General features: G+C 69.9%; 87 protein-coding genes and 5 pseudogenes. 50 read left to right on the forward strand and 42 right to left on the reverse strand.

The window, feature by feature from the left end; all coding sequences use genetic code 11:
- Positions 1–217 (forward strand): TetR/AcrR family transcriptional regulator C-terminal domain-containing protein (locus ADL12_RS37380; RefSeq protein ID WP_208614562.1); only part of this gene is annotated, 217 nt, incomplete at its 5' end.
- 8 nt (positions 218–225) lie between these two features.
- Here the strand turns inward: ADL12_RS37380 and ADL12_RS37385 are convergent.
- The 5 genes from ADL12_RS37385 to ADL12_RS37400 all read right to left on the reverse strand — a co-directional run bounded on the left by ADL12_RS37385 (position 226) and on the right by ADL12_RS37400 (position 8,344).
- Positions 226–1,194, reverse strand: coding sequence for a glycoside hydrolase family 3 C-terminal domain-containing protein (locus tag ADL12_RS37385; RefSeq protein ID WP_244188183.1), 969 nt, complete (start codon positions 1,192–1,194; stop codon positions 226–228).
- A gap of 212 nt (positions 1,195–1,406) precedes the next feature.
- Positions 1,407–5,369 (reverse strand): hypothetical protein, encoded by a 3,963-nt coding sequence (locus tag ADL12_RS37390; RefSeq protein WP_062711172.1) that lies wholly within the window; start codon positions 5,367–5,369, stop codon positions 1,407–1,409.
- A gap of 902 nt (positions 5,370–6,271) precedes the next feature.
- Positions 6,272–6,622, reverse strand: a complete 351-nt coding sequence (locus ADL12_RS51525) for a peptidase inhibitor family I36 protein (protein WP_079052484.1) — start codon at positions 6,620–6,622, stop codon at positions 6,272–6,274.
- Positions 6,623–6,877: 255 nt separating this feature from the next.
- Positions 6,878–7,198 carry a hypothetical protein gene (locus ADL12_RS37395; protein ID WP_062711175.1) on the reverse strand — a complete coding sequence of 107 codons (321 nt, stop codon included), beginning with the start codon at positions 7,196–7,198 and terminating at the stop codon, positions 6,878–6,880.
- 165 nt (positions 7,199–7,363) lie between these two features.
- Positions 7,364–8,344 (reverse strand): threonine ammonia-lyase, encoded by a 981-nt coding sequence (locus ADL12_RS37400; RefSeq protein WP_062711177.1) that lies wholly within the window; start codon positions 8,342–8,344, stop codon positions 7,364–7,366.
- A gap of 147 nt (positions 8,345–8,491) precedes the next feature.
- On the opposite strand from ADL12_RS37400, the gene ADL12_RS37405 reads away from it, so the two are divergent.
- From ADL12_RS37405 to ADL12_RS37445, 9 genes and pseudogenes are all read left to right on the forward strand, one after another.
- Positions 8,492–8,920 (forward strand): VOC family protein, encoded by a 429-nt coding sequence (locus tag ADL12_RS37405; protein ID WP_062711181.1) that lies wholly within the window; start codon positions 8,492–8,494, stop codon positions 8,918–8,920.
- A 41-nt stretch (positions 8,921–8,961) separates the two neighbouring features.
- Entirely contained in the window at positions 8,962–9,375 is a 414-nt protein-coding gene (locus tag ADL12_RS37410) for a DUF2000 family protein (protein WP_062711184.1), read from the forward strand.
- Positions 9,376–9,398: 23 nt separating this feature from the next.
- Positions 9,399–9,725: a hypothetical protein gene (locus ADL12_RS37415; RefSeq protein ID WP_244188184.1), complete on the forward strand. Its 327-nt coding sequence runs from the start codon at positions 9,399–9,401 to the stop codon at positions 9,723–9,725.
- Between the two features lie 115 nt (positions 9,726–9,840).
- The gene (locus ADL12_RS37420) at positions 9,841–11,565 is read left to right on the forward strand and encodes an enoyl-CoA hydratase-related protein (protein ID WP_062711189.1); all 1,725 of its coding nucleotides are present in this window, start codon (positions 9,841–9,843) and stop codon (positions 11,563–11,565) included.
- Positions 11,562–12,101 (forward strand): hydrogenase maturation protease, encoded by a 540-nt coding sequence (locus ADL12_RS37425; RefSeq protein ID WP_062711193.1) that lies wholly within the window; start codon positions 11,562–11,564, stop codon positions 12,099–12,101. The genes ADL12_RS37420 and ADL12_RS37425 overlap by 4 nt, the downstream gene beginning before the upstream one ends.
- 65 nt (positions 12,102–12,166) lie before the next feature.
- A pseudogene (hypB, locus tag ADL12_RS37430) lies at positions 12,167–12,919 on the forward strand (hydrogenase nickel incorporation protein HypB).
- Positions 12,920–13,185: 266 nt separating this feature from the next.
- Entirely contained in the window at positions 13,186–13,848 is a 663-nt protein-coding gene (locus ADL12_RS37435) for an NUDIX domain-containing protein (protein WP_062711196.1), read from the forward strand.
- A gap of 102 nt (positions 13,849–13,950) precedes the next feature.
- Positions 13,951–14,937 (forward strand): aldo/keto reductase, encoded by a 987-nt coding sequence (locus ADL12_RS37440; protein ID WP_062711198.1) that lies wholly within the window; start codon positions 13,951–13,953, stop codon positions 14,935–14,937.
- Between the two features lie 46 nt (positions 14,938–14,983).
- A complete protein-coding gene (locus ADL12_RS37445; protein WP_062711201.1) occupies positions 14,984–15,799 on the forward strand; it encodes a DUF427 domain-containing protein in 816 nt (271 codons plus the stop codon).
- On the opposite strand, the gene ADL12_RS37450 is transcribed toward ADL12_RS37445, so the two are convergent.
- Genes ADL12_RS37450 through iolC form a run of 6 tightly spaced genes read right to left on the reverse strand, consistent with a single transcriptional unit; the run spans position 15,789 to position 22,835 of the window.
- Positions 15,789–16,574 (reverse strand): GntR family transcriptional regulator, encoded by a 786-nt coding sequence (locus ADL12_RS37450; RefSeq protein WP_062711204.1) that lies wholly within the window; start codon positions 16,572–16,574, stop codon positions 15,789–15,791. The two genes, ADL12_RS37445 and ADL12_RS37450, sit on opposite strands and share 11 nt — an antisense overlap.
- Positions 16,575–16,627: 53 nt before the next feature.
- Positions 16,628–18,121 (reverse strand): CoA-acylating methylmalonate-semialdehyde dehydrogenase, encoded by a 1,494-nt coding sequence (locus ADL12_RS37455; RefSeq protein WP_062711206.1) that lies wholly within the window; start codon positions 18,119–18,121, stop codon positions 16,628–16,630.
- A 42-nt stretch (positions 18,122–18,163) separates the two neighbouring features.
- Positions 18,164–20,041, reverse strand: coding sequence for a 3D-(3,5/4)-trihydroxycyclohexane-1,2-dione acylhydrolase (decyclizing) (iolD, locus tag ADL12_RS37460; protein ID WP_062711209.1), 1,878 nt, complete (start codon positions 20,039–20,041; stop codon positions 18,164–18,166).
- 8 nt (positions 20,042–20,049) lie between these two features.
- Positions 20,050–20,937, reverse strand: coding sequence for a 5-deoxy-glucuronate isomerase (gene iolB / locus ADL12_RS37465; protein WP_062711212.1), 888 nt, complete (start codon positions 20,935–20,937; stop codon positions 20,050–20,052).
- Positions 20,938–20,962: 25 nt separating this feature from the next.
- Positions 20,963–21,841 (reverse strand): Cgl0159 family (beta/alpha)8-fold protein, encoded by an 879-nt coding sequence (locus tag ADL12_RS37470; protein ID WP_062711215.1) that lies wholly within the window; start codon positions 21,839–21,841, stop codon positions 20,963–20,965.
- 34 nt (positions 21,842–21,875) lie between these two features.
- Positions 21,876–22,835: a 5-dehydro-2-deoxygluconokinase gene (gene iolC / locus ADL12_RS37475; protein ID WP_062711218.1), complete on the reverse strand. Its 960-nt coding sequence runs from the start codon at positions 22,833–22,835 to the stop codon at positions 21,876–21,878.
- A 299-nt stretch (positions 22,836–23,134) separates the two neighbouring features.
- On the opposite strand from iolC, the gene ADL12_RS37480 reads away from it, so the two are divergent.
- Genes ADL12_RS37480 through ADL12_RS37500 form a run of 5 tightly spaced genes read left to right on the forward strand, consistent with a single transcriptional unit; the run spans position 23,135 to position 28,099 of the window.
- The gene (locus ADL12_RS37480; protein ID WP_062711222.1) at positions 23,135–24,151 is read left to right on the forward strand and encodes a sugar ABC transporter substrate-binding protein; all 1,017 of its coding nucleotides are present in this window, start codon (positions 23,135–23,137) and stop codon (positions 24,149–24,151) included.
- A 5-nt stretch (positions 24,152–24,156) separates the two neighbouring features.
- The gene (locus ADL12_RS37485) at positions 24,157–25,230 is read left to right on the forward strand and encodes an ABC transporter permease (RefSeq protein WP_062711225.1); all 1,074 of its coding nucleotides are present in this window, start codon (positions 24,157–24,159) and stop codon (positions 25,228–25,230) included.
- A gap of 5 nt (positions 25,231–25,235) precedes the next feature.
- Entirely contained in the window at positions 25,236–26,144 is a 909-nt protein-coding gene (locus ADL12_RS37490) for an ATP-binding cassette domain-containing protein (protein WP_062711229.1), read from the forward strand.
- Position 26,145: 1 nt separating this feature from the next.
- Positions 26,146–27,048: a sugar phosphate isomerase/epimerase family protein gene (locus tag ADL12_RS37495; protein ID WP_062711232.1), complete on the forward strand. Its 903-nt coding sequence runs from the start codon at positions 26,146–26,148 to the stop codon at positions 27,046–27,048.
- Positions 27,049–27,073: 25 nt separating this feature from the next.
- Entirely contained in the window at positions 27,074–28,099 is a 1,026-nt protein-coding gene (locus tag ADL12_RS37500) for a Gfo/Idh/MocA family protein (RefSeq protein ID WP_062711235.1), read from the forward strand.
- A gap of 59 nt (positions 28,100–28,158) precedes the next feature.
- Here ADL12_RS37500 and ADL12_RS37505 read toward each other — a convergent pair whose 3' ends face one another.
- Genes ADL12_RS37505 through ADL12_RS37520 form a run of 4 tightly spaced genes read right to left on the reverse strand, consistent with a single transcriptional unit; the run spans position 28,159 to position 32,234 of the window.
- Positions 28,159–29,214, reverse strand: a complete 1,056-nt coding sequence (locus tag ADL12_RS37505; protein WP_062711238.1) for a Gfo/Idh/MocA family protein — start codon at positions 29,212–29,214, stop codon at positions 28,159–28,161.
- On the reverse strand, positions 29,211–30,215 hold the full coding sequence (locus ADL12_RS37510) for a Gfo/Idh/MocA family protein (RefSeq protein ID WP_062711241.1): 1,005 nt from the start codon (positions 30,213–30,215) through the stop codon (positions 29,211–29,213). The genes ADL12_RS37505 and ADL12_RS37510 overlap by 4 nt, the downstream gene beginning before the upstream one ends.
- Positions 30,216–30,274: 59 nt before the next feature.
- On the reverse strand, positions 30,275–31,051 hold the full coding sequence (locus ADL12_RS37515; RefSeq protein WP_062711244.1) for an SDR family oxidoreductase: 777 nt from the start codon (positions 31,049–31,051) through the stop codon (positions 30,275–30,277).
- Positions 31,052–31,067: 16 nt separating this feature from the next.
- Positions 31,068–32,234, reverse strand: coding sequence for a phytanoyl-CoA dioxygenase family protein (locus tag ADL12_RS37520; RefSeq protein ID WP_062711247.1), 1,167 nt, complete (start codon positions 32,232–32,234; stop codon positions 31,068–31,070).
- 107 nt (positions 32,235–32,341) lie between these two features.
- On the opposite strand from ADL12_RS37520, the gene ADL12_RS37525 reads away from it, so the two are divergent.
- Positions 32,342–33,370, forward strand: coding sequence for a LacI family DNA-binding transcriptional regulator (locus ADL12_RS37525; protein WP_062711249.1), 1,029 nt, complete (start codon positions 32,342–32,344; stop codon positions 33,368–33,370).
- A 66-nt stretch (positions 33,371–33,436) separates the two neighbouring features.
- Positions 33,437–34,054 (forward strand): TMEM175 family protein, encoded by a 618-nt coding sequence (locus tag ADL12_RS37530; protein WP_208614695.1) that lies wholly within the window; start codon positions 33,437–33,439, stop codon positions 34,052–34,054.
- 23 nt (positions 34,055–34,077) lie between these two features.
- Here ADL12_RS37530 and ADL12_RS37535 read toward each other — a convergent pair whose 3' ends face one another.
- Complete coding sequence (locus tag ADL12_RS37535; RefSeq protein WP_062711252.1) at positions 34,078–35,235, reverse strand: Gfo/Idh/MocA family protein; 1,158 nt, start codon at positions 35,233–35,235, stop codon at positions 34,078–34,080.
- A 111-nt stretch (positions 35,236–35,346) separates the two neighbouring features.
- Between ADL12_RS37535 and ADL12_RS37540 the strand changes: the two genes are divergently transcribed.
- Positions 35,347–36,351, forward strand: coding sequence for a LacI family DNA-binding transcriptional regulator (locus ADL12_RS37540; RefSeq protein ID WP_062711256.1), 1,005 nt, complete (start codon positions 35,347–35,349; stop codon positions 36,349–36,351).
- A 4-nt stretch (positions 36,352–36,355) separates the two neighbouring features.
- On the opposite strand, the pseudogene ADL12_RS37545 reads toward ADL12_RS37540, so the two are convergent.
- Positions 36,356–36,526, reverse strand: a pseudogene (locus tag ADL12_RS37545) (cupin domain-containing protein); the annotation flags it as partial.
- A gap of 105 nt (positions 36,527–36,631) precedes the next feature.
- Between ADL12_RS37545 and ADL12_RS37550 the strand changes: the two are divergent.
- The 6 genes and pseudogenes from ADL12_RS37550 to ADL12_RS37575 all read left to right on the forward strand — a co-directional run bounded on the left by ADL12_RS37550 (position 36,632) and on the right by ADL12_RS37575 (position 41,777).
- The gene (locus ADL12_RS37550) at positions 36,632–37,282 is read left to right on the forward strand and encodes a GntR family transcriptional regulator (protein ID WP_062711262.1); all 651 of its coding nucleotides are present in this window, start codon (positions 36,632–36,634) and stop codon (positions 37,280–37,282) included.
- A 64-nt stretch (positions 37,283–37,346) separates the two neighbouring features.
- Positions 37,347–38,099 (forward strand): PIG-L deacetylase family protein, encoded by a 753-nt coding sequence (locus ADL12_RS37555; protein WP_062711265.1) that lies wholly within the window; start codon positions 37,347–37,349, stop codon positions 38,097–38,099.
- A complete protein-coding gene (locus ADL12_RS37560) occupies positions 38,096–38,806 on the forward strand; it encodes a 4-carboxy-4-hydroxy-2-oxoadipate aldolase/oxaloacetate decarboxylase (RefSeq protein WP_062711267.1) in 711 nt (236 codons plus the stop codon). The genes ADL12_RS37555 and ADL12_RS37560 overlap by 4 nt, the downstream gene beginning before the upstream one ends.
- Entirely contained in the window at positions 38,803–39,912 is a 1,110-nt protein-coding gene (locus tag ADL12_RS37565) for a 4-oxalomesaconate tautomerase (RefSeq protein WP_062711270.1), read from the forward strand. The genes ADL12_RS37560 and ADL12_RS37565 overlap by 4 nt, the downstream gene beginning before the upstream one ends.
- A complete protein-coding gene (locus ADL12_RS37570) occupies positions 39,909–40,859 on the forward strand; it encodes a catechol 2,3-dioxygenase (RefSeq protein ID WP_062711273.1) in 951 nt (316 codons plus the stop codon). Before ADL12_RS37565 ends, ADL12_RS37570 begins: the two co-directional genes overlap by 4 nt.
- Positions 40,860–40,878: 19 nt before the next feature.
- Positions 40,879–41,777, forward strand: a pseudogene (locus ADL12_RS37575) (MFS transporter).
- Positions 41,778–42,244: 467 nt separating this feature from the next.
- On the opposite strand, the gene ADL12_RS37580 reads toward ADL12_RS37575, so the two are convergent.
- The 6 genes from ADL12_RS37580 to ADL12_RS37595 all read right to left on the reverse strand — a co-directional run bounded on the left by ADL12_RS37580 (position 42,245) and on the right by ADL12_RS37595 (position 46,177).
- A complete protein-coding gene (locus tag ADL12_RS37580) occupies positions 42,245–43,186 on the reverse strand; it encodes an alpha/beta hydrolase (protein WP_062711276.1) in 942 nt (313 codons plus the stop codon).
- A 514-nt stretch (positions 43,187–43,700) separates the two neighbouring features.
- Positions 43,701–44,084 carry a hypothetical protein gene (locus ADL12_RS57170; protein ID WP_244188185.1) on the reverse strand — a complete coding sequence of 128 codons (384 nt, stop codon included), beginning with the start codon at positions 44,082–44,084 and terminating at the stop codon, positions 43,701–43,703.
- Between the two features lie 30 nt (positions 44,085–44,114).
- On the reverse strand, positions 44,115–44,456 hold the full coding sequence (locus tag ADL12_RS57175) for an alpha/beta fold hydrolase (protein ID WP_244188186.1): 342 nt from the start codon (positions 44,454–44,456) through the stop codon (positions 44,115–44,117).
- 64 nt (positions 44,457–44,520) lie between these two features.
- Entirely contained in the window at positions 44,521–44,913 is a 393-nt protein-coding gene (locus tag ADL12_RS54465; protein WP_159053399.1) for a hypothetical protein, read from the reverse strand.
- A 389-nt stretch (positions 44,914–45,302) separates the two neighbouring features.
- On the reverse strand, positions 45,303–45,524 hold the full coding sequence (locus ADL12_RS57180) for a hypothetical protein (protein WP_244188192.1): 222 nt from the start codon (positions 45,522–45,524) through the stop codon (positions 45,303–45,305).
- Positions 45,452–46,177, reverse strand: a complete 726-nt coding sequence (locus ADL12_RS37595) for an SDR family NAD(P)-dependent oxidoreductase (RefSeq protein ID WP_341846393.1) — start codon at positions 46,175–46,177, stop codon at positions 45,452–45,454. The genes ADL12_RS57180 and ADL12_RS37595 overlap by 73 nt, the downstream gene beginning before the upstream one ends.
- Positions 46,178–46,459: 282 nt before the next feature.
- Between ADL12_RS37595 and ADL12_RS37600 the strand changes: the two genes are divergently transcribed.
- Both ADL12_RS37600 and ADL12_RS37605 read left to right on the forward strand, forming a co-directional pair.
- Entirely contained in the window at positions 46,460–46,666 is a 207-nt protein-coding gene (locus ADL12_RS37600; RefSeq protein ID WP_159053400.1) for a hypothetical protein, read from the forward strand.
- A 467-nt stretch (positions 46,667–47,133) separates the two neighbouring features.
- A complete protein-coding gene (locus ADL12_RS37605; protein ID WP_062711285.1) occupies positions 47,134–49,794 on the forward strand; it encodes a hypothetical protein in 2,661 nt (886 codons plus the stop codon).
- 20 nt (positions 49,795–49,814) lie between these two features.
- On the opposite strand, the gene ADL12_RS55200 is transcribed toward ADL12_RS37605, so the two are convergent.
- A complete protein-coding gene (locus ADL12_RS55200; RefSeq protein WP_167364455.1) occupies positions 49,815–50,609 on the reverse strand; it encodes a hypothetical protein in 795 nt (264 codons plus the stop codon).
- 225 nt (positions 50,610–50,834) lie between these two features.
- Here ADL12_RS55200 and ADL12_RS37615 point away from each other — a divergent pair, with 225 nt between their 5' ends.
- The 3 genes from ADL12_RS37615 to ADL12_RS57880 all read left to right on the forward strand — a co-directional run bounded on the left by ADL12_RS37615 (position 50,835) and on the right by ADL12_RS57880 (position 52,983).
- On the forward strand, positions 50,835–51,224 hold the full coding sequence (locus ADL12_RS37615) for a hypothetical protein (RefSeq protein WP_062711287.1): 390 nt from the start codon (positions 50,835–50,837) through the stop codon (positions 51,222–51,224).
- A gap of 128 nt (positions 51,225–51,352) precedes the next feature.
- Positions 51,353–52,549, forward strand: coding sequence for a pentapeptide repeat-containing protein (locus tag ADL12_RS37620; RefSeq protein ID WP_063806780.1), 1,197 nt, complete (start codon positions 51,353–51,355; stop codon positions 52,547–52,549).
- A 311-nt stretch (positions 52,550–52,860) separates the two neighbouring features.
- Positions 52,861–52,983, forward strand: a complete 123-nt coding sequence (locus tag ADL12_RS57880; protein WP_279617188.1) for a hypothetical protein — start codon at positions 52,861–52,863, stop codon at positions 52,981–52,983.
- Positions 52,984–53,239: 256 nt separating this feature from the next.
- Here ADL12_RS57880 and ADL12_RS37625 read toward each other — a convergent pair whose 3' ends face one another.
- Both ADL12_RS37625 and ADL12_RS37630 read right to left on the reverse strand, forming a co-directional pair.
- Complete coding sequence (locus ADL12_RS37625; RefSeq protein WP_062711290.1) at positions 53,240–55,150, reverse strand: hypothetical protein; 1,911 nt, start codon at positions 55,148–55,150, stop codon at positions 53,240–53,242.
- A gap of 562 nt (positions 55,151–55,712) precedes the next feature.
- Positions 55,713–56,615: a LysR family transcriptional regulator gene (locus ADL12_RS37630; RefSeq protein ID WP_062711293.1), complete on the reverse strand. Its 903-nt coding sequence runs from the start codon at positions 56,613–56,615 to the stop codon at positions 55,713–55,715.
- A gap of 188 nt (positions 56,616–56,803) precedes the next feature.
- On the opposite strand from ADL12_RS37630, the gene ADL12_RS37635 reads away from it, so the two are divergent.
- Positions 56,804–57,109: a DUF1330 domain-containing protein gene (locus ADL12_RS37635; protein ID WP_062711297.1), complete on the forward strand. Its 306-nt coding sequence runs from the start codon at positions 56,804–56,806 to the stop codon at positions 57,107–57,109.
- Here ADL12_RS37635 and ADL12_RS37640 read toward each other — a convergent pair.
- The gene (locus tag ADL12_RS37640) at positions 57,090–57,836 is read right to left on the reverse strand and encodes a Vgb family protein (protein WP_062711300.1); all 747 of its coding nucleotides are present in this window, start codon (positions 57,834–57,836) and stop codon (positions 57,090–57,092) included. The genes ADL12_RS37635 and ADL12_RS37640 overlap by 20 nt on opposite strands.
- Before the next feature lie 87 nt (positions 57,837–57,923).
- Here ADL12_RS37640 and ADL12_RS37645 point away from each other — a divergent pair, with 87 nt between their 5' ends.
- Positions 57,924–58,265, forward strand: coding sequence for a hypothetical protein (locus ADL12_RS37645; protein WP_159053402.1), 342 nt, complete (start codon positions 57,924–57,926; stop codon positions 58,263–58,265).
- Here the strand turns inward: ADL12_RS37645 and ADL12_RS37650 are convergent.
- The 3 genes and pseudogenes from ADL12_RS37650 to ADL12_RS55780 form a co-directional block, all read right to left on the reverse strand.
- Complete coding sequence (locus ADL12_RS37650; protein ID WP_159053403.1) at positions 58,246–58,845, reverse strand: hypothetical protein; 600 nt, start codon at positions 58,843–58,845, stop codon at positions 58,246–58,248. The two genes, ADL12_RS37645 and ADL12_RS37650, sit on opposite strands and share 20 nt — an antisense overlap.
- A gap of 561 nt (positions 58,846–59,406) precedes the next feature.
- A pseudogene (locus ADL12_RS55775) lies at positions 59,407–59,889 on the reverse strand (SDR family oxidoreductase); the annotation flags it as partial.
- A complete protein-coding gene (locus ADL12_RS55780) occupies positions 59,811–60,272 on the reverse strand; it encodes an NmrA family NAD(P)-binding protein (RefSeq protein WP_482262725.1) in 462 nt (153 codons plus the stop codon). The gene ADL12_RS55780 and the pseudogene ADL12_RS55775, both read right to left, overlap by 79 nt.
- Positions 60,273–60,296: 24 nt before the next feature.
- Between ADL12_RS55780 and ADL12_RS54475 the strand changes: the two genes are divergently transcribed.
- A complete protein-coding gene (locus ADL12_RS54475; RefSeq protein WP_159053404.1) occupies positions 60,297–60,578 on the forward strand; it encodes a hypothetical protein in 282 nt (93 codons plus the stop codon).
- Positions 60,579–60,754: 176 nt separating this feature from the next.
- Here ADL12_RS54475 and ADL12_RS37665 read toward each other — a convergent pair whose 3' ends face one another.
- The 3 genes from ADL12_RS37665 to ADL12_RS37675 form a co-directional block, all read right to left on the reverse strand.
- Positions 60,755–61,234: a MarR family winged helix-turn-helix transcriptional regulator gene (locus tag ADL12_RS37665; protein ID WP_062711312.1), complete on the reverse strand. Its 480-nt coding sequence runs from the start codon at positions 61,232–61,234 to the stop codon at positions 60,755–60,757.
- 11 nt (positions 61,235–61,245) lie between these two features.
- Positions 61,246–62,307 carry an alkene reductase gene (locus ADL12_RS37670; protein ID WP_062711315.1) on the reverse strand — a complete coding sequence of 354 codons (1,062 nt, stop codon included), beginning with the start codon at positions 62,305–62,307 and terminating at the stop codon, positions 61,246–61,248.
- Between the two features lie 77 nt (positions 62,308–62,384).
- On the reverse strand, positions 62,385–63,290 hold the full coding sequence (locus ADL12_RS37675) for an NADP-dependent oxidoreductase (RefSeq protein WP_062711318.1): 906 nt from the start codon (positions 63,288–63,290) through the stop codon (positions 62,385–62,387).
- A gap of 228 nt (positions 63,291–63,518) precedes the next feature.
- Between ADL12_RS37675 and ADL12_RS37680 the strand changes: the two genes are divergently transcribed.
- Complete coding sequence (locus ADL12_RS37680) at positions 63,519–63,947, forward strand: DUF6233 domain-containing protein (protein WP_425265188.1); 429 nt, start codon at positions 63,519–63,521, stop codon at positions 63,945–63,947.
- 143 nt (positions 63,948–64,090) lie between these two features.
- On the opposite strand, the gene ADL12_RS37685 is transcribed toward ADL12_RS37680, so the two are convergent.
- Positions 64,091–64,717, reverse strand: a complete 627-nt coding sequence (locus ADL12_RS37685) for a hypothetical protein (RefSeq protein ID WP_062711321.1) — start codon at positions 64,715–64,717, stop codon at positions 64,091–64,093.
- Between the two features lie 229 nt (positions 64,718–64,946).
- On the opposite strand from ADL12_RS37685, the gene ADL12_RS37690 reads away from it, so the two are divergent.
- Together ADL12_RS37690 and ADL12_RS37695 are read left to right on the forward strand one after the other, a co-directional pair.
- A complete protein-coding gene (locus tag ADL12_RS37690; RefSeq protein ID WP_062711324.1) occupies positions 64,947–65,609 on the forward strand; it encodes a hypothetical protein in 663 nt (220 codons plus the stop codon).
- A gap of 337 nt (positions 65,610–65,946) precedes the next feature.
- Positions 65,947–66,426, forward strand: a complete 480-nt coding sequence (locus ADL12_RS37695) for a DUF7383 domain-containing protein (protein WP_425265189.1) — start codon at positions 65,947–65,949, stop codon at positions 66,424–66,426.
- 81 nt (positions 66,427–66,507) lie between these two features.
- Here the strand turns inward: ADL12_RS37695 and ADL12_RS37700 are convergent, their stop codons facing one another.
- The 3 genes from ADL12_RS37700 to ADL12_RS37710 form a co-directional block, all read right to left on the reverse strand.
- On the reverse strand, positions 66,508–66,924 hold the full coding sequence (locus tag ADL12_RS37700; protein WP_062711330.1) for a type III PLP-dependent enzyme domain-containing protein: 417 nt from the start codon (positions 66,922–66,924) through the stop codon (positions 66,508–66,510).
- Between the two features lie 87 nt (positions 66,925–67,011).
- Positions 67,012–67,320, reverse strand: a complete 309-nt coding sequence (locus ADL12_RS37705; protein WP_159053405.1) for a hypothetical protein — start codon at positions 67,318–67,320, stop codon at positions 67,012–67,014.
- A gap of 123 nt (positions 67,321–67,443) precedes the next feature.
- Complete coding sequence (locus ADL12_RS37710; protein WP_159053406.1) at positions 67,444–67,656, reverse strand: hypothetical protein; 213 nt, start codon at positions 67,654–67,656, stop codon at positions 67,444–67,446.
- Between the two features lie 462 nt (positions 67,657–68,118).
- Here ADL12_RS37710 and ADL12_RS37715 point away from each other — a divergent pair, with 462 nt between their 5' ends.
- The 7 genes from ADL12_RS37715 to ADL12_RS51545 all read left to right on the forward strand — a co-directional run bounded on the left by ADL12_RS37715 (position 68,119) and on the right by ADL12_RS51545 (position 75,437).
- Positions 68,119–69,549 carry a family 2B encapsulin nanocompartment shell protein gene (locus ADL12_RS37715; RefSeq protein ID WP_062711339.1) on the forward strand — a complete coding sequence of 477 codons (1,431 nt, stop codon included), beginning with the start codon at positions 68,119–68,121 and terminating at the stop codon, positions 69,547–69,549.
- Between the two features lie 5 nt (positions 69,550–69,554).
- On the forward strand, positions 69,555–70,895 hold the full coding sequence (locus ADL12_RS37720; RefSeq protein ID WP_062711342.1) for a family 2 encapsulin nanocompartment cargo protein terpene cyclase: 1,341 nt from the start codon (positions 69,555–69,557) through the stop codon (positions 70,893–70,895).
- Positions 70,896–70,956: 61 nt separating this feature from the next.
- Positions 70,957–71,832 carry a geranyl diphosphate 2-C-methyltransferase gene (locus ADL12_RS37725; protein ID WP_244188188.1) on the forward strand — a complete coding sequence of 292 codons (876 nt, stop codon included), beginning with the start codon at positions 70,957–70,959 and terminating at the stop codon, positions 71,830–71,832.
- A gap of 459 nt (positions 71,833–72,291) precedes the next feature.
- Entirely contained in the window at positions 72,292–73,644 is a 1,353-nt protein-coding gene (locus ADL12_RS37730) for an FAD-dependent oxidoreductase (protein ID WP_062711347.1), read from the forward strand.
- A 249-nt stretch (positions 73,645–73,893) separates the two neighbouring features.
- On the forward strand, positions 73,894–74,292 hold the full coding sequence (locus tag ADL12_RS37735) for an SDR family oxidoreductase (RefSeq protein ID WP_062711349.1): 399 nt from the start codon (positions 73,894–73,896) through the stop codon (positions 74,290–74,292).
- A complete protein-coding gene (locus ADL12_RS37740) occupies positions 74,289–74,759 on the forward strand; it encodes a Rossmann-fold NAD(P)-binding domain-containing protein (RefSeq protein ID WP_062711352.1) in 471 nt (156 codons plus the stop codon). Before ADL12_RS37735 ends, ADL12_RS37740 begins: the two co-directional genes overlap by 4 nt.
- 384 nt (positions 74,760–75,143) lie before the next feature.
- Positions 75,144–75,437: a transposase family protein gene (locus tag ADL12_RS51545; protein WP_244188191.1), complete on the forward strand. Its 294-nt coding sequence runs from the start codon at positions 75,144–75,146 to the stop codon at positions 75,435–75,437.
- Positions 75,438–75,466: 29 nt separating this feature from the next.
- Here ADL12_RS51545 and ADL12_RS37745 read toward each other — a convergent pair.
- The 3 genes and pseudogenes from ADL12_RS37745 to ADL12_RS37755 all read right to left on the reverse strand — a co-directional run.
- Positions 75,467–76,261 (reverse strand): annotated as a pseudogene (locus tag ADL12_RS37745) (ABC transporter ATP-binding protein); the annotation flags it as partial.
- Complete coding sequence (locus ADL12_RS37750) at positions 76,258–77,970, reverse strand: ATP-binding cassette domain-containing protein (RefSeq protein ID WP_208614698.1); 1,713 nt, start codon at positions 77,968–77,970, stop codon at positions 76,258–76,260. The gene ADL12_RS37750 and the pseudogene ADL12_RS37745, both read right to left, overlap by 4 nt.
- Before the next feature lie 26 nt (positions 77,971–77,996).
- Positions 77,997–79,187: a P-loop NTPase family protein gene (locus ADL12_RS37755; RefSeq protein WP_244188189.1), complete on the reverse strand. Its 1,191-nt coding sequence runs from the start codon at positions 79,185–79,187 to the stop codon at positions 77,997–77,999.
- Positions 79,188–79,551: 364 nt separating this feature from the next.
- Here ADL12_RS37755 and ADL12_RS37760 point away from each other — a divergent pair, with 364 nt between their 5' ends.
- Both ADL12_RS37760 and ADL12_RS37765 read left to right on the forward strand, forming a co-directional pair.
- The gene (locus ADL12_RS37760; protein WP_062711386.1) at positions 79,552–81,333 is read left to right on the forward strand and encodes a serine/threonine-protein kinase; all 1,782 of its coding nucleotides are present in this window, start codon (positions 79,552–79,554) and stop codon (positions 81,331–81,333) included.
- 124 nt (positions 81,334–81,457) lie between these two features.
- Complete coding sequence (locus tag ADL12_RS37765; RefSeq protein WP_062711362.1) at positions 81,458–82,246, forward strand: FHA domain-containing protein; 789 nt, start codon at positions 81,458–81,460, stop codon at positions 82,244–82,246.
- 22 nt (positions 82,247–82,268) lie between these two features.
- Here ADL12_RS37765 and ADL12_RS37770 read toward each other — a convergent pair whose 3' ends face one another.
- Positions 82,269–84,245 carry a serine/threonine-protein kinase gene (locus tag ADL12_RS37770; RefSeq protein ID WP_062711364.1) on the reverse strand — a complete coding sequence of 659 codons (1,977 nt, stop codon included), beginning with the start codon at positions 84,243–84,245 and terminating at the stop codon, positions 82,269–82,271.
- Between the two features lie 230 nt (positions 84,246–84,475).
- Between ADL12_RS37770 and ADL12_RS37775 the strand changes: the two genes are divergently transcribed.
- The 6 genes from ADL12_RS37775 to ADL12_RS37800 all read left to right on the forward strand — a co-directional run bounded on the left by ADL12_RS37775 (position 84,476) and on the right by ADL12_RS37800 (position 91,866).
- A complete protein-coding gene (locus ADL12_RS37775) occupies positions 84,476–85,258 on the forward strand; it encodes a polysaccharide lyase family 7 protein (RefSeq protein WP_062711368.1) in 783 nt (260 codons plus the stop codon).
- A gap of 100 nt (positions 85,259–85,358) precedes the next feature.
- Positions 85,359–86,441 carry a serine/threonine-protein kinase gene (locus tag ADL12_RS37780; protein WP_062711370.1) on the forward strand — a complete coding sequence of 361 codons (1,083 nt, stop codon included), beginning with the start codon at positions 85,359–85,361 and terminating at the stop codon, positions 86,439–86,441.
- Positions 86,438–87,748: a hypothetical protein gene (locus ADL12_RS37785; protein ID WP_062711373.1), complete on the forward strand. Its 1,311-nt coding sequence runs from the start codon at positions 86,438–86,440 to the stop codon at positions 87,746–87,748. Before ADL12_RS37780 ends, ADL12_RS37785 begins: the two co-directional genes overlap by 4 nt.
- Before the next feature lie 41 nt (positions 87,749–87,789).
- Positions 87,790–88,317, forward strand: coding sequence for a hypothetical protein (locus ADL12_RS37790; protein WP_062711376.1), 528 nt, complete (start codon positions 87,790–87,792; stop codon positions 88,315–88,317).
- 21 nt (positions 88,318–88,338) lie between these two features.
- Positions 88,339–90,837 (forward strand): Hsp70 family protein, encoded by a 2,499-nt coding sequence (locus tag ADL12_RS37795; RefSeq protein WP_062711377.1) that lies wholly within the window; start codon positions 88,339–88,341, stop codon positions 90,835–90,837.
- 39 nt (positions 90,838–90,876) lie between these two features.
- Positions 90,877–91,866 carry a tetratricopeptide repeat protein gene (locus ADL12_RS37800; RefSeq protein ID WP_244188190.1) on the forward strand — a complete coding sequence of 330 codons (990 nt, stop codon included), beginning with the start codon at positions 90,877–90,879 and terminating at the stop codon, positions 91,864–91,866.
- A gap of 40 nt (positions 91,867–91,906) precedes the next feature.
- Here the strand turns inward: ADL12_RS37800 and ADL12_RS37805 are convergent.
- A partial coding sequence (locus ADL12_RS37805; protein ID WP_159053407.1) for an ABC transporter permease occupies positions 91,907–92,255 on the reverse strand: 349 nt, incomplete at its 5' end.

Below are 92,255 nucleotides of genomic sequence, written 5' to 3' on the forward strand. Positions count from 1 at the left end.
AGCCGAAGCCCAGGCCGGCACACTCGACTTCCGTTCGGCCGACGGACAGCCACAGTCGGCATCCGAAGTGGCCGAACAGTTCCTCGGCATGATCTGCAGTCAGTTCCTGTGGCCTCAACTCGTACGGACCGACTTCGTCCCGCCCAACCCCACCGACGCCGCGATCGTGGACGAAGCCGTCGCCCTCATGCTCAGCCGCTACAGCACCGGCTCCTGAACCCCGGACTACCAGTTCACGCTGCCAGGACCCCCCGGTGCGAGCGCCACCTTGGAGAAGCCGCGCAGTTCCCGTGCCGGGCTGCTGACCGGGCGCCGGGGTTCGGCCACGTAGATCTGCACCACGTTGCCGAACCGGTCACCGGTGTTGCTGACCGTGGCGGTATCCGGTCCGTCGGCGATGACGCGGAAGTCGGTCCGGTCGAAGGTGGTGTAGCTCAGTCCGTGGCCGAACGGGTAGCGGACGGCGACATCGGCGGTCTCGTGGTACCGATGGCCGACCATGACGCCCTCGCCGTACCGGACATGGCCCTGCTCGCCAGGGAAGTTCAGGAAGGAAGGGGTCTCCACCAGCCTGCGCGGGACGGTCTCGGCCAGGTGGCCGGAAGGGTTGGCGCGGCCGGTGAGTACGTCGGCGATGGCGCCGCCGCCCTGGCCGGGCAGCCACGCCTCGACCACCGCGTCCACCTCGTCATGCCGGCCCTCCATGGTGACCACTCCGCCGTTGAGCAGGACGACGGCGGTGCGGCGGGCGGCCCGTGCCACGGCGCGGACCAGCTCCACCTGGTCCCGCGGCAGCAGGAGGTGCTCCCTGTCGTAGCCCTCGGACTCGTCGGCCTCGCGCAACCCGACCACGCGTACGGCCGTGTCGGCCTGCGCGGCCGGCGCGACGGCTTCCTCGTGCAGCTGCGCGGCATCGGAGCGGCCGGTGGTGTCGTAGCCCTGGGCGAAGTCGACCTGGGCGTCGGGCAGCAGAGCGCGCAGTTCGTCCACCGGGCTGTCGACACGAGTGGCGTTGACGTGGGAGCTCCCGCCACCCTGGAAGCGCAGGGCGGCGGCGAACTCGCCGATGACGGCGACCCGGCCGGCCGGAGCCAGCGGCAGGGAATCGAAAGGACCATCCCCGCACTCGCGGGGATGGTCCCCACACCGCCGTCGAGGCGCATGCCGCCGAGCCTGGCTTCTGTCGTCACCCACAAGTTGGCCTGTCAGATGCCGTCCAGGCACCGACCGGGTTGTCGGCGACAGATGCCGACCGCGATCGGTGTGGGTCGCTTCAGCGCTGTGAACTACCAGCGCCTCCCCTCTGCGATGGGCGATATCCGTCCGCCGAACTTGAAGCCGACTACTACGTCCAGCAGTCCAACTATTGGGGGTCAGTTGGGGGCCCGCGTCCTGCGCGCCGGCAGCTACCCGAGGCTTTCGGCGTCAGCGATCGCCGCCTCGTCGCTGACCGTGCTGCCGCCGCTCGCGAGGGAGGCGGCGACCTTGAACCAGCGCCTGCCGGACCGCAGGTCGTTCTCCGTCCAGCTGCGGAGCCGGGTGTCGGTGAGGACCTTCTCCCAACCCGCCCCGTCCTCCAGCGGATTGGTGGCGGCCGTGTCGGCGTCCGCCGTCCGGTAGAGGGTGAAACCGGTGGCGTCCTCGGGCTTGTTCCAGGCGATGACGGCCGTGTCCGCGGCCCGCTCGGCCACGTGGAGCAGCAGCGCGCCGTCCGCCGTGTCGCGCACCCTCACCGTGGCCAGGACCGCGTCACCGGAGGCGGCGACACCCGCGTGCACGGCGTAGGGCAGCGGGGTGAGCATCGAGCCGGCGTACGTCCAGGACGTGCCGTCGGGCGAGGCGAAGGCCAGGACCTGATGGGTCTCGTAGTCGCGGACCAGCCGCAGGTAGGGATGGTCGGCGGCGGTGAAGCCGGAGATCTCGGCTCTGCGCGGGGAACGCACGTCGTCCTGCCAGTCGTGGCGGCTGTCGCGGTCGCGGTTGGCGAGGACGAGGGTGCCGTCGGAGTCGGCCCCGAAGTAGAGGTACCGGGTGTTGGCGTCGATCTTGTCGCGCAGCATCAGGCCGGTCAGCGCGCCGTTGTGGTCGTCGATGCGTGCGGTGACCGTGCCGGTGCCGGCCAGGACGCGGCTGCAGAAGAGGAGAGAGTCCTCGATGTCCCGGGTGGCGATCATGTAGTCGTCGCCCTTGCCCAGTCCCGTGCCGTCGCCGCCCGCGATGCTGAGGCGTGCGCCGCTGACGGAGGTCCTGCCGGTCCGCTGCGAGCCGAGCCGGTCGTCGCGCCAGCCGAAGCCGGTCAGGTCCCGCGACACGGGCGCGGCGAGCGTGGCCTCGGCGCGCCAGGACGACCAGCCGTGGCCGGCACTGTTCACGGCGGTGACCGTGTAGAAGTAGCGGCCGCCCTGCTTGACCTGCTCGTCGCGCCAGTACAGGCCCTTGATGCCTTCGGCGACGGTCTCGTAGTCGCCGTCCTCGCGGGTGGCTCGCTCGATGGTGTACGAGGTGGCGCCCGCGGTCGGGGTCCAGGTGACGCCGATGTACGTGTCGCCGGGCAGGGCGGCGGCGTACCGCACGACGGAGGGCAGCAGGGTCTCGGTCGCGTCCTCGGACAGCTTGAGCACCACGGCGGTGAACGGCGGGACCGTCACATGACCGCCGTTGACCGGCAGTTCCTTCCCGGAGACGAGGTCGAGCACGGTGGCGCGGCGGTGACCGGCGGGCACGGCGAGGAGGTGCGTCCGCTTGTTGCCGTAGACCTCGCGCGTGGTGTTGATCCCGAAGAGGTAGCGGCCGTAGCGGGCGGTGAGGAAGTCCACGTACCCGGAGTAGGGGTGGTCGGGCTCGAAGTTCTCGCGGCTGATCGTGCCGACGCCCGGCTGGTAGGCGATTGGGCAGATCTCGCCGGCCAGCGCCTGCGGGGCCCAGTTGTCGCCGGTGTTGATGTCCTCCATGAAGTCGGCGTCGATGTTGTCGGTGCGGGCCCAGTAGTCGCGGAACTGGAAGCGGCCATTGGTGCGAAGCTGCACAGTGTGCTCGTAGGCCGGGGCCATGACGTGCAGCCGCCCGCTGCCCGCGACGCCTCGGTTCTGGACGTAGAGCGAGCCGAAGATGCGGGTGCCGCCGTCGCGCATCGACACGAACATGTTGTCGATGTCGACCCAGGCGAACTGCTCGTAGTCGGCCGGGTCCACGCCCAGTTCGGCTATCTCCGCGGCGCTGTAGGAGCGGAAGTCGGTCTGCGGCAGGACCCTCTTGGCCTTGACGGTGCCGAAGCGGTCGTACGTCGCGCGTCCGCCGGTGAGATACGCCCAGGTCTCGGCGAGCCGTAGATCGACCTTGAGCCACTGGGTGACGGCGTTGAACTGGTTGAAGTACTGGCGGTCGGCGAGCTGCTGCTGGGCGACGCCGACGGCCTCGCGGGCGTACTCCCAGTACCTGTCCCAGCCGCTGTCGGTGTAGCGGTGGGCGTGCGCCGCCATGTGTGCTTCGACGGCGGCGAGGAAGAGCGACTGGCCCCGGTTGATGCGGATGCAGTAGCCCGGGATGCCGGGGTCGTAGACGTTGCGCTCGTCGACGACGCCCTCGGTGCGCATCAGGCGGTTCGTGCCGCTGTCGTCCGCCGCGGGGTAGCGGGTGTGGGCGCGGGCGTGCAGATTGCGCAACGTGATCTTGAGGATCTCGTCGTTCAGCTCCTCGTCGCCCTCGTGGCCCCAGGTCTTGAAGAAGTACTCGCCCAGGTACTGGGAGGCCTCCTCGCCGTAGTTGCCGACGTAGGTGTTCTCGCGGGTGAGGCCCGCCTCGGTGATGCCGGTGTAGTGCCTGCCGTAGGGCAGCCGCCGCACGATCTCGCCGTCCGCGTCGAGCTTGCTCTTCGCCAGACCCTTGCCCACGATCTGCACGTAGTCGTCGGTGAAGCGCGCCGTCTGGTCGTGGTAGAAGAGCGAGTGGTACAGGTCGAGTTCCTCGCCGTCGGGGCCGACCAGGATCTCCTCGCCGAGGAACGGCACGATCCCGAGGGCCTCGCCCAGGATCGCGTGGCTGCGCTTCTTGCCCTCGTAGAACTTCGAGCCGATCACCCGCAGGCCCTCGTGGGCCTCCCAGGCGCCCTCGTAGGTGAAGAACATCTGGTTGTAGATGTACGAAAGCCGCGACCGCGCGAAATCGAAGTTGGCCTTGAGGCAGCGGCCCCAGGCGGCGCGGCGGGTGAGCGGGGAGCCGTCGAAGTCGACGTCCTTGAGGGAGGTCGCGCCCTCCTGGGTGCCGGTGGTGAATGTCTCGTCGAGGAAGGCCCTGAAGGCGTCGGCTCCGTAGGTGTCGTCGTCCTTGATGATGTCCTCGGCGATGTACAGGGCCTCGCCGAGGGCGCCGTAGTAGCCGCCCCAGTCGCCCTGGTGGCCGCCGCGGAGCAGGAGCCTGGTGTTGCCGTAGTAGTCCTTGACGTGGTTGTCGATGCACTTGAACAGGCGCAGCAGGGCGGTCTTCTTCGCGGCGGGTGTCGCGGCCGGGCACCAGTCGGTGGTCAGGACTCCCGCGTAGAAGCGCAGGTCGTCCACGTACCGGACGATCGAGAGCTTGCCGGAGGCCGAGGCGTCGATCTGGGCGGAGAGCTTGTTGAAGAGGGCGACCTGCGCGGCGCGCAGGCTGTTGAACAGTTCCTGCTTCCTCGCGTCGGTGAGATCGTCCGGGGTGCCGGTGGGCGGCTGGTAGCCGGGGAGGTCCTCGCCGAACGCGTCGAGGTGCGCGGCGGTGTGGGTGTACACGCTGTAGTAAGTGCGGGAATCAGCGGTGACGGTGCCCTTGTAACTGCTCTGGTAGGTACGGAGGGTGATCTCCACCTGCTCCCGGCCCGTGGTCATCTCCAGCGGCAGCATTGTGGTCTGGTAGGTGAAACGGCCGGGCGCGGGCTTGGAGAAGCCGAAGCTGAGCGGCTCGTAGTCGGAGTTGCGGCGGAAGCCGATCTGCTCGCCGTTGAGGTAGGCGAGCGTGCTGTACGGCGAGGAGTCGCCGCCCCAGAGCTTGAGCGTGAGGTAGTTCTGGGCCGCAGGGTCGGTCCTCATCGTGAACCGGAGTTCGCCTCCTCTGACGTCGACCGGGGTGAGGGGAGCGGCGACCCTGCCTCTGACATCGTTGTCGTCGGTGACGGTTCTGCTGCCGTCGGAGGTGAAGCCGTGAGCGGACTCGGACTCCTCGTCACCGAGGGCGAGCTGGTCGACCAGACCGGCCTGCCTGTCCGCCCGCGCGTCCTGCGCGGACTCCGCCGCGTACGCGGCCGGCGCGGACTGCCAGAGCCGGCTGCTCGTAGCGGCCGCGGTCGTACCGGCGCCGGCCAACTGGACGAAGTGACGGCGGCTCAAGGGTGCTGCGGGCATAACGGATCTCCTTCTTGGCGGCCAAGCGGCGGCAGGCAAGGGCGGCACGCGGCACGCGTTGGACGACCGTGGCAGGCGCATCTGCGGCTCAGTTTCAGAAATCGGTTACTAAAGCTAGGGTCGCCGAGGATCAGCGTCAATGGTGTGACATGACCAAGAGCCGCTCGAAAGCGAACAGGCCCTGCCGCATGATGAACGCGTCCTGGCGGCCGTCGACAGTTCGGGCTCCTGTCCTGCACGTTTAGTCGATGTGCTCGAGATCGTCCGTCCGAAGGTGGAGTCTCCTCTCTTGCGAAGGCGCACGGCGTCGACCTAGCGTAGTGGTAATCGTTTTCTGCCCCTCTCGCGCTTCGGAGGCTGCCGCGGTGCACCGCCCCGCTTCTGGGCGAGGCGTCGCCGGACCAGAGGAATCCGGAACCTCGCCAACCTGCGAGCGGCCGCGGACGCGGGTACGAAACCCGCGTTCTCTGGGGACCTCCAGTTACAGGACTCCGACGTCTACAAGTGGCTGGAGGCGGCCTACCGGCAGCTGGCCGATATACCGGAGTCCGACCTCGCCGACGCAGTCGCGCGGATCGTCCGGCTCAGCGATGGGCTGGTCGGCTTCCAGCCCGCCCGCGCCAGTTGTTGGATGGCCTTGTGGCTCTCCTGCAACCGTCCGGCCAGGCGCCAGCAGGCGGATCGGCCCGTCCCCGGGCAGTTGGGAAGCCGGAGACGGGCTTCTGTCCGATCGAGGGGGCAGCCAAGCCGGCTGGAGTCGATGCCGTACAGCAGTCCGACGGTGCGGTGGATGAGGGCGGGACAACCACGGTCGTAGCGGGCGTCAAGTCGCTCGGGTATCCCCGTAGTGCGTCCGCAGGCGTGGTCGGCTGTATGTCGTGGCGCCCTCCTGCTGCTGGAAGCTATTCAGCCGTTACGACGCTCGCTATGAGGGAGGCCCGCGTCCCGCCCGCGTCTACCTGGTCGAGGTACTGGGTGCACTCGTTGTCAACGTAGAGTCCGACGGGGTAGTTGCTGTTGTTGATTATCGATCGCGCCGGAATCGTGGCCTGGCATCCAGGTGTCGCAGTGAAGTCGATTACCTGCACGGTTCCCTGATAGTTGGCCTGCGGGTAGAAGCAGACCACACCTTGGGGACACGCCTCTGCCGGTGCTGCGGCGTTGGCCGACCCAGCCGTGAGGATGCCTAAAGAGGCGAGGGACAGCGCCGTGGCGCCGGCAAGAGCGAAGGCTCGGACAGTCCTGCTCGACATGTGTCACTCCATCAGTCATCGGTGTCGGCGGGTGCCGACCTGGTGTGGGCTGTCGTTCGTACACGTCGACTTCGGTGTTCGAGATCATCCTTGGTCATGGTCAGGTGATTCGAAACTCTGTACGCCGGAGAAGTTGGCCACTCGCTACAGCCCTATGGGCAGGCATGCACCAAGGGGGGGCGGCGCCGGTGTGATCGCGGAGCTGCTCCGCACTGCGGGCGTTGAACAGGTCTTCCTCGGCGCTGGGTTGGTCGATCAGCTGCAGCAGAGGCCTACCCGCTGTACGCCGGCACCGCCCAACGCGATCTGAGTCAGAAGAGCCCGGCCGTCGACACCGAACGCGGGTCCGAGGCGGGGATGAGGATCTCCGGGCCTTGCCAGGACCGCGTGCACCTGGGCCTTCAGCCCGCTGCGCAGCAGATATGCCAGGTCTGACAGGTCTGCGGCATCACGGAAGTCGTGGACCTCCACGTCGGCGGACTGCGATATGTCGACTGCCCAGTACCAGCCGCAGGTGGCCTCCAGGGCCATGTCCGAGTGACGTCCGGCCTCCTCGATCTGCAGGCCGAGGGCCACCGGATCGTTGAGGATGCGTACCGTGCAGCTAGGTGCCGTCCGCGCTCTGCCGCACCATCACGGACCGCCTGCGGTGCAGGTCGATGCCGACGTACTGGTGCCCGTCATACTCGCTCACCAGCGGGCTCCCCCCACGGGGGCGGAGGGCCCCGCCCCTCCATCGCATCAAGACCTGTGGAGGGGAGCCGCACCGACCCAGCGGTGATAGGCGGCTACGTCGACGTTGCTGCCGCACACAATGGTGACTACGTGTCGGCCGGCGAAGCGGTCACGGTCTTCGAGGATCGCCGCGACGCCGAGCGCGGCCGACGGTTCGACGACGAGGCCGGCGTGTTCGAGGAGCATCCGCATACCGGTGATGATCGACGCCTCCTGGACCAGGACGGCGTCGTCAGCGACCAGGAGGAGGTCGTCCAGGACGGCCGGGATGGGACGCCGTCCGGCGACGCCGTCGGCGATGGTGTTGGTCGAGTCGGTGGTGACGACGCGGCGCCTGCGCCACGAGTGTGTCATCGCCGGTGCGCCCAGCGGCTGGATGCAGATCACCTCGACTTCGGGCGCCATGGCCTTCACCACATGACCCACGCCGGTGGCCAGCGCCCCGCCGCCGAGAGCGATCAGGACGGTGTCGAACGACGGCACGGTGCCCACCAGTTCCAGGCCGATGGTCGCCGCGCCCTCGCAGGTCTCGATGTCCAGGCTGTCTTCGACCAGCCGGATGCCGTCGTGCTGCGCGATGGCCGCCGCCCGCTCGCGAGCCAACTCATGGTCGCCGTCCACCAGTTCCAACCTGGCGTCCAGCGCGCGGATGCGATCAAGCTTGGCCGCAGTCGCGAAGCGGGATGCCACGACGGTGACGTCGAGCCCCCGGCCGCGACCGGACCAGGCGAGGGCCTGGCCAAGGTTGCCCGCGCTGGCGCACACTGCGGCTCGCGAGCCATTGTCGGCGAGCAGGCTCGCGACCAGCTCGGTGCCGCGGGCCTTGAAGCTGCGGACCGGGTTCGCCGTTTCGAGTTTGATGCTCACCATGCACCCGAGGTCGGGCTCCAGCGCCTCGCAGCGGTACAGCGGAGTGTCGAGAAAGATCGGGTCGATTACCCGGCGAGCCGCCCGGATCCGAGCAGTGTCGAGGCGTGTCTTCTGCACGACGTAGCAGGATAACTGTCAAATCCTGTTGGATCAGTTGAGGTGGCTCCTATCGGTCGGCTACGCCGCCAGGGCTGCGCTTCCCCCGTCAAGATGTGGATCCCTACCAAGAGATGAGCAACAGAGCCCCCTTGCTATGGTGCGCCGATGTCATCGATCAAGCAGTTCCAAGTCACCTTCGACTGCGCAGAACCTGAGCGCGTCGCTCGCTTTTGGTGCGAGGTGTTGGGGTACGTCGTATCGCCGCCGCCGCGGGGGTTTGCCACTTGGGACGATTTTGATCGCTCGCGGCCGCCTGAGGATCGGGGTTCATGGTTCGCATGCACTGATCCCTCAGGTGTGGGTCCGCGACTGTTCTTTCAGCGCGTTCCCGAAGGCAAGGTCGTCAAGAATCGAGTGCATCTTGACGTGCGGGTCGGCACCGGGCTCGTGGGTGAAGAGCGCTTGGCCGCACTTGAGGCCGAATGTGCACGACTGGTCCCGCTCGGCGCGGTACGCGTGCGACTGCTGTATGACGGCAACGATTCGTGCATCGTGATGCAGGACATCGAAGGCAACGAGTTCTGTCTCGACTGAGCATCCTCGGCGAAGGAACCAGTAGTAAGGAACCAGCAGTAATGCCCGAACTTCTCCGCACGGCCATCGCCGTCGACAAGTCGCTCGACGCGGGAGCGGTCGCCAACGCCTCCGCGATCGTCATGGGTCAGCTGGCCCGCCTCGACGACCGGATCTATGCGGACGACGTGCGCGACGGAGAGGGCGCGCTGCACGCCGGAATCCGTTTCAACACCCTGGTGCTCTCCGGCCGGAGCAGCCACCTGGCAGCTCTCGCGCAGGCCGCCCGGGCCGAGGGACTGGCCACCGTGCTGTTCACCACCGAGGGGCAGTCGCTCAGCAACTCCTTCGAGGCCTACCGGGACATGGTCGCCGAAGCCCCGTCGGGGGAACTGGGTGTCTGCGCCGTCGGTGTCGTCGGGGAACATGAGCTGGTCCGCTCCCTGACCAAGCGCTTCAGCGTCTACCGCGGCTGAGGCTGCGCCGAACGAATCGATCCGTGCTTTCCCCGACGGCGGTGCGCGACGCCGTGGTGTGCCTCCAGCCCGTGTCAGGGGCCCGTCGGCGTGTCTTCCTGTTCCACCACGCGGGCGGCTCCCATCTGTTCGTCCGCAGCTGGGCGCCGCCCGCCGTCGGCGGCGGTGGCCCGGGGCGTGGCCGGTTCGACCAGCTCGCCCAGTACGCCTCCAACTTCACCAGCTCGCCGCTGTTCTTCCTGGTCTGCCTGATCCTCGTTGGCTTCTTCATCGCCTCCAGCGCGGCGCACATGACAGCTCGACGCGATCGCCGAAGCCCTGGTGGACGTGTACAAGGGCGAACACAGTGAGGCCGTCGACAGGCTGAGGGGCGCGATCCGGATGGAGGAAGAGACCTGACCGAGGCGGGCGAAACGCCGCCGTGATCCTTTCCGGACCCCCGGAAACCGGCGAGCATGCCATGTCATGAACATTTTGCTCGTCGCCAGCGCGTTCAATAGCCTGTCCCAGCGTGTGTACGCCGAACTGGCGGACCTCGGGCACCGGGTGGACGTCGTTCTCGCCTCACACGGTCCCGACGCGGTCCGCGCCGCCGTACACGAGACGCGGCCGGAGCTGATCCTCGCTCCGATGCTGAAGACGGCGCTCCCCGAGGACGTATGGCGGGAGCACACCTGTCTGGTCGTGCATCCGGGACCGCCCGGTGATCGCGGTCCCTCCTCCCTGGACTGGGCGATCGCCGAGGCGGTGCCGCGCTGGGGAGTGACGGTGCTCCAGGCGGAGGCGTCGATGGACGCGGGCGACATCTGGGCGTCCGAGTCGTTCCCGGTACCGCCGGTGGGCAAGAGCGACCTGTACCGCAACGAGGTCTCCGACGCCGCCACGGCCGCCGTCCTGCTGGCCGTACAGCGGTATGCCGACGGTTCGTTCAAGCCGCGCCCGCAGAACGATCCCGAGGTCGCGGTGGTGTGGCGCGACTTCTTCCGGCAGGAGCAGCGGAGGATCGACTGGGGGAGGGACAGTACCGAGGTGGTGCTGCGCAAGCTGGGCGGGGGTGACTCGCAGCCCGGCGTCCTGGACGAGATTCTCGGCCGGGAGGTGTTCCTGCACGGCGGGCATCCCGAGGACCGGCTGCGCGGACGGCCCGGTGAGCTGCTCGCCACGAGGGCGGGGGCGGTCTGCCGGGCCACCCGGGACGGCGCGGTGTGGATCCCGGAACTGCGCCCTCGTAAGAGCTCCGGCGACCCCGCGCCGTTCCGCCGCCCGGCGGTCTCCGTGCTCGCGTCCCTCGCGGCCGACGGCGCCCGCGGCAGTGGCGGCCCGCACCGGCTGCCGGAGGACACCGCTCCGCTCGAACTGCCCGCCGACCGGCGCACCTGGACCGACATCCGCTACCGGCAGCAGGGCGACATCGGCTTCCTGACGTTCTCCTTCCCCGGCGGGGCGATGAGCACCGGCCAGTGCCGCAGGCTGCTCGCCGCCTACCGGTACGCCCTCGCCCGCCCCACCTCGGTGCTGGTCCTCGGCGGAGTGCGGGACTTCTTCTCCAACGGCATCCATCTGAACGTCATCGAGGCGGCCGCCGACCCGGCCGGTGAGTCCTGGGCGAATCTCAACGCCATGGACGACCTGGTCGACGCGGTCCTGCGCACCACCGACCGGCTGGTGGTGGCGGCGCTGGGCGGCAACGCGGCGGCCGGCGGCCTGATGCTCGCCCTGGCCGCCGACGAGGTGTGGTGCCGCGCCGGAGTCGTCCTCAACCCGCACTACCGGCGGATGGGCCTGTACGGCTCGGAGTACTGGACGTACACGCTGCCGCGCCGCGTCGGAGTGGAGACGGCCCGGCGGCTGACGAGCGAGGCGCTGCCCGTGAGCGCCGCCACGGCCGCGCGGATCGGACTGGTGGACGGGCTGGTGCCGGTCGCGGCACAGGAGTTCGCCGCCGAGACCGAGCACCGGGCGGCCGCCCTCGCCGCCGACCCGGACCTCGCGCGGCGGATCGCCGCGAAGGCGTCGGCACGGCAGGCGGACGAGGAGCGGCGACCGCTCGCGGACCACCGGCGGGCCGAACTCGCCCGGATGCGCGCCATCTTCTTCGACTCGCAGACCCCCTACCATGCCCTGCGGTCGGCCTTCGTCCGCAAGCAGCCGGGCGGCTCCGACCGGCCGCTGAGCGGGGGCGCGCGATGACCCGCCGCGGTGCACGTCTGCTGGTGGCGGGCGTCGGCAACATCTTCCTCGCGGACGACGCCTTCGGCCCCGAGGTCGTCCGCGGCCTGGACCTCGCGTACGAACTGCTGGACGGCTACGTCACCGCCGTCCTGGTCGACGCGGCCGAACGGGGCCACCCACCCGGCACGCTGTCCCTGATCGAGCCGGAACTCCCCGACCGTGCCCGGGCCGCGGCCGCGCCCGAGGCGCACGGCATGGACCCGGCGAAGGTCCTCGCCCTGGCCGCCCACCTGGGCGACGGGCCGCTGCCACGTGTCCTCGTGCTCGCCTGCGAACCCCAGGTACGGCCGCGCGCCGACGAGGACATCGCCCCGGGCCTGAGCGCACCGGTCGGGGACGCGGTCGACCGTGCCGTCGAGGCCCTGCACGCCATGGTCCCCGTACTGCTCGCGGATCCCGCAGCCACACCCCCGTTGAGCCGCCCGGAGGAATCCGCGGACCCGTCCGCGGCCGGGCTTGCCTCCCCGGTGACACGCGGCGTCGAGGGTCGATAGCCGCGGGCCGGTTTGCGCGGTTTGCTGTCGATTCAGAGTCGAGTGAGCCGCGAGGAGCAGCGCCCATGTGCGAGTCCGTGGACGTCACCGAGGCTGTCCTGGCGAAGAACGACGGCCTGGCCGCGAGTCTGCGTACGAACTGGCCCGGCGCAACATCAGCGTGGTCAATGTGCTGTCCAGCCCGGGCAGCGGCAAGACAGAGCTGCTGGGGCGGGTGCTGGCCCGTGCCGTAGAGCGCGGCGTCCCGGTGGCCCCGCTCACCGCCGACCTGGCGACGGAGAACGACGCCCGCCGGCTCGCCCGTTCCGGAGCACCGGTGAAACAGCTGCTGACCGACGGGCTGTGCCATCTGGAGGCCCGGCAGCTGCGCGGCCACGTGGAGAACCGGCTGCCCGAGGACACCGCGCTGCTCTTCGTGGAGAACGTCGGCAACCTCGTCTGCCCGGCCTCCTACGACCTCGGCGAGAGCCTGCGGATCGTGCTCATGGCGGTGACCGAGGGCGAGGACAAGCCGCTGAAGTACCCCACCGCCTTCGGCTCCGCCCATCTGGTGGTGCTCACCAAGACCGATCTGGCCGCCCCCCGCCGGATTCGACGAGGCGGCCTTCGACGCGCAGGTGCAGCGGGTCAACCCCGGGGTGGAGATCGTACGGTCGTGTGCCCGCACCGGCGACGGCGTGGACACCGTCCTGGGGCGGGTGCTCGCCGCGCGGGACGGAGCCCCCGTCCACCGGCCGCCCCTCGCACCGCGCCCCCACGGCCACGTCCATGAACACGCGCAAGCGGACTCCGACCTCGCGGCCGGCCGCGTCTCGTGACAGCGCCCACCACCACGCAGGCGGTGCGCCGACGCGTCACGGTGCGCGGCACGGTGCGCGGCACGGTGCAGGGCGTGGGCTTCCGCCCGTATGTGCACCGACTGACGGACTGGCCGCGTGCACCTGGACGTTCGAGTCGTTCGGCACGGTGAAGAAGGGCGTGGCGACCCGCGCCGGCGCAGGTGGTGGACAAGGCCGACATCGAGGACTGAAGGATGGTAGAAGCGGGCCATGACCAACTCGCTCATCCATCCGGCCGGTGCCCGATGACCGCCGGCATCGACACCCCCGACCGCCGCGGCCGCACCGGACTCGACCAGGCCGGCCGGGACCTGACCGGCAATCCCCGCGTCAAGGTGCGGGACGTGAAGCTCCTCTCCAGCCACTGGTACGTCGAGCGCGACACCACCTTCGACTTCCAGCACGCCGACGGCACCTGGAGCACCCAGCAGCGCGAAACGCACGACCGCGGCAACGGGGCCACCATGCTGCTGTACGACGCCGAACGCGAAACCGTCCTGCTCACCCGCCAGTTCCGCTTCCCGGTGTACGTCAACGGTCACCCCGACGGCATGCTGATCGAGACGCCGGGCGGGCTGCTCGACGACGATGACGAGCACCCGGAGATCGCCGTGCGGCGCGAGGTGGTGGAGGAGACCGGGCACACCATCGGCGAGGTCCGGCACGTCTTCGACGTCTATATGAGCCCGGGGTCCGTGACCGAGCGCGTGAGCTTCTACGCCGCCGCCTACGGCCCGTCGACCCATACCCACGAGGGCGGCGGCCTGGACGAGGAGGGCGAGGACATCGAGATCGTCGAACTGCCCTTCCGCCGGGCCCTCGAGATGATCCGTACGGGGGAGATCGCCGACGCGAAGACGATCATGTTGCTGCAATGGGCCGCGCTGGAGGGCCCGTTCGCGAACTGAGCGGGTGAATCGGCTGCGAAGTCCCTTGACTTGAAGTGCGCTTCAGGATGAAGACTCCCGTTCGTGCCCCCAAAGCGGGTGCACGAACGGGAGGGGACACCCATGAAGTACCGCACCATCGGCACTGACCCGAAGAACCGCCGCGAGGTCAGCGTCCTCGCGCTCGGCGCGATGCTGTTCGGCTCACGGACCGACGAGGAGACCTCCTTCGCCGTGCTCGACCGCTATGTCGAGGCCGGCGGGACCTTCATCGACACGTCCGACAACTACGCCTTCTGGATCGACGGCGGCCAGGGCGGACAGAGCGAGGAACTGCTCGGCCGGTGGCGCCGCAGCCGCGGCATCGGCGACGAGATCGTCATCGCCACCAAGCTCGGTGCCCGCCCGCTCGCCCCCGGCACCAGCTACGTCGACAACGCGGAGGGCCTGTCGGCGAAGGTGATCCGCGAGTCCGCCGAGCGCAGTCGCGACCGGCTCGGCGTGGCGAAGCTGGACCTGCTCTACGCGCACATCGAGGACCAGAGGGTCCCGCTGCAGGAGACCGTGGAGGGGTTCGCCGAGCTGGTCGGCGAGGGGACCGTCGGTCTCCTCGGTGTCAGCAACCACGCCGCCTGGCGGGTGGAACGGGCCCGCGCCCTCGCCGCCGCGGCCGGACTGCCCGGCTACGAGGTGCTCCAGTACGCCCACAGCCACCTGCGGCCCCGCCTCGACGTACCCGAGGCACCCCTGTTCCCCGACGGCAGCCTCGGCCACGCCGGCCCCGACCTGCTGAGCTATCTGCGGGCCGAGCCCGGCCTGACCCTGGTCGCCTACTCACCGCTGCTCAAGGGCGCCTACACCCATCCGGACCGGCTGCCCGCGGACTTCGACCACCCGGGCACCCCGGCCCGTCTGAAGGTGCTGCGCGAGGTCGCCCAGGAAACCGGCGCCACCGTCAACCAGGTCGTCCTGGCCTGGCAGATCGGCGGTGAGCTGCCGATCGTCCCGCTGGTCGGGGCGTCGTCCGTGACCCAGCTGGAGGAGAGCCTGGCCGCCGTGGACCTGGAGCTGACCCCGGAGCAGCGGGCCCGGCTCGACGCGGCTCACTGAACACACCAGGGGTACGCTCCGAAGAGGCGCCGAAGGAGAGTGGGCCATGCCTCTGTTCCCCACCGAGCGGTCCGTCCGTACGACCCCCGAAGGCCTCCTGTGGGAACCCAGTGAGCGCTGGGTGCGCGGCCGCAAGGGCGACGTCACCGTCGTCGACAGCCGGCACCCCATCCTGGTCTGGGAACCCGATCTGCCCGTGCCGTGCTACGCGTTCCCGCGTGCGGAGGTCCGCACGGACCTCCTGCGCCCGGCCAAGAACCCCTCGCCGGGCAGGCACACCGGGTCGCAGATCTTCTACGACCTCGAAGTCGACGGAGAGCTGCTGGAGAACGCGGCGTGGACCTTCCCCGCCGCCGACCTGGCCGGGCACATCGCCGTCGAGTGGTTCCGGCGCCGGGGCACCGGCCTCGACCACTGGTACGAGGAGGAGGAAGAGATCTTCATCCACCCGCGCGACCCGCACAAACGGGTGGACGCCATGCCCAGCAGCCGCCATGTGCAGGTCGAGATCGGCAGCACCGTCGTCGCGGACACCCACCGCCCGGTGCTGCTGTTCGAGACCGGGCTCCCCACGCGGTACTACGTGCCCCGCGAGGACGTCCGGCTCGACCTGTTCGAGCCCACCGACCACCGCACCGGCTGCCCGTACAAGGGCACGGCCCAGTACTGGACCTGGAGCGGCGAGGGCGAGGTCCCGCGGCACATCGTCTGGAGCTACGCCGAGCCGCTGCCCGCGGTGGGCGCCGTCAAAGGGCTCCTCGCCTTCTACAACGAGGCGGTGGACCTCACCGTGGACGGCGAGCGACTTCAGCGCCCCGTCACTCCGTTCACCGCGAGCCTCACCGCGAACCTCAAGGCCTGACCAGCAGCTGGAAGTCGAACGCGTACCGGGACGCGCGGTAGATGTGCGTCCCGTACTCGACCGGCCGGCCCGTGTCGTCGTAGGCCGTGCGCTGCATGGTCAGCAGTGCGGCGCCCTCCTTCTCGTCGAGGCGCTCGGCCTCCTCGGCGGTGGCGCAGCGGGCGCCGATGGTCTGGCGGGCGCTGTGCAGGGTGATGCCGGCGGCGCGCATCATCCGGTACAGGCCGGTCGACTCCAGCCGGGCCGTGTCGAGGTCGAGCAGGCTCGCGGGCAGGTAGTTGCACAGGATGGCCACGGGCTGGCCGTGGGTGCAGCGCAGCCGCTCCAGGACCGTGACCTCCGCGCCCTCCGCGATGCCGAGCGCGGCCGCGACGTCGGCGGTCGCCGGGACGTGCTCATTGCGGACGACCTGAGTGGTCGGGCCCTGTCCGGCCGCCTCCAGGTCGTCGTAGAGACTGCTGAGCTCCAGCCCGCGCTTCACCTGGCTGTGCACCACCTGGGTGCCCACCCCGCGCCGTCGGACCAGCAGCCCCTTGTCGACGAGTGACTGGATGGCCTGCCGGACGGTGGGCCGGGACAGGCCCAGCCGCACCGACAGGTCGACCTCGTTGCCCAGGAGGTTGCCCGGGGCGAGGACCCCGTGCTCGATCGCCGCCTCCAGCTGCTGGGCGAGCTGGTAGTACAGCGGCACCGGACTGCCCCGGTCCAGGGCGAAGTCCAGCGAGTCGAGCGCGGATGCGGACGCGGCACGTGCGGAGCCGCGGGTCTTCGCCATGGGTCCCTCCCTCGGGTGGTTCCTCTACGGGTGGCAGGCCCGGTGAGGGCGTGTCAGGAGTTGCTGGGGAAACCGAGGTTGATGCCACCGTCGGACGGGTCCGGCCAGCGCGTGGTGATCACCTTCCCCTGGGTGTAGAAGGCGATGCCGTCGTTGCCGTAGATGTGCAGGTCGCCGAAGAGCGAGTCCTTCCAGCCACCGAAGGAGTGGTAGCCGACCGGCACCGGGATCGGCACGTTCACGCCGACCATGCCCGCCTTGACCTCCAGCTGGAAGCGGCGGGCGGCGCCGCCGTCCCGGGTGAAGATCGCGGTGCCGTTGCCCCAACGGGAGTCGTTGATGAGCTTGATGGCCTCTTCGTACGTCTCCGCGCGGACCACGGCCAGCACCGGGCCGAAGATCTCGTCCCGGTATGCGTCCGCCGTCAGCGGCACGCGGTCCAGCAGCGAGACACCGAGGAAGAAGCCGTCCTCGTGGCCCTCGACGCGGTAGCCGGTGCCGTCGACGACGACCTCGGCGCCCTGCTCGGCGGCGCTCGCCACATACGAGGCGACCTTGTCGCGGTGCTCGCGGGTGATCAGCGGGCCCATCTCGGAGGCGGGGTCGTTGCCGGGGCCGATGCGCAGGTTCTTCGCGCGCTCGGCGATCTTGCCGACCAGCTCGTCGCCCGTGTCGCCGACCGCGACCACGACCGACACGGCCATGCAGCGCTCGCCCGCCGAGCCGTACGCGGCGTTGATCGCCTGGTCGGCGGCGAAGTCCAGGTCGGCGTCGGGCAGGACCAGCATGTGGTTCTTGGCGCCGCCCAGGGCCTGCACCCGCTTGCCGTGCTCAACTGCCTTGAGCTGGATGTACTTCGCGATCGGCGTCGAGCCGACGAAGGAGACCGCCTCGATGTCCGGGTGCTCCAGGAGCCGGTCCACGGCCACCTTGTCGCCCTGCACGACGTTCAGCACACCGTCCGGCAGCCCGGCCTCGGAGGCCAGCTCGGCGAGCCGGAAGGACGCCGAGGGGTCCTTCTCGCTCGGCTTCAGCACGAAGGTGTTGCCGCACGCGATGGCCAGCGGGAACATCCACATCGGCACCATCGCCGGGAAGTTGAACGGCGTGATGCCGGCGACCACACCCAGCGGCTGCCGGATCGAGGCGACGTCCACGCGGGTGGACACCTGCGTCGACAGCTCGCCCTTCAGCTGCACGGAGATCCCGCAGGCCAGCTCGACGATCTCCATGCCGCGCGCGACCTCGCCGAGCGCGTCGGAGTGCACCTTGCCGTGCTCGGCGGTGATCAGCTCGGCGATCTCGTCGCGGTGCGCGTCGAGCAGCTCCCGGTACTTGAACAGAATCGCCGTGCGCTTGGCCAGGGAGGACTCGCCCCAGCTCTCGAATGCGGCCTTGGCGGAGGCGACGGCGGCGTCGACCTCGTCGACGGTCGCGAAGGCGACCTGCTTCTCCTGGGCGCCGGTGGCCGGGTTGTAGACGGGGGCGAAGCGGCCGGAGCCGCCCTCCACGGGCTTGCCGTCGATCCAGTGGGTGATGGTCTTCATGGTGCGAAAGGGCCTTTCAAGTGCGGGTCGTTTGCGGGGAGTTCAGAGGTGGTGGCGACGGTCGGCGACGTGCTGGTCGTAGCGTTCGCGGGCCTCGACGGCGGCCTCGCGCGAGGCGACCTCGGCCACGGGCACGTCCCACCAGGCCTCGGCGCCCGGCGCGGTCGGGTTCGTGATGTCGGTCTCGACGTACACGCAGGTCGGCCGGTCGGAGGCGCGTGCCGTGGCCAGCGCCTCGCGCAGCTCGCCCACCGTCTTGGCACGCAGCACGTCCATGCCGAGGCTGGCCGCGTTGGCGGCGAGGTCGACGGGGAGCGGGGCGCCGGTGAAGGTGCCGTCGGCGGCCCGGTAGCGGTAGTCGGTGCCGAAGCGCTCGCCGCCGGTCTCGGCCGAAAGGCCGCCGATGGAGGCGTAGCCGTGGTTCTGGATCAGGACGATGTTGACCGGCAGGCCCTCCTGGACCGCGGTCACGATCTCCGTCGGCATCATCAGGTACGTGCCGTCGCCGACCAGCGACCACACGGCCGTGTCCGGAGCGGCCTGCTGGATGCCGATCCCGGCCGGGATCTCGTAGCCCATGCAGGAGTAGCCGTACTCCAGGTGGTACTGGCGCGGCGAGCGCGACCGCCACAGCTTGTGCAGGTCGCCCGGGAGCGAACCGGCGGCGTTGATCACCACGTCGTCGTCGCCGACGACCGCGTCCAGGGCGCCCAGGACCTGGGTCTGCGTCGGTACGGCGCTCTCGTCGTCGGCGCGGTAGGCGGCCTCGACGACCGCGTCCCAACGCTCCTTGCCGGCGCGGTACTCGGCCTCGTACGCCGCGTCCACACGGTGGCCGGAAAGCGCCTCCGTCAGTGCGGTGAGCCCGGCCCTCGCGTCGCAGACCAGCGTGCGCGCCGCCAGCTTGTGCGCGTCGAAGCCGGTGATGTTGAGGTTCAGGAAGCGCACGTCCGGGTTCTGGAAGAGCGTGCCGGAGGCGGTGGTGAAGTCGGTGTATCTGGTGCCCACGCCGATCACCAGGTCGGCCGCGCGGGCGATGTCGTCGCTGACCGAGGTGCCGGTGTGGCCGATGCCGCCGAGGTCGGCGGGGTGGTCGTACCGGAGCGAGCCCTTGCCCGCCTGGGTGGAGGAGACCGGGATGCCGGTGGCCTCGACGAAGGCCCGCAGCGCTGTCTCGGCCTCGCTGTGGTGGACGCCGCCGCCCGCGACGATCAGCGGACGCTCGGCGGCCCGGATCGCCTCGACGGCCGCCGTCAGCTCGACCGGGTCGGGCGCGGGGCGCCGTACGTACCAGACGCGCTCGGCGAAGAACTCCTGAGGCCAGTCGTACGCCTCTGCCTGGACGTCCTGGGGGAGCGCCAGCGTCACGGCGCCGGTCTCGGCCGGGTCGGCGAGCACGCGCATGGCGTTGAGCGCGGACGGGATCAGGGCCTCGGGGCGGGTGATCCGGTCGAAGTACCTCGACACCGGACGGAGCGTGTCGTTGACGGACACGTCCGCCTCGGTCGGGTGCTCCAGCTGCTGGAGCAGCGGGTCGGGGGCGTGCGAGGCGAAGTAGTCGCCGGGGAGCAGGAGAACGGGCAGGCGGTTGACCGTCGCCAGGGCCGCTCCGGTGACCAGGTTCGTCGCACCCGGGCCGATCGACGTCGTCACGGCCTGCGCGGAGAGGCGGTTGAGCTGGCGGGCGTAGCCGACGGCCGCGTGCACCATCGACTGCTCGTTGCGGCCCTGGTGGTACGGCATGACGTCCTCGCCCGTTTCGAGCAGGGCCTGACCGATGCCGGCCACATTGCCGTGGCCGAAAATGCCCCAGGTGCCGGCGATCAGCCGGTGCCGTACGCCGTCGCGCTCGGTGTACTGGGCGGACAGGAACCGCACCAGCGCCTGGGCGACGGTCAGGCGGACGGTGGACTGGCTCATCGGGGACCTCACTGGGACGGAGCGGTGTAGAGGGGCAGACGGGGGTCGACGGGCTGGTCCGGCCAGGTGCCGCGGATCCAGGCGTGATCGGGGTGGTCGCAGATCAGCCAGGCGCGCTCGGCCTCGGGGCCCGCCATGACGTTGAGGTAGTACATGTGGTGGCCGGGCACGGCCATGGAGGGCCCGTGCCAGCCGTCGGGGATGAGGACGACGTCGCCGCCGCGCACCTCGGCCAGGACGTCGGTGTTCCGGCCGTGTCCGGACGGGGAGACGCGCTGGTAGCCGAGGCCGGGGGTGCCCTCGTGGTCGGCGAACTCGAAGTAGTAGATCTCCTCGAGGACCGACTCCTCGCCGGGCCGGTGCTCGTCGTGCTTGTGCGGCGGGAAGGACGACCAGTTGCCGCCCGGGGTGATGACCTCGACCGCGATGAGCTTGTCGCACTCGAAGACGCCTGCCGCGCCGAAGTTGTTCACCTGGCGGGAGGAGTTGCCCGTGCCGCGCAGCTCCACCGGCACCGACGACGCCGGTCCGTACCGGGCGGGCAGGCGCCGGGAGCAGCGCGCGCCGGTCAGCGCGAACCGTCCGCCGCCCCTGGACGAGACGGTCGTACGGGCATCGCGCGGCACGTACGCGAAGTCGCTCACGCCGCTGAACACGCCGTCACGGCCGGCCAGGTGGAAGGTGTCGTGGCCGAAATCGTCGGTGCTCTCGACCGTGCAGCCGCCGCTCAGCGGCAGGACGATCCACTCGCTGTCGCCGGTGTCGAAGCTGTGCGAGCCGCCGGGCGGCAGCTCCAGGATGCGCAAGCTGGAGTAGCCCCAGCCGGCCTTGTCGGGCGTGACGTCCACGACGTACGGGCCGCCGAGCGCCTTTCCCGCGGGAAGGTGATAGGTCATCGTGTTCTCCGCCTCACAATCCGGGTCACAACAGGCCGACGGCCGTGTCCACCGCCGTCTCCACACTGCCCTCGGCCGGGTAGAGCAGTGAGCGGCCGACGACCATGCCCTGGACGGTGGGGAGCCTGAGCGCCTTGCGCCAGCGCTCGTACGCACCCTCCTGGTCGCCCCCGACCTCACCGCCGAGCAGGACGACGGGCAGCGTGGACGTCTCAAGAACCTCGGCCATGTCGTCGGGGTCATGGGTGACGGGCAGTTTCAGCCAGGTGTACGCCGAGGTGCCGCCCAGCCCCGACGCGATGGCGATCGACTTGGTGACGGCCTCGGCGGACAGGTCGTTGCGCACCTGGCCGTCGACCCGCCGGGAGATGAACGGCTCGACGAACAGCGGGAGCTTGAGCGCTGCCATGTCGTCGACGGCGCGGGCGGTGGTCTCCAGCGTGGTTAGCGAGCCCGGGTCGGAGTAGTCGATACGGACCAGCAGCTTGCCCGCGTCGAAGCGCAGCCGGGCGATGTCCTCGGCGCGGTGGCCGGTGAAGCGGTCGTCCATCTCGAAGGAGGCCCCGGCCAGGCCGCCGCGGTTCATGGAGCCCATGACAACCTTGTCGTCGAGGACGCCGAGGAGCAGCAGGTCCTCGAGGATGTCGGCGGTGGCCAGCACCCCGTCTACGCCGGGCCGCGACAGCGCGATGCAGAGCCGTTCCAGCAGATCGGCCCGGTTGGCCATGGCCAGGCGCCGGTCGCCGACGGCCAGCGCGCCGCGCGCCGGATGGTCGGCGGCGACGATCATCATCCGGCCGCTGTCGCCTATCAGCGGGCGGCGCACCCGGCGGGCGGCGGCTTCCGCGATCGCCTCGGGGTGCCGGGCTCTGACCGCGGTGAGGTCGGGGATGCTCATGCTCAAAGGAAGCTCCGTTCAGGGGTGGCTCGGCCGGCCGTCATGACGCCTGCGCGAGGAGGCTCTCGACCTCGGACTCGGTGGGCATCGCGGAGGAGCAGGCGAGGCGGGAGGCGACGAGGGCGCCGGCGGCGTTGGCGTACCGCATGGTTGTGGCCAGATCCCAGCCGGACAGCAGCCCGTGGACCAGCGAGCCGCCGAAGGCATCGCCCGCGCCGAGGCCGTTGACCACCTCGACCGGCACCGGCGGCACCTCGGCCTCCGTACCGTCGCGGTGCACCGCCAGCACGCCCTTGGGGCCCTGCTTGACCACCGCCAGCTCGACGCCGGCCGCCAGCAGAGCCTCGGCGCAGGCGCGCGGCTCGCGGACGCCGGTGGCGATCTCGCACTCGTCGAGGTTGCCGACCGCGACGGTGACGTGCCGCAGTGCCTCGGCGTAGTACGGGCGGGCTTCTTCCGGGTCCCGCCAGAACATCGGGCGCCAGTCGAGGTCGAAGACCGTGATGCCTGCCTTGGCGCGCGCCTTGAGGGCGGCCAGGGTGGCCGAGCGGCTCGGCTCCTCGCTCAGACCGGTGCCGGTGATCCAGAAGACACGGGCCGAGCGGATGGCCCAGTAGTCCAGCTCGTCGGAATGTATCTCCAGGTCAGGCGCCTTAGGCTGCCGGTAGAAGTACAGCGGGAAGTCGTCCGGCGGGAAGATCTCGCAGAACGTCACCGGCGTCGGGTACGCCGCGACGGGCGTCACCCAGCGGTCGTCGACGCCGAAGTCCTTCAGGGCCTCGTGCAGGTAGGCGCCGAACGGGTCGTCGCCGGTGCGGGTGATCACGGCGGTGGTACGGCCGAGCCGAGCGGCGGCCACCGCGACGTTCGCGGCGGAGCCTCCGAGGAATTTGCCGAACGTCTCCACCTGCGTCAGAGGTAGCCCAGACTGCAGGGGGTAGAGATCGACTCCTATCCTTCCCATCGTGATCAAGTCGAAGGACTTGGCTGACTCGGCCATGCGCGACGCTCCTACAGCTGGACAGGGGGTGCGGGTCCCATCGGGCCTGCCGCCTCCCAGGTGTAGGGCGTGGAGGCCGACGCTGTCAATACTTTGTACTTACATTCGGACCTGAGCGTGAAATGATGTCTTAACAAAGTATTGACAGCGGGCGCATCCAGGGATTGGATCCCTTCCCAGCGAACCCGCCGTGTTCTACGGCACACGACCCGGACTTCCCAAGGGGCCCGGGCCACGGATCCAGTGATCATCCCTTTCCCCCCGTCGCACACCCCGTCGCACAGTGAGGTGCTGGAAAGATGGACCGCTACTACCCCCGCTCCCGCAAGCTGGCCCCTATGGTGGCCTTGGCTGCCGCGGCTGCGCTGACCCTCGCAGGCTGCTCCAGCAGCTCCGGTGGCAAGCAGTCCGAGGAGGGTGGGGAGAACGCTTCCGCGGGCAAGGCCACCACTCCCCGTATGAAGGTCGCCCTGGTGACCCACCAGTCGGCCGGTGACACCTTCTGGGACATCGTCCGCAAGGGTGCCGAGGCCGCCGCCGCCAAGGACAACGTCGAGCTGATCTACTCCAACGACCCGAACGCCGGCAACCAGGCCAACCTGGTGCAGAACGCGATCGACCAGAAGGTCGACGGCATCGCGATCACCCTCGCCAAGCCCGACGCCATGAAGGACGTCGTCAGCAAGGCGAAGGCCGCCGGCATACCGGTGGTCGGCCTCAACTCCGGTGTGAGCGAGTGGCAGAACCTCGGCTTGATGGAGTTCTTCGGACAGGACGAGACCGTCGCGGGCGAGGCGCTCGGCAAGCGGCTGAACGAGGCCGGCGCCAAGAAGGCCGTCTGTGTCATCCAGGAGCAGGGCAACATCGGCCTGGAGCAGCGCTGCGCGGGTGTGAAGAAGACCTTCGAGGGTGACGTCGAGAACCTGAACGTCAACGGCACCGACATGCCGTCCGTGAAGTCGACGATCACCGCGAAGCTCAAGACGGACAGCGACATCGACTACGTCGTCGCCCTCGGCGCCCCGTTCGCGCTGACGGCCGCGCAGTCCGTGGACGAGTCCGGCAGCAAGACGAAGGTCGCCACCTTCGACCTCAACAACCAGCTGACCGGAGCGATCAAGAAGGGCGACATCGAGTTCGCCGTCGACCAGCAGCCCTACCTCCAGGGCTACCTGGCGGTCGACTCCCTGTGGCTCTACAAGAACAACGGCAACTACATGGGCGGCGGCGAGGCACCGGTGCTGACCGGACCTGCCTTCGTCGACAAGACGAATGTCGAGACGATCGATAAGTTCGCCGCGAAGGGCACTCGGTGACAAACATGACCCAACAGGCTGAGCCGGCGGTGACCTCACCGCCGGCCCCCGGCCCCGGCAAGGAATCCGACGGGCGGACCCAGCAGCGGCCCCTGGCGCTGCGCCTCCTCGCCCGTCCCGAGGTGGGCGTCTTCCTCGGCGCCGTCGCGGTACTGATCTTCTTCCTCATCACGGCTCCGGCCATGCGTGACGGCAGCTCGATGGCGAACATCCTGTACCAGTCGTCGACGATCGGGATCATGGCCCTGCCGGTGGCGCTGCTGATGATCGGCGGCGAGTTCGACCTGTCGGCCGGTGTCGCGGTGATCACCTCGGCCCTGACCGCCAGCATGACCGCCTACCAGCTGAGCATGAACGTCTGGGTCGGCGTGATCGTCGCCCTGATCGTGTCCCTCGCGGTCGGGCTGTTCAACGGCTGGATGCTGGTCAAGACCGGGCTGCCCAGCTTCCTGGTCACCCTCGGCACCTTCCTGATCCTCCAGGGCGTGAACCTCGCGGTGACCAAGCTGATCACTGACAACGTCGCCACGGACGACATCAGCAACATGGACGGCTTCGACCAGGCCAAGGCGCTCTTCGCCTCGTCCTTTGAGGTCGGCGGCGTCAACGTGAAGATCACGGTGGTGTGGTGGCTGGTCTTCGCCGCCATCGCCACCTGGGTCCTGTTGCGCACCAAGTACGGCAACTGGATCTTCGCAGTCGGCGGCAACCAGGGCAGCGCCCGCGCGGTCGGTGTCCCGGTGACCTTCACCAAGATCTCGCTGTTCATGCTGGTCGGGTTCGGTGCCTGGTTCGTCGGTATGCACCAGCTGTTCTCGTTCAACACGGTGCAGTCCGGCGAGGGCGTGGGGCAGGAGCTCATCTACATCGCCGCGGCCGTCATCGGTGGCTGTCTGCTGACCGGCGGTGCCGGCAGTGCGATCGGTCCGGTCTTCGGTGCCTTCATGTTCGGCATGGTGCAGCAGGGCATCGTCTACGCCGGCTGGAATCCCGACTGGTTCAAGGCCTTCCTCGGCGTGATGCTCCTCGGCGCCGTCCTCATCAATCTGTGGGTCCAGCGCACGGCGACCAGGAGGTGACCCGAATGACTACCGAAAAGACCGGCACTCACGGCGCCGTCCTCCAGGACAAGGCCCCGGAGAAGGACGCCCCCATCGTCGAACTGCGAGCGGCGGGCAAGTCCTACGGCAACATCCGTGCCCTGCACGGCGTCGACCTGAAGGTGTTCCCCAGCCAGGTCACCTGCGTCCTCGGCGACAACGGCGCGGGCAAGTCCACCCTCATCAAGATCATCTCGGGGCTGCACCAGCACACCGAGGGCGAGTTCCTCGTCGACGGCGAGGCGGTGCGGTTCTCCACCCCGCGCGAAGCCCTCGACAAGGGCATCGCCACCGTCTACCAGGACCTCGCCGTCGTCCCGCTGATGCCGGTGTGGCGCAACTTCTTCCTCGGCTCGGAGATGACCAAGGGCCCCTGGCCGTTGCGCCGTCTCGACATCGAGAAGATGAAGAAGACCGCCGACCAAGAGCTGCGCAACATGGGCATCGTCCTGGACGACCTCGAACAGCCCATCGGCACCCTGTCGGGCGGCCAGCGCCAGTGCGTGGCCATCGCCCGCGCCGTCTACTTCGGCGCCCGCGTCCTCATCCTGGACGAGCCCACCGCCGCCCTCGGCGTCAAGCAGTCCGGTGTGGTGCTGAAGTACATCGCCGCCGCCCGTGACCGCGGACTCGGCGTCATCTTCATCACCCACAACCCGCACCACGCCTACATGGTCGGCGACCACTTCAGCGTGCTGCGCCTGGGCACCATGGAGCTCAACGCCTCCCGGGACGAGGTCAGCCTCGAAGAGCTGACCAACCACATGGCCGGCGGCACCGAACTCGCCGCCCTCAAGCACGAGTTGAGCCAGGTCCGCGGCGTCGACGTCGAGGAACTCCCCGAAGAGGAAGACCTCACGGCACCCGTGGCGTCCTCGGAAGGGAAGTCCTGACATGCCTCCTGTGCTGGACCGCATCCGGGTCGGCTCGGCCCCGGACTCCTGGGGCGTCTGGTTCCCCGACGACCCCGTGCAGGTGCCCTGGGAACGCTTCCTCGACGAGGTCGCCGAGGCCGGCTACCCCTGGATCGAGCTGGGCCCGTACGGCTATCTGCCGACCGACCCGGCCCGCCTCACCGACGAGGTGAACAAGCGCAACCTCAAGGTCTCGGCAGGCACGGTCTTCACCGGCCTGCACCGCGGCCCCTCCGTCTGGGAGTCCACCTGGGCGCACGTCAGCCAGGTCGCCGCGCTCACCCAGGCCATGGGGGCGAAGCACCTGGTCGTCATCCCGTCCTTCTGGCGGGACGACAAGACCGCCGAGATCCTGGAGCCGCCGGAGCTCACCGGCGAGCAGTGGGCGCACCTGACCAAGGGCATGGAGCGGCTCGGGCACGAGGTGAAGGAGGCGTACGGCCTCGACATCGTCGTGCACCCGCACGCCGACACCCACATCGACACCGAGGCCCACGTCGAGCGCTTCCTCGACTCGACCGACTCCGACCTGGTCAACCTCTGTCTGGACACCGGTCACTACGCCTACTGCGGTGGTGACAGCGTCAAGCTGATCGAGACCTACGGCGAGCGCATCGGCTATCTGCACCTCAAGCAGGTGGACCCGGAGATCCTCGCGGACGTCGTGAAGAACGAGATCCCGTTCGGCCCCGCCGTCCAGCGCGGCGTGATGTGCGAACCCCCGTCCGGCGTACCGGAGTTGGGGCCCGTCCTGGAGGCCGCGCAGAAGCTGAACGTGGACCTGTTCGCGATCGTCGAGCAGGACATGTACCCGTGCGAGCCGGACAAGCCGCTGCCCATCGCGGTCCGTACCCGTAAGTTCCTGAGGTCCTGCGGCGCCTGACGACCCGAAAGGACGGCCGATCACCATGACTCAGCGTCCGCCCACGCTCGGAGTCGCAGTCATCGGTACCGGAAAGATGGGTGCGGACCATGTGCGCCGCATCCAGGAGGTCACCAGCGGGGCACGGGTGACCGCCGTCGTGGACGTCGACGCGGAGCGCGCCAAATCGGTCGCGGCCCGCGTCGGCGGCTGCACCGCCCACACCGACCCGGCCGCCGCAATGGCGTCGGCCGACGTCGACGCGGTGATCGTCGCCTCGCCGGGCCCCGCCCACGAGGCGGCGCTCCTCGCGGCCTTCGAGCACGACCTGCCGGTGCTGTGCGAGAAGCCGCTCACCCCCGACGCGGCGTCCGCACTGCGGGTGCTACAGGCCGAGCAGAAGCTGGGCCGGCGCCGGGTCCAGGTGGGCTTCATGCGGCGCTACGACGCCGAGTACATGAAGCTCAAGTCCCTTCTGGAGACGGGACAGTTGGGCCGCCCCCTGATGCTGCACAACCGGCACCGCAATGTCGCCAGCCCGCCCGGCTGGACGTCCGAGATGCTCATCAATGACTCCGTGACGCACGAGATGGACGTGACCCGCTGGCTGCTCGGCCACGAGATCACGGCCGTCACCGTGCTGACCCCGACCCCGTCCGACAACGCCCCGGACGGCATCCGCGACCCGCAGTTCGTCGTCTTCGAGACGGACGGCGGGGCGATCGTCGACGTCGAGATCTACGTCAACTGCGGCTTCGGCTACCAGGTCCAGGCCGAGGTCGTCTGCGAACGCGGCACCGCCCGCGTCGGCGACGGCCACGCCCTGGTCACCAACGCGGCCGGCCGCTGGGGCGGCATCATCGCCCAGGACTACATCGAGCGGTTCGCCGACGCCTACGACCGTGAGGTCCAGGCCTGGGTGGACGCCACCCGGCGCGGTGAGGTCACCGGGCCCAGCGCGTGGGACGGGTACGCCGTGGCCGCGGTGTGCGAGGCGGGCGTACGGGCGTTGGAGGAGGGCGGCCGGGTCCCGGTGGATCTGGTCGACCGGCCCGCGTTGTACCAGGCCTGACAAGAACGGTTGGGCGCCGGGGAACTCCCCGGCGCCCAACCGTTCTCCTTCGTCTTCCTTCAGAGCGCCGTACGCGGCCGCGGCTCGAAGCCCGCCGCGCGGTAGGACTCGTCGATCAGCGACATCGTCGCCAGGGCGTCGTCCGCGTCCAGCGGGAGCGGGGCGTCTCGGCGTATGTGGGCGGCGAGTGCCTCCAGTTGGTAGGTATAGGACGAGCGCGTGCCCAGCCGTTCCGTCCGCTCACCCTCCGGCGTACGTACCACGACCCGGTCGTCGCGGTGCGGCAGCACGAAGTTCGGCGCGAACGCCTCACCCCGAGAACCGACGATCCGGCAGCTCATCTCCAGCTCGCCGTACGCCATGTGGCAGCGCGCCGACGCCGTCGCCCCGCCGGGGAACTCCAGCTCGGCGTCCAGCCATTCGTCGACGCCCGGCGCGCCCGCCCTCCCCCAGACTCCGTCCGGGGGGACCCCCATCTCGCTGCGCTCGCCGCCTCGCGCGGAGACGAGACGCGGCGCACCGCCCGCCCAGGGTGCGAGCATCCGCACCGCGTGCAGGCTGTAGCAGCCGAGGTCCATCACGGCACCGCCCGCGAGCGTCAGCGACCAGCGCGGGTCCGAGTCGTCCGGCGCCGGAATCGCGACCAGCGTCTCCACTCGCTGCAGCTCGCCGAGTTCACCGCTTTCCAGGATCTCGTGCAGGCGCCGGGTGACGGGGTGGAAGAGGTAGTGGAACGCCTCCATGAAGACGGTCCCGGCCTTCTCCGCCGCCTGAAGCACCTCGGCGGCCTCCTCGGCGTTGCTCGCCGACGGCTTCTCCGTCAGGACGTGCTTGCCGGCCGCGAGCGCCGCGAGGTTCCACGGCCCGTGCAGGCCGTTGGCGAGCGGGTTGTAGACGACCTCGACCTCGGGATCGGCGAGCAGATCGGCGTAGGAGTCCACCACCCGCTCCACGTCGTGCTCGTCGGCGAACGCCTCGGCGCGGGACCGGTCGCGCGCGGCCACCGCGACGAGGCGGTGGCCGGTCGTGCGGGCCGGGCCGACGAGGGAGAGCTCGGTGATGCGTGCCGCGCCCAGTACTCCGATGCGCAGTGGTTCCCGGCCCGGGTCGCTCATGCCTGCCGTACCTCCTCGATCGTCACCGGACGGTGCTCGTGCAGCGACAGTGTGCACGCATCGGCGATCCAACCGGCCTCCAGCGCGTCCTCGATCGTGCACGGGGAGGGCCGGGTGCCCGCCACGACCTCGGTGAACGCGGTCAGTTCGGCGCGGTAGGCCGCGGTGAAGCGGTCCATGAAGAAGTCGTGCGGGGTGCCGGAGGGGAAGGTCACGCCGGGCTCGACCGAGCGCAGCGGCAGCTTGTCCTCCAGGCCGACGGCGATGGAGTCGGTGAAGCCGTGGATCTCCATGCGGACGTCGTAACCCCGGGCGTTGTGGCGGGAGTTGGAGACCACCGCGATCGTGCCGTCGTCCAGGGTGAGGATCGCGCCGGTGGTGTCGGCGTCGCCCGCGTCCTTGATGTAGTCGGCGCCCTTGTTGCCGCCGACGGCGTACACCTCGGTCACCTCGCGGCCGGTCACCCAGCGGATGATGTCGAAGTCGTGCACCGAGCAGTCCCGGAAGATGCCCCCGGAGGCGGCGATGTAGGCGGCGGGCGGCGGCGCCGGGTCCAGCGTGGTCGAGCGGACCGTGTGCAGCTTGCCGAGCTCGCCGCTCTGCACGGCGGCGCGGGCGGCGACGAAACCGGCGTCGAAGCGGCGGTTGTAGCCGATCTGGATCGGCACGTCCTTGCCCTGGACGGCCTTCAGCACCTCCACGCCCTCGCTCATGGTTTTGGCGACGGGCTTCTCGCAGAAGACGGGGATGCCGGCCTCGACCCCGGCCAGGATCAGCGCGGGGTGGGCGTCGGTCGCCGCCGCGACGACGATGCCGTCCACGCCGGCCGCCAGCAGGGCCTCGGGCGAGTCCACGACCTCGGCCCCGAACCGCTCCGCGGCGGCCTTGGCGGCGTCCGCGAACGGGTCGGTGACGACGAGGGAGTCGACCGCGTCGAGTCCGGAGAGGGTCTCGGCGTGAAAGGCGCCGATGCGGCCGAGGCCGAGGATTCCGATACGCATGGTTCAGCTTCCTTGAGTTACAGGGATTGCGAGAGGAGAGGTTTGAGGCTGAGGAGGATCTAGTCCAGGCCGCCGAGCACGTTCTGGTCCCAGTCGATCACCGAACCGGTGACCACCCCGGAGCGGTCCGAGAGCAGGAGGACCACGAAGTCGGCGATTTCGTCCGGCTGGCCGAGCTTGCCCATCGGCAGCCTGGCGGCGGCCTGCTCACGCCAGTCGTCGTCGGCCCCGTGGAAGGCCTTCTGCGTCGCGTCCTCGCCCTCGGTCGCCGTCCAGCCGATGTTCAGGCCGTTGATCCGGACCCGGTCCCAGCGATGCGCATGCGCGGCGTTGCGGGTCAGCCCGATCAGACCGGCCTTGGCGGCGACATACGGCGCCAGGAACGGCTGCCCGCCGTGCGCCGAGGACGTGATGATGTTGACGATCGTGCCGGGCGCCCCCCGCGCGACCATGTCCGAGACAGCGGCCTGCATGGCGAAGAACGGCGCCTTGAGGTTGATCGCGATGTGCTGGTCGAACAGCTCGGGCGAGGTGTCGAGCAGCGTGCCCCGGGAGGTCAGCCCCGCCGAGTTCACCAGGCAGTCGATCCGCCCGTACGCGTCGACGACCTCGGCCACGGACGCCTTCGCCTGGTCGGCGTCCGCGAGGTCGGCCCGTACGAACATGGCCTTGCCCCCGTCGGCGGCCAGTTCGGCCACCAGCGCCTCACCGGGCTCGGCGCGCCGCCCCGTGACGGCCACGACCGCCCCCTCGCGGACGGCCGCTCGCGCGATCGCCGCGCCGACGCCCTGACTGCCGCCGTTGACGAGGACGACCTTGTCGTCGAGAAGTCCCATGTCTTTCCGGGTCCTTTCAGCTCTGGCGCCGCTCGGCGCCGGCCCGCAGCTCGTCTCGCAGAGCTTCGGGAGTCCATGCCTCGCGCAGCGCGCGCCGTACGACGTCCGCCTGCGCGGGCGGGGCCAGCCCGGCCACCGGCGGATCGCTGTCGAGGTTCGTGGGGAAGGGGTAGCCCTCGGCGCTCGCGGCGATCACGTTCGCCTGCCATGCCTCGTCGGCACCCTCGCTGCGGCGCTTGAGCAGCACGGGGTAGACGGCGTTCGCGACCGCCTCGCGGTCCACCGTCTCCATCGCCCGACCGAACGCGGAGGACACCTGGAGGAGGTTCGCCATGCGCCGGATGTCCGCCGACCGGTTGGTGCCGGCGGCGTGGAACAGGGCCGGGTTGAAGAAGGCCGCGTCGCCCTTGGCCAGGGGGAGCTGGACGTGGTGCGCCTCGAAGTGGGCCTGGAACTGTGGGAGTCGCCACGCCAGGTAGCCCGGCTCGTACGTCTGCGAGTACGGCAGGTACATCGTCGGTCCGGACTGGACGGGCATGTCGCAGTGGGCGACGGCGCCCTGGAGGGTGAGCACGGGGGAGAGGCGGTGGACGTGGGCCGGGTACGCGGCCGCCACGCCGTTCGACAGGAACCCCAGGTGGTAGTCGCGGTGCACGGTCTGGGCCGCGCCGCCCGGGTTGACCACGTTGACCTGCGAGGTGACCTGGTAGCCAGGGCCGAGCCAGGCGGTGGCGACCAGGGCCAGGATGTCGTTGGCGTAGTAGTCGGCGAACGCCTCGGCGTCGTACAGCGCCGCCTTCCCCAGCGCGTTCCAGACCCGGTCGTTCGCGCCGGGCTTGGCGAAGTGGTCGCCCGCGTCGGCGCCGGACGCGCGCTGCTCGGCGATCAGGGCGTCGAAGACCTCGGTGAGCCCGTCGACGACGCCCGGGTCCGGGAAGGCGCCCTGGAAGACCACGATGCCGGGGCCGTCAGTGAGGGCGCGCACCAGCTCTGCCTGGACCTCCCGGCGGTCCTCGGCACTACGCAGCCGCTCACTGTCGTAGAGCAGGACGTTCCGCTCCACGGCGGCGGCGTACGGGTAGTCGGCGAGCTCGGTCGTCCGCTCCACGAGAGCGCGGAAGGAGTCGAGGTCGCAGTCCTGCTCGGACAGCCAGGCGCGGCGGTGTACGGAGGTGAAGGACATCGGTGTCCTCTCGATGACAGAAGCGACTCAGCGCTGTCATTCTTGTCATGACAATCCCCTCGAACAACCAGCAGGCGACCATCAAAAACCCCTCAAGGAGCCGTCGCATGGGCCACCCCTTCCCGATCAGGGAGATCGCACGTCAGGCGGGTCTGAGCGAGGCCACGGTCGACCGGGTCCTGAACGGCAGGGGAGGGGTGCGCGAGAGCACCGCGCGGGAGGTCCAGCAGGCGATAGCCGACCTGGACCGGCAGCGCACCCAGGTCCGGCTGCTGGGACGCACCTTCATGATCGACATGGTGGTGCAGGCGCCCGAACGGTTCACCACCGCCGTACGCGCCGCCCTGGAGGCGGAGCTGCCGTCCCTGCACCCGGCCGTCGTGCGCTCACGCTTCCACTTCCGCGAGACGGGCCCGGTGCCGGAGCTGAGCCGGACGCTGGACCGCATCGCCCGGCGCGGCTCGCAGGGCGTGATCGTCAAGGCCCCGGACGTCCCCGAGGTCACCGCCGCCGTCACCCGGCTCGTGGAGGCGGGCATCCCGGTGGTGACCCTGGTGACCGACCTGCCCTCCACCGCCCGCCTCGCCTATGTCGGCATCGACAACCGGGCCGCCGGCGCCACCGCCGCGTACCTGATGGGACAGTGGCTGGGGGAGCGGCCCGGCAATGTGCTGACCAGCCTCAGCAGCGGCTTCTTCCGCAACGAGGAGGAGCGCGAGATGGGCTTCCGCAGCGCCATGCGCGCCCGCCATCCCGACCGCACGCTGGTCGAGATCGCCGAGGGGCAGGGCCTGGACGCCACCCAGTACGACCTGGTGCGGGCCGCGCTGGAACGCGACCCGGACATCCGTGCCGTCTACTCGATCGGCGGCGGCAACATCGCCACCCTGCGCGCCTTCGAGGAACTGGGCCGGGAGTGCGCGGTGTTCGTCGCGCACGACCTCGACCACGACAACACCCGTCTGCTGCGCGACCACCGCCTGTCCGCCGTCCTCCACCACGATCTGCGCCACGACATGCGCGAGGCCTGCCACATCGTGATGCGGGCCCACGGTGCGCTGCCGCCCGCGGGGCCCACGCTGCCGTCGGCGATCCAGGTGGTGACGCCGTACAACATGCCCACGCCCATCCGGTGACGGTCGGGGCCGTCGCCGTGGCGTGTATCCCCGCTCGGCAGGACCCGGCTCCCTACCGTCGTGCGCATGTGGAAATCGAACCCGGACGGCGGGCCCGAGCGGCTGGTGGCGCTCGCCGACGGCGTGTTCGCCATCGCGATCACCCTGCTCGTCCTGGATCTCTCCGTGCCGCGGGGACTGGACACGCAGGAGTACCACGAGGCGCTGCGCGAACTGCTCCCGGACCTCGGTGCCTACGCGCTCAGCGTGGCGGTGCTGGGCAGCTTCTGGCGCGACCACCGCAGGATCTTCCGCACGGTGCGGGAGATCGACGGACAGGTCATGGCGCTGTCCCTGCTCGGCCTGGGCGCCGCGGCGCTGCTGCCCTTCCCCACCAGGCTGGTCTCCGAGTACGGCGCCGAACCCGCCTCGGTCGCGATCTGCGCCGCGGCGGTCGCGGCCCTCGGCGCCGCCCACCTCGCGCTGGTCGCCGTTCTCGCCGGGCGCCCTTGGCTGCGCGGCGACTTCACTCCCGCGGGCGGCTTCCGGCTCTACGCCCTCGATCTCGCCGTGACGGTGGTCGTGTTCCTCCTCACCATCCCGCTGACCCTGGCTGCCGGGGCCGCCGCCGCGTGGTGGTGGCTGGTCCTGATCCCGGTCAAGGTCGCCCTCGGCCGACGTGCCCGCCCGCGCGCCGGCCGCTGACCTCCCGGCCGAGCGTCCACCGGCTAGGCGTCCACATCCACCCACGCGCCGCTCTGCGCCGACCGCACCATCGCGTCCAGTACGGCGGCGCTGGGCACGGCGTCGGCCGGCGTGGCCCCGTGCGGGGTGCCCTCGGCGACCGAGCGCAGGAAGCGGTACGCCTCGATGACCTTCAGGTCGTCGTAGCCCATGGCGTTCGCCGCGCCCGGCTGGAAGGCGCCGAACTCGCCGTCGCCCGGGCCGACGTACACCGTGCTGACCGGCTGGTCCTGGTAGGTCGTGCCGCGGCTGACGCCCAGTTCGTTCATCCGGCGGAAGTCCCAGAAGACCGCGCCCTTGGTGCCGTGCACTTCGAAGCCGTAGTTGTTCTGCTCGCCCACCGAGACCCGGCAGGCCTCCAGGACGCCGCGCGCACCGGAGGCGAAGCGCAGCAGGCAGTTGACGTAGTCCTCGTTCTCGACGGGGCCGAGTTCGCCGCCGGTGGCGCGGGCGTGGCCGGCGGTGGCGCCGGAGGGGCGGGCCCGCTCCGGGATGAACACGGCCGTGTCGGCGGTCAGCGACGCGATGTCGCCCAGCAGGTACCGGGCCAGGTCCGCGCCGTGCGAGGCGAGGTCGCCCAGCACGCCGCTGCCGCCGCGCTCCTTCTCGTACCGCCAGGTCAGGGCGCCCTCGGGGTGAGCTGCGTAGTCGCTGAAGAGGCGGACTCGGACATGGGTGACCGTGCCGATCTCGCCGACGGCGATCAGCTCGCGGGCCGCCTCGACGGCGGGCGCGTTGCGGTAGTTGAAGCCGACCGCGCCCTGGACGCCTGCCTTGGCGACGGCGTCGGCGACCGCCTGGGCGTCCGTGACCGTCAGGCCCACCGGCTTCTCGATCCAGATGTGCTTGCCGGCCTCGGCCATCGCCACGCCGATCTCGCGGTGCAGGAAGTTCGGGGCGGTGATGCTCACGGCCCGCACGCGCGGGTCGGCGGCCACCTCGCGCCAGTCGCGGGTCGTCGAGGCGAACCCGAACTGCGCGGCGGCCTCCTCGGCCCGGCCCGGCACGTCCTCGGCCACCGTCACCAGCTGCGGACGCAGGGGCAGCTGCGGATAGTGGTGCGGGACGCGGGTGTACGCCTGGGTGTGCACCCGGCCCATCCAGCCGAACCCGATGACGGCGACACCGAGCGAATCCACCATGACAGCCCCTCTTTGGACCGGTCCATTTACTGTCCAGGCCACCTTGGGCGTCCATTCCCCATGGTGTCAACCCTTTGACAAGCCGCACCGGGCCATGGAACGGTCCATGCCATGAGACCGCCGACGATCCGCGACGTGGCCGACCGGGCCGGCGTCTCCAAGTCGCTGGTCTCGCTGGTGCTGCGCGGCTCCGACCAGGTACGGCCGGAGAAGCGGGACGCCGTCCTGCGCGCCGTACGCGAACTCGGCTACCGCCCCAACGCCGCCGCGCGCAGCCTCAGCGAACAGCGCACCCGCACGGTCGGCGTCCTCCTGAACGACCTGCGCAACCCGTGGTTCGTCGACATGCTCGACGGCCTCAACTCGCTCCTGCACGCCAACGGCCTGCACATGCTGCTCGCCGACGCCCGCCTCAACCGCCGCACCGGCCAGGACCCGGCCGGCCCCTTCCTCGACCTGCGGGTCGACGGGCTGGTCGTGGTCGGCACGCTTCCCGACCCGGCCGCGCTCGAAGCGGTGGCCGAGCGGATCCCGGTCGTGGTGGCCGGCGCCCGCGAGCCGGTGCCGTCCGGCGTCGACGTGGTGGCTGGCGACGATGAAAAGGGCGCCCGCCTGGTCGCCGAGCACCTCATCGGCCTCGGCCACCGGCGCATCGCGCACATCGCGGGATACGGCGCGGTGGGCGAGCTGCGCCGACGGAGCTTCGAGGCGACGATGCGGGAGCACGGCCTCGCGGACGAGGCGGTCGTCGAGCCGAGCGACATGACCGAGGAGGGCGGTTACCGCACGACGGTCCGGCTGCTGAGCCGCGCGGACCGGCCGACGGCCGTCTTCGCCGTGAACGACATCGCCGCTGTCGGTGCGCTCTCTGCGGCCGAGGAACTGGGGCTGCGCGTCCCGCGTGACCTGTCGATCGTCGGCTACGACAACACGAGCATCGCCCGCCTGCGCCACGTATGGCTCACCACCGTCGACAACACCAGCCACGAGGTCGGCCGTCGCGCGGCCCACTGCCTCCTGGAGCGCTTCGAGGGCGCCGGGGGGCGGGGACGGGTCCAACTCGCCGCACCGTCCCTGGAGATCCGGGGCTCGACGGCGCCCCCGCTCACAGATTGATCACTGTGACCACACTGGGCGTGATCTGCCAGACGCCCCGCACCTGACGCCCGTCCCGCGACTCCCAGACGACCTTTCCGGTCACCTCCGGTGTTCCGGAGAGGATCTGCTCCGGGGCGAGGGGCTCGGGTTCGAGCTCGGCGTCGGGGGTGTGCAGTACGAAGCTGTGCGTCATGCGGTGACCCTAGCCGTGATCATGCGGGCAATATGCCGGACAAAATTGTTGACAATTATGTTTGGCTAGATTTACGTTCGACAGGCACTCACTCAGGGAGGGCACATGCCGAACGAAGCCCGTCCGGGCACCGGGGAGCAGGCCAAGCAGCGCGCACTAGCGCAGCTGCGGCAGGCGATCCTGCACGGCGAGATGGCACCGGCGCAGCGGTTGGTGGAGAACGAACTCGCCGAGCAGTTCGGTGTGACACGGGCCAGCATCCGCGCGGCACTGATCGATCTGGAGGCTCAGGGCCTGGTCGAGCGGATCCGCAACCGCGGTTCGCGGGTGCGGGTGGTGAGCGTGGAGGAAGCCGTCGCCATCACCGAGTGCCGCATGGTCCTGGAAGGACTGTGCGCGGCGAAGGCGGCCGTCGCGGCAAGCGACGAGCAGCTGACGCGGCTGGCGGATCTGGGCGCGGCGATGACCAAGGCCGTGGCCGACGGCGAGCCGATGACGTACTCCGAGCTCAACCAGGAACTGCACGCCAGGATCCAGGAGTTCTCCGGCCAGCAGACGGCCGTGGAACTGCTGGAGCGGCTCAACGCACAACTGGTGCGCCACCGCTTCCAGTTGGCGCTGCGGCCGGGACGTCCGCAGCACTCCCTGAACGAGCATCTGGCCATGATCGAGGCGATCAGGGCCAGGGACCCGCAGGCGGCCGAGGCGGCCGTCCGCGCCCACCTCACCAGTGTGATCGAGGCGCTGCGCGACTGACGGCCGTAGGGCCGGGAGCCGTGGCGAGGCGGGCGCCGCACCTGTCACCAAGGAGATTGCAGCAATGCCCCAGGCCAACGCGCCCTCCAGCCCATCACGCTCCACCCTCGTCATCACCGCGCACGCCGGCGACTTCGTGTGGCGGGCGGGCGGAGCCATCGCCCTGGCCGCCTCCCGGGGGGAGAAGGTCACCATCGCCTGCCTGACCTTCGGCGAGCGCGGCGAGTCCGCCAAGGCCTGGCGGGAAGGCAGGAAGCTGGACGAGATCAAGGCGATACGCCGGGACGAGGCCGAGCGTGCGGCCGCCACCCTCGGCGCCGAGGTCCGCTTCTTCGACGCCGGCGACTACCCGCTGGTGGCCACCGCCGAGCTGACCGACCAGCTGGTCGAGGTCTACCGCGAGACCCAGCCCGACGTCGTCCTCACCCACCCCACCGAGGACCCGTACAACGGCGATCACCCGGCCGCCAACCGTATGGCCCTTCAGGCCCGTGTCCTCGCCCAGGCCATCGGCTACCCGGGCCCCGGCGAGATCATCGGCGCCCCGCCCGTCTTCTACTTCGAGCCGCACCAGCCCGAGATGAGCGGCTTCAAGCCCGAGGTGCTCCTCGACATCACCGAGGTCTGGGAGACCAAGCGCAAGGCCATGGAGTGCCTCGGCGCCCAGCAGCACCTGTGGGACTACTACACCGACCTCGCCGTCCGCCGCGGAGTCCAGCTCAAGCGCAACGCCGGCCCCAACCTGGGCCTGGCCCACAAGACCATGGCCGAGGCGTACATGCGCCCCTACCCGCAGATCGCCAAGGAGCTGGCATGAGCGGCGTGATCGTCACCAACCCGCCCAAGGCGGAGCTGCAGGACGTCGACGCGCTGGCCGGCTTCGGCGTGGCGACGGTGAGCGAGGCCATGGGGCGGACGGGCCTGCTGGGCCCGGAGATCCGGCCCGTCCAGCAGGGCGTACGCGTCGCCGGCACCGCCGTCACCGTGCTCGGCTGGCCAGGCGACAACCTGATGATCCACGCCGCCGTGGAGCAGTGCGGCGAGGGCGACATCCTCGTCGTCACCACCACGTCCCCGTGCACGGACGGCCTGTTCGGCGAGCTGTTCGCGACCGCCCTGCAGCAACGCGGCGTGCGCGGTGTCGTCATCAACACCGGCATCCGCGACACCCAGGAGCTGCGCGAGATGGGCTTCGCCGCCTGGTCCCGGGCGGTCAGCTCACAAGGCACCGTCAAGGCCACCGGCGGCTCGGTGAACGTGTCCGTCGCCATCGACGGCCAGGTCATCCGCCCCGGCGACGTCATCCTCGCCGACGACGACGGCGTGGTGGTCGTACCCCGCGAGCGTGCCCGAGCGACGGTGGAGAAGGCCGAGGCCCGCGAGGCCACGGAGGCCGCGACGCGCGCCGCGTTCCTCGAAGGCCAACTCGGCCTCGACCGCTACGGGTTGCGCGAGACGCTCGTACGGCTCGGCGTGACGTACAAGTCCTACGACGAGTACGTCCGCGAGGGGGCGCAGCCGTGACCGGGCCCGTGGAGGTCCGCTGCATGCTCATGCGTGGCGGCACCTCCAAGGGCGCCTACTTTCTCGCCGAGGACCTCCCTGCCGAACCCGCCCTGCGCGACGAGCTGTTGCTGCGGGTCATGGGCAGCCCGGACGAGCGGCAGATCGACGGCCTGGGCGGGGCGCACCCGCTCAGCAGCAAGGTCGCGGTGGTCTCGCCCTCGTCGGATCCGGACGCCGATGTCGACTACCTCTTCCTCCAAGTGGCCTTTGACCGCCCGAAGGTGAGTGATCGTCAGAACTGCGGGAACATCCTCGCGGGCGTAGGGCCGTTCGCCGTGGAGCGCGGCCTCGTCCCGGCGGGGGAGGAGCGGACCTCCGTACGCATCCGCATGGTCAACACCGGCGACTTCGCCGCCGCGACCTTCCCGACGCCGGGCGGCCGAGTCGACTACACGGGCGACGCCGAGATCTCGGGTGTGCCGGGCTCGGCCGCCCCCGTGGTGATCGAATTCCCGCCCGGCACCGGGAAGTTGCTGCCCACCGGCAACGTCCGCGAGGTGATCGACGGCATCCCGGTGACCTGTGTGGACAACGGCATGCCGACCGTCCTCATCCCGGCCGCCGCGCTCGACGTCACCGGCTACGAGGCGCCCAGGGACCTGGAGGAGAACCTCGTGCTCGCCGGGCGTCTGCGTGAACTCCGGCTGACGGCAGGCAAGTTGATGGGCCTCGGTGACGTCTCGGACAGCACCGTCCCCAAGCTCACCCTGCTCGCCCCGCCCCGGGACGGCGGCGCGGTCACCACCCGCACCTTCATCCCGGTCCGCTGCCATACATCGATCGGCGTACTCGGCGCCGCCAGTGTCGCCGCCGGTCTGCGCGTCGAAGGCGGCGTAGGAGCCGACCTCGCGGAACTGCCCGCCGACGGCGATCGCGTCCGCATCGAACACCCCACGGGATTCCTGGACATCGAGAGCAGCCTCGGCACCGACTCCGCAGGCCTCCCCACCGCCCGCCGCACCGCCGTCGTCCGTACGGCCCGCAAGATCTTCGACGGCACCGTCTTCCCCCGGTCCACCGAGACGGCCCCACTCCCCGCACCCACCCCCGGAGGCGCCCGATGACCCCGCCGCTCGGCGACATCGCCCACATCGGCCACGCCCAGCTGTTCACCCCCGACCTGGACGCCAGCGTCGCCTTCTTCACCGACTACTTGGGCCTCACGGTCAACGGCCAGGACGGCGACACGGTCTACCTGCGGACCTTCGACGACTACGAGCACCACAGCCTGGTCCTCACGGCCCGCGAACAGCCCGGCCTCGGCCGCCTCGCCCTGCGCACCTCCGGCGAGGAGGCACTTCACCGCCGTATCAAGGCGATCGAGGCGGCAGGCGGCTCCGGCAAGTGGGTCGAGGACGAGCCCGGCATCGGCAAGCTGTACCTCACCACCGACCCCGACGGCCACGAGCACGCCCTGTACTGGGAGAGCGAGTACTACCGGGCGCCGGAGGAGCTCAGGCCCGCGCTGAAGAACCAGCCGCAGGCCAAGCCCAACAGGGGTGTCGGCGTACGACGGCTCGACCACATCAACTTCCTGGCCGCCGACGTGCTCGCGAACGCCGAGTTCCAGGAGCAGGTGCTGGGCGCCCGGCCCACCGAGCAGATCCAGCTCAACTCCGGGAAGATCGCGGCCCGTTGGCTGACCTTCACCGACAAGTCGTACGACGTCGTCTACACCTCGGACTGGACCGGTTCCGCCGGCCGGCTGCACCACATCGCCTTCGCCACCGACACCCGCGAGGACATCCTGCGCGCCGCCGACCTCGCCATCGACAGCGGCGTGTTCATCGAGACGGGTCCGCACAAGCACGCCATCCAGCAGACGTTCTTCCTGTACGTCTACGAGCCCGGCGGCAACCGCATCGAACTGTGCAACCCGCTCACGCGCCTCGTCCTGGCCCCCGACTGGCCGCTGATCACCTGGACCGAGGCCGAGCGGGCCAAGGGACAGGCGTGGGGCCTGAAGACGATCGACTCCTTCCACACGCACGGAACACCGCCGGTCGCCTGAGACGGCGCTTCTTCAGACGCTGCCGGATTGTCGAGCTGTGGCCGTACTCGCCGTCGGCCTGTGCTGGCCGGCCGTCCTCTTCGACGGCCTGGACATGTTCATCCACGGCTCGGTGCTGCCCCACTCGCCGACCGGATGGGGCGCAAGAAGCTGATGGTCGCCTGCGTCGCGCTCTTCTCCCTGGCCTCCGGGCTGTGCGCGATGGCGGGCAGCGTCGAGGTGTTCGGCCTCGGCCGGACGCTCGCCGGTATCGGTGACCGCCCACCACGCGGGCGGCATCCTCTCCGCCTACGTCGCCCTGTGGGTCGTCGAACCCCTGGGCTGGCGGGCGGCGTTCTGGTGCTGCGTGCTCCCGCTGCTCTTCGTGCCGGTCCTGGCCAAGTTCCTGCCCGAGTCGCTGAGCTTCCTGGTCGCCAAGGGCCGCAGCGAGGAGGCCGGCGAGCGGGCTCCCGCCGACCGCTGGCATTCCCTGGCCAACCTCTTCAGGGGCGGCGAGTGGACCCAGACCCTGCTGTACTGGCCGGCCTCCTTCGGCGGACTGCTCCTCGTCTACGGCGTCGCCACCTGGCTGCCCACCCTGATGCGCAGCGAGGGCTACAGCCTCGGCTCGGCGCTGACCTTCGTGGTCCTGTTCAACCTCGGCGGCATCGTCGGCTTGCTGGTCGCCGGACGCGCCTCCGACCGGTTCGGCGCCCCGCGATCGCCGTCAGGTGGACCTCGGGCATGGGTCGCTTCGGCGCGGTCTTCGGGCCGTGGCTCGGCGGCCAGTTGCTCGCCGCGAACAAGGGCGACTGGGGCTTCACCGCGTTCGCCCTCGCGGGCCTGTCGTCCATGGTCTTCATCGGCGTCGCCGCACTGCGCGGCGCCAAGCGAGCGGCCCCTGCCGGCAGTGAGCAGGAGCTGATCGGCGCACACTGATTGGCGTCCGTCATATGTACTGATCAGCCGAACTGGGATATACGACTGTCTCGCGTATTGTTGCGTCATATGCCCGCTGTGACGCAGGGCGGCCCTTGGTACGTCCGGGGCAAATGGGGTTGAACGGTGAAGGGGGACCGGAGACGTGACCGCACTTCTCGCGGTGGTAGCCGTCGTCGGGTACATGGCCACGGCCGGCCTGCCTTGGTGGGTGGTGGTGGCCGTGGCCCTGCTGATGGCGGGGTTCGCCGCGGGGAGATCCGGGAGCCCGGGCAGGGGGGCCAGAAGTACTGCGGCTCCCAGGAGTTCGGGCGAGGTGGCCAGAAGCGCCGCGACGCCCGGCCCGGGGGGTGAGCCCGTCTGGTCCTCGACCGACGTGTGCTCAACCCCTCCGCCGGTCCCGGTGAACGTGGGCGCCGCATGCCCGGAAGAGTGACCAGCCGTCAACAGCAGGGCTGCCCGTACCCTCAGACGGTGCGGCTTCCGGTGGCCTCCCGCACGTGCCGGGCGATCACGGCGTACACCTCCCGCGCCTTCTGGTCGTCGTTCCCGTCGTACCCGTGATCGGCCTCGGCCACGTCATGGTGCTCGATCAGTGAGCCCGCTCCCCGCAGCCGCTCGGCATAGCGCTCGCCCTCGGCTCGGAGCAGGTCGTACTCGGCGGTGATCACCAGGGCCGGGGCGATGCCCTTCAGGTCCGCGGTGTCCGACGGATGCGCCGGGGACACGAGCCGGTCGCGGCGCCGTCGCACGTCCGGGACGTACGACGTGTCGAAGACGTCGCCCATCCAGGGGCGCAGCATCGGCTTGGCGATGGCGGCGCGCTTGTTCCTGGGGCCGGTCGCCAGGTCGAGCGGGGGATAGTGCAGCACCTGGAGCGCGATCGAGGGTCCGCTCTCTTCCAGGGCCTGCCGCGCCACGGCCGCCGCGAGCCCGCCGCCGGCGCTCTGCCCGCCCACGGTGAGCCGGTCGCCGTCCCAGCCCTCCTCGGCGCCGTGTTCCGCGACCCACCGGACGACCTCGTACGCCTGCCGGGGTGGTGCCGGGAATGGATGCTGCGGTGCGACGACGTAGTCCACGTTGATCACGACCGCCTCCGCCTCGGCAGCGAGGAACCGGCACAGTGGGTCGTCCAGCTCGGTCAGCGTCATCACGTAGCCGCCGCCGTGGAAGTTGACGTGCACCGGGGGAGCGGGCTCGGCGTTGGCGGGCAGGTACACGGTGGCCCGGGCGGGCGCGATCGACGTGGGAATCGTCAACTCACGTACCTTGCGCGGGTATTCGGGAAATCGCGCGTGCGAGGCGGCGGCGGAGCCCCGACCACCGGAACGGCGGTCCGCCATCACGGTCACACGTTGCATCGCCTTGGCGACGAGGGTGGCCACCGCGGGCCGGGCCAGGAGGGACATGGGGCTCCGATCGGTCGCGGCCCGTGGGGTGGTCCGGTGATGGGGGAGAGCTGGTCATTGTGCTGGTCAATTATAGATGAGAGCAATTATTGGTCAAGGGGTCCAACTGATGGGGGCAGGCCGCGTATGGGGTAGGGTTGACCTGCGTGATCACGCGGTTCACCGCGCGACAGGCACCGGGACGTGGCGCAGCTTGGTAGCGCACTTGACTGGGGGTCAAGGGGTCGCAGGTTCAAATCCTGGGTCAGGGCCGGTTTCGGAGGCATCCGAAACCGGCCCTTGATCATTCTCGGGGACCAGTTGGGGACCGGTTGGGGACCGGCGCCCTTGACCCAGGTCAGCGGGTCACGACGATCGGGCTCGGCAGCGAGCGCGGTGCGCGCAACACGCTGAAGTGCGCGGAGAGCGCCGCCCCGGCGGCCGTGGATTCAAGCGGTCGTTGCAACGAATGTGGATGGTTAAGCGAGCAGCTCGGTGCTCGCTTAACCGGCATCCTCAGAACCAACAGCTGTTTCTACGGCACCGACGACCAGAACGAGCTGAGCAGCGACGCCGCGCGGCGGGGATCCTCGGTGATCCACCAGTGGCCCAGTCCAGCCAAGACCTCGACCGGCGCCCCGGCACGGGCGGCCGTGCGCCGGTTCTGTCCGTCGGTGCCGACACCGTGATCTTCGGCCGGCAGGATCGCCAGGCCGGGACGGGCGGCAGCAGCCTCCAGCCCCTTACCCAGTTCGGCCATGACCGGCTGGGCCGCCGAACGGTAGGGGCGCAGAATGCACGCGCCCATCGCCTCGTCGATTCGCGGGGCGATGCGCTCGGCGATCACCGGGTGCATTCCGCCGGCGGCAAGGAATGCGGCCCGCTCCTCGGCAGGCTGCGCGGTCATCGCCGCGATCACCTCCTCACCCAGGCCCGGCGTCTGCCACTGCTAAGCGAGGTCGTCCCAGACGTAGTCCTCGTCGAGCACCCCGACCACGTCCGCCACCCAACTGCGGACGAGGTCCGGGCGTGCCATCGCGACATTCAAGACGTGGCCGCCGCCCCAATTGTGGCCGACGAGATCGACTGGGCGGCCGATGTCTTCGAGTTCGCCGACGAGCCAAGCCTCGTAGTCGTGGACCGTGGTGGCCCAGCCGTCGGGAACCGGCGCACCGAACCCCGGCGGCGACAAGCGCAGCGGCTCGTCGTGGCCGAGTGCGACGAGTTCCTCGACCAATAAGTCCCATACCGCCGAGGTCTCGGGGACGCCATGCACCAGCGCGATCGTCATGCGCCACCCTTCGGCGGGCCGGCCGAGGCATCGCGGCCCGGGACGGCGGAGGTGAGGCACCGGCTCACACCGGCACGACCTCGACAAACTCGAACTCCATGAAGCCGTGGGCGACGAACGGTAGCCGCGCCAGTTTTGCCTTCACCGAAGCGAGATCGGTACCGTGCGCGAATCCGAGCACGCCGACGCCGTCAGTCCTTCGGTAGGCCGCCGACACGACGCCTTCGGCGCGCAGCTCGTCGAGTACTCGGTCCTCCTCCTCACGGTAGGCATCGGCTCCCGCTTTTTTGAATGCGCCAGCGGTGATCAGGAAATCCATGTCGATAGTCCTTGGTAGTCGTGGGTTGGGTTGTAGGAAATGGGCGGGGGTTCCGCCATGGATCGCGACGAGCGCCGCGGCGCCGAGGACCGTGCAGATCTGGCGGGCGGCGTTGGCCATCGAGGAGCCGGCGCCCATATCGCCGACGGGAGTGCCAGGCCGACCACGCCGAACAGTCTGTGCGTGATCAGTCCGACTCCCGTCGGCGAAGAGCTGCCCCGGGCAGGAGACCGACGGTAGAGGTCAGGGATCGAACCTTCCGGACCGGATCGCTGACCGGTGGCGTCGTCACGAAGACCGGCAGTCTGGACACTCCGCGGTGCCGACCCTCGGGTGGTCCTCGCCGGCGCGGGGATTGCTCGCGGCCGCCGGAGATCCTCGTCGAACCCAGTGTGCTCAGTAAGGGGAACCCGGCGTTTCCTTGGCCCAGACCCCTTCATCGGCGGAGCCGCCCGAGGACGGCACGAGCCCGTTGATCATCCAGAGTTCCTCGCTGGTCTCCTCGCCCCGGGAACCGTGCGCGGTGTTCAGTCGAGGACGAAGGGCCGGTCCCAGGGTGCCGAGTTGCGGGCATTGATCACGTGCTCGGCGACCGGGCCTACCGGCACACGCAGGGGGACCTCCGGGCGCTCGACGAGATCGGCAAGGACTGCAGCAACCTGCTCGGGGCTGCTCATTATCTCGGCCGGGATCCCGGGGCCGTCGAGGAGCGCCGCGTAGGGGTCGTCCGGGAGACGGTAGGACAACACGTCGTCCAGCGCGCCCGAGCTGATCGGGCCCGGCTCGGCCAGGGTGACGTCGATGCCGAAGCCCGCGAGCTCGAGCGCCAGCGTCTCACCGAACGCCTCGAGCGCCCACTTGGTGGCCGCGAGGCAGCTTGGCTGGGGTGGACGGTGCGTCCACCGACGCTGGAGACGAAGATGAGGCGGCCCTTGTTGCGCTGACGCATCTGCGGCAGTACGGCCTGCGTCACGCGGATCGCGCCGACGGTGTTGTGGGAGTAGAGGCGCTCGATCTCGTCCAGCGGGCTCGCCTCGACCGCGGCGGCGAAGATGGCACCGGCGTTGGAGATCAGGGTGTCGATTTCCCCGGCGTCCTTGATGGCTGCATCGACGCTGGCCTGGTCGGTCACATCGAGACGCAGGCGCTCGGCGACCTCGAGACCGTCGAGCGAGCGGGGGTCGCGCGCCGTCGCGATGACGCGGTGGCCGCGCTTGGCGAGCTCGGCGGCGGTTGCACGGCCGACGCCCTTGGAGGCGCCAGTGATGAGGATTGACGACATGGCAGGTAATACTCCTTGTTCGCGGGAATGGGGCCACGGGTGTGGCCTCCCGAGGAATGATTCGGGCCTGGGTGGTTGGAGGGGCGTCAGCTGTTCAGAAAGCCCAATCGCCCACCACATGAGCCTCGACGTAGTAGGTACGGGCCTTCTTGGAACGCGTGACCGCCGCTGCCAGGCGCCTCGCGAGGGAGGACCGTCAGTGCCGTAACCGCGCCCGCCCAGGGTCGGCCCGTGCGGCGGGGAGCTGCCGATAGCGCGCTTCTCCTCGCCGCCACGTTCGAGGACCTGTGTGAACAGCGGTGTACGGCGCTGGCTCCAAGCCCAGCTCGGCCCGACACCGATCCCAACGACCTCATCAGCCGCTACGAACGCCTTCGCTCAGCCAAGGCCGTCGCCTTGGAGGTGCTTCACGAACGCCTCGCCGTACTCGTCGCTGAGCCGCTGAAGGTGACGGTCAACGGTGTCGCCACCATCGACAACTCCGCCAACGTCACCGCCCTGGAGCGCCGCGCCGCGCAGATCAACGACGAGACCGCCCCCGACGAGCAGTCGACCGCGGTCCACGACGTCCTGACCACGGTGCAGCTGTGCGCGCGGCGAAGGCGGTGAGGCCAAGGTGTGACGCCCCGCGAGCTGACGGCACTGCTCGCGTGCCCCGTACCTCCACCGCAAGCGGAAACATCCGCTCGACCTGTCACCCGCCCAACGATCAGCACCCGATCCGGTCACGCATTCGATGTAGAAACGCCCGTTTCAGCCTCATGTCCCTCGCCGCGGTGGTGCCATGCCTAGGTCATGAGAGGACCGGGCACTGTGTGAAAGGGGGGTGGTAGTCGCTGCGTTGGCTCGGCATGCACGGCCCTGCACACCGCGTCTCGCGTGGCGGACCGGTGAACTCTCCACAAGCAGTGCGCAGTCGTCACGCGTGGCGCAGTGGGCCGATCGGGTGTCGGGACGCCACTGGGGAATCTTTACGTATTGATTGCCGTTTTCGGCTCTTCCGCAACTCCCCTTTGCTCAAAGCTGGTCCACATCAAGTGTCATGTGCACCACGCGCTTCTTAGGGGAGGCACTTCATGGCAGTCAGCGGTCGGCGAGCGAGACGCATTTGGGCGGTGCTCGCCACCTCCGCCGCACTGGGTCTGACAGTCACTCAGGCCCAGGCGGCACCCGGCGGCGACGACGCCCCATTCGGCGTCCGCATCCTGCACGAACAGGCCCTCCTGCATGAACGGCAGGGGGGCCTTTCGCTTTCGGAGGAAGAGGGACCAGGGGAAGAGGAGCCGGGGGACGGCGGCGAGGAGAACGAGCACATCGCCGCGCGGGCCGAGGAGTACGCACAGGCCCGCACCGCGCCGGGCGGCATCGTGGCGCCGGGCGCGTTCGGGGCGGCGTTCGGCGAGATGCTGAACCTGCCTGACACCAAGGGAAGTTGGCGTAACGACACCCGGTTGCCGTACGACGCCGACGACCCCCGCTACCGGGACATCAACTCCAACTCCAGTGGCGGCGCCGGCAAGGTGACCGGCCGGGTGACCGGCATGGCGGCCGACGACCGCGGCTACGTGTACGCGGGCTCGGCCAACGGCGGCGTCTTCCGGTCGCGCACCGGCGGCGGCCACTGGACGAACATCTCCGACGAGCTGCCCGCCCTGTCCACCGGCGACCTCCAGCTCGACCCGCGCGGGCGCCTCTGGTACGCCACCGGCGAGGCCAACACCAGCGCGACCGCCTTCCTCGGCACCGGCGTCTACGTCCTGAAGGACCCGCGGTACGGCAAGTTCAGCCGACGCGACCGGGTCGGCGGCGACGAGCTGGAGTCGACGTCCATCAACGCGCTGAGGTTCGCCGGCGACAAGGTGTGGGCGGCGACCACGCGGGGCGTTTGGAGCCACAGCACCAAGACGTTCAAGGGCCCCTGGAAGCTGGAGTTCGCGCCCAACCCGGACTATCTGCCGGGCGGTCCGAAGGACGACGACGAGAGCGCCGCGTACAAGAACATCGCGAGCGACATCGCCATCGACGCCAAGGACCCGAACAAGGTCGTCCTCGCGGTCGGCTGGCGCAGCGGCGACACCTACAACGGCTTCTACGCCAAGGGGCGCAGCGGAAGCTGGGAGCGGCTGACCGATCTCGGGGAGCTGCCGGCCAACGCCGAGTACGTCGGCAACGTCAGCTTCGCGCGCAGTGCGGACGGGTCGCGGTACTACGCCATCGACCAGTCGCCGCAGCAGATGGCCGGCAACCCGGACAGCGGCCTCGCGGGCATCTACGCCTCCAAGTCCGGCTCGCCGACCGGACCGTGGACGAAGATCGCCGACTACAAGCAGCTGCGCGACTCCGGATCGGCGCTCACCGGCGAGGGCTACCAGCCCGGCATCCAGGCCTGGTACAACCAGTTCCTCACCGTCGACCCGAAGAACCCCGACCATGTGTACGCCGGCCTGGAGGAGGTCTTCGAGACCAAGGACGGCGGCAAGACCTGGACCGTCCCGGGCCCGTACTGGAACTTCGGCTTCGAGTGCTGGTCCATCGACCCGGCCAAGCAGTCCGGCGACTGCCCGCAGACCACGCACCCCGACCAGCACGCGGTGGCGATCGGCAGCTACTACGGCAAGCCGTACGTCCTCGTCGGCAACGACGGCGGCGTCTACCGGCGTCCGGTGAACGGAAGCGCCGGCTCTGACGGCCACGCCACCGACTGGACCTCCTTGAACGACGGCACGATGGACGCCCTGCAGTACTACTCGGTGGGCGTCGGCACCGACCCGGCCTCGCGTGGCATCGCGGTCACCGGCGGCCTCCAGGACAACGGCCAGTCGATGCTGCGACCCGGCGACCGGGTGATGGGCTCCAACTTCGGCGGAGACGGCGGCGACACCATCACCGACCCGGACAATGGGTGCAACATCGCCGAGGAGTACGTGTACCTCTCGGTGTCCGTCACGCAGAACTGCGCGGTGAACGACGGAAGTTGGATCGACGACCCGGCGGGGGCCACGTCGTACTCGGTGGCTCCGCCCGACAACAAGACGGCCGAGGCGCGCTTCATCGCGCCGCTGAGCGCCGATATCAAGAACAAGAACACCTGGGTCGCGGGCGGCCGGCACGTGTGGGTCAACACCAAGGGCTACGGCATCCGTAGCGGCAGCGAGTGGTTCGAGGCCTTCGACCTGGGCCAGGGCCGCACGGCCACGGCGGTCGCCTCCTCCGGCGGCAAGGTGTACGCGGCCTGGTGCGGCCCCTGCAACAACCAGGGCTTCGCCCGGGGCGTCGCGGTCGGCAACGCCGACGGCACCGGCTGGCACGAGCTGAACCTGCCGGTCGACAGCAAGGTCCCCAACCGTTACCTGTCCGGGCTGGCCGTCGACCCGGCGGACTCCGACCACGTCCTGCTCGCCGTCAACGGCTTCTCCCGGAAGTGGACGGAGGGCCCCGGCGCGGGCGTCGGCCACCTCTTCGAGACCAAGGACGGCGGCGCAACCTGGACGGACGTCTCCGGCAACCTGCCGGACGTGCCCGCCAACTCGGTGGTCCTGCTGAAGAACGGCACGATCGCCCTGGGCACGGACCTCGGGGTGCTGGTCCGCACGCCGAAGTCCTCCGGATGGAAGGTGGCCGGCGCCAACCTGCCGACCACGGCCGTGCTCCAGCTCAAGACGGGCCCGGACGGGCGGCTGTACGCGGCCACGCACGGGCGCGGGATCTGGTCCATCGACGTACGACGGCTGCGGTGACCTGAGCCGGAACCGCGTAGTTACCCCCCCAAAAAAAAGCAGCAGGGGCCGCCGCACCTCTGAACGGTGCGGCGGCCTCCGGCCCGGTCAGTAACGGACGTTGCGCAGATCCAGCTTCCATGCCTCGTCGGGGTGTTGATCCCAGTAGGCACGGAGTGCCAATTCACGGTCCGCGAAGTGGCCCTGGTGGCACAGACCGCCATGAGAGAGAGGGTGACGCTCATCGCGAGCGGGGACTCGGTGGTCACCCGGTGCGGGGTCAGGGCATGGCTCCACAGCAGGTCCCCCGGCCCCATCCGTACGGATTGACGGTTGGCCGGGTCGTGTTCGGGCAGCTCCTCTGCGGTGGTCTCGCCTACGACAGCGGCTTCGGCCGTGAGGTATCGGTCGGGGTCCTTGTAGCTGTGGAAGGTCTTGGTGCCTTCGATCTGACACACGAGTCCGTGTGAGTTGTCGTTGGTGAACCCCCAGCTCGATAGCTGGGTTCGCCAGGGGATCATGACCTGCTCTTGGAATCCGGCGAGGATCCCGTCGTAGAAGCGGGTGAGGTTGAAGTGGACCAGGCGGAAGGTCCAGGTGGTCACTTCTTCGATCGGCGCTGTGCGGAAGGCCGACGTGCGGTCCATACGCACGGACCAGTCCTCGTCTCCGAGGATGGTGAAACGCACTTCTTCGTCCTGTCGGATCGCGTCGAGGACGTCGAGGGCAGGCGGGAAGGTGAAGCCGGTGGCGGTGAGGACGTTGTTGACGCGCAGGTTGGGAGGAGTTCGCCACCGTTCGATGAACTCTTCTGGTGCAGTGACTGAGTTCGTCATCGTCTACTCACGGGGTGTCGTCGGCGCGGCAGATGGCCGCACGCTCTGGGGTAGTCCGGTCGTGGGGTTCAGCGTGGAGAAAGCGGCTGATCTCCGCGCGAGGTGCGCGGACGTTCGCCCCTGACTTGCTGTAGGGGCAGCGGCGGATCTCGCCGCTTGCGGACACGTACAGGGCCGCGGATGCGCAGGAGGGCCGCTGCTCGGGGTACAACTGCGAGGCTGCGTATGCAACGCCGGGATCCGATTGACCTCGTCGCCAGCGCGGTCTATGCCGCCGACCGGCTGGCGCGGCTGGTCAAGATTCGCCTCTGGGACGGTACGACAGTGGCGCTCCTGCCCGTGGGGCGGAACACGGTGGCAGCGTTTGGGCCCGAGCTGAAGGCGCGTGTGCCGGACCGGACCGTGGCGGAACATCGCATCGAGCTCGGAGGCGGACAAGGCGTCCGAGTGGTACAGCGCCGCGGGAGACCCGGCAGCGTCGGCTACGACTGGGACTTCGTTCCCGATGACGGTGTGGATGTCGACAGGCAACCGCTCCGCACGGTCTTCGACCAGAAGATGCGGGAGCTGATGCGCGAGGCCGGAGATCCCAACGCGGACGCATCCCGGCCGTAGCGGCTCGTTGCGGTCCAAGCTCAAGGTGAGAGGACGTCGTACTTACACGGCGTGGTGGTACCTCAACTTCTGCTCTGAGCTTCGCCGTTCGGCGGTTGAGCGGCCGCAGGTGAGACCATGCTGCCTCCATGAAGCCGAAGACGAAGCGGATCGTGGTCGCCGTGGTACTGGCTGCGGTGGTCATCGGATACGCGCTGCTGCTCTGGAAAGGGCCGTGGTGGGTCGATGGCGCGCATCTGCGGACGAAGAACCTCCAACCTGCTGACGGCGTCGTGATCACCGGCTTCCGCACCATGCTCGTCGCCCTGGGTGCCGGAGCTGTCGCAGCCCTCGGCCTGTACTACACGCATAAGAGTCACCAGCACACCGAGAAACTCTTCGAGCACACACGTGAGAAGGACCGCGAACAGGCCGAGCTGACTCGGGAGGCTCAGGTCACCGAGCGCTATGTCGAGGCGATCAAACTTCTGTCCTCTGACAACCTCCCCCAACGACTCGGCGGGATTTACTCGCTGGAGCGCATCATGCGGGACTCCGAGAAGGACCACGCAACCGTCGTCGCCGTGCTGGCGGCTTTCGTCCGGGAAAAGGCGCCTGCGCAAGAGCAAGATAGCGAAGACGCCGAAAGGAGCGTCGAGTTCAGCCCACCTCAGGAAATCCAGGCGGCACTCACCGTGTTGGGTCGAAGGCCGGTGCGTGAGGAGCGGTTCCGTATCGACTTGGCGCGCACAGACCTCTGCGGCACCGACCTGTCGGGCGCTCGTCTAGCAAACGCGGATCTGCGCAGGGCGAATCTGGAGCTAGCGAACTTGGCCGACGCGAACTTGGCTGAAGCGAGCCTCTACGAGGCACGTCTCCAACGAGCTGACCTCCGTGCAGCTAATCTGGAAGGGGCCAACCTTCACGAGGCTCATTTGGAGCGCGCGATCCTGGTTGGAGCTCATCTTCGACGCGCGATTCTGATGGGAGCTCACTTGGAACGAGCGCGCCTTCCCGAGGCCCATTTGGAAGGCGCGTCCCTCCGTGGAGCACATCTTGAGCGCGCGGAGCTGTCTGGAGCTCACCTGGAAGGGGCAGACCTGATGGGAGCCCACCTGGAAGGGGCAGACATGTCCGAGGCCCACCTGCAGGGAGCCCGCCTGTTCGGAGCGCACCTGGATGAAGCCAGTCTGGGAGGCACTGACCTGGCCCTCGCTGAGGGATGCAAGGTCGACATGCTCGTCACCGCCCAGTTGTGGTCATCCACCCGACTTCCATCAGATATTGCAGGTCACGAGGAGATCCAGGCCCGCATCAAGGAATTTGAATCCTTGCCGGAAGCCTGATGCTTGTCACCAGTGACAATCGGAAGCATGACCACCGAACGCGGCCGTGACGGACGGCCCCTCGTCACCACCGCCCTGGCCGCCTACAGCCTCGGCGTGAAGCCCAGCTCATTCCGCACCTGGGCCGCACGTCACAGCATCACGGCGGCTGACTACCAGCCCAACCCCCGATGCGGCCAGCCGATCGCCCTATGGGACCTCGCGGACATCGCCCAGGCCCTTGCCCCCGGAGCCCGGCCAGTGCGCCGGGCTTTCGCATGCCCGCCCTCTGACCGCCCTGGCGAACGGCCGACACGGTCAACGGCAACCAGGTGGCCAACACGGGCAAGACCGTGATCAGGGTGCGCAACGCGCACGCCACCAACCCTCAGAACGTCACCTTCGTCACCCCGATCACCGTGTGGCTACGACGTCGTAATTCGGCCCCGGCATGACGACTCGAAGCGGCCCCGTTTCGTGAAGATCCATGACCGCTCGAAGCGGTCCCCGTGCCGGCATGGGCAGGTCTCTGCCGGAGTCTGAGAAAGCCGCTGATGCTCAAGGGCGGGGGCCGACTCCAGCCGCCCGGGTGAGGCCGCCCGAACGACGTCGCGGCCAACCCCGCAGGTGCGCTGGCGGCGCACGTACGACCGTGTACGGCGGGTGCTCGCGGAGTTGGGGCAGGGGTGGCCGGCTTAGGCGTGCCGGAGTTCAGCGCGGGGCTGTCGCAGCCGTGGTAAGGATGCGGTGCAGGACGGAGACCGGGATCGCCGGGTTGGTGACCGCGGCGCATGCCGTGTCGCGGTCGTGCAACAGCCCGGCCAGGACGCGGGCCGGCAGCCGCGGGTTGCGAAGCGCGGTGCCGCGGACGTGGGCCTCCGAGTCGTTCAGCAGCCGCACCGCGTCGGCCGGTGACAGCCGGGGGTCCTCAGCCGCGCGGCGGCGCACCTCGGCTTCGGGATCCCGGGCCAGGCGTGCGACGTCGGCCGTTGTCGACTCCGGATCGTCCAGGGCCAGGCGGCGCATTCGCCCGCTGGGGTCGGCGGTGTAGCGCAGCAGGCCCGCACGGGGGAAGTTGGGGTGGCTGCGGGGCCGGTCGGGGTGGCTGAAGCTGCCGTCCCACCAGCGCCAGACCTCCAGCAGCATCTCGGCCGGCGCGTCCTCGCACGATTCGGCGAGGAACAGGCGGACCACCCGGTCCCCGTCCCGCGCCAGGCGCGCCACGACATCCGGCGGGAGGTGCCGGGCTCGAGCCACACTGCGGCGGACCACAGGGTGGGACGACGCGGCGAGGCGGCGCATCGCGTCGGCGTCGCCGTGCAGGTCCTCGACCCAGGGCAGGGTGCGCGACATGGACGTCGGGTCGAAGTCGTGGCGGACCGCGGCACGTTGCTCCTCCGTGAGGTCGGGGCGCAGCGCCACCGCGGAGCGGATGTCATCCTGCAGGTCCTCCGCCAGCACGGCGACGCCGTGCGCGCCCAGGCCCGGGTTGGCGGCCAGCGCCCGACGTACCTCCGCGTCCCCGTCCCGGACCAACTCCGCCTCCAGCTCGGGCGCGAGGCGGCACCGTTCGAGCGCCCGCCGCGGGTCGGGCAGGGCGGCGAAAACCTCGCGAGGCATGGGTACGCCGGTGTGGTGGGCGAGCAGCGCAGCCGTTCGCACGGCGTGGTCGGTGTCGGCCAGCAGCTGCTCCCGCAGCGGCGCAGCGAGCTCCTCCCACCGGGCACAGGCAGCCGCCCGAACTCGGGGATCGGCGTCGGCCGCGAGGCCAGGGAGGTGCTGTGCGGGGAGCCCCGGGAGTTCGGCGGCCCGCGCGCGGCACGGGCCGGCGAGGAGGTCGTCGTACAGGTCCTCGGGGAGTTCGGCGCCCCAGACGCAGGCGTGCTCCGCCCAGAGCACGCGTCGATCGGGCGACGGCTCGGCGCGGACCAGGCGTACCCACTGATCGGACGTGAGCTTGGGCCGAAAGGTGTCGGCGAGCCTTGACCGCACCCGCGGATCGGGGTGCGCCACGGCGGCGTCGAGGACGGCGGGCCGGTCGCATCCGTGCAGGAAGCCCTCCTCCACATCCAGCAGCCGGATCAGCAGTTCGTCCGTCGCAGCCGGATTGAACCCGATCCCCTCCGCCCAGTGCAGAGGCCACGCACGTCGGCCGGGCACCGCCGCCCACACCTCGGCGCGTTCGACCTCCGTCTCGCGCCCGGCGGCCGCGGCGGCCTCCTCCAGCCGCTCCGGCAGTCGGTCGAGGGCCGTCACCCGAGGCCCGTCCGCGCCGGGCACCTCCGCCAGCAGCACCTGCCCGTCGAGGGAGAGCGCCACGAACCCGGGGTCGCCGGTCAACTCCGGCACGCCGCCCCCGGTGTGCCGGACCCGGGTCCACCAGGAGTCGTTGCCGCCGATCCGGTGCCTGAGGACGGCCAACAGGAACTCGCCGTCGTCATCGCGAAGACGGCGCCACCACGCGGCATCGAGCGCTTCCCGGGCCGCGCCGTCCGGCGCCGCGATCCCCCGCGCGATCCGCCAGCCGGCCTCCGGCGGGAACAGGCGGCCCGGGCGCACGTCCTCGACGACCGTCAGTCCGGCGCGTGCGAGTAGTTCATGGAGTTGCTCTGAGTGCTGCACGCGGTCATGATCCCCGCCGACTCACGGTGGGACAAGGCCCTCAGCCCAGGCCAACCAGCCCTCACCCGCGTACACGTCATTGACTGCGACGTCGTTCGGGCCGCCCCACCCGGGCGGCTGGAGTCGGCCCCCGCCCTTGAGCATCAGCGGCTTTCTCAGACTCCGGCAGAGACCTGCCCATGCCGGCCCGATGGCCATGCTTCTGTCTCAGGAGCGTGGCCATTTCCGGCCTCGGGGAGCAATGGAACAGTGGTTGGCGTTAAGCATTGACCGACGTCATGGACGCCGTTGACGGCGGGCGTTCCCGCCGGTTACCCGTGCTTGTCCGGTTCGGCGTCGGCGAAGGCGCGGTATCCGCCGAGATCTCGGGCTGGGCGAGGATGTCGCCGCGGTGTACGACTCGGACCGGACCCGGGGCCATCATCGGATGCTGATCCGCCGGCGTAGCGAGGTCGTGTCGGACATTCAGCAAGACCGCCGTCGTCATCACCGCGCAGTCCGCCGGGCGCAGGGTCTTCGGCCTCGCCACCGCAGGCGCCCGTCTCGCTTGACCGCTTGCGCGTCAGTCCGGCAGCCAGTGCAGCTCGTGCGCCAGGGTTTTGGCGACGGCACGGATGCGGCGGTGTAGTGGTGACTGCTCGCGTGGTAGGACCAGGTGGATCGTCAGGCTGGGCGCGCCTCGCAGTGGTCGCCAGGTGAGACCGGCCGGTTGTGCCGTGGCCGCGGCTTCTCCGGCCGGGGCGAGGGTGACCCCGTCGCGCAGGTCACGCTGAGACATGTCGAAAGAGACTGCGGGCGTGTGGAATCGGGGGTGTGGTCGGGTGTCTCGGAACAGTGCGGACAGCTGATCGTGGATCACGGGGTTGGCCGCACGGTCCGGGAGTCGCAGCGGATACGCGGCCGCGTCGGCGATCTCGATCTCCGGGTGTTCGGCCAGCGGATGGTGCTGCGCCAGCTGGACCCCGATGCGCGCACGCCGCAGCAGGAACCGGCGCACGCCACGGCCCGGCTGTTCACCGCGGGTGATCCCGGCATCGATGCGGCCGTCGGCGACCGCGGGGGAGATCTCCGGTGTCGCCATCGGGACCGCGCCGACCTCGAGTCCGCTGTTGTCGCGAATCAGCCTGTCTACCAGGGCCGGTGCCGTCTCGGCCCCGGTGCTGAGGCTGTATCCGATGCGCAGCGTGCCCAGTTCACCGGCCGCCGCGCTCCGGGCGGTGTCCCATGCCCGGTCCAGCGCCGCCAGCGCGGGCGGCGCGGACTCCGCCAAAGCCGCACCGGCCGTGGTCAATACGACGCTACGCGTGTTGCGGACCAGCAGGGCCGTACCGAGTTCCGCCTCCAATCGGCGCATCCGGGCGCTGAGTGCGGGCTGTGCGATACCGATCCGTGCGGCCGCGCGGGTGAAGTTCAACTCCTGTGCCAGCACCAGGAAGTACCGCAGGCTCACCGTATCCGGCGCCACGTGCCCTCCCTGCCGATTGATAACGATCCGTTCTGAGTCTATCCCGTACCGGTCTTTCCCTCGACCGCACATCAAGCCCTAACCTGCGCATATGACGATTCAACTGACCGCAGTACCCGTCGCCGGGATCGATCGATCTGAGTGTCAATTCGAAGTCGAACGTGTCCGGCCCAACACAGGAGGTTTCCATGGCTAAGGGCTACTGGGTCAGTGTCTACCCCGCCATTTCCGACCCTGAGAGGCTGGCTGCCTACGACATGCTGGCCGGTCCGGCTGTCCAGGCTGGGGGCGGGCGCGTCCTGTCCCGGATCCCGTCCCGTGGCGGTCGAATCGTCGCCCACGAGGCCGGAATCACGCAACGCGTCGTTCTGATCGAGTTCGACAGCTTTGAACAGGCCGTCGCGGCATACGAGAGCGAGGCATACCAGAAGGCGCTGGTGGCCCTCCCCGGCGGCTTCGAGCGCGACTTCCGCATCATCGAAGGCATCGACTGACCGGCGGGCCCAGCCATCGCTGAGCATCCGTCACCTGATACGCACACGGTGCTGAACGACGACTCACGAGACGAGTTCGAAGCCATGCCCCGCGTCCCAGTTCGTCGTCGACGTCCTCGACGGCCTGATCCCTGTCGGGCGGATCGAAGAAGCGACGCGACGTCCGGGGCAGCTGGACTGTCTCGCTGACCTCGTCGACGAAACTGCTGGTGGTGGCCTTGCCGATCTTGTTGGTGCTGAAGTGGGTGAACCACATCCTGCCGTCGGGGCCGGTGGTGATCTGGTCCGGGCGCGAGCCCGCGGTGGGCACCGGGTACTCGGTGATGGCCCCGGCCGCGGTGATCTTCCCGATCTTGTGGCTGTTGTATTCGGTGAACCACATGTTGCCGTCCGGACCGGGGGTGATGTCGAAGGGCTTGGCGCCGCCGGTGGGCACCTTGAAGTACTTCACCGCACCCGTGGTGCTCATGTTCACGATCATGTTGAGGTTCTCAGCGGTGAACCACAGATTGCCGTCCGCACCGGCGGCAATCCCGACTGGAGTGGAGTTCCCGGCCGGCACCTCGTCCTCCGTGACCACCCCGGCAGGGGTGATCCTCCCGATCTGGACGTCCTGGGGCTGGGTGAACCGGACGTTGCCGTCCGGGCCCGTGGCGATGCCCTGAGCCCGGCCGGGCACGCTGTGCTCGGTGATGGTCACCACCGCGGATGCCGGGATCGCGCCCACCCCGCGCCTGTAGCGGAGCGCTCACTTCCTCCTCGGGCGGACGCGCTGTGCAGGGCCAGGGCGCTGGACCGGCCGGGGATCGTGAACGTGGTCACGGTGAAGGGCAAGGGGTACGGGCTGGCCGAGGCGGATGAGGCCGATCGGCTGCACGCGGTCAGCTGCCCCACACCGCCGGAAAGGTTGCCGAGGCAGAGGCCGGCGAAGCCCAGTTGGACGTCGGTGTTCTCGCGGGCGCTGCTCGAACTCGGCGAGGCTGACGAGGCGTTGGTGGTCATCACTGCGGCGATGGGCGGACCAACCGGATGGAAACCGTTCGCCGAGAAGTTCCCGGACCGGCTCTGCGAGCATGGCGTGGTCTACGCCGTCTCCCTCGAGACGGCAAGGGTTTCCCTCCTGTCCGTACGCGGGGTCACTCCTCGAACAGGGTGAGTTGCTCATCCTGGGGGCCACCAACCAGACCGTCCCGAATGCTGAATTGGCTGAGCAACTTGGCCTCGTCGGCCCGCATGCGTTCGAAGGACAGCCAGTTGCTGCAGGCTGTGGTTCCGTCCGACAGATGAGCCACGACACGCATTCGGCCCTTCCCTGGCGGGGCTGACGAGATCTCCCGTCCGAAGTAGCGGCCGAAGGACCAGCGTCCGGTTTCGTACGGCTCCAGTTTCATCGGCATCGCAGAGCTGCTCTCAGCGAAGAGCTTCAGGTCGTCGACCTCTCTGAAGCCCGGAGACTTGAGCTTCCGCAGCCGCTTCTTCCAGTTCCGCCAGGACACCATCTCGACCTTGAGGCTCTCCACCTGTACAGCCACCGAACTGCGGTTCACCGCCTGCACGTGCGTCTGGTTGCGGACTGCCATCGCGGGCATGCCCGGATAGACCTTGAGTCCCTCCTTGGGAAGCCCGGACATGGCTTGAAGTTCCACCCTCGGACGACCACGCCGGTAGGTGGCCACGGCCGTGGCGAAGCTGCCGCCCGCCATGACTGCGGCACCGCTACTGATGAACAGCGACACCACTGCCGGTTCCATTACCCGCCGGTCCCCCTGCAACGCTCGCACCTTCACGCAGTTCGTCCTGCGCCTTGATGATGATCCCAGGGATCTCTACTTCAGGGTCAGGTTTACGTGTACGCACCGAACTTCGCAGGCTGGCGGAGGCGAGGGCCTCGCCCTCAAGTGTCGCCGTGAGATACCCGACGGAGCACTTACGGACAGTGCGGAACGGCGCGGTGCACGCCGCCCCACTCCACGGCGCTTGGCTGGGATAGCCGTCTGTTCCTTAAGTTCAAACTCAGCGGGCCTGGTTCAGCGCCCGGGTCAGTTCCCGACTTCTCCAGGGGAGCGACTGTGGCGCGAGGCTGGCCGATAGGGCTCCATGCAGCTCAGCGCCGGTTCCGTTGACGCTGACAGGTGCAACAGGTGTCGTGGTATAGCCAGTTCAGGTGAAGCCCGGCTGCAGCCGGGCCGGGCAGGTCCCAATCCGGGGGGCGGTGGGAACGTGTGGTGATCTGGCACAGCGGTCTTTCACCCATCGGTTGGCCCCCGCCCGGGTGGCGGGACCGGGATGCGGGCCCGTCACCGGTGCTGCGCCGTGCCCAGCTCGTCGGTGTACCGGGCGAGGGCGTCCTCGACTGTGGGGACGGGGCCGAACAGCTGCTCCTGGCGGTGAGGGTCGGCGACGTAGCGGCCGCTGTCGAACCAGCCGAACATCGCGGCCATGTCCTTGACCAGGGGCATGAAGCGGCCGGCGACGGCTCCTGCGGCGCGGGCGACGGCGGAAGGGACGGCCCACACCTTGATCTTCTTTCCGGCTCGGTTGCCCATCAGGTCGGCCATCTCGCGCATGCTGACCGGACGGTCCCAGCCGATGTCGATGCGCTCACCGTTGTCGGCCTCGGCGTCGACGGCGGCCGCCAGGTAGGCCGCGAGATCGGAGGTGTGGACGAAGGTCAGCGGGACGGTGGTCTTGCCGATCCACATCAGGCGGCCCTTGTCGATCGGGTCGCCCGCCACGCTCGCGATCTGGTCGAGGAAGGCTCCCGGGCGCAGTGCGACGAACGGGACGCCGAGCTGCTCGAGCTTGTCCTCGGCGACCTTCTTGTGCCAGAAGTGCGGAACAGGGCGGCCTCGGCGAGGTTGGCGTTGCCGACGGTGTCGATTTCGTGCGCGTTCTTGCCACCGCGGGTGTAGCCGGCAGCGGTGGTGATGACGGCATCGGCGCCGTTCATGGCGGCGACGAGCGAGCCGAGGTCGAGCATGTCGCCGCGGGCGATCTCGACACCCCGCTTTTCGAGCCTGCTCGCGTCGGTGGTCGCCCGGACCAGGGCGCGGACGTTCTTACCGCGCTTGAGCAGTTCGTCGACGACCTTGCCGCCGAGGGAGCCGGTCGCGCCGACGACGAGGACGGGGAGGGTGGTGGTCACGGGGGTCTCACTTTCCATCAGGTCAGGAGTGGGGGGGATCAGGTGGCCGCCGACGTGGGCGCCGTCGGCCCGGGTTGCTCAAGAGGCGGGCCTGTGATGGGCGGATTCGCGGCGCGGGTCGTCGCCGGCCTGCAGGAGCTTGTGGAGGTCGACGGTGACCCGGACGCGGGTGATGCGGCCGTCCTCGATGTGCGGCCGACCGACGACGGGGAAGGGCTCGACATCCCCGTGGGAGAGGTGTTGCTGCCTGCACCGGGACGGCTCGCGCTTGCCCCTGACGCTGAGGCCCCGCTCATCCCCGTTCTCTCTGACGTACGGGGGTGAGCGGGGGTCCCGCCACATCGGCTGGCTCGGGTCACCGGGCTTCCGACAGTTGGGGAGCCTGGATCCGTTCAGCACGGGCCTTCGTGAGCCGAGTGCTCTGCAGCTCTGTCCACTTCGCAGGAACGCCGGAAACGATTCGCACTCCAGGCGGGAACCGGGGTGCACGCCGAGGTGAGTTACTCGGACTCTTCCTGCGGAAGAGCGCGGCTGTTGATCGCGTCGGCGATGGCGTAGGCGGTGCGGACGAAGGACTCTGCCTGCTGCGCCGACAGGTTTCGCGCGGAGGTCTCCTCCAGGGCCCGCCACATGGCTGCCAGGGGCTCGCGCATCGCCCGGCCCTTGTCGGTGAGGTGGACGACCATGACGCGCCGGTCATGTGCCGCCGGCTCACGGCTGAGCAGGCCGGCGTCCTGCATGCGGCGTAGGGACTTGGAGACGGTGGAGTGGTCCAGGCCGACGCTGTCGAGCAGCTCGGACTGGGTCTGGCCGTCCCGGTCCAAGAGTTGCATGAGCAGCAGTTCCTGTCCGGGATGCAGGTCCATCTCGCGGAGCATGGCGGCGGCGTAGGCGCGGTGAGCGCGGGCGAGCTGGAAGATCGCGTAGCTCATCGGCCCCTCGCTGGCCGTGCTGAGGGTGCGGGGTGTGGGGGCGGGCATGGTTCGGTTCCTCAGACGGTGTAGGTGGGGTAGTCGGTGTAGCCGGCCACTCCGCCGCCGTAGAAGGTCGCCGGGTCGGGGGTGTTCAGCGGCGCGTCCGAGCGTAGCCGCTCGACCAGGTCCGGGTTGGCGAGCGCGAGGGCGCCGACGGAAACGAGGTCGGCCGTGCCGTGGTCGATGTCCTTGGCGCGGGTGGGCATATCGGTGTCGGCCCGGTTGAGGATCAGCGTGGTCGGCCACAGCGTGCGCAGGGTGCCCAGCAGCTCCTCGTCGCCCGCGTGCATCACGTGGAGGTAGACGAGGCCGAGTGGGCTGAGGGCGCGCATGAGAGCCGGATACAGCTCGGCGGTGTCGGACTCGGTGATGTCGTTGTAGGGGTTGCCGGGGGAGATGCGCAGGCCGGTGCGGTCGGCGCCGATCTCGTCGGCCACGGCAGCGGCGACCTCGACGGCGAAGCGGATGCGGCCCTCGATCGAGCCGCCGTAGCTATCGGTGCGCTGGTTGGTGTTGTCGGACAGGAACTGGTGCACCAGGTAGCCGTTGGCGGCGTGGATCTCCACGCCGTCGGCGCCTGCCGCGACGGCGGCCGCTGCGGCGCGGCGGAAGTCGTCGACGGTCGCCGCGACCTCCTGCGTCGACAGCGCACGGGGGGTCGGCATCTCCTGGGGCCCGGACGCGGTGAACATCGCGCCCTGTGGGCGGATTGCCGAGGGGGCGACCGGCTGGCGGCCGTGGGGGGTGTTGTCGGGGTGGGCGATGCGTCCGGTGTGCATCAGCTGGATGACGATCCGTCCGTCGGCCGCGTGCACGGCGTCGGTGACCTTGCGCCACCCGGCGATCTGCTCGTCGTTGTGGATGCCGGGGGTGAGGAGGTAGCCCTGGCCGTCGGCGGAGGGCTGGGTTCCCTCGGTGATGATGAGCGCGTGCGAGGCCCGCTGGGCGTAGTACTCGGCGTTCAGCTCGGTCGGTACGCCTTCAGGGGTGGAGCGGTCACGGGTCATGGGGGCCATGACCAGGCGGTGCGGGAGGGAGAGGGCACCGACGGTGGTCGGGGTCCACAGGGAGTTCAGCATGAAGGGTCCTTCGTGCGGTGATGAACAGGTGGTGATCGGTAAAGCGGGAGGGCGTGGCGGAAGAAGTGGCGGCGTGATCAGTCGAGGGTGAGGACGAGCTTGCCCCGGACATGCCCGGCGTCGCTGACCTGCTGGGCCGTGGCGGCCTGGTCGAGCGGGTAGGCGGTGACGGTGGTGACGACCTTGCCGGTCGCGGCGTCCTGGGCCAGCGCGGCCAGACCGGCGGCGGAGCGTTCCCGGGGACTGCTGGAGAAGGTGATGCCGAGCTGGTGTGCGCGGAAGTCGGCGATGGTGACGATGCGCTCGGTGCCGCCCCGCAGGGTGATGGAGTCCTCCAGGGCTCCCTTCCCGGCCAGGTCGAACACCGCGTCCACGCCGTCGGGGGCGAGCGCCCGGACCCGCTCGACCAGGCCCTCGCCGTAGAGGGTCGCGGTGGCACCGAGCGAGGTGAGGTAGTCCTGGTTGGCGGGGCCGGCGGTGCCGATGACACGCGCTCCGCGGGCCGTGGCCAGCTGGACCGCCAGGGTGCCGACCGCTCCGGCCGCGCCGTGCATCAGTACGGTCTCCCCGGCGACGACGCCGAGCAGGTCCAGGACCCGCTCGGCCGTCGCGCCCGCCACCGGCAGCGCGGCCGCGTGCTGCCAGTCGAGGCCGGCGGGCTTGGGGGCCACGGTGGTGGCCAGCGCGTACTGGGCGTACGAGCCGGTGTCCGACCAGCCCAGCACCTCGTCGCCCACCTGCATGTCCCGCACGCCCTCACCCAGGGCGTCCACCACACCGGCGAGCTCGTGACCGGGGACGGAGGGGAGCGGCGTGGGGAACACGGCCTCCAGTGCCCCGGAGCGGATCTTGCCGTCCAGCGCGTTCAGCCCGGCCGCCTTGACGCGGACGCGGATCTGCCCGGGGCCGGGCTGCGGGATCTCGATGTCCGCCTCGTGCAGCACTTCCGTGCCTCCGAAACGGTCGAACAGGATGGCTCTCATGACGACTCCTCTCGTGTCACCACCCATTTAGGTGGCTGGACACATAACGAACGTAACAGCAAACATGTGGCTAGCCAAGTATTGGCCGCTGGGGCTGCGCGAGATCGGTCACGGTCGCGTCGGTCTCCTCGGGGCGGCCGTCGAAGCGGGAGGCGCCCCGCCAGAGCGCGCCTTGCGCGGCCAAGGGCTACCTCGACCGGAAGCCGGACGGCCGGCCAGGCCCTGGCGGTGCGCGGTTCCCTTCTGGTTCAGGGCCCGGGTCAGCTCGCGGTTGGCTGCCCGAGCATGGAGCCCGCCTGGTACACGGTGTGGGTCCAGGCCCCCGACCACGTGCGGCCCGTCGGCGGCGTCTCGTACGACGACGTACCCACCACGTACCTGGAGCCGCCCTCCTCCGTCCAGCAGGCGCTGGGGCCGCGCCGTCCGTCCGGCTGGGTACTGGCGAAGACCGGCGGCCGCGGCCCCGACCGGGGCGTCGTCCACGCCGTCGACTGCGAAGAGGCCCCGGCCGGAGCACCGGTGCTGACCTGGGAACGGGCCCTGGACGCAGCCGAGCAGCAGGGTGCGCGGCTGTGCTCGCTGTGCGGCGCGGCCGCCGAACTCGATCCCCTTCTGAAGGGCTTCGACCGCGGTTTCAGCGGCGATGAGGAGCGCTGACACTGCCCCAAGCCCGAGACTGGCCATCCCGGGCCGGATACGGGAGCGAGCACCACGCGTTTCGCCTCAGTACATGGTGAGCTGCTCGTGGTCGGGCAGGTCGTAGTGGGTGATGCGGCCGGCCTACGTCTCGTCGAACTCCTTCACCTCCTGGGCGTTGCGGACCAGGACGCGGTGGCGCGCCGGCTGCGGTGAGAGGGAGCCGACTCGGGGCACGGGCGCGCGATCCCGTACAACGAGTGATACCGGTCGCGCGAGTACAGAGGTACTCCGTAGGCGAAGTGGGCGGCCATGCTCGGCTTCTCGGGAATCTCCACTCGCAGTTGCTCCTCATGCCAGGCCCGATCGGCCACCGCGGCGAACAACTCCTCCATCTGCTCGCGGGACAGCCGACCCCACCACGCCCTCGCCATCTCCAGAGCCTGACGCTCCTTCTCCTCCTGCTCTGCCTGTTCACGCGCCCGGCGGGCCACCTCCTCAGCCCGGTGCTGGAGTAGCTTCTCCATGAGGACGCGGCGTTCTTCTTCCTGCACCTTGCGGCGGGCAGCGGCCTCTTCCGCACGACGACGCCGGTCCTCTTCCTCCCACTTCTTGCGGCGGAGTTCGGCCTCGGCTTCCTGCTGCTTCTTACGCTCTTCGGCTGCTTCCTTCGCCTTCTCCTGCCGCTGGCGCATCTGCTCGTGCTCCGTCTGAGCACGGGAAGACTGCCGCGAGGTCCACCACAGCTCCCGCCGGAAGGTCCAGTACCGGTCATCGACGACTCGGGTCACCCTCCGATAGCGCGGCAAGCTACGACAAGGGGAGAGCTGCCCGGAAGTTGAACACGGCGACTCCGTCGTCGACCACCCAGGATTCCTCCGCTTCCGGCGCCCGCACCCGCACGGCGGGCACGGCGCCGATTCACTGCGGCGGCTTCTTGTGCGGAGACACCCAGCACACGCTGATTCCTTCGGCGCGGTAGCGCGCCGTCCGGGCACGGATGTCGTCCACGATGACCAGGTGCTCGTCCTGGCCGAGGACGACCTGCTCATCCGCCTGGCAGACACCCGTCCCACAATCGCCGGCTCGGCGATCACCTCCGCCCCCGGCCGGCCTCCGACACCCGACCGCACACTCATGATCGGCTGGAACTCCCGCTCGGCAAAGATCATCACGCTGCTGGACTGCCTGGTCGAGCCCGGATCGCTGATCGACATCGCGGCCACTGAACGCCCCGAGAACGAACTCCAGGAGCACTTGGAGAACCTCACCGTGGGCTACAAACCCTGCGAACCCACCCTCCGACCATCGCTGGAGTCCCTGGGACTGGACGGCTACCGCAACATCATCGTCCTGACCGATGGCGACATCGACCCCGAATCGGCCGATGCCCACACCCTGGTGACGCTGCTTCACCTCCGTGACATCGCCATCCGGTACGGCAGTCCGTACTCGATCGTCACCGAGATGAACGACGCCAACCGCGAGATCGCCCAGGTCACCAAGGCGGACGACTTCATCGTCAGCACCAAGATAATCAGCCTCCTGCTGACCCAACTCGTCGAGGACCGCCACCTCCACGCCGTGTTCACCTACACCGGCGAACTTCGCAACAGTCATCGAGGCGGCCCGGCAACAGGGAGAGACAGCAATCGGCTACCGGATCGCGCGGCACAGCGATGAACCTCCGACCTACGGCATCTTCCTCAACCCCGCCAAGACCGCGCCGCTGTCTCTGAGCGAGGACGATGCCATCGTGGTACTCGCCGAGGACGGCCGCCCGGCCGTCATGATGCCCGCGGCCCGAGACGGACACGGCACCGGCGGCGCGGAGGCGGTACCGCCGTTCAGCCCCGGCCCCGGGCCGTCCGCACCGGGTCCTTCCTGAACGCCCAGGGCATCTTGGGTTCCGTGCAGCCCGGATGGTCCTGCGTCAAAGTCCACCGCCGTCCGAGCGACTTCGGCTGCGGAGACGGGTGAATCGTGAGGTTTTGCCTTTTGCTCCGGCGTTGCAGAGGTCATATCCGGGCCATGCAGACGCGATCCGACTTCCGCATCATCCGATTCAACGAACGTCTCGGAGACCGCAGGCCCCCCCAGTAATTTCAACCCTGGGTCGTCTCACTATGCCGGGCAGGAGACGTCCGAGAAGCGATTCGAGGTGGACCGGGAGCCCGTCGGGGACGGCTACCTGGTGATCCAGGTGTACGGGGTGGACTTCCGCACACACCGCGTCCTGGTGAACGGCGAGGACCTTCCGCAATTCGACATTGCCAGTCAGCAGCCGGGAAGGCCGGTCTGGGAGACCTGGCTGGACCCGATCGAAGAAGGCATCCTGCGGAGGGGGCGGAACACGATCCGGATCATGCACGGCTCGACACCCCAGCCGGACAACTTCATCGTCGGGAACGTCGTCGTCCATTGGCGCGAGGAGGCCGACGGCTCCGGAGGCGACGGGTACGACAGGTACCGGAACCGCGACGATCACGGCGATTACTGACCCACTGCCGACGGCCCGGGGCATCCGACGGGAACCGCCGCCGAGCCGAGGCACTGCGCGTACGGTGTTGGCCCCGCCGGATCAGGCCAGGTCGATCCCATGGACGGCGTGGAGGACCCCGATGTCGGGCAGATCGGTACCCTGGATGGCGAGGCGGTCAGCGGTGTAGGCACCGGTGTTCAACAGGGCCAGGCCGTGCGCGGCGGTGTCGGCGGGGAGCGAGGCGTCGAGCCACAGCCTGGACGGTGTGCAGGTCGAGTCGGCCACGTGCCATTGCCGCCATGCCTGGCCGGGGCGGGGAAGACGGAGGGGGATCGGGGGGTAGGAGCGGTCGCTGGTGGGGCGTAGGACGTTGCCGGAGATCGCGGTGATCAGCCGGCCTCGGCCGTCCTTGTGGCAGGCGGAGATGACGTCGGTCAGCACGATCGCCGCGTCGGCGAACACGAACCGGCCGGGCTCCAGCAGGAGCCGGTAGCGGCACGGTGCGCAGTGCGTCATGGGCAGCGTCGGCGAAGTGCTCGCAGGAAGAGCCCGCCCGCTCCAGCATGTCGCGCGCCTCCAACCCGCCGCCCAGGTTGAGGACCCTCAACGGGTTCCGTGCGCGGTCGCGAACGCGGCCGCGAGGTCTCCCATCCGCTCGGCGAGTGCGGCGAATTGCTCGACGTAGGTGCATCTGCACAGCTGGTGGGCGTGGAGGCCGGCCAGGTCCAGGTGCGGTGAGGCCGCCGCACGCTCCAGCAGCGCGTACGCTTCGTGCGGGGTGGAGCCCAGCTTGGAACGCTCGGAGAAGAAGTCGTCCGCGGGTAGCGGATTGACCCGGATCGCCACCGTAGGACGCACCCCCAGGCGCCGCGCATGCCACTCGGTACGCTCCAGCTCTTCTGCACCATCCACCCCGAGCAGCACCTCCCGTGCGGCCAGCAGCCTGGAGGTGACCGGGAGACCGGGCGACGCTGTCGGCGATGATCCGCCGACCGGTGAAGCCCAGGCGGCGGGCCAGCCGCCATTCGAGATCGGTCATGATCTCGATGCCGGCTCCGACCGCCCGCAGGCGCGGCGTGGCAGGTACAGCAGCAGCGGGCATCTGCCGTCCCACTGCCGGGCCACCGGCGCCCCGTCCACGAGCAGGCCCCGGCGGTCGTATCCGAGGTAGGGAATCAGCCGCCCGATCTGCCCGATCTCACGCTGGGAGAACGTGTCGGGCCCGGTGCGGGCCAATGACCGCGACACACCCGCCACAACAGTGCCTCACATCCTGTTGGTTCAGCTGCTGGCACTGCCCCGGCCAGGTCTTGCGCGGCCCTCGCTCTGCTCAAGGAGCACACGCGCGCCCGCACCTCGCATTCCGGGCGTGTGCGGTCTGGGCGTCCACGGCGTGGGTGGGACGCGCCAGGGCTCCAACTGGTGACTGCGGTGAGGACGTGCGGTGTTCGTGGTGGCGGCTACGTCCCCTGCGCCTGTCACGTTGTGTTGACCTGTCGGTGTCACCTGCTGGCTGACGTACGTGTCCTCTGAACAGCTCTTTTGGCCCGGGAGGGGGCGCGAGGGGCGCACTTTGGCGTGAGCGGCGCCCTCGTGCGCCGCTCACGTCAATTACTCACCGTGACTGATTACTGGTAGTTATGTGCACGGAACGTGACGACCCTGATGGTCGACGCGTCGATCGCTCGTGCGAGTAGGAAGAGGTATGTGATGTCGATCGAGACCCGGACAGCCCCGTCGGGCGCCGAGGCGGCGCAGCAGCAGGAGCAGCAGAGCCTCAGCACCGCGGCAGCGCGCAATCTGGCCACGACCACCAAGTCCGAGCCCCAGATGCAGGGGATCAGCTCGCGCTGGCTGACCCGGATGCTGCCGTGGGTGAACGTGCCGGGCGCGACCTACCGGGTCAACCGCCGGCTGTCGTACACCCTGGGTGACGGCCGGGTCTCCTTCGTGAAGACCGGAGCGAAGGTCCAGGTCGTCCCGGCCGAGCTCGGTGAACTGCCGCCGCTGCGCGGCTTCACCGACGACGACGCGCTCGGCGCGCTGGCCGAGAAGTTCGTGCAGAAGGAGTACGAGCCGGGCCAGGTCATCGTGCAGGCCGGCCGCAAGGCCGACCACGTGTACCTGGTCGCGCACGGCAAGGTGGAGAAGATCGTCGACGGCCCCTACGACAACGACGAGTCGGTCGTCGGGCTGCTGGCCGACGGGGACGCCTTCGGCGGGCAGGCGCTGGCCGAGCCCGGCAAGAAGTGGGACTTCACCGCGCGTACGGTGACCGCCACGACGATCCTCGCGCTGCCGCTGACGGCGTACAAGACGATCGCCGAGCGGCACGAGAAGCTGCGCGCGCATGTGCACATGATCAGCTCCAACGGCCACCGGAAGCTGAACAGGTCCGGCGAGGCGGAGATCGCGCTGAGCTCGGGCCACACCGGCGAGGCCACGCTGTCGCAGACCTTCGCTGACTACGAACTCGCCCCGCGCGAGTACGAGTTGAGCGTGGCGCAGACGGTGCTGCGGGTGCACAGCCGGGTCGCCGACCTCTACAACGAGCCGATGAACCAGACCCAGCAGCAGCTGCGGCTGACCATCGAGGCGCTGCGCGAGCGGCAGGAGCACGAACTGGTCAACAACAAGGACTTCGGCATGCTGCACAACGCCGACTTCGACCAGCGCATCTCCACCTTCTCGGGCCCGCCGACCCCGGACGACCTCGACGAGCTGCTGGCCATGCGGCGCAAGACCCGCTGCTTCCTCGCCCACCCCAAGGCGATCGCCGCGTTCGGCCGTGAGTGCAACAAGCGGGGGATCTACTTCGGTGGCGTGGAGCTGCACGGCAACCATCTGCCCGCCTGGCGCGGGGTGCCGCTGCTGCCGTGCGGCAAGATCCCGATCAGCAAGCAGGGCACCTCGTCGATCATCGCGATGCGCACCGGCGAGGACGACCAGGGCGTGATCGGCCTGTACCAGACCGGGATCCCGGACGAGGTCGAGCCCGGCCTGAATGTCCGCTTCATGGGCATCGACGAGAAGGCGATCATCTCCTACCTGGTCAGCAACTACTACTCGGCGGCCGTCCTGGTACCCGATGCCCTCGGGATTCTGGAGAACGTGCAGGTCGCCCGCTCGAACGGGAGCTGACGGCGGTGTCGCTGATCTCTCGGATCACCGCACCCGCCGCGAGTGATGACGTGGCGTGCCTGGTGCGGGCGCTGCTCTCGGCGGGTGTGCCGGCCGAGCCGCGGTCACCGGTGCCCGCGAAGGCGTCGCACGGCCAGCGACTGCCCTCCGCCGCTACCGGGCTGGGTACGTCGGCGGCACGGATCTCCTCCGGCACGGGCCTGGCCGGAATCCGCACCGCGACCAGCGGCGCCGCATGTGCCGCCGCACCCACCCTCCCTCTGCCGCCCCCGTCGCCCACCCGGCCGACCGTGCCCGTCCTGCCCACCGGCCCTACCGGCCTCGGCACCTCCGCGGCCCGCCCGGCGCAGGCTCCCCGAACACACCGGGACTCGGCACCGGCGGATCCGGCACCCCGGCTGCACTGCCCGCCCGCCGTCCGCGACGACCGGGCCCTCGGCGAAACCGTCACCGAACGCCTCGTCGCATGGGCCGAGGAAATCGGGATCTACCCCGGCCAGCTCGACAAGATCCGCACGGCCGACTTCGGCCGGCTGATCATGCTCGCGCACCCGGAGTCGGACGACCCCGACCGGCTGCTGGCAGCGGCCAAGTGCGCGCTGTCGGAGTGGGCCGTCGACGACCACTACGTGGACGGAGAGGTGGAGGAGGCCCGGCACGACCTGCTCGGCCAACGGCTTGCCATCGCTCACTCGGTGATCGACCAGGCGAACCTCCCACTGGCGTACGCGGGTCAGTTGGAGGAGGTCGTCCAGGCGGACCCGGTCTGCCGGGCCCTGCGGGACAGCCTGCGCAACCTCCACTCGTACGCGACGACCTCACAGGTGCGCCGGCTGCGCCACGAGCTGGGCATCATGTTCGTCGCCTACGGCCAGGAGGGGGTCTGGCACACCAAGGAACAAACCCCGCCGGTCTGGGAATTCCTGATGCACCGGCACGAGAACAGCTTCATCCCGTGCATGGTGCTCATCGACGCGGTCGCCGGCTACGAGCTGCCGTACGGCGAGTTCGCCGACCCCCGGGTCCGCCGGGCGTTCACCCTGGCCGGCACCGCCAGCGTGATCGTCAACGACCTCTACTCCATGGGCAAGGAGGACCCGACGGACTTCAGCCTGCCGAGACTGATCGTCGCCGAGGACGGCTGCTCGCTGGAGGAGGCCGTCGACCGCACGGTCGACATCCACAACGAACTCATGCACACCTTCGAGGCCGAGGCCGCCGCCCTCGCCCTGACCGGCTCACCGGAACTGCGCCGCTTCCTGGCCGGCACCTGGGCCTGGCTCGGCGGCAACCGGGAGTGGCACGCCAGCAGTGGCCGCTACCACGGCGAGGCGAACGCCGCCTGACCACAGGCCCGTTCACGGCCGACCGCTATCCCATCCACACGAGTAAGGACCTGTACGACTCATGTCCCGTATTTCGACGCAGATGGAGGACATCGCCATGGGCGACGTCCTGCGCACCGACTACCAGAAGTCCGTCGCCGCCTACTGGAACGCCGAGAAGGACCCGGTCAACATCAAGCTCGGTGAGGTCGACGGCCTCTACCACCACCACTACGGCCTCGGCGACTACGACCCCTCCGTCCTGGCAGGCCCGGCCGACACCCGCGAACAGCGCATCATCGAGGAGATGCACCGCCTGGAAACGGCCCAGGCGGAGGTACTCCTCGACCACCTCGGCGACATCACCCCCGGCGCCCGCCTCCTGGACGCCGGCTCCGGCCGCGGCGGCACCAGCATCATGGCCAACGCCCGCTTCGGCTGCCACGTCGATGGCGTCAGCATCTCCGAGCAGCAGGTCGCCTTCGCCAACGACCAGGCCGCAAAGCGGGGCGTGGCCGACAAGGTCCGCTTCCACTTCCGCAACATGCTCGACACCCGCCTGGAGTCCGGATCGCGCCGCGCGATCTGGACCAACGAGACGACGATGTACGTCGACCTTTTCGAACTCTTCGCCGAGTTCTCCCGCCTGCTGGAGTACGGCGGCCGCTACGTCTGCATCACCGGGTGTTCCAACGACGTCACCGGCATGCGCTCCAAGGCCGTCAGCAAGATCGACGAGCACTACACCTGCAACATCCACCCCCGCAGCGAGTACTTCAAAGCCCTCGCCGCCAACAACCTCGTCCCCATCCAGGTCATCGACCTGACCCCGGACACCATCCCCTACTGGGAACTGCGCGCGAAGTCCTCGGTGGCCACCGGCATCGAGGACCCCTTCCTCACTGCCTACAAGGAGGGCAGCTTCCACTACCTCCTGATCGTCGCCGACCGCATCTGACCGTCGGTGCTGCGGTCCGTGCATCCCCGGTGGGGCCCGGACCGCAACGCCATTCAGCCCAGGAACGTCACCTGTACGAGCAGGCTCTGTGGTTTGCCTGTGAGGCGCTGGTCGAAGAAGGCGATGCTATGGGCCCTCGCCAGAGCCGGACAGATGACAGCCCAGGCCATGAACCATCGAGAGCGCATCCCTTCTTGCCGGCATCGCGCAAAGGATGGGATGGACCAGAGGCTCCTGCCAGTTGAGAGGTTTCTGCCAGCGGATGGCCTGGCTCTGCGGATACCCCCTCAGGCGCATCCGTGGTGTCCGGATGGACCTCCGGACACCACGGTCACCCGGCCGCGGGCGGCTTTGCGGCTCGATGATCTCGCCGGTGACAAGTTGACCGGCAGTGTCGCAATGATCGATGCCGTCGTTGCTCCGTGTGATTCGCCCTGCCCAGCAAGCGTGGGAGACGATATGAAGACCAATCGCCCTTGGGGCAAGGCCGTTGTCATCGGCGGGAGTTACGCGGGGCTGGTGACCGCGCGGGTGCTGGCCGACTTCTTCGCGGAAGTCGTCCTCGTGGAGCGGGACGCCGTGGACGAGGACACCGGTGTCCATCCGGGTGCGCCGCAGGGCTATCACGCGCACGCGATGCTCGCCAAGGGCGGCGAGATCCTGCAACGGCTGTTTCCGGGGCTGCGCGAGGAACTACGGGAAGCCGGCGCACCGGTATTCGACTACGGGCAGGGAATCGACTTCCTGCTGCCGACCGGACTGGCACCCCGGGGACGGACCGGCGTGCAGATCCAGACGTTCACCCGCGACGAGTTGGAGCGTCGGCTGCGGCGGAAGGTGCTCGCGCTTGCCGGGGTCACGCTGATGGCCGCCACGCACGTCTCGGGTCTGACCCGGGACGCCTCAGGGCGGGTGACCGGCGTGACGTGCCAACAGCAGGACGCGGAAGTGATCGACCTGGCCGCCGATCTGGTCGTCGACGCCTCCGGACGCTCCAGCTCACTGGAGGACTGGCTGCGCGCGGCCGGCGTCACGGTCCCCCCGAAGCGGACCGTGAAGGCGAAGGTCACCTACACGTCGATGAACTTCGACCGGCCGGAGGAGGGCCACCCGAGCCACCCGGACTTCTACGTCGCCTACCAGATGCTGTTCGCTCCCCGCGTGCCCCGGGCCGGGGTTCTGCTGGCCGTGGAGCGCAACCGGTGGACGTGCTCGCTGTTCGGCTTCCAGGACCAGCCGCCAACCGACGACACGGGCTACCTGCGGTTCGCGGACAGCCTGGACAACCCGCGCCTGGCCCAGCAGATCGGACGCCGCACGGTCCAGGAGCCCACCCGTCGCTACACCAACGTCGACAACCAGTGGCGTCGCTATCACGCCGTCAAGAACTGGCCGGACCGGCTGATCGCCGTCGGGGACGCGGTCTGCGTCTTCAACCCCGTCTACGGCCAGGGGCTGACCGTGGCCGCGATGGAGGCGGAACTGCTGCACCGAATGCTGGCCCGCCGCAGGGCATCCGAGAAGCAGCTGGACGGGCTGGCCGGCGGCTACCAGAGGCGGGTGGGTCGATTGCTGCTCGGCCCGTGGACGCTCTCCACCAATTCGGACCTGATGTGGAATCCGGACCGTCAACCCCTCGGGGCGAGGATCGCGCACTGGTACAACACCAGGCTCTTCCGTGTCGCGGTGAAGGACGCGGCCGTCTGGTCGAGGTTCGTGCGCGTGGTGAACATGGTCGCTTCCCCCGCCGTGCTCTTCCATCCCGCCGTGGCCCTGAAGGTCCTGTACACCGCGTTCACCCTGCGGGACTGACCTCTCAGAAACGCGACCCGGTGAGCAGGCCGCGGACACCGCCGCGAGGCCGCCCACCTTCCCGGCCTTCGGTGTTCTCCATCAACATGGCTTTCACAGAATCGTGTCGGCGGACAGGGCTCCCGGTCCGGCGGGGCAGCCTGTGCGGACGTCCTGACGATTGAACGTGCGCGTGTCCTGACGGGCTCAGGACGGTCGTGCCGCACAACGTGGGTGGACAGCCCTGAATCGGCGTGAGGACGCGACGAGATGACGACCGTAGTGGTGACCGGCGCGACCGGGAACGTCGGGCGACATGTGGTGAGTGAGCTGCGGCGGCGCGGCATCCCTCACCGCGCGCTCGCCCGCAACCCGGAGCGAGCCACTGCCGTACTCGGCCCCGGCGCCGACCTCGCGCTAGGGGACTTCACCGAGCCCGAATCGCTCCGTGCCGCCTTCGCGGGCGCCGAGCAGGCATTCCTGAGCTGCGCCAACGACCCGCGGCAGGTCGAGAACGCGGCAAACGCGATCGAGGCCGCAGCCACGGCCGGTGTCCGGCAGATCGTCCTGCTGTCCACGGTCGGCGCCGAGGTCGGCGCCGCCAAGACGTTCGCCGATCAGCACGGCCGCATCGAGCCCGCCTGGGCTCGGCGGGGATCCCGTTCGTGATTCTCCGGTCCAGCTTCCTGATGTCGAACCTCCTCGGTTCACTGTCGACGATCGGGCAGGCCGGACGGATCTTCCTGCCCGCCGCCGACGCCCGCGTCGCCATGATCGACCCACGTGACGTGGCCGCCTGCGCTGCCGCGGTGCTCTCCGGGCAGAGCGGGGTGGGAGAGACCCATCTGATCACCGGCCCCGAGGCCATCACCTTCACCCAGGGCGCCCGCCGGCTCTCCACCGCCCTCGGACGGACGGTGGAGTACGTCGCTGTACCCGACGAGGCAGCCCTGGCCTGCATGCTCGAGGCGGGCCTGCCGTCCTGGCTCGCCGAGGGGGTGGTGGGCATCTTCCAACTGCTCCGGGAAGGCATCAATGCCGACACCACCGACTCAGTGCGCCGGTTGACCGGGCACGACCCACGACCCGTCGCCGACTTCGCCCACGACCTCATGGCACCGCTCCTGACTCGCTGATCCCGCAGCAGGTGGCGGACGGCGCGGCAGAGCGGATCCCGGCACAGGGCCGCGCGGACTGCGGAATCAGCGCCGGGGAACCGACGTGGCCGAGAGGAGCTACACCCACGAGAGATTGGAGGCCGCCCCGCTCAGATGGGGTTCCGATGCTGGTCGGAGCGGAGATCAGTAGCACGTGATCGTCCGTCAGGGGCGTCTTCCGCGGTTCCTGTCTGCGGGCTTCGGCTTGCCGCATGGCTTCGGCCGTGGGAGGGATCGTCATCGTGGACGTGCTGACGTGGGCTGTCGAGCGGCGGATGTACTGGCCGAGCGGGCTGAACTGCCGCCCGCCCTGGCCGGGCCGGCGAGATCACCGCCGCCCGCCACGACCACATCACCAGGCATCTGCGCGAGGCCGGCCTCAGCGCCCTGGCCGACCTCGGCTTCGTCGGCCTCGACGACGACCCCGACGAAGCTCCGGTCATCATCACCGGCCGCAAGGCGACCCGCTCCCACCGCCTCACCGACGCCGAGAAGGAGGCGAACCGGCTGGTCAGCCGCGAACGCGCGGCCGCCGAACACGGCTTCGCGAACCTGAAGACCTGGCGCATTCTGACCAAGGTCCGCATGAACGTCCATCACGCCACCACGCTGCTACGGGCCCTGCTCGTTCTGGCGAACTGCGAAGTCCAGCGGTGACAGACGATCACCCGACGGCGATCACTCCGCCTGCCGGTGGTGGCCAGCCAGGCGAGTGCGGCCCAGGCCAGGAGCAGGAAGAAGCCGCCGGCCGTCGAGGACAGCAGGGTGATGCGCAAGGTCCGTGGAGCGGCGCCCAGCACGCGGCGGTCGATGCGCTCGGAGAGTGACCGGTACCAGAACAGCAGGTAGCCGGTCATGCCGTTGGCGCGGACTTCGTCACCGTGCTTCGGCGCGGTGGCCCACCAGCGCATCATGTGGCGCACGTTGCGGTCCGACACGTTCGCGTAGTGCATCTCGTAGTCGACGCGAGCGGTGAGAACCGCGCCGACTCCGGCCGGCAAGACAGCGAGGAGGAGCAGGGGCAGCATCGCCCAGTGCAATACGGACAGGACTCCGCTGGCGGCCACCATCCTGATCAGGGCGGCCACGAATGGCTGCGCGTCGTTCACCATCACGTGTGTGCGCACCACGCCCATCTCGGCGGCTTCCTGCCGGTCAGCGAAGCCGTCTCGGGCGTAGGCCGCGGCTTCGACTCGGCACACCGCCTCGACCAGTGAGGTGTCTGCATAGGTCGTCAGTGGCGGGGTGAGCCGGCGATCCGCGTATGAGGCGAGCGCGCTGGACAGCCGCCCGAGTGCCGCCGCGCCGGCCACGACGATCAGCGCGGGCAGCGCGTGATGAAGGCGGTCGGCCACGGCTCCGGAGTCGAGGATCGGTTGCATGGCGCGGGCGGTCGCGGCCAGGCCCACCGCGGTGGCAGCGCCTGTGACCAGGCGCAGGTTCAAATCCTGTCGTCCCGACTTTTCGAAGTCGCAGGTCAGGGGTCGTTTCGGAGCAATCCGAAACGACCCTTTGTGATTGCTTGAGGCTGCACGGGCTCGTTGATCCGCGGCACCGGCTCATGGACCGTCAGCCTGCCGTCGTCGATTCGCCAGAGCACATCCGCGCGCGCGGCGAGCTTGGGCTCGTCGGTGACGTAGATGACTGTGCCCGGATACCGCTCGAGCAGACGTTCCATCAGGTCGGAGCCGAGCGCTTCTTCCGACCTGACCTCGTCCAGCAGCAGAACCCGGGGTCCGCTGCGTAGCGCCCGTACGATCGCCACCTGATAGCGCACGGCCATGGAAAGGCCGTGGCCGTTTTCGCCCACCCGGGTGCGCAGACCGTCGGGCAGCAGGTCGGCCAAGGCCTCGATGTGTTCCTCGTCCGCCCCTTCGGCCGCGTCCGGAGCTTCGCCGAGCCGCAGGTTCGTGTCGACACTGCCACGGAGCAAGGGCAGTTCGGGGCTGGTCAGCCTGATCGCCCGCCGTACCGATTCGGGGTCGTGCCGGGCGAGGTCCTGGCCGTCGAGCAGTACCGCGCCGGCGTCCGGCGCCTGCAGTCGCGCGATGAGACGAAGCAGCAGTGACTTTCCCGAGCTCGCAGGCCCCTGCAGCACGATCCGCTGCCCGGGCCGCGCGACGGCCGATGCGTCCAGGACGCCGTCCACGCACAGCCCGGCAAGTTCCAGCTGCCCCGGCCCGGGCGCGAGCGGCTCGGCTCCGCGCCGTCTGCCCAGCGGCGCCGGCGCCGCGAGGACCTCGGAGATACGCCACCGCGCGACGCGCGACTGCTGCCAGTACTCCTGCACCCGGACCAGCGACGACAGGGGCCCACCGAGGAAGTTCGCCACCGTCAGCAGCGAGGCGAGGGCCTCCCAGGTGGTGCCCGCCACCAGGGCCACCGTGACCACGATCAGCAGGATCCCGATGCCGCACGCCTCGGCCGTCGCCGACATCGCTCCGGTGAGCCGGGCCTGGCACACCATGGCGCGACCGTACTCACGGCTGAGCCGCCGCATGACCCGGCGCTCCTGCTCGACCCGTCCGAGGGACTGCATGACGGCCGTGTGCGTGACCCGTTCGTTGACGAAGGCGGCGAGCCTGCCGTTGTGCCGTCTGGTCTCGCGTACGCGTTCGCGCAGCCGCCGCCCGAACAGTGCGACGGCGGCCGCGGCGAGGAGGAGCAGCGCCGCCGACAGCGCGCCGATGCCCGGCGCGATGACGGCCAAGAGGACGATCGCGCATGCCACGAACACCCCGTCCACCAGAATCGGTGCCACACCCTTGCTGATCCACAGCCGAAGGGCGGAAGCATCACCGGTGAAGCGGAGCACGGTCACGCCGACCGTGCGCCGGTACGGTCCACCCGCCTCGCTTCCGGTGACGTGGTCGAAGAGACGCATTCTGACGCTGTGCACGTAGCTCTGGGCCAGCCGTTCCGCGAGCGGTTCGCCCGCCGCCTTGAGCAGCACGGTTGCGCAGGCCGACGTGGCGAGACCGACGGCCAGTGTGGTGGGCGCGTAACCGGCGACGTGCGTGTAGATGGCGCTGCGGTCGTGGCCGGACGCGATCTCCCGGCCGTGCGTGATGCGGTAGGCCGCACCATGCGCCAGGAGGGCGAAGCCGACCACGCAGACCGCCTGCCCGAAACCCGCGAGCACCAAAAGGAGCATCAGTCGGCGCCGTGCACCGCCGAGCGTGTGCGGCATCCGGACGCGCTTCTTTCGCGCCGTGGTCACGCCACTGTCTCGGCCGTCAGGGGACCGCTGTACTCCGTCAGCCGACTGCGTTCCTGCGGCAGTCCGCCGTGGTCCGTCAGGTGACTGGCGTCCTCCGGCACCCCGCCGGCGTCTGCTGCGACGCCCCCGCCGGTGGCGGCGCTCGTCAGCAGCTGATCGGCGACTGACGGGTCGGACAGGGCGGCCGCTGAGTGCACCGGGATCTCCACCGCGGCCACCGCTTCGGCCGTGGCCAGCGGAGAGCCCGTCAGTACCCCGCTCAGAGCCACGACGGGAAGTCCCTCGTCGCGCAGCAGCCGTACCCCCGCCACCGCGCTGATCGAGTCTCCGGCCGCGAACACGATGCTGTCCACGGCGGCGCGGAATTCCGGCGTCCGCATGAGCGCCGCCGTCTCCCGCTGCAGAAGCCCGTCGGCGACCTCCAGCACGATGGCATCTGCCTGGTGACTCGTCAGATCTGTGATCGAGCTGCGCAGAATGCGGATCACCTGTGGCATCGGCAGCTGGTAGGTGGTGGGGAAACCCAGGTCGGTGAAGTCGATGACCCGCGACGCGCCCGCGTCGGCCATCAGCGTCGGATCCCCGGGAGCACCGGTGCCGGTCACCTTTGCCGCGCCGACCCGGCGGCCGGACAGGCTGAGGCCGCGGATGAGGGCGGCCGCCACGGTCGTCTTGCCCGCGTTCATCGAGGTGCCGAGTACGGCGATGGTGCGCGGACGCGGAGCGAGGGCCGGCACCACGGGCCGGGCCAGGCGGGCCAGGGCGATGACTTCGCCGTGCTCGTCGGTCACCCGGCCCAATGGCTCCAGTCGGGTGGGGGATTTCATTCTGGAGTGGGAGGACACGACCCGCCCCGCTATGCCGCCTCCGGCGACCAGGTCACATGGTCCGAGGTCGCCGGGCACCTCCGCCTCGAACTGATCAGGGGCGTAGCGAGCGCCGTAGGCGACTACGACCTTGTCGCCGACGAACAGCCGGTTCCGCTTTCCGTGTACCTGCCCGAGGAATCTGTGCTGGCCGATTTCGGTCACCCGGCACAGCACCAGGTCGCCCGCTCGCGGAGGTTCATCCTCCGTGCTCAGTCCCAGTGTTCTGGTGCTTCCGTAGCCCAGCTCGACAAGGCGGCGAGCGGTATAGGAAACCTTCGCCACCTCGTTGCCGGAAGAATTGAACCGCACGCTCTGCATGGATTTCTCCTTAGCCCGTGGTCCCGCGGAGCACCAGCATCCGCCGCGCTCGCGGACTGCGCACTCCGACCACCGTCATCTGCGGCACTGCGAACTCCGTCCGGACCACGACCCGCTGGAAGGTGCAAAGGTCCTCCGGCCGTGCACCACGGCTTCCGGCTCGACGGAAAGGTGAGCTTCAAGGGCGAACTTGGCGGCCATCCGGCCGAATGCGGTGCGGCACGCGCGAGTGCGGCACGGGCCGTGGCCTCGGTGGGTGCGCGGTTCGGGAGGGCTCCCGAGTGGGGCGGGTGAGCATGGGGGCGGAGGTCGCCGGGAGCGTACGGCAGCCGGTCGGCAGGTGCGGCCGAAGAAGGGGGCGTTGGTGACACGGGAGGAACGAGTCATCGCCGGGCGGTACCGGCTGCGGCAGCGGCTGGGTTCCGGTGGCGGGGGAGACGTCTGGCTGGCCGAGGACGAGGAGCTCCGGGTCCAGGTCGCCGTCAAGGAGATCGACGTACCGCAGGAGTCGGAGAGAAGCGGCGGGGACCTCGCCGGCCGGGGGCGCAAGGAGGCACTGAAGGCGGCGCAGCTGCGCGAGCACCCGAACGTGATCACGGTGTACGACGTGGTGGAGCACGACGACCGCCCGTGGATCGTGATGGAGTACCTGCCGGGCACGCGGGACCTGCGGGCCGTGGTGACGGAGCGCGGTGCGCTGTCGAGCGACGAGGTGGCCAGGATCGGGGCGGCCGCGCTCGACGCCCTCTGTGCCGGGCACCGGCTCGGCATCATCCACCGGGACGTGAAGCCGTCCAACATCCTGCTGGCACCGGATCATTCAGGCGCCGCCGATCGCCGGGTCCTGCTCACGGACTACGGCATCTCGCTGTGGCCCCGTGAGACCCGGGTCACCCAGAGCGGCATGGTGGTCGGCACCCCCGGTTTCCTGGCGCCGGAGCGGCTGTCCGGCGGCGAGGCGACGCAAGCGACCGACCTGTTCTCGCTCGGCGTCACTCTCTACTTCGCCGTCGAGGGCACCTCCCCTTTCGAACGGGACACCCTCGACGCCTCCCTCATGGCGGCGCTGACGACGCAACCCGACGTGCCGCAGCGGGCGAGTGATCCGCTGAGCCGCGTGATCATGGGGCTGCTGGCCAAGGATCCGACGGAACGTATGCAGGCGGCGCAGGCGCGCGAACTGCTCGCCGAGGCCCTGCTCGCCGAGGACGCGGGAACCGGGCTCCCCGGCCGCAGCGCGCCGCTGCCCTCGCTTCCCGGATCTGCCCGGGCCGCGTCCGGCCGGCGAACGCCCCTGTTGCTGGCGCTCGCCGCCCTGCTGGCCGTGGGCGGTGGGTTCGCGCTGGGCGCCGCCACCCACCACGGCGAGCGGGGCGAGACGACGGATCCGCAGGTCAGCGCGAAGGTGGCGGCCACCCCCTCCCCGACCGTGACCCGCAGCGCGTACCCGTACGGCAGGCAGGTGGGACTGCGCACGGGGCTCACGCCGGGGCAGTGCGTCGACGCCGACTGGAAGGACGGGAAGTTCCAGGGGCGGCCCGGGGTGAAGGTCGTCGACTGCTACGACGACGATCCCGAGGGCCAGGTCATCGCGACCGTCGGCGCCGGACCGGCATCCGGTGCGGCGGCGATACGGGGCGAGTGCACCCGCCGCACCGCGCAGCTGCGCAAGACCATGGCCGACCCGGTGCTGTACGTCCTCACACCCGAGAGGGGGCAGAGCGAGCCGCCGGCCTCGGCCTGCCTGCTCTTCCTGAACCACGCCACCCTCGGCGGCCCGCTCGGCGACTTCCGCAAGCTCGGCGACGAGGTGTACCTCACGCAGCTGGGCCCGGGGGACTGCATCGACGTCGAGGAGGACGAGGACGGCACGTACACCAAGACCCTGGTGAGCTGCGCCAAGCCGCACGACGAGCAGCTGGTCGGCTGGACCCGGGCCTCGGGCGACGGCTCGGCGGACAGCGTCGACACCGGAGAGCTCTGCCAGGACACGTACGGCGTCAACTGGGCGCGTGGCCAAGGGCACGAGATGTGGGGCTGGTACTCGGACGAGGAGTGGGACGCCGGATTCCGCCAGGTGCTGTGCAGCGTGGCCCGGGAGGACGGCGGGAAACTTCCCGGAGGAGCGCTGAAGTCGGCGTACTGACGGTGCGGACCCCTCAGCCCGTACGGGAGGGGTCCCGCGACGGGGACAGACACTGGTCAGTAACCGTCGGACCACTGCCGAGAACCTGTTGAACCAACGAGCTCACGAACCGAGGAGACCAGCGATGCCCCTCTCCACCAGCCTCGCGCGTGGTGTCGCGCCCGCCACGCCCGGAACACTGCACGCCCGTACGGTCACGGGTGAGCTCAGCGCACCGCCCCGCCAGGGGCTGACGGTCCGCTTCGGGCGCGGCGAGAAGCCGGACGTGGACCTGGGCGTCGGCGTGGACGACCTGCGGGTGAGCCGACAGCACGGCGAGCTGACGTACCGCCAAGGGCTGTGGTGGCTGCGCAACACCGGGCAGCAACTGGTCCGGCTGCCCCGCGGCCGGATGCTGCACCTCGCCACCGAGCCGATTCCGCTCGCCACCGGCTACACCCCGCTGTTCGTGAAGGGCTCCGGTTACCGTGAGCACCTGGTCGAGCTGTACGTCGCGGGCCACGACGACCAGGGACCGGTGTCGCGCCGGCGCGCCGAGACCGTACGACCCGAGACGTGGTCGCTGGACGACGACGAGCGGCTGTTGCTGGTGGTCCTCGGCCAGCGGTACCTGCTGTACGAGGAGGACCCCCGCCCTCTGACGTACCGCCAGGCGGCCGAGCGGCTCGCCTATCTCCGCCCGGACGCCAAGTGGAACGAGCGCAGGATCGAGTTCCGCATCGAGGCCGTACGCCGTCGGCTGCACGGCACCGGCTTCAGGTACCCGCTGCTGCACGACAAGTCCGAGGGCCGCCCCGCCGACAACAGTCTGCTGCACAACCTGATCAGGGGGCTCGTGGAGTCGACGACCCTCGTACCGCCGGACCTGGAGCTGATGGAGGACGACGAGGCCTGGCCGGACTCCGCGTTCTGAGGAGGCATCGACGCCCCCCGCGTCATCGCGCGCGGAGTTCGGCGGCGGCGGAGGCCGCGAGGTTCGTGGCCATCGTGCAGAGCCTGTCCGTGGGCCGGTGCCCGCCGACCTCCAGGCGCACCATCTCGGCGGCGGTCTCGGCGTCCTGGCCGCTGTACCTGCGGTACTCGACGAAGGCCGTACAGGTGTCGCCGTCGTCGTTCGGTTCGACGATCGTGCGGTATCCGCTGAGTGTGACGGCCGTGGCGCCGTCCTCGGCGGACTTGGGCTGATCGCGGAAGAAGCTCACCTCCGTATCCAGCTCGTCGACGTCGCTCTGCCACTCGCAGCTCCAGTTCGCGACGCCGACCTCCGGCACGTCGACCTGGAGGCCGGGAACGGCGGACAGCGCCTTGGCGTCGAGCAGTTCGCAGGCGTTCGCCCAGGCCAGTGACGTGCGCGGGTAGGCCGGTGAACGGCGGGGCAGCGGACCCCGGTTGAGGACCTCGGCCGCGCTCGTGGCGGCCTTCTCGGCGACCGTGCACAGGGTTGCGTTGCCGCCGAACACGGAGCCCTTGCCCATGTTGACGCGGACCCCGACCAGGGTGTCCTCGGTGTCGCCGTCGGACGTCAGCAGCAGCCGGCACTCGTCGCTCTCGGCCTGCTCCTCGCGGATGCCGATCCGCCCGACGGTACGGGAGGGCTTCGACCCCTCGGGCGGCGAGCCCCGAAGGAGACGGACCGACACATCGATCCGGGTCTTGTCGTCGACGCCCACGAGCACGTCGCAGCGGTCGAAGTTCCCGTAGTCCACGTCCACGCGGACATCGTCGCCGAACTGGTCGAGCACGGCGGGGTCGGTCAGCTCGCACACGTCGGCCGTGCGCGGATCGCCGATCAGGGCCTGCGGTTCGCCGTCCGAGGCGTTCCCCTCCGCTTGGCTCTGGCTCTGGCTCTGGCTCTGGCTCTGGCTCTGGCCCGGATCGGGGCCGGCCTTCGCGTCGTCGCCGTTGTCGGGGAGGACGACGAGTCCCAGGGCCAGTACGGCGCTGATGCCGAGAGCGGCCGCGATCAGTGGCAGACGGCGGCGTCGGCGCCCGGTGACGGTGGTGGCTGTGTCCCCGGAGGTTTCCGGGTCGGATCCGGCGACTTGCGTCAGCAGCCGCCTGACCTCGGCGGCGTCGGGGCGTTGCCGAGGGTCGCGTTGGAGCATGGCCGTGAGGACGGGGTACAGCGGTCCCACGGCGGCGGCGTCCAGCTCGACGACGCCCTGCTCGGCCTTCCAGTACCTCAGCCGCTCGGCTTCCTCGCCGTTGCCCTGAGTCCCGGCGGGGTCGGTGTCCACCGGAGAGGCGCCACCGCGCGGCGGGGCACCGGTGACCAGCGCGTGCAGGGTGGCGGCCAGGCAGAACACGTCCGAGGCCGGCCGCGGGACGTTGCCCCGGGCCAGCTCGGGGGCGGCGTAGTCCGGGGTGAAGCTGAACGGGCCGTTGACGGTGATGGTCTCGGTGCCGCCGACCCGGTAGGCGGCGCCGAAGTCCAGTAACTTCGCGGCCCCGTGCCGGGTGACGCCGATGTTGGCGGGCTTGACGTCGCAGTGGACGATGCCCGCTTCGTGCAGGGCCGCCAGCGCGTCGGCGAGCTCGGCCCCGATGCGCGCCGCCCGCGCGGGAGAGACCGTGGGCTGCCGGTCCAGGCCGCCGCCGGGCACGTACTCCATGACGAACCAGTACGTCTGGGCTCCGGCCCCGGCCGCCTCACCTTTGTCTCCGTCCCGCTCCACGGTCACCACGTCGAACAGGGTCACCACATGGGGATGGTCGCGGAACTTGGCCATGGCGCGCGGTTCGCCGAGCAGCCGCCGCACCGCGGTCTCGCCCTCCCCCTCGGTCCGCTCCGGCTTCAGCGCGACGTCCTGGCCCACCACCCTGTCGTGGGCCAGCCACACGTCGCCGCCCCGCCCCGCGCCGATGACCTCCTTGAGGACATAGCGGTCGGCGAACTCCTCCCCGGAACGCACGGATCTTCCCCCTCGGTCGAGTCCGGAACGCGCACCGCCCAACGGCGTGCGCATGGATCGAACTTACTGCGTACGGCGGGCCGTACGCAGTGTCTACCCAGAGCCTTCATCAGTCGCACGCATGCGTAGAAGCGGCGGGACCGGAGGTTCCGGGAGGGGTCCCGGCAGCGGCGCCTAGCGTACGCGTCGGCCCGAACCGGACACCCACCCCCGACAGAGAGGGAACCCCCATGCCAAGCACCCGGACCGTCGTACTGGCCGGCATCACCGCGGCTGTCTCGACCGCCACGCTCACGCTGTCCGCCCACGCCGGCACTCCGACGCCGCACGGGCAGGCGCCCGCCCGGTGCGCGTACCCCTCCGACGTCCTCGACCTGACGAACTGGAAGCTGACCCTGCCCACCGGCGAGGACGAGGACCCCACCGAGATCACCCAACCCGAACTGGCGACCTTCTCCGCCGATCCCTGGTTCCGGGCCGATACGGGCTGCGAGGCGGTCGGCTTCCGGGCCGCCGTCAACGGCGTGACGACGGGAGGTTCCCGCTACCCGCGCGCCGAGCTGCGGGAGATGACCGACGGCGGCGAGGACGAAGCCGCCTGGTCCACCACGGACGGCACCCACACCCTCGTGGTCAGGGAGGCGTTCACGGCGCTGCCCGCCGAACGGCCGTGGCTGGTCGGCGCGCAGGTCCACGGCGGGGACGACGACGTCACCGTCTTCCGCCTCGAGGGCAGCAGCCTCTACGTCACCGACGGCGACGACCGCCACCATCACCTCGTCACCGACGACTACGAGCTGGGCACCGAGTTCGAGGCCAAGTTCGTGGCGAGGGACGGGGAGATCGACGCGTACTACAACGGCCGGCTGCAGACCACGATCTCCCACGACGGCGACACCAACTACTTCAAGGCCGGGGCCTACACGCAGGCCAACTGCGACAACTCCGAGCCGTGCGCCGACGACAACTACGGCGAGGTCCGCATCTCCCGCATCAAGGTCACCCACTCCTGACCGGCGGAAGGCAGGCAGGCGGGCGGTGCCGGTTTCCGGGAGGGGTCCCACACCGTGCGTGGCACGGTGACGTCGACCGCAGGCACGGAAGGGGCGGGGGATGACGGGGGACGCGATCGGCGTGGAGAGGGCACTGCTGGCCCGCGGGCAGCGGATCAACTCGGCGCTCGTCGTGGACCGCAGGCTGGGGGAGGGCGCCTTCGCCGAGGTGTACCGGGTACGGCACCACATCCTCGGCTGGCAGGCGCTGAAGCTCTTCAAGCATGTGGCCTCGCTGGCGGCGACCTCCAGGATGTTCGACGAGGCCCGCATCCTCTCCACCCTGGGACACCCCAACATCATCCGGGTGTTCGACGCGGGCACCGTGCAGACCTCCGAGGGCATGCGCGGCTACATCACCATGGAGTACGTGGCGGGCGGCAGCCTGGAGCGGCTGATCGCCTCCCACTCCGGCGCGGTACCGGTCGGCGAGGCCACGGCCGTGCTGCGGCAGGCCGCCGAGGGACTCGCCGTCGCCCATGAACGCCAACACCCCATCGTGCACCGCGACTTGTCGCTGGCCAACGTGCTCATCACCTACGACGAGTCCGGGCTCAGGGTGAAGGTCAGCGACTTCGGGCTGGCCAAGGAGACCGACCCGGGCACGATGGCCGCCAGCGCCCAGGGAACCGTCGCCTACATGCCGCCCGAGGTGCTGCGCCGGGGCACGGGCTACTCGTGCGCCGGGGACGTGTGGGCGCTGGGCACCATCGCGTACTTCCTGCTCACCGACCACTTCCCGTACGACGGCGGCGACCCGGTGCAGTCCTTCTCCCTGGAGCGGTTCCACCGCCCGCTGCCGCCGCCGAGCGCCTACAACGACGACGTGGGGCCCGAACTGGACCGGCTGGTCACGGACATGCTCCGGACCGACCCCGCCGACCGGCCCGCCACGGCGCGCGAGGTCGCCGAACGGGCCGAGGTGCTGCGGCACTCGGCTGGGGCGCGACCGCCCCAGCACGGGCCGCAGGCCGTGGAGCGGTCCGTCGAGGAGCTGGTGCGGGCCGCCGTCGCGCTCTCCCGGATGCCGGGGCGACTGGCCGATGCCGCGAACCAGCTGGAAGAGGCGGTGAGCCGCCATCCCCGGCTCCGGGAACGGCACATGGCGCGGCTGATGACGTGGCGCCGGGGGGTGGTCATGTGAACGGCCCGACGCACGAGGAACGGATGGACCAGCAGCGGACGTATGGGGGACGGATGGACGACACGACAACGGGCCGCCCGGCGCATGAGCCGTCCGCCGCCCGACGCGGCACCGGGACGCCGGACCGCTTCACGGATCTGGCCGGGACGCGGCTGTACCGCAGGAACATCTTCGCCGTCACCGGACTGCCGGCAGACGCCAAGGGGCGTGCCGTACGGGCGCACAGGCAGCGGCTGGAGACCAGGCTGGAGGTCGAGCAGACCTGGCCGGGAGACACCGAGCTGCCGCTGGTGGGCGGGCACCGCAAGGAGGATGTCCGCGCCGCGTTCGAGGAGTTCCAGGACCCCCGCAGGCGGCTGGTGGACGAACTGCTGTGGCGGTGGGGGGACAGGGACTTCGGGTGCGACTGCCCCACGGCCGTGCACCGGGATCACGACGAGGCGGTGCGCTGCCACTCCCTGGTGCTGGAGACGGAGACCGGACGGGTCGAGGCCACCACACAGGAGCGCGACCGGCTCTGGGCAGGCGCGGCGGCTCACTGGGCGGAGCTGCTGGAGCGCCCCGAGTTCAGGCAGCACGTCGCCCACCGGATCAGGGCCCTCGACGACCCCAGGCTCGGCGAGCACACGGCGGACGACTTCCTGGCCGGGCTTCCCCGGCTGCTCGTGTCGCCCTTCGGTGACCTGATCGCCGCCCCCGGTCTGCGGCCTCGGCTGGCCCGGGTGTGCGTCGGCTGGGCGGAGTACGCGCCCTTCGAGCGGCTGCTGCCCGGGGTGTTCGAGGAGCTGGTGGAAGAGACGATGGGCAGCATCGACGAGGGCGTGCTGTCCGCGCGGAACCGGAAGAACGAAGGCCGGCACGAGGACGCGATCACGATCCTGCGGGAACGGGTGCTGCCCGCGTTCGACGGGCTCGAGCCGGTCCGGGCGTTCGTCCCGGAATGGCGGTACGAGGAGGCCGCGCACGTCGTCGCCGTCGCGCTGAACAACCTGGCGGTGGCGCTCGTGGACTACCAGAGCACGCGATCGACCGCCTGGAAGCGGCAGACGATGCTCGAACTCGCCGAGCGGGCCTACGAGATCGCCCCGGACAGTGACGCGGACGAGATCAAGGCCAACTGGGACGCCATCCAGGACCAGTTCACGGGCTCCGAATTCCCGGCGGCCGTGAAGCCGATCCGCTGGAAGAAGACCGTGGCCGGTCTCGGCATCGCGGCTCTCGTCCTGGGCACCGTCGGCTATTTCCTCGGCCCGGCCTGGGCCGTCGGCCTTGTGTTCGCGCTCATCTACATGGCGGTCGCGGGGTGAGCCGCGTGGCACGGAAGGAGACAGAGCGGAAGGAGACGGAGATGAGTCCGCACACCCGTCGGGGCGTACGCCAAGTGCACGCCGCGCTCGGCCAGTTGAGGCACCCACCCGAGTTCCGCATCCCCCGCCCGCCGCTGGAGCCGGCCCAGGCCGACTGGGTCGCGGCCGTGCTCGCCGAGGTCGAGGCCGCCGAGGCGCTCGCGGAGCGGGCCCGCACCCCTCAGGGCGCCGGGACCGACGCGCTGCTCGGGGCCGCCATCGGCATCTGGCGTGCCCTGCGCAAGCTCGACCAGAGTGCCGGCACCCTCTCGGCGGCCGACCTGCGGCAGGTGCGCCGCCAGGTCCACGCGAGCCGCCAGGCGCTCGCCGATGACGGGCTGGAGATCCAGGAGCACGACGGTCTGCCGTTCGACTCCGGTCAGTCACTGGAGGCCCTGGTGTTCCAGGACGAGCCGGGACTGGACCGCGAGGTCGTGCTGGAGACCGTACGACCGTCGGTCTACTTCCGCGGCGAACGGATCCAGATGGGCCAGGTCGTCGTCGGCAGGCCCGCGCCCCCCGTCAAGTGAACGACCAAGGAGATCACGCCCATGCGCGAGACCATCGACTTCGGAATCGACCTCGGCACCACCAACAGCGCCATCGCGGTGGCGGAGGACGACGGCGTACGCGTCATCAAGAACAACGACGGCTGGGAGTTCACGCCCTCCGCCGTGTGGATCCCCAAGGAGGGGGTGATCCACGTGGGCAGGCGGGCCCGGGAGCGCACGGAGAGCGATCCGGACAACGCCTACGCCGAGTTCAAGCTGGAGATGGGGGCGGCCGGCGCCCAGCGGCTCTTCGAGCGCTCGGGCCTCTCGCTCACGCCCGAGGAACTCTCCGCCGAGGTGCTCAAGTCCCTGCGCCAGGACGCCGCGCACGAGTACGGCCACCAGCCGGAGGCGGCCGTGATCACCGTGCCGGCCTCGTTCGCCCTGAACCAGAACAACGCCACCAGCTCGGCCGCCGCCCTCGCCGGACTGGGCGAGCACTGCCCGCTGGTGCAGGAGCCGACCGCGGCCGCCATCGCGTACGGCGTCCAGGACACCTCCGACTCCGCCCACTGGATGGTGTTCGACCTGGGCGGCGGCACCTTCGACGCGGCCCTGATGAGCAAGCGCGACGGCGAACTGCAGCTGATCCAGCACGCCGGCGACCCTTACCTCGGCGGAAAGCTCATCGACTGGGCCCTCGTCGACGACCTGCTGGTCCCCGCAGTCCGACGCGACCTGGGGATGCCGGACTTCGCCCGCAACAACCCGCGCTGGCGCAAGAACTTCGCCAAGCTCAAGCTGGAGGCGGAGAACGCCAAGATCGCGCTGTCCCGCACGAGTTCGGTCGAGATCTCCGTAGACCTGGACGACGGCAGCGGCGGCATCGAGCCCTTCGAGTACGTCCTGACCCGGGCCGCCCTGGACGACCTGGCGCTGCCGTTCTACACCCGCGCCGTCCGGCTCTGCCGCGACGCGCTGGCCGAGAGCTCCCTGCGCCCCGACCACATCGACCGGCTGCTCCTGGTCGGCGGGGCGACCCTCAGCCCCGGACTGCGCGAACTGCTCGCCGACCCGGTCGAAGGGCCCGGCATCCCCCTCGACCACAGCCAGGACCCCACCACCGTGGTCGCGCGCGGCGCCGCCGTGTTCGCCCGTACGATCCGGCTGCCGAAGAAGCCGCAGAAGGCCGCGCCCGGCGAGTTCGCGATCGAACTCCACTATCCGCCGCAGTCCGTGGACACCACCGGCATCCCCGTCTCCGGCAAGGTCAGCAGCGGCAGCGCGGTGGACTGGACGCGGTACACCGTCACCCTGAGCAACCCCGACGGCCGCCCGCCCTTCCGCGGGCCGCGCACCGAACTCGGCACGGACGGCACCTTCTACACCGAGGTGGCCATCGACGCCGACACCCGGTCCCGCTTCACCGTGGAGCTCACCGACACCTCCGGCACCCGGCGCAACCTGGCCGGGGACACCTTCTCCATCAGCCACGCGGCCGTCGTCCCCGGCGACGCGGTACTCACCGGCACCCTCGGCATCGGCAAGGCCGACGGCACCTTCGACCCGCTGCTGCGCAAGGGCACCACACTGCCCGCCCAGGTGACCAAGCCGTACCGGACGACCATCCCGCTGCGCCGCACCGAGCCGGACGCCGTCATCCGCATCCCCCTGCTGGAGGGAGAACGCAGGCGCGCCGACCGCAACAGCAGGGTCGGGCTCATCGAGATCCGCCCGCGCGACATCCGCATCGACCTGCCCGCCCAGAGCGAGGTCGAGGTGACGTTCGAGATCCAGGCGAGCAACCGGGAGGTCCTCGTCACCGCCGACATCCCCCTGCTGGAGCAGCAGTTCGAGGCGACGATCAACCGCTCCGAGCTGCTGGCACCCGAACACGACGAACTCGTGGACCGCCTGCACGATCTGGAACAGCGGGTACGGCTCCTGCAGGACCAGGCCGAGGACGTCTTCTCGGACCAGGCACGGGCGAAACTGGTCGACCTTTCGGAGCAGCGGACCCTCCCCCAGCTCCGCAAGGAGGTGGACGCGGCCGCCGTCGACACGGGCGCCGCCGTCACCAGCGATCGCCGCATCCGCGATGTCGAGGCCCAGCTCGACGACATCGAGGAGGCGATCGAGATCCCGGGACTGCAACGTGAGTTGTGGGATCTGCTCAGCGCCTGCGAGGACGTCGTCGAGCAGGTCGGGGGCAGTCCGTCGGACCGGCGGGAGCTGCAGAACATGCGCGACCGCGCCCGTTCGCTCGGCGACGACGCCACGCCGGCGGACCTGCGGCGGCTCATCAAGCGGGCCGGGGAGTTCCACGTCGAGCTGCTGCGCCGTACCGACCAGTGGGAGTACGTGGTCTTCCACGCGCTGGTCGAGATGCGCGACGAGATGTTCTCCCGCGCCCAGGCGGACGCCGCGATCCTGGAGGGCCGCCGGGCCGTCGCCGCGGGGAACCGCCGTGCCCTCGCCGGCGTCAACGAGCGGCTGCGCCGACTGCTGCCGCCGGGGGCCGCGGATGAGGCCGAGCGGATGTCCGGCGGAATCAACTAGCCGACGGTTCAACCAGTCGGCAGAGACGAGGAGTTGACGGTGCCCACATCCTTGATCCCGACGGGCGGCACAGGACCGGGTGAGACGGAATCCAGTGGTGCGGAATCCAGTGGTACGGCATCTGCCGCCGACTCGCTCCGGGTCCACCTGCTCGTTTCGCGTGCCGGCGCGGCGGCCCGCTCCGGTGACCTGGACGGCGCCCTGCGGCTGCTGCACGACGCCGGTGATCCCGTCGTCGCCGGCCATCAGGACGTACTCGACCTGCTCGCCCGAGTCCACGCCCAGCGAGGGGAGTTGACCCAGGCGGCGACGTGCTGGCGAAGCGTCCTGGAACGTGACCCGGGGGATCCGGCCGCGTCGGCCGGACTGGCGAGGATCGACCGGCTCGGCCGACGCGGTCCAGGGGCGGCGCTCGCCCGGCACCGCAGGCGTACGGCACTGGCCGCCGCGCTCTGTGCGGTGGCCGCGGTCACAGCGGGCACGGTCGCTCTCACGGACGGCCCCGCCGCGCGCCCGGATCGGCCCGGTCCCTCGCAGGCCGACCTGATGGAGCAACGTGTCCAGCAGCTGGACGCCGAACGCAGGGAACAGCAGACACGGGAGCAAGCCCGCGAGACAGCCCGCCGAGGGGAGGCGGCCAAGGCGCTGGCCCGCGCGCTGCGGGCACCGGGCATACACCCGGCGGTGCAGGGGGCTTCCGTTGAGGTCGCCTTCGTCGACGGGCTCTTCTCCGAGGGCGCCGAGCTGACCCCGGCCGGAGCCGATCGGCTGGCTGTGCTCGGCGGACGCCTGGCCGGGCGAAAGGCGGGCGTCGAGATCTACGGCCAGGCCGCCAGCGTGCCCGGCGCCCCGCGCAGTGGCGGTTCCGTCCTCTCCCTCTGGCGTGCACTCATCGCTGCCCGGGAACTGAGCGCCGCCAGCGGCAAGCCCCTCACCGCCTTCACCACGGCCAGCGCGGATCAGCGCGACGCGCCGTACGCGAGTGCCGCGAAGAACCGGACGGTCACGGTGGTGATCACGCCTGGTTAGCCGATCCTTGCGCTCAGTTGGGGGACTTCAGTGGCTGACCTCAGCGGGTGACCAGCAGCCCCCGCCCGCGCAGAACACGCCGCTCCAGCGGGCTGAAGAACAGCAGCTCGATGGCGATGCCGACGAGCAGGATCAGGAAAATGGCCAGGAACACCTGCGACATGCTGCTGTTGTTGCGGCCGTTCTCCAGCAACTGGCCGAGACCGACGCCCAGGTCGGGGTGGGAGGCGATGATTTCGGCGGCCATCAGTGAGCGCCAGGAGAAGGCCCAGCCCTGCTTCAGGCCTGCCAGGTAGCCGGGCAGCGCGGCCGGCATCACGATGTGCCAGGTGCCCTTCAGGCCCGTCGCGCCCAGCGTGCGGCCCGCTCGCAGGAACAGTGGCGGCACC

Origin of the sequence: Streptomyces regalis, assembly GCF_001509475.1 — a bacterium.
Classification (GTDB): Bacteria; Actinomycetota; Actinomycetes; order Streptomycetales; family Streptomycetaceae; genus Streptomyces; species Streptomyces regalis.

What these genes read in the sequence shown, in the direction of transcription:
- ADL12_RS37490 (WP_062711229.1), top strand. Translation starts at nt 25,236, where the DNA reads ATGACTACCGAAAAGACCGGCACTCACGGCGCCGTCCTCCAGGACAAG.
- ADL12_RS37570 (WP_062711273.1), top strand. Translation starts at nt 39,909, where the DNA reads ATGACCCCGCCGCTCGGCGACATCGCCCACATCGGCCACGCCCAGCTG.
- ADL12_RS37580 (WP_062711276.1), bottom strand. Translation starts at nt 43,186, where the DNA reads ATGTCCCTCCTGGCCCGGCCCGCGGTGGCCACCCTCGTCGCCAAGGCG.
- iolB (WP_062711212.1), bottom strand. Translation starts at nt 20,937, where the DNA reads ATGACCTATCACCTTCCCGCGGGAAAGGCGCTCGGCGGCCCGTACGTC.
- ADL12_RS55780 (WP_482262725.1), bottom strand. Translation starts at nt 60,272, where the DNA reads ATGGAAAGTGAGACCCCCGTGACCACCACCCTCCCCGTCCTCGTCGTC.
- ADL12_RS37455 (WP_062711206.1), bottom strand. Translation starts at nt 18,121, where the DNA reads ATGAAGACCATCACCCACTGGATCGACGGCAAGCCCGTGGAGGGCGGC.
- ADL12_RS37675 (WP_062711318.1), bottom strand. Translation starts at nt 63,290, where the DNA reads ATGAGAGCCATCCTGTTCGACCGTTTCGGAGGCACGGAAGTGCTGCAC.
- ADL12_RS37620 (WP_063806780.1), top strand. Translation starts at nt 51,353, where the DNA reads ATGAAGCCGAAGACGAAGCGGATCGTGGTCGCCGTGGTACTGGCTGCG.
- ADL12_RS37765 (WP_062711362.1), top strand. Translation starts at nt 81,458, where the DNA reads ATGCCCCTCTCCACCAGCCTCGCGCGTGGTGTCGCGCCCGCCACGCCC.
- ADL12_RS37535 (WP_062711252.1), bottom strand. Translation starts at nt 35,235, where the DNA reads ATGGTGGATTCGCTCGGTGTCGCCGTCATCGGGTTCGGCTGGATGGGC.
- ADL12_RS57175 (WP_244188186.1), bottom strand. Translation starts at nt 44,456, where the DNA reads ATGACGATCGCGCTGGTGCATGGCGTCCCCGAGACCTCGGCGGTATGG.
- ADL12_RS37420 (WP_062711189.1), top strand. Translation starts at nt 9,841, where the DNA reads ATGAACATTTTGCTCGTCGCCAGCGCGTTCAATAGCCTGTCCCAGCGT.
- ADL12_RS37390 (WP_062711172.1), bottom strand. Translation starts at nt 5,369, where the DNA reads ATGCCCGCAGCACCCTTGAGCCGCCGTCACTTCGTCCAGTTGGCCGGC.
- ADL12_RS37635 (WP_062711297.1), top strand. Translation starts at nt 56,804, where the DNA reads ATGGCTAAGGGCTACTGGGTCAGTGTCTACCCCGCCATTTCCGACCCT.
- ADL12_RS37440 (WP_062711198.1), top strand. Translation starts at nt 13,951, where the DNA reads ATGAAGTACCGCACCATCGGCACTGACCCGAAGAACCGCCGCGAGGTC.
- ADL12_RS51525 (WP_079052484.1), bottom strand. Translation starts at nt 6,622, where the DNA reads ATGTCGAGCAGGACTGTCCGAGCCTTCGCTCTTGCCGGCGCCACGGCG.
- ADL12_RS37665 (WP_062711312.1), bottom strand. Translation starts at nt 61,234, where the DNA reads ATGCCCGCCCCCACACCCCGCACCCTCAGCACGGCCAGCGAGGGGCCG.
- ADL12_RS37560 (WP_062711267.1), top strand. Translation starts at nt 38,096, where the DNA reads ATGAGCGGCGTGATCGTCACCAACCCGCCCAAGGCGGAGCTGCAGGAC.
- ADL12_RS37700 (WP_062711330.1), bottom strand. Translation starts at nt 66,924, where the DNA reads ATGACGCACTGCGCACCGTGCCGCTACCGGCTCCTGCTGGAGCCCGGC.
- ADL12_RS37515 (WP_062711244.1), bottom strand. Translation starts at nt 31,051, where the DNA reads ATGGGACTTCTCGACGACAAGGTCGTCCTCGTCAACGGCGGCAGTCAG.
- ADL12_RS55200 (WP_167364455.1), bottom strand. Translation starts at nt 50,609, where the DNA reads ATGACGAACTCAGTCACTGCACCAGAAGAGTTCATCGAACGGTGGCGA.
- ADL12_RS37495 (WP_062711232.1), top strand. Translation starts at nt 26,146, where the DNA reads ATGCCTCCTGTGCTGGACCGCATCCGGGTCGGCTCGGCCCCGGACTCC.
- ADL12_RS37450 (WP_062711204.1), bottom strand. Translation starts at nt 16,574, where the DNA reads ATGGCGAAGACCCGCGGCTCCGCACGTGCCGCGTCCGCATCCGCGCTC.
- ADL12_RS37510 (WP_062711241.1), bottom strand. Translation starts at nt 30,215, where the DNA reads ATGCGTATCGGAATCCTCGGCCTCGGCCGCATCGGCGCCTTTCACGCC.
- ADL12_RS37725 (WP_244188188.1), top strand. Translation starts at nt 70,957, where the DNA reads ATGTCCCGTATTTCGACGCAGATGGAGGACATCGCCATGGGCGACGTC.
- ADL12_RS37525 (WP_062711249.1), top strand. Translation starts at nt 32,342, where the DNA reads ATGGGCCACCCCTTCCCGATCAGGGAGATCGCACGTCAGGCGGGTCTG.
- ADL12_RS37735 (WP_062711349.1), top strand. Translation starts at nt 73,894, where the DNA reads ATGACGACCGTAGTGGTGACCGGCGCGACCGGGAACGTCGGGCGACAT.
- ADL12_RS37775 (WP_062711368.1), top strand. Translation starts at nt 84,476, where the DNA reads ATGCCAAGCACCCGGACCGTCGTACTGGCCGGCATCACCGCGGCTGTC.
- ADL12_RS37480 (WP_062711222.1), top strand. Translation starts at nt 23,135, where the DNA reads ATGGACCGCTACTACCCCCGCTCCCGCAAGCTGGCCCCTATGGTGGCC.
- ADL12_RS37550 (WP_062711262.1), top strand. Translation starts at nt 36,632, where the DNA reads ATGCCGAACGAAGCCCGTCCGGGCACCGGGGAGCAGGCCAAGCAGCGC.
- ADL12_RS37555 (WP_062711265.1), top strand. Translation starts at nt 37,347, where the DNA reads ATGCCCCAGGCCAACGCGCCCTCCAGCCCATCACGCTCCACCCTCGTC.
- ADL12_RS37780 (WP_062711370.1), top strand. Translation starts at nt 85,359, where the DNA reads ATGACGGGGGACGCGATCGGCGTGGAGAGGGCACTGCTGGCCCGCGGG.
- ADL12_RS37500 (WP_062711235.1), top strand. Translation starts at nt 27,074, where the DNA reads ATGACTCAGCGTCCGCCCACGCTCGGAGTCGCAGTCATCGGTACCGGA.
- ADL12_RS37435 (WP_062711196.1), top strand. Translation starts at nt 13,186, where the DNA reads ATGACCGCCGGCATCGACACCCCCGACCGCCGCGGCCGCACCGGACTC.
- ADL12_RS37715 (WP_062711339.1), top strand. Translation starts at nt 68,119, where the DNA reads ATGTCGATCGAGACCCGGACAGCCCCGTCGGGCGCCGAGGCGGCGCAG.
- ADL12_RS37670 (WP_062711315.1), bottom strand. Translation starts at nt 62,307, where the DNA reads ATGCTGAACTCCCTGTGGACCCCGACCACCGTCGGTGCCCTCTCCCTC.
- ADL12_RS37790 (WP_062711376.1), top strand. Translation starts at nt 87,790, where the DNA reads ATGAGTCCGCACACCCGTCGGGGCGTACGCCAAGTGCACGCCGCGCTC.
- ADL12_RS37405 (WP_062711181.1), top strand. Translation starts at nt 8,492, where the DNA reads ATGTCATCGATCAAGCAGTTCCAAGTCACCTTCGACTGCGCAGAACCT.
- ADL12_RS37530 (WP_208614695.1), top strand. Translation starts at nt 33,437, where the DNA reads ATGTGGAAATCGAACCCGGACGGCGGGCCCGAGCGGCTGGTGGCGCTC.
- ADL12_RS37755 (WP_244188189.1), bottom strand. Translation starts at nt 79,187, where the DNA reads ATGCAGAGCGTGCGGTTCAATTCTTCCGGCAACGAGGTGGCGAAGGTT.
- ADL12_RS37730 (WP_062711347.1), top strand. Translation starts at nt 72,292, where the DNA reads ATGAAGACCAATCGCCCTTGGGGCAAGGCCGTTGTCATCGGCGGGAGT.
- ADL12_RS37540 (WP_062711256.1), top strand. Translation starts at nt 35,347, where the DNA reads ATGAGACCGCCGACGATCCGCGACGTGGCCGACCGGGCCGGCGTCTCC.
- iolC (WP_062711218.1), bottom strand. Translation starts at nt 22,835, where the DNA reads ATGGCCGAGTCAGCCAAGTCCTTCGACTTGATCACGATGGGAAGGATA.
- ADL12_RS37485 (WP_062711225.1), top strand. Translation starts at nt 24,157, where the DNA reads ATGACCCAACAGGCTGAGCCGGCGGTGACCTCACCGCCGGCCCCCGGC.
- ADL12_RS54465 (WP_159053399.1), bottom strand. Translation starts at nt 44,913, where the DNA reads ATGGGCGCCGGCTCCTCGATGGCCAACGCCGCCCGCCAGATCTGCACG.
- ADL12_RS37750 (WP_208614698.1), bottom strand. Translation starts at nt 77,970, where the DNA reads ATGCCGCACACGCTCGGCGGTGCACGGCGCCGACTGATGCTCCTTTTG.
- ADL12_RS37410 (WP_062711184.1), top strand. Translation starts at nt 8,962, where the DNA reads ATGCCCGAACTTCTCCGCACGGCCATCGCCGTCGACAAGTCGCTCGAC.
- ADL12_RS37425 (WP_062711193.1), top strand. Translation starts at nt 11,562, where the DNA reads ATGACCCGCCGCGGTGCACGTCTGCTGGTGGCGGGCGTCGGCAACATC.
- ADL12_RS37615 (WP_062711287.1), top strand. Translation starts at nt 50,835, where the DNA reads ATGCAACGCCGGGATCCGATTGACCTCGTCGCCAGCGCGGTCTATGCC.
- ADL12_RS37505 (WP_062711238.1), bottom strand. Translation starts at nt 29,214, where the DNA reads ATGAGCGACCCGGGCCGGGAACCACTGCGCATCGGAGTACTGGGCGCG.
- ADL12_RS37605 (WP_062711285.1), top strand. Translation starts at nt 47,134, where the DNA reads ATGGCAGTCAGCGGTCGGCGAGCGAGACGCATTTGGGCGGTGCTCGCC.
- ADL12_RS37520 (WP_062711247.1), bottom strand. Translation starts at nt 32,234, where the DNA reads ATGTCCTTCACCTCCGTACACCGCCGCGCCTGGCTGTCCGAGCAGGAC.
- ADL12_RS37795 (WP_062711377.1), top strand. Translation starts at nt 88,339, where the DNA reads ATGCGCGAGACCATCGACTTCGGAATCGACCTCGGCACCACCAACAGC.
- ADL12_RS37445 (WP_062711201.1), top strand. Translation starts at nt 14,984, where the DNA reads ATGCCTCTGTTCCCCACCGAGCGGTCCGTCCGTACGACCCCCGAAGGC.
- iolD (WP_062711209.1), bottom strand. Translation starts at nt 20,041, where the DNA reads ATGAGCCAGTCCACCGTCCGCCTGACCGTCGCCCAGGCGCTGGTGCGG.
- ADL12_RS37595 (WP_341846393.1), bottom strand. Translation starts at nt 46,177, where the DNA reads ATGTGGTGGGCGATTGGGCTTTCTGAACAGCTGACGCCCCTCCAACCA.